Consider the following 111,396-nt stretch of genomic DNA (forward strand, 5'->3'; position numbering starts at 1 on the left):
CGCCGAAGACGCAGCATTCGGCCACGGCCGGATGGCGATAGATCCCGGCCTCGACCTCGGTGCAATAGACGTTCTCGCCCCCGCGCAGGACCATGTCCTTCTTGCGGTCGACGATATAGATGAACCCGTCCTCGTCGATCCGGGCGATATCGCCGGTGTGCAGCCAGCCGTCGGTGATCGCGGCCGCAGTGGCTTCGGGCCGGTTGAGGTAGCCCTTGATGACTGAAGAGCCCTTGACCCACAGTTCGCCGACCTGGCCCTGCGGCACTTCGTTGCCATCGTCATCGACGCATTTGGCATCGAAATTGGGCATGGCCGGGCCTGCGCTGTCGGGCCGGTCGACGAAGAAATCGCCGCCCACCGAGGTGATGATCCCGCAGGTTTCGGTCATCCCATAGCCGGTCGATGGGCGGGCCGAGGGGATCTTCTGATCGATCGCGCCAACCTGATCCGGCGGCACCTGCGCCCCGCCGCCCGACATGTTGAGCAAGGTGGAGGTATCGTACTTGTCGAAATCGGGGTGGTTGATCAGTTCGCGCGCCATCACCGGCACGCCGGACAGGCCGTTGCAGCGTTCCGCCTCGATCAGCTTCAGCGCCTCGCCCGCCTCCCAGCGGTACATCAGCACCATCTTCCCGCCCTGGGCTGTGGCGGCATAGGCGGCGCAATTGTTGGCGGTGACGTGGAACAGCGGGGTGGTGACCAGCGTCGCGGGGATCGGCGGTTCGGCCGGGATTGCCGCGCCGCCGCCCCGCTCGGTCGCCATGCCGCTCGACATGCCGGCATAGAGCAGGTTCATCAGGTTGGAGACGCAGCCCCGGTGGGTCAGCTGCGCGCCCTTGGGGTGGCCGGTGGTGCCGCTGGTGTAGAAGATGCAGGCGTCGGCATCGGGATCGACATTGACTTCGGGCATGGCGCCGGGGTGGGCGATCACATCGGCCCAGGCAATCTGGCCGGGGGCGGGATCGGTCCGCACGGCAATGGTCGGCACCTTGGCGGCGGGACAGGTGCATTCGGCCAGGCGCGCAAGCCGTTCGGCATCGGCGAAGATTGCCTTGGGCGTCGAATCGGTCAGCGCATAGTCCAGCTCCTCGCCGGTCCACCAGGCATTGGTGCCGACGGCGGCCACGCCCAGGCATAGGCAGGCCCAGTAGATGATCATCCATTCCGGGTAATTGCGCATGGCGATCGCCACCCGGTCTCCCGGCCGCACGCCCTGGTCCCACAGCCAGGCGGCCACGGCGCGGACCTGGTCATGCGCCTGGGCGTACGTGATCCGCTCACCCTCGTAGATCAGGTAATCGCGCGGACCGAACACGGCGGTCGACAGCCAGAAGGCGCGGGCATTGGGCGGGGCGTTCTTGTAGACCTTCAGCACCTGGCCCAGCACTTCGGCCTCAACGATTTCGAAGGGGCCACCAGGGCCGGTCAGTTCCTCGCGTACCTGGCGCAACTGTGCGTAATGCATGCCTCATCCCATGGTTGTTCTTAATTGCCCGATTAGGTGCCGTATCGCGGGGGCAGGGGCAAGAGACTTCCTTTGCCGCATCGCCCAAACGCCCTTAAGAGACGCCGCGATGAGCCTTTCGCCCGACCGCCTTGATCGCTTTGCCCGCCATATCGTGCTGCCCGAGCTGGGCGGGGCCGGGCAGGTGGCGCTAAGCGGCGCGCATGTGACGCTGGTGGGCTGCGGCGGGATCGGTTCACCTGCGCTGCAATACCTTGCGGGGGCGGGCGTGGGTCGGCTGACCCTGATCGACAGCGACGTGGTCGACGTGACCAATCTGCAGCGCCAGACCATCTATGGCGAGGCCGACCTTGGCAGGCCCAAGGCCGAGGCCGCGGCCGACTGGGTGCGCCGGTTCGACAGTGCGATCGAGGTGCGCGCGGTCACGGGGAGGTTGGGGGGCAATGCGGCCGCGCAGCACCTCGAAGGCGCGACCCTTGTGCTCGACGGGTGTGACAACTTCGCGACACGGCTGGCGGTTTCCGATGCCTGTGTCCAGCTGGGGATCCCGCTGACCAGTGCGGCACTGGGCCGGTTCCAGGGCCAGGTGGCAAATTTTGCCGGGCACCTGCCGGGGGAGAGCTGCTATCGCTGTTTCGTGGGCGATGCTTTCGATTCAGACGATTGCGACACCTGCGCCGCCGACGGGGTGCTGGGGGCCATGGCCGGGTGGATCGGCACTTTTGCCGCAATGCACGCCGTGCGGGTGCTGGTCCACGGCCACGCCGCGCTGGGCGATCCGCAATGGGGCAAGCTGCACCTGCTTGACGGGCTGACGCCTTCGCTCAGGACCATGCGGATCGTCAAAGACGCAGAGTGTCGGGGCTGTTCGTCCAGCCAGACTGTTGATTGATTCCCTTGTCATTCCCGCGAAAGCGGGAACCCATGGCCCGACACCTGCCATCAGGCGAGATGCAGATCGAACCACAGGTCGCGCCACTCGGGATTGCCGCGCTCTATCAGCTCGATCTTCCAGGCCCTGCGCCACTTCTTCATCGCCTTCTCGCGGGCCAGCGCCTCGTTCACATCGTTGAATTCCTCGGCATAGACCAGGCGGGTAACGCGATATCTGCTGGTAAAGCCGGGCAGCCGACCTTCGCGGTGTTCGGCGACCCGCTCGGCCAACCTGCCGGTTACGCCGATGTAGAGCGTGCCGCGGGCCTGGCTCGCCAGAATGTAGACCCAGTAGCCTCTGGGCACGATCAGGCCATGGGTCCCCGCTTTCGCGGGGATGACAAGCAGGCGGGGAGGATTGCGGGCTTCAACCTAGCACTTCCGCCACCCAGGCGGGGACGACCTCGCTGGCCGGGCCGAGCCGGGTCTCGTGGAACCAGTCCGACCCCTGGCTGCGCTCCAGGTTGAGCTCCAGCGTGCTGATACCGAGGTCTCGCGCATTGCGGACTAGCCCCGCAGCGGGATAGACCGCGCCCGAGGTGCCGATCGAGACGAACAGGTCCGCCTCGCGCAGGGCGGCGTAGATCTCCCCCATGCGGTAGGGCATTTCCCCAAACCAGACGACATCGGGCCGCAGGGTGCGGGCCTGGCAGACCGGACAGGGCGGCCGCTCGATCAGCGGCCCGCGCCAGTGGGAACGGACATCGCAGCTGGTGCACCAGGCCTTGAGGTGCTCGCCATGCATGTGCAGCACCCGCCGCGCCCCCGCGCGGGTGTGGAGATCGTCGACGTTCTGGGTGACGATCAGCAGCCCGCCCTTCCAGTTCGCGTCCAGCTCGGCCAGGGCGAAGTGCGCCGGGTTGGGCAGCTTTTCCTGAATGGCGGCGCGGCGCATGTCGTAGAAGCGCAGCACCAGGTTCGGATCGCGGGCAAAGGCTTCGGGCGTGGCGACATCCTCCACCCGGTGCTGTTCCCATAGGCCCCCGGCGGAGCGGAAGGTATCGATCCCGCTTTCGGCGGAAATGCCCGCGCCGGTCAGGATCACGATGTTGCGGATTTGGCCCATGTCGCCCATGAAGCACGCCAGCACTGGGGATCGCAATGGCAAGAATCGGCATTATCGGCAGCGCGGGACGCATGGGGCAGGCACTGGTCGAGGCGATCGCCGCTGCGGGCGAGCAACTGGCGGGCGGTGTCGACAAGGGCGATGACCTGGCGGCGCTGGCGGCGACCAGCGACGTCCTGCTCGATTTCTCCTCCCCTGCCGCGCTCGAAGGCAATCTGGACGTGGCGATGGCCGCGGGCGTGCCGATCGTGGTCGGCACCACCGGGCTGGAAGAACGCCACCACTGGCTGTGCGATAGTGCGGCAGAGCGGATCGCGGTGCTGCAGACCGGCAATACCTCGCTTGGCGTGACCCTGCTTGCTCACCTGGTGCGCGAGGCGGCGAGCCGGCTGGGCGAGGACTGGGATATCGAGATTGCCGAAACTCACCACCGGATGAAGGTCGATGCGCCTTCGGGCACGGCGCTGCTGCTCGGCGCGGCGGCGGCGGCGGGGCGCGGGATCGAACTTGGCAGCCATGCCGAACGCGGGCGCGACGGGATCACCGGCGCGCGCGGGACCGGCGCGATCGGCTTTGCCAGCTTGCGCGGCGGATCGGTGGCGGGCGATCACACCGTTCATTTCCTCGGCGCGGACGAGCGGCTGGCGCTGACGCACCTGGCGGAAAACCGCAGCATCTTTGCCAAGGGTGCGGTGCGGGCGGCGCAGTGGCTGATCGGCCAGCCCGCCGGGCGTTACGGCATGGGTGAGGTGCTGGGGCTATGATCGGGCCGGATGCCGTGGCGCAATGCCGCTGGCTTGAGCCCGGCGGGACTGAAGCGGCGCAGGCGATCTGTGCCTTCTTGCAGGCGATCGGGATCGAAGTGCGGATCGCGCCGATTGCCGAGCGGACCTTCGTGCCGGGGATGGATGTGCACCAGGGCTACCTGCGGATCGATCCCGCCGTGGCGGCCTATCCCGGAGACCTGCTGCACGAGGCCGGCCATATCGCCGTGATCGAGCAGCCGCGCCGCGCCGCGGTGAGCGATGTCGGCACCGATCCGGCCGAGGAAATGGCGGCGATCGCCTGGTCAGTGGCAGCGGCGCGGGCCTGCGGCGTGCCCTTGCCGGTGCTGTTCCATCCAGCGGGCTATTGCGGGGGATCGCAGGCCATGATCGATGCCTTCGAGGGCACCGGCTCGGTCGGCACGCCGCTGCTGGCCTGGTGGGGCATGACCGTGGCTCCGAATCCCGGCAGCGGCCCGGTCCCGGGCGCTTTCCCGGCCATGTCGCGCTGGCTGCGCTGAGCGGACCGAGCGATGAAGCGCGAGGCGATCTTCGAATTCTTTCGCCGCCTGGCCGAGGATAACCCCTCGCCCGTGACCGAGCTGGAGTTCGGCAATACCTATCAGCTGCTGGTGGCGGTGGTGCTATCTGCCCAGGCAACCGACGTGGGTGTCAACAAGGCCACCCGCCGCCTGTTCGAACAGGTGAAGACCCCGCAGGCGATGATCGACCTGGGCGAGGAGGGGCTGAAGCAGCACATCAAGACGATCGGCCTGTTCAATGCCAAGGCCAGGAACGTGATCGCCCTGTCCGAAATCCTGGTGCGCGATTTCGGCGGGGAAGTGCCGGCTGATCGCGACGTGCTGACCAGCCTGCCCGGCGTCGGCCGCAAGACCGCCAACGTGGTGATGAACTGCGCCTTCGGGGCCGAGACCTTTGCGGTCGATACCCACATCTTCCGCGTCGGCAACCGCACGGGCCTTGCCAAGGGCAAGACCGTACTGGCGGTCGAAAAGGCGCTGGAGAAGAAGGTGCCCCAGCCCTTCCGGGTCGGCGCGCACCACTGGCTGATCCTTCACGGCCGCTACATCTGCAAGGCGCGCACGCCTGAATGCTGGCGCTGCCCGGTGGCCGACCTGTGCGGCTACAAGCCGAAGACCCTGGCCCCGAAGGGCAAGGCGAAGATCGCTTAGCTGTCCCGTCGCAGTATTGTCATCCCCGCGAAGGCGGGGACCCATGGCGCAAGGACAGACCATGGGTCCCCGCTTTTGCGGGGATGACACACGAATGGGATCGAGCGCCTACTTGCGCTCGTCCTCGAAGTTCGACGGATCGAGCTCCAGCCCGGCCCGGCCATCGGCGGCGGTATGGGCCGGGGCGTGGGGATGCTCGACGAACTCCGGCTCGGGCGCCTCCAGCATGCCTTCCCACTTGGTGATGACCGAGGTTGCCACGGCATTACCGACCACGTTGGTGGCGGTGCGGCCCATGTCGAGGAACTGGTCGATCGCCAGGATGATCGCCACGCCTTCCACCGGCAAGCCGAACATGGCGAGCGTGCCGGTGATCACCACAAGGCTGGCGCGCGGCACGGCGGCCACGCCCTTGGAACTGATCATCAGCGTCAGCAGGATCGCGATCTGCGTGCCGATCGACAGGTCGATGCCATAGGCCTGGGCGATGAAGATCGTCGCGAAGCTCATGTACATCATCGAGCCGTCGAGATTGAAGGAGTAACCCAGCGGCAGCATGAAGCCCGAGATGCGCCGCGGCACGCCGAACCGGTCGAGCTGTTCGAACAGCTTGGGCAGGGCCGCCTCGCTCGACGCGGTCGAGAAGGCGATCATCATCGGTTCGCGGATATAGCGGATCAGCGTCCAGATCCGCCGCCCGAGGAAGATCCCGCCGATCGTCAGCAGGATGAGCCACAGCAGCGCCAGGGAGAAGTAGAATTCGGTTACCAGCTCGACATAAGTGCCCAGGATGCCAAGCCCGCTGACCGCAACGACCTTGGCGAGCGCACCGAACACCGCGACCGGGGCATAGCGCATGACATAGCCGGTCACCTGCAGCATCATTTCGGCCAGGGCGTCGGCCCCGCGCACCAGCGCCGCGCCTTTTTCGCCGATCGCGGACAGAGCGACCCCGGCAAACAGCGAGAAGACAAGGATCTGGAGGATGTTGTTGGTCGCCAACGCCTCGATAGCGTTCTTGGGGAAGACCGAGAGGATGAATTCGGTGGCCTTCAGTTCCTTGACCTCACCCACGGCGGCGGCTGCTGCGGCCGCGTCGGGGATCGGCGCGCCGACACCGGGCTGGAACAGATTGACCATCACCAGGCCGAGACCGATCGAGATCAGGCTGGCAATGATGAACCACGCAATCGAGCGGAACCCGATCCGGCCAAGGGCAGCACTGTCACCCATGTTGGCGATCCCGACAACGATGGTTGAAAGCACCAGCGGCGCGACCAGCATCTTGATCAGGTTGAGGAAGATATCGGACAGCAGCTTGAGCCAGGGCACCACCTGGTCCTTGACCACGCTCGGCGCGACCTGGGTGTAGAGCAGCTGACCGACGACGACGCCAAGCACCATGCCGATCAGGATGTAGATTGTCAGGCGCCGATCCATGGCAGTGCGTCCCCAATAACTTAGTTCTGGCCTGGCGCTTGCCTAACAGGCCGCAAGGCTGCCCGCAATCAGCCCGCCAGCGCGTCCTGTGCAATGCGGGCATAGATCCGTGCGAGCACCTCGAGGTCGGCCACGGCCACGGCCTCGTCGCGTTTGTGCATCGTTGCGTTGCACAGGCCGAACTCGATCACCGGGCAGAGCGCCTTCAGGAACCGCGCATCGCTGGTCCCGCCGGTGGTGCTGGCTTCGGGCGTGATACCGGTCTCAGCCTCGACCGCGCGGGCGACCATGGCCGAAAAATCGCCGGGCGGGGTCAGGAAGGCTTCGCCGGAAATCACCGCACGGGCGCTGCCGCCATGCTTTTCGGCAATCGCGCTGACCATGTCGGCCAGGCCTTGTCCGCTGTGCAGGTCGTTGAAGCGGATCGACAGGCGGGCATGGGCGCGGGCCGGGATCACATTGGTGGCCGGGTTGCCGACGGTGATGTCGGTGATTTCGAGGTTCGATGGCTGGAACCAGTCGGTCCCCTCGTCCAGCACCAGCGCGTTCAGTTCGGCCAGCATGTTGACCAGCGGCCCGATCGGGTTGTTGGCAAGGTGCGGATAGGCCACGTGGCCTTCGCCGCCCTCGACCGTCAGCCAGATGTTGACCGAACCGCGCCGCCCGATCTTCATCATGTCGCCCAGCCGGTGCACAGAGGTCGGCTCGCCCACCAGGATCAGGTCGGGGATCGCTGCCACCGCGCGCATATGCTCGATCAGCGGCACGGTGCCGAAGCGGGCCGGGCCTTCCTCGTCCCCGGTGATGATGAAGCTGATCGTCCCGGCCTCGGCCGGAATCGCCGCCACCGCCGCGACCATCGCCGCGATCGAGCCCTTCATGTCGACCGCGCCGCGGCCATAGAGCAGATCGCCCCGAACCTCGGGGGCAAAGGCCCCCGCGGTCCAGCCTTCGCCCGGCGGGACCACGTCAAGGTGCCCGGCGAAGCCGAAATGGCGACTGCCTTCGGGGCCCTTGCGAATGGCGAACAGGTTCTCGACCGGCCCATCGGGCGCTTCACCGGCCAGGAAGCGATGGACGGCAAAGCCCAGCGGGGCGAGCTGCTGTTCCAGGCAATCGAACACCATGCCCGTTGCGGGCGTCACGCTGGGACAGGCAATCAGCGCTTCAGCCAGCGGCAGGACGGGGGGCAGGTCGCTCACTGGCCCAGCGCCTCGTCCAGCAGGCGGGCCAGCCGCAGTCCGGCCTGGCTGATCCGCTGTTGCAGCGTGGGAATGCTGGCCTCGATATCCTCGTCGGTCCAGACCACTTCCTTCGGCGTTTCGCCGCCTTCGCAGGGATCGCGGTCAAAGGCCTTGGTATAGACCAGCTTGCGGGCCAGCTCCCAGCTTTCGCGGCCCCAGTCGGCCGTGGTGCCGCCATTCAGGGCGGCGCGCTCTTCGGGGGTATAGCGGCGGATCAGCGGCGGCACGGCGGAGGTGACGCCGCGTTCGGCCATCGGCCCGTCCCAGATCGAATGGAGGTTGCGGCCGGGCGCGATGCCGTATTTCGCGGCGACATCATTGCCGCCGCGATCGTCCTTGTCGCCCGAATGGAGCGGCATGTGGAGATCGCCGACGAAGTGGGTCAGCCAGGCAAGGGCCTCCAGCCGCTGGGCCTGGGGCAGGCTCTTGTCGGCGAGGATGCGGCGGTTGCGCTCGATCTGCCCGGTCACGCAGTTGCCGCCTGAACAGTTGGCGCGCGGATCATAGGGCCGGCAGACGTTCATGGTCTGATAGTGCCAGGCGAAGGAATAGCCCCAGCGCCAGCCCTCGCGCCGGATGCAGTCCGGCCAGTAGCTCGCCTCTTCCAGGCTGCGGACCCGGCAATAGGCGGTGCCCAGCCCCTTTTCGGCGCGCAGCATTTCGCGCACCGCGCGCTGCGTTTGCGGCGAGACATTGGCCCAGGCGATGCTGGCCGTTGCGTGGTGGCCAAATTCGCCCCAGGCGAGCGCCGGCCGGGCGGCCAGCGCGCCCAGTGCCGCCAGCATGATTGCCAGCCAGCGGATCAATTGCCGCCCTTCGCAGAACCAGGCTTTTCCCATTGTTCGATTACCCATTCTTCTTCCTCGGCCGCGGCCACCCAGGCCTGCAACCATTCGTGTTCCCACACCGCTTCCATATAGGCGAGGGCGAAGCCCGGCACACCTATCCCATAGGTCAAGAAGCGGCTGACGACGGGCGCATAGAAGATGTCGGCGGCGCTGAAAGTGCCGAACAGGAACGGCCCGCCCCGCCCGAACCGGGCGCGCGCCTCGGCCCACAGGGTCAGGATGCGGACGATATCCTGACGGGCTTCCTCGTCGATTTCCCAGCCCTGGACCTGGCGCCGGATGTTCATCGGGCACTGGCGGCGCAGTGCGGCATAGGACGAATGCATTTCCGCCACCATTGAGCGGGCCATGGCGCGGGCATCGTCGGCCTTGGGCCAGAACCGTTCGCGCCCCACGCGGTCGGCCAGATATTCGACGATCGCCAGGCTGTCCCAGACCACGGCATCGCCATCCCACAGCACCGGCACCTTGCCGGAAGAGGGCGCGATCTCGTCATGCTCCTTCTTCCGGTGATCCCAGTCCTCGCCATAAAGCGGGACCTGGATCTCCTCGAAGTGGAGGCCGGACTGCTTGGCCGCCAGCCAGCCGCGCAGTGACCAGCTGGAATAGTTCTTGTTGCCGATGATCAGCTTCATGGCCGCATGCGCTAGCCGTTCAGCTTGACGGTGTCGAGAATGAACGATTAGGGCCAGCCTTATGGACCCCGCCAGCCTGCCGATCTGCGTTGCGGCGCTCTACAAGTTCACGCCGTTCGCGGACCACGCTGCCCTGCGCGCGCCGCTGCTGGAGCAGTGCCGCCAGCATGGGGTGAAGGGCACGCTCTTGCTGGCGCACGAGGGGATCAACGGCACGATCGCGGGGAGCGATGCGGAGATTGCCGCCGTGCTCGATCACATTCGCAGTCTGCCGGGCTGCGCCGCGCTCGACGTGAAATTCTCGCGCGCGCCGGCCATGCCGTTCCACCGGATGAAGGTGCGGCTGAAGGCGGAAATCGTCACCATGGGACAGCCGGGGATCGACCCGCTGGCCTCGGTCGGGACTTACGTGGCCCCGGCGGACTGGAACGCGCTGATCGCCGATCCGGAGACGATCCTGATCGACACCCGCAACGATTACGAGGTGGCGATCGGCACCTTCCAGGGTGCGATCGACCCGCAGACCGCCAGCTTCCGCGACTTTCCCGACTGGTTCCGCGCCTGCCGCGATGAACTGCTGGGTCAGGGCAAGGCACCGAAAGTGGCGATGTTCTGCACCGGCGGGATCCGCTGCGAAAAGAGCACCGCCTTCCTCAAGGCCGAGGGGGTGGAGGAGGTCTATCACCTCCAGGGCGGGATCCTGAAGTATCTTGAGGACGTGCCAGCCGAGCAGAGCCGGTGGCAGGGCGAATGCTTTGTCTTCGATCAGCGGGTCAGTGTCGGGCACGGGCTGGTGCCGGGCCGCCACGCGTCGTGCCACGCCTGTCGCCGCCCGGTCAGCCCCGAGGCGCAGGCCGCGCCGGAGTATGAGGAAGGCGTCAGCTGCCCGGCCTGCTTCGGTGAACGGACCGAGGAACAGCGCGCCGGGTATCGCGAGCGCCACCGTCAGGAAATGCTTGCCGCCGCGCGCGGCCTTGCCCATGTCGGGGCGGCCATGACCGAGGAGCCGTAATGAGCCTGCGCCCCTTCCATCTCGCCTTTCCGGTTCACGACCTGGCGGCCGCGCGCAGCTTTTACGGCGGGGTGCTGGGCTGCGGCGAGGGGCGCTCCTCCGACGAATGGATCGATTTCGATTTCTTCGGCCACCAGTTGGTCGCACACCTCGCCCCGGCCAATGCGGGGCGCGATGCGGCGCGCAACCATGTCGATGGCCACGGCGTGCCGGTGCCGCATTTCGGCGTAGTCCTGACACTGGAGGATTTCGACGCGCTGGCCGGGCGGATGCGCGAAGCGGGCGTCAGCTTCGAGATCGAGCCCTATACCCGCTTCAAGGGCCAGCCGGGCGAGCAATCGACGATGTTCTTCCGCGATCCCAGCGGCAATGCCATCGAGATCAAGGCATTTGCCAGCCTCGATCAATTGTTTGCGCGCTAATCGCTTCAAAATAAGGGCATTGCCGCCGCCCCCCTCTCATGCCTAGACTGCGCTCCCCAAGGGAGGTGGCTGGCGATGAGACTCTGGGGTGCAACCTGTGGCGCGCTGCTCGGCTGGCTGGCCGCCGATTTCGAACCCTTCGGGCTGATCGTCGGCGGCTTGTTCGGCCTGCTGGCCGGGCTGTGGCTGCACAGTTCGGTTGAAGGGCTGGCCCGGGCGACGCTCAAGCGGATCGTCGATGCCGAGCTGAAGGATTACATCGCCGACCAGATCGAGCTGGCGCTGGCGGCCCGCGCAGTGGCCCCGCCGCCCGCTCCGGCTGCGCCCGCGCCGCAAGCCAGTGTTCCCGTCACCCGCCGTGCTGCTGCCAAGGAGGCGATTCCCGCCGCCGCACTGGCCGCGCCACCCCCGCCACCCCCGCCAGCCGCGCCGGAAGCCGAGTTGCCGCCAGCCGAACCGAGCGCGATCGAGCGCGGGATCGGCGCGGTGCGCGACTGGTTCCTGGGCGGCAACACGATCGTCCGGGTCGGCCTGGTCATCCTGTTCGTCGGGCTGAGCTTCCTTGCCCGCTATGCCGCTGCCGCCGGGCTGTTCCCGATCGAGCTGCGCCTGGCGCTGGTCGGCGCGGCCGGGATCGGGCTGCTGGCGGTAGGTTTCAACCGCCGGATCGAACGGCCCGAGTTCGGCCTGGCCTTGCAGGGCGGCGGCGTGGCCGTGCTTTACCTGACGGTCTTCGCCGCCGCGCGGGTGTTCGAGGTGATGCCGCCGCTCGCCGCTTTCGGCCTGATGGTGGTGATCGCCGCGCTGGGCTGTGCGCTGGCGCTGCTCCAGGATTCGCGCGCCATGGCGCTCTTGTCCTTTGCCGGGGGCTTCGCCGTGCCGGTGTTGCTGGGCGGGGAGAGCGAGACGCCCTTGGCGCTGTTCACCTATGGAACCGTGCTGAACCTTGCGATCCTGGTCATTGCCCGCTGGAAATCGTGGCGGCCGCTTAACCTGCTGGGCTTCTTCGCCAGCTTCGGCATTGGTGGGCTCTGGGCTGCGACCAGCTATGTCCCGGTGCATTTCTGGTACTGCCAGGTGTTCCTGGCGCTGACCGTGGCGATCTACCTCGTCACCGCGATCCTCTATGCCCACAACACGCCGGGCAAGTTCGGCCTCGCGGCGGATTCGACCCTGCTGTTCGGTACGGCGCTGGTTGGATTCGGGATGCAGGCGCAGCTGGTGGCAGATCGGCCCTTTGGCCAGGCCTATGCCGCGCTGGTCTTTGGCGCGGTCTATGTCGCGCTGGCGGCCTGGGTCTGGCGCAAACCGCGACCCGAAACGCGGGTGCTGGGCGAATGCCTGATCGCGATCGGGGTGGGCTTCGTCACCCTCGCGATCCCGCTGGCGCTCGATGTTCGCTGGACCGGCTCGGCCTGGGCGCTCGAAGGCCTCGCCGCCTTCTGGGTGGGCATGCGCCAGGCCCGCTGGATGCCGCGCGCCTTTGGCCTGCTGCTGGTGGCAGTGGCGGCGGGGATTGCCCTGGTCACGCTGGAGCCGAACGTGGCCGCGCTGCCGCTGGCCAACAATGCCTTTGTCGAACTGGTGCTGGTCGCCGGGCCGCTACTGGCACTGGCCTGGTGGCTGCGGCGCGACTTGCCGCACAGCGGATCATGGCTGGCCAAGGGCTATGCCCCGATCGAGCGCGGGCTGGAAAAGCCGGTGTTCCTTGGCGGTTTCGTCTTCACCTGCCTCGCGCTAGTGCAGGAAGTGACGCGCGCCCGGCCCGATCCGGCCAATGCCGAGCTGATCGTGCCGATCTTCACCATGACCATGCAGCAACTGGTGCTGACGCTTGCCGTTCTGGCGGCCATGGCCCTGGCGCTGTGGGTGGCGCGCCGCACCGCCTGGCCGGTGGCGGGCTGGCCGGCGCGGCTGGCCGTGCCGCTGGCGCTGGTCACGCTGCTGCTGCAGGTGGGCGCGGGCAACTTCGTGCTGACCTGGCCGGAAGTGCTGCCCTGGGCGGGGGTACTGGGGCTGGTTGGCTGGGTTCTGTACCAGACCGATGCCCTGCCCGAAGCCGCCCCCGGTACCCGCCTGTCAGGCTGGCAGGCGCTGGCCCATGCCGGCACTGTCTGGCTGCTGGCCGGGATCCTCGCCAATTCGCTGTACCTCGGGATCGACCGGGCCGACCTGTGGGAGACCTCGTGGGCCGGGGTGGCCTTCCTGGTGGCGGGCACGCTGGCGCTGTTCGCGCTGGTTCGTGCCGGGGATTGGCAGCGCAGCGGGGCTGCCCCGGCGCAGGTCTGGCCGCTGGCCCGCCACGGCGCGGCCTGGTGGTGGATTGCCGCCCTGCCGCTGGCGCTGCTGGTGCTGGGCGGGGCCTTCGGTATTGCCCTGCTGGCCGAAGGGGTAACCGCTCCGCTACCCTATGTTCCGCTGCTCAACCCGGTTGACCTGTCAGTCCTGCTGGCCCTGGCGGCGCTGGCGCTGTGGCGGAACATGGCAATCGCTGCCCGCCCGTCGCCCGATGGCGCCGATATGCTGAAGGGGCCAGTCGCCCCAGCGATCGGCGCCCTGCTGGGCTTTGTCGCGGTCAACGCGATCTGGCTGCGGACCGCCCATCACTGGCTCGATGTGCCGTGGCACGCCGCCACCCTGACCGACAGCCCGGTGGTCCAGGCGGGCCTCTCGATCCTGTGGACGCTGCTGGCCATGGCGCTGATGCTGCTGGCCAAGCGCCGCGCGCTGCGCCCGCTGTGGCTGCTTGGCGCCGGGCTGCTGGCGCTGGTGGTGGCCAAGCTGCTGCTGGTCGACATGTCGAGTGCCGAAGGGTGGCAACGGATCGTGACTTTCATCGCCGTGGGGATCCTGATGCTGGTGATCGGCTATTTCGTGCCGCTGCCGCCGCGCCGGGATGAGACAGCAGAGGAGCGCAAGCCTTGAAGATGCTCGATGCCCGTCGCTTCCTTGCGCCGGTGATCCTCTCACTGGTTGTGCTGGGCGGATGCGGCAAGGCGCCGACCGCTGATCCCAACCGGCTGGAAAGCTATGCCCGGAGCTGGTTCATCACTCCTGCAGAAGGAAAGGCCGAGCAGCAGCTGAGCCTGCCTGCCGAAACACTTCTGACGCTCAAGACGCACGATCTTGGGGATCTGCGATTGTTTGATGGGGCGGGGCGCCCCCTGCCGGCGGCCTTGTTCAAGGAGGCAGAGGAACGCAGCCGGCTGCAATTGATGAAGTCCTATCCGGTGCTGGGGACCGAGGTGCCGCGCGAAGCGGGCGTGGCCTTGATCATTGCCCCCGACCAGGTTGCCCGGGCGGTTGGCGTGGCCCGGGCCCCGGGCAGGGAGCGCCAGGTGGCACTATTGGTCGACAGCCGGGAAGTGGGCCGGCGCGTGCTTGGCGTGCAGATTTCGGCAAACCTGCCGTTGCAGCGGCCGGTAACCTTTCGCGCCGCCGCGAGCAGCGACCTCAAGACCTGGGAACTGCTGGGTGAAAAGACCCTCTTTCGAACCGATGCCGATGGTAGCCAGCTTGAACAGGGGCGGCTGCCACTGGGCGGGGTGACGCTGAAGGATCGCTATCTCCAGATCACCTGGGATGCTGTCGATGGTGTTTCGGTGATGGGTGCCCAGCTGATCACCGGGATCAACCAGGCCCGCCCCAGCGTGACGCTCAGCACATCTGGTGCAAGGCTTGAGGGCACGCACGAACTGCGCTTTTCGCTGCCTGACGGGGGGCACTTCCCGGCTGCGGTCGAACTTGAGTTGACTGGCAACGAAGGCGTCCTGCCGGTCGAATTCTTTTCGCGCCGCGATCCGGAAGCCCCCTGGCAGCGGATCGAGGGGACAACCCTGCGCAGCGGCATGCGGCTGGGCAACCGGCTTACCTTTGATGCCGCGACCGGCCGCGAGTTTCGCATCGTGGCCGACAAACGCACGGGCGGCTTTGCCGCCCTGCCGCGCGTGATCCTTCATTATGCCGAAGTGGTCATGTTGACCCGGTTCAATGGCAAGCCGCCCTATCGGCTGGCTGCCGGCCTGGCCGGGGCGCCGCGCAACCTGCTGACCCCCGCCGACATTGTCCCGCAGGGTAACCCAGTCGACCTGCCGCGCGCCACGGTCACCAGTGGACCGCTGCCCAGGGTTGAGATCGGCCCGGTTGCTTCGGCCGGTCCGCTCAGCGGACGCAAGGCGGCCATGTGGCTGGTGCTGCTGGGCGGCGTTGTCGTGCTGGGGCTTGCAGTCGTGCGCTTGCTGCGCCGTCAGACGGCGGCAGAAGATTAGGTTTCCAGCGCGTCCTGCATCACGGCGGCGCGCAGTTCGGGAATGCCCATGCCTTTTTCGGCCGAGGTCACGTGGACCAGCGGATAGGCGGCCGAATGCTTGCGCGCCTCGGCCTCGGTCGCGGCGGTCACGGCGGCCAGTTCACTGGCCTTGATCTTGTCCGCCTTGGTCAGGACGATGCGATAGCCGACGGCGGCCTGGTCGAGCATTTCCATCATCTCGGCATCGACGGGCTTCACCCCGTGGCGGCTGTCGATCAGCAACATGGTGCGCTTCAGCACCACCCGCCCGCGCAGGAAATCGCGGACCAGCCGCTTCCACTGTTCGACCACCCGGGGCGGGGCCTTGGCATAGCCATAGCCGGGCATGTCGACCAGGCGGAAGGTCAGCGGATTGCCCACGTCGAAGAAGTTCAGTTCCTGGGTGCGGCCCGGCGTGACCGAGGCACGGGCCAGCGACTTGCGCCCGGTCAGCGCGTTGATCAGGCTCGACTTGCCGACGTTGGAACGGCCCGAGAAGGCGATCTCCGGCACGTCCGGATCGGGCAGGAACTGCAGCCCCGGTGCGCTCTTCAGGAACTCGATCGGCCCCGCGAACAGGCGCCGCGCCCGTTCGACGGGATCGTCTTCGGTTTCCATCTCAGCTCTTCCGTTCGCGCGCCCGCTTGGCGTCCGCCGCTTCCTTGGCCGCCTGCTCCTTGAGCTGCGGGTGCTTGGAATAGAGGTACTTCTGCTGGGCGATCGTCAGGATGTTCGAGGTGATCCAGTAGATCAGCAGGCCGGCCGCGAACGGCGCCATGATGACCATCATCAGCCAGGGCATGATCGCGAAGACCTGTTCCTGGATCGGGTCCATCGGTGCCGGGTTCAGCTTGAACTGCAGCCACATGGTGATGCCCAGCAGGATTGCCAGCACACCGATCCCCAGGAACGCGGGCACGGTGAAGTCAAGCAGGCCGAACAGGTTGAAGATATGCAGCGGATCGGGCGCGGAAAGGTCCTTGATCCACAGCGCGAAGGGCTGGTGGCGCATTTCCACCGCCAGGATCAGCACCTTGTAGAGCGCGAAGAATACCGGGATCTGCAGGAAGATCGGCAGGCACCCGGCCAGCGGGTTGACGCCCTCCTTCTTGTAGAGCGCCATGATTTCTTCCTGCTGCTTGGGCCGGTCGTCCTTGTAGCGTTCCTGGATCGCCTTCATCTTGGGCTGGATCGCGCGCATCGCCGCCATGCTGGCGAACTGCTTCTGCGCGATCGGGAACATGATGCCGCGCACTATCACGGTCAGCAGGATGATCGCGACGCCGAAGTTGCCGACCGTGCGGAACAGCGCTTCGAGCAGCATGAACAGCGGGCGTTCGAACCAGCGGAACCAGCCCCAGTCGATCGCCAGGCCGAAATTGGCGATGCCTTCCGCCTCATAGCGGTCGAGCACCTTCATTTCCTTGGCCCCGGCGAACAGCTTGGTCGTGCGGGTCAGCGCCTGGCCAGGCGCGACCGTGCTGGCCGGATAGAACATGTTGGCCAGGAAGATGTCGTTGCCGATCGCGCGGAAGTCGCTCGATGCCTTGGCCCGGGTATCCGGGATCAGGGTCGACATCCAGTAGACGTCGGTGAAGCCGAACCAGTTGGCGCTGCCTTCGTTCTCGACCTGGGCCTTGGGCGCTTCGGCGACATCGTCATAGTCGATGCCGTAATTCACCACTTCGTCGAAAGCGCCGAAGGGGCCGGCATGGACGTTGAAGCTGTCAACCGCGGCGGTCTTCTTCGTGCGGTTGATCTGGGCAACCGGCTGGACCGAAACCGGAGCGGTACCGGCATTGCTGACGCCCTGGTCGACGGTGATCATGTAATCGGCGTCGATCTTGTAGGTCAGGGTGAAGGTGGTGCCCGCCGGGTTGGTCCAGGTGAGCGTGACCGGGGTGTCAGGTGTCAGCTTGGTGCCTGCGGGGGCACTCCACAGGGTCTGTTGTCCGGGCACCTGGCCAGCTTCGCCGACCCAGCCGAACTGCGCGAAGTGCTGGGCCGGGGTGCCGGCCGGCGAGAAGATCCGCTGCGGCCCGCTGTCCTTGTCGACTGTGGCGGTATGGCGCACGGTCACCAGGTCATCGATCACGCCGCCAACCGGGTTGATCGAGCCGGTCAGCCCCGGCGCGGTGATCGCGATGCGGTTCGGAGCGGCCAGCAAGGTCTTGATATCGCGGGCCTCCTGGGCAATGTCGGCCGGGTTCAGCAGGCCACCCTCACGGGTCGGCTTGATCGCCTCGGCACTTTCCGGCGTGGCGGAAGCGCTCGCGCTGGCAGTCGCCGTCGGCTTGGGCTTGCCCGCGTCGGGATAGAAATAGCGGATGCCCGTATCCCAGCCAAACAGCAGCAGCGCGCTCAGCACCACGGCCAGGATCAGGTTGCGCTGGTTCTGGTTTTCCAAGGAAATGCCCCTAGTCGTCTCAAGTCATGTCAGGTGGCGTGCCGGCCGATGCAATTCAAGGCACCGGATCATAGCCATGCCCGCCCCACGGGTGGCAGCGCATTAGCCGCTTCGCCGCCAGCCAGCCACCCTTAATCGCGCCGTATTTCTCCACCGCCTGGATCGCATATTCCGAGCATGACGGCGCATAGCGGCACGAAGGTGGCAGGATCCGCGAAGGGCCCAGTTGCCAGCCGCGGGCGATCAGGATCAGCAGCCGCTTCATTTGCGCGGTCCGGGGCGCTTGCGCGGGGGATCGCCCTTGCCCTCGGCCGCGCGGGCGAGCGCTGCGGCCAGTTCGGTGCGGAGCAGGGCGAAATCCCGCTCAACCCCGCCTTCGCGGCCGATCAGCACATGGTCGTGATCCGGCAGCCCGGCACCGGGCAGCAGCTCGCGCAGCAGGGCGCGGAAGCGGCGCTTCATGCGGTTGCGCACCACCGCATTGCCGATCTTCTTGGTAACGGTGATGCCATAGCGCAGGCCCTGGGCCTGATTCGGGTGCGCCAAAAGCACGAAACCGGGGCGTGCTATGCGCAAGCCCCGGTTGGCAGCCAGAAAATCAGCCCGCCGCGTAAGGACGGACATGACCGGCGATTCGCTCAGGCGGACAGCTTCTTGCGGCCACGCGCGCGGCGGGCGGCGAGGACCTTGCGGCCGCCAACAGTGGCCGTGCGGGCGCGGAAGCCGTGGCGGCGGGCGCGAACAAGGTTGCTGGGCTGGAAGGTGCGCTTCATGGTAACCTCGAAAATCCGAACAAAAAGGGCCGCCTGTGGGGCGACCGCATCACAGGGGCGGGCCGTTAAGTCAGGTTGCGGACAGAGTCAAGCGCCGCGGCCTCAATCAAGCCGCACCCAGCGGCCCATTTCCGTGCCCGACAGCCACTTTGCCGCGCTGAACGGGACCGAGTTGGTCATGGCGTAGAAGGCCTGGGCCTGGGCCGGAGCCATGCCCATCTCGCGGTAGTAATCCAGATAGGCCCGATTCTCCGGCGCGTCGGCAGGATAGTCCTTCGCCTCGCGGCCATCCTCGTCAGCCCAGGAATGGACCGCGAATTCCGCCGCCGGGTCGGCAAAGCGGCGCGCGCCGGCCAGGAACAGCTCGACCCCGCCCGACCGGACCGAGCCATCCGCCGGAACGAAGGTGGCGATGCCGCGGGCCCGGACCATCCGCCCCAGCTTCAGGTTGGCGCGATCGTCCTCGGTGCCGGGGCAATCGATCATCTCGATCAGGCCAATGCCGGGAAAGGCCCGCAACATGGCTTCGAACTGAGCCGGGCTGCGGCTGTCGGTCACGTCAACCAGCGCGGCCCGGGTGGCATCGAGTACCCGGAATGGGCCGAAAGCGGCGATCCCGCGCGGCTCTGCGGCGGGTGCGAGCGCGACGAAGCGCTCCGAGCCGGCCGGTTCGCTCACCACTTCCTCGGTGATGGTTTCCACCACCACGGTCTGCGCCCGCAGCGGCTGGGTCGCGCAGGCGATCAGGGCCAGGAACAGGACGATCAGGCGTGGCATGGTGTCAGCCTTGTCGCGCGCGCGGGCTTGCCGCTTTGCCAAGGTAATGGGTTAAGTTCGGGTAACCGGCAAAAATGGTGCGGCTTTCGCTCGACAGGGCGGCCCCGGCGCGGCATCACAAGTCCCTGACAACAAGGGGATTCTGCTTGGTCGCGCTGGTTCAGACAGTCGCCTATCTCGGGCTTGAGGCGCGCGGCGTTGAAGTGCAGTGCCAGATCGCGCCGGGCCTGCCGCGGTTCAACCTGGTCGGCCTGCCCGACAAGGCGGTCAACGAAAGCCGCGAACGGGTCCATGCCGCGCTCGCCGCGATGGGGCTGGCCCTGCCGCCCAAGCGAATCACGATCAACCTGTCTCTGGCGGACCTGCCCAAGGAAGGCTCACACTATGACCTGCCGATCGCCCTCGCGCTGCTGGCCGCGATGGGCGTGACCGATGCCGAGCAACTTGGCGATTTCGTTGCCGTGGGTGAACTCGCGCTCGATGGCCGGGTCGTGGCCAGCCCCGGCGTGCTGCTCGCGGCACTCCATGCCTCGAGTGCGGACAAGGGACTGATCTGCCCGGCGGCACAAGGGGGCGAGGCGCGCTGGGCCAGCGGGGTGCCGGTGCTGGCCGCGCCGGATCTCGTCAGCCTGCTCAACCACCTCAAGGGCACCACCCGCCTGCCGGAACCCCAGCCGGGCGAGGTGGAAGCCGCCGCGCCGGGGCCGGACCTGAAGCAGGTCAAGGGCCAGGAAGTGGCCAAGCGTGCGCTAGAGATTGCCGCGGCCGGCGGACACAACCTGCTGATGATCGGGCCGCCCGGCGCAGGGAAAAGCCTGATGGCGGCCTGCCTGCCCGGCATCCTGCCGCCACTCAGTGCGGCCGAGGCGCTGGAGGTGTCGATGGTCGCCTCCGTTGCGGGGACGCTCGAAGAAGGGCGGATCAGCCGGGCCCGGCCGTTCCGTTCGCCGCATCACTCGGCATCGATGGCGGCGCTTACCGGCGGGGGCCTCAGGGTCAAGCCGGGCGAGGTCAGTCTGGCGCATCTGGGGGTGCTGTTCCTTGATGAACTGCCCGAGTTTCAGCGCGCGGTGCTCGATTCGCTGCGCCAGCCGCTGGAAACCGGGGTGGTCGATGTGGCGCGCGCCAATGCCCACGTGACCTTTCCGGCGCGGGTCCAGCTGGTCGCGGCCATGAACCCGTGCCGCTGCGGCTACCTGGGCGATCCGGCGCTGGGATGCAGCCGCGCGCCGCGTTGCGGGGCCGATTACCAGGCCAAGGTCTCCGGGCCGATGCTTGACCGGATTGACCTGCATGTCGAAGTCGATCCGGTCAGCGCGGCCGACCTGGCCCTGCCGCCCCCGGCCGAAGGCAGCGCGGAAGTGGCCGCGCGGGTCGCGGCGGCGCGGCGCGAGCAGGAACAACGGCTGAGCGGGACCGGCAAGCGCAGCAATGCCGAACTCGACGGCGATCTGCTTGAGCGCCACGCCACGCCGGACGAGGCCGGACGCAAGCTGCTGATGCAGGCGGCGGAGGCCATGCGGCTATCGGCGCGTGGCTATACGCGGATGCTGCGGGTGGCGCGGACCATTGCGGACCTGGCGGGTAGCGCCGGAATCGGGCGCATCCATGTGGCGGAAGCGCTCAGTTATCGGCGGGTGGTGGGCCGCAGCTAGCGGGTCAGAGTGCCCGGATCGTCGCCGGAGCGCTCTCGGTCGGCCAGTTGACCTCAGCCTGGTCGCGCCATTCCAGCTCCATCGGGCTCAGTTCGCGGCCATCGTGGGCACGGATCGCAATCGGCTGGATTGGACGACCATCGCGCTCGTCGCAGAGGACCGGGTTCGAGGGGACGCCGGCGCCGTACTTCTCTCCCCACTGGCGCAGGGCCAGCATCGCGGGCAGCAGGTCGAGCCCCTTCTCGGTCAGGCGGTATTCGATCTTGCGGCGGTCGTCGGGCAGGGCCTGGCGCTTCATGATGCCGTGTTCGACCAGCCGGGCCAGCCGGTTCGAGAGAATGTTGCGCGCGATCCCCAGGGCGCCCAGAAACTCCTCGAAATGATGCAGCCCATTGAAAGCGGCGCGAAGGATCATAAATGACCACCGCTCGCCCATCACTTCCAGTGCGGCGGGCAGGCCACAGTTGTTTGACTCATCGAGCGGTTCGCGAAGCTTACCCATCATCATCCCCTTGGCCCCTCGGACCATTCCCCTGGTGGTATCCTACCCAAAACCGTCTCGGTTGCCGACAAGAAAATCTTTGCTGCACCGCACAGTTTCGAGTTGCAACTGAAAACCTATACTGATAGGTAGTGATTCGCAACGCAAATCGGTGTCTCCCTCCCAGGACCCTTTCGATCCCTGCGTGCAACGACGAAACCGAACGTTACCCAAAGGGGAATTGATATGCTGACCGCTACCGCCAATCCGCTCTCGCGCACGCTGCTTGCTGCGGGCCTTGCGCTCGTCGGCACGGTGACCAGCTTTGCCGCCACCACCAACACCGCCCACGCCCAGAGCGCCGCGCGCGTTTACACCGCCACCCTGGCGACCGCGGTCGAAGCCCCGGCCCGCAAGGTGGTCAATGGCGTGCAGTGGAGCTGCACCGGCACCGAATGCACCGGCCGCGTCGATGGCGCTGCCCCGATCAACACCTGCGCCCGGGTCGCCAAGGCCTTTGGTCAGGTCACCAAGTTCGCCACCCCCAAGGGCGAATTCGACGCCGACAAGCTCGCGCGTTGTAACGCGGCCGCCTGACGCACGAACCGGGGCCGCCCCCACTCCGCGGTCCCCGGGCAGGCATTCCTTACAGCCCCCCATAGCTGGGCCTCTGTCGCAAGACGGAGGCCCTCTTTTTTGTGGTTCAGTCGATCAGGCCGTGCGCGCGCAGTTCGGCTGCCAGCTGCCCGGCTTCGGTGAAGTGGTGGGCGTTCCAGCCACAGTCGCGGGCCGAGATCACGTTGGGCAGGCTGTCATCGATGAACAGCATGGCTTCCGGCGCATGGCCGAACCGGCGCTGGGCCAGATGGTAGATCGCCGGATCGGGCTTGGCGAGTTTCTCTACCCCCGAAACGATGATGTCACGGAACCGGTCGAGCAGCGGAAAGGTCGGGCGGAATCCCGCCCAGGTATCGGCCCCGAAATTGGTGATCGCGTAAAGCGGCACGCCGGCCGCGTGCAGCGCCTCGACCAGTTCGGGGCTGCCTGGGACAGGGCCGGGCACCGTATCGTTGAACCGGTCCAGCCAGGCGCGGATCAGGTGAGCATGGTCGGGAAACTCGGCGCTGCGGGCGGCGATCATTTCCTCCGCATCGCGGCCAGCATCGTGTTCGCCGTGCCAGGAGAGCGGGATCACCTCTTCCATGAACCAGGCGCGTTCGGCCGGATCGGGGATCAGTTCGCGGAAGGGCAGATCGCGTTCCCATTCGACCAGCACCTTGCCGACGTCGAACACCACGGCCTCGATTCGCTGGGTCATGAACGGTTCCCCTGGGTCAAAATGACTTCGGCCCGCGCTCCGGATGGGAGGCGGGCCGATCTATGTCCAGCGCGGGGGCCATGCCCCGCACCGCCGGGCTTAGCCCTGGCGCGCCTTGAAGCGGCGGTTGGTCTTGTTGATCACATAGGTCCGGCCACGGCGGCGGATCACGCGGTTGTCCCGGTGGCGGTCCTTGAGCGACTTGAGGCTGTTGCGAATCTTCATGTGGTCCTCGGGGCGGCATGGTGCCGCTGAAATTGAAGGTGCGCCGTTAGGGGCGAGTCATCCCAAAGTCAACTCTCGGCGCGGATTTCCGTAAGCTTGCGTTCCCATTGCAGCGCATGGGCCACGATCGTATCGAGATCGGCATATTGCGGCACCCAGGGCAGGGTCGCCTTGATCCGCGCATTGTCGGAAATCAGCGAATCGGGATCGCCCGCACGGCGGGGCGAAAGTGTGCGCCGGATCGTGCGGTTGGTCACCCGGTCGACTGCATCGAGTACTTCGAGCACCGAAAAGCCCCGGCCATAGCCGCAGTTCATGGTCAGGGAGCGGTGCGGCTGCTCGATCAGCGCTTCCAGCGCCAACACATGGGCGGCGGCGAGGTCCGAGACGTGGATATAGTCGCGCACGCCGGTGCCATCGGGGGTGGCATAGTCGGTGCCGAACACTTCGACGCCTTCGCGCTTGCCCAGCGCGGCTTCGACCGCCACCTTGATCAGGTGGGTTGCCCCGGCGGTCGATTGCCCGGTCCGGGCCTGCGGATCGGCCCCGGCCACGTTGAAATAGCGCAGTGCGCAGAAGTTCAGCGGGTGCGCACGGGCAACATCGCCGAGCATGATCTCGGTCATCAGCTTGGACATGCCATAAGGGTTGATCGGTGCCTTGGGGCTGTCCTCGTGCACCGGCGAAACTTCCGGCACGCCATAGGTTGCGGCGGTGGAGCTGAAGATGAAATGCGGCACCCCGGCGCGCACCGCTGCCTCGATCAGGGCGCGGCTCTTGGCGGTGTTGTTGTGATAGTACTTCAGCGGGTTCTCGACCGATTCAGGGACGATGATCGACCCAGCGAAATGCATCACCGCCCTGATGCCCTGTTCGGCAAAGATCCGGGCCAGCAGCGCCGAGTCTTCGATATCGCCTTCGTAAAGCGGCACACCATCCGGCACGGCAAAGCGGAAGCCGGTGGTGAGGTTGTCGATCACGGCCACCGGCCAGCCGGCATCCTTGAGGGCGAGCACGGCGTGGCTGCCGATATAGCCGGCACCGCCGGTGACGAGAACGGGAACTTTCTGAACCATGATTCGCCCGCTAGCATGACTGCGCCGGGATTTGCTGCAAGAAACCGAACGCCTTGCCACTTGCCCGCCGCACGCGCATGTTTGGGCCAAAGGAGCGCTGCCATGAAGCACTGTCGAACCGCCCTCGTGATCCTCGCCGCCCTCGCCGTGACGGGCTGCGTCGCGCCGACCGGGCCGGTCGAGGTGACGCGCTTTCACGCGGCGGACATCAGCGCGCTGGGCAAGGGCACGATCGCGGTCGAACCCGCCCCGGGGCAGGATGGGGCCTCGCTCGAATGGAAGACCTACCAGGCCGCGGTGCAGCGCCAGCTGGCCCTACTGGGCTATAGCGAGGCACCGGCCGGGACGATCAGCGGGCAAGTGGCCGAACTGCGGCTGGGGCGCAGCACCTATCGCCCGGACCGGGTGGGCAGCCCGGTCAGTGTCGGGGTAGGCGGATCGACGGGCTCCTATGGCTCGGGCCTGGGCGTGGGCATCGGGATCAACCTGACCCCGCGCCCGGCCGAGCAGGTGGAAACCATGCTCGGCGTGATGATCAAGGACAGGGTTTCCAAGCAAACCTTGTGGGAAGGGCGGGCCAGTTTCACCGTGCGGGCATCGTCCCCGCTGGCCGATACTGCCCTTGGCGCTGCAAAGATGAGCGAAGCCCTGTTCAAGGGCTTTCCCGGACAGTCGGGTGAGACTATCGCGGTGAAATGACTGCAACACCCATCGTGATCGACGCCGCTTTCGACAGCGGCAATATCGAAGTCCGCTCCATCTCCGGCACCACGGCCCGGCTGGCGATCCGCAAGGATCACATGTCGGACTTTGCCCAGTGGTTCCATTTCCGCGTTGGCAATTGTGCCGGGCGCGAGCTTGAACTGAAGATCACCGGCCTTGCCGCCTCGGCCTATCCCGATGGCTGGCCGAACTATCGCGCGGTGGTGAGCGAGGACCGCGAATTCTGGGGCCGCGCCGACAGCAGCTATGACAAGGCCGAGGACGGCGGCACGCTGACGATCCGGTATCGCCCCTCCGCGAACCTGGCCTGGTTCGCCTATTTCGCGCCCTATTCGTGGGAGCGGCACCAGGACCTGATCGCCGGGGCTGCGCTTTCTGCCGGGGTATCGCACCGCGTGCTGGGCCATAGCCTGGATGGCCGGACGATCGATTGCCTGGACCTGGGCGAAGGCGCAACGCAGGTCTGGCTCTATGCCCGCCAGCATCCGGGCGAATCGATGGCCGAATGGTGGATGGAAGGGGCGCTTGATTGCCTGACCGATCCGGCCGATCCGGTCGGCCGTGCGCTGCGGCAGAAGTGCACCTTCCACGTGGTCCCCAATGCCAACCCCGATGGTTCGGTGCGGGGCCACCTGCGGACCAATGCCGTAGGGGTGAACCTCAACCGCGAATGGCATGAGCCGAGTGCAGAGCAATCGCCCGAAGTGCTGTGCATCCGCAATGCGATGGATGAAACCGGCGTCCACTTTGCGATCGACGTGCACGGCGACGAGGCGATCCCGGCAGTCTTCCTGGCCGGGTTCGAGGGGATCCCTTCGTGGACCGCCGAGCTGCAAGGCGGGTTCGATCGCTACAAGGCGATCCTCGCGCGCCGCACGCCCGATTTCCAGACCCGGCTGGGCTATCCGGTCGCGGGCAAGGGCAAGGCCAACCTGGCGATGAGCACCAACCAGCTGGCCGAACGCTATGGCGCGGTTTCGATGACGCTGGAAATGCCGTTCAAGGACAATGCCGACCTGCCCGATCCGGCGCAGGGCTGGTCGCCCGAACGCTCGGCCCAGCTTGGCCGCGATTGCCTCGCCGCGCTGCTGGAGTGGCTGGACTAGGCGGCAGTCCTGCCGACTCTTATCAGCATTCCATTGGGGTCACTGACCGAGAACTCGTAGGTGCCCCAGGGGCGCATCTTCGGATCGCCTGGCTCGATGATCAGGTCGCGTACGCGCTCGGCCACGGCATCGACGTCCTCGACGTAGAGGTAGAGGCCGTAGGGATTGCCCTCGATATCGGGAGGCCAGCCTGGCGCCTGGGTCAAATGAAGGTGCCAGCCGCGATGATCGGCCATGATCTTGTAGTGACCATAGTCGCTGACAGTTTCCAGGCCGAGCCGACAGTAGAATGCTTCGCTGGCGACAATATCGCCGCAAGGAACAATGCTTACCGCGAAGTGCGAGGCTGCCATTTCAACACATTAGCGGCATCATGCACCCGAGGCCAGCCACAGGCAGTACCGGTACCTGGGAGTGCCTAGCCCAGGTTCGCCGGGCCGAAGGCGTGCGGCAGCAAGGCCGACAGGCGCAGTTCCAGCACTTCACCTTCACCTGCGCACCAGATCACCGGATCGGTCTCGCCCAGTTGGGCCAGTTCGTTAAGCACCTGGCGGCAGCGACCGCAGGGGGTGACGGTGGGGCCCGGCTGACCGTGCATCCCGCCGACCACGGCAACCGCCTCAAGTCCACCGCGCCGCCCGTCATTGAGCGCCTTGGATACGGCATTGGTTTCCGCACAGAGCGCCAGGCCATAGCTGGCATTTTCGGCATTGGCCCCGGTGATCACCGCGCCATCGGCAAAGCCCAGCGCCGCGCCGACGTGAAAGTTGGAATAGGGGGCATAGGCCACGGCCTGGGCGGCCTTGGCGGCGGCAATCAGCGTATCGCGATCGTGGGTCATTAGCACACCATAGCCCGGTCAGGGCTGCACGACCACCCAGCGCACCGCCCCGGGCAGGGCCGGGGTCGCCAGCTGGTCGTTGGCGGTCCACAGCGTCCAGGGCCGGCCGGCATAGTCGGGCTGCAGCCAGGTGCGCTCCAGCCAGAGGTTGCGGTCAACCCGCGCGGCGATCCGATAGCGGCGTTCGAACCCGCTCGACAGCTTGAGGATCACCGGCTTGCCGGTATGCGTCTCCACCTGGTTGATGAAGGTGGTCAGCTCGCTTTCGATCGCGGCATCGCTCACCTTGATCGGGCAATCCTCGGCCAGCTGGTCCAGCCAGACCGCGGGGGGCAGCATGGTCGGCTCGCGCGGGACGACCGTAACGAAATTGGCCGCCTGCTTGTCGGCCGGCTGGCACGGGTCATAGCGGTGGACCGCGCCCCATTGCAGCCTGGCCGCCTTGGCCCCTTCCAGGTTCTCGACGAAGGCCGGATCGCGGGCAAAGGCGCTGGCCGAGGCATCGAGATAGGCAAAATCGGTGCCCACCGCTTTCAGCGCGACCCAGTCGACCGGGCCATCCTCGCTCCCCACCTCGACGCCTTGCAGGGGAAAGGCCGCGCGCGGCGGGGTCCAGCTGGACAGGTGCCACCACCCCCAGCCCGCGCCGACCAGCGCAAGCAGCAGCGCCACGCCGGCAAGACGCAGCCGCCAGCGGCCGGGTTTTCTTCTAGCCATGATGTTTCGCGAACCCTTCCCTCTTCAGCCCCTGATATGCAGCACGCAGATCAGGGTAAAGAGCCGCCGGGCAGTGGCGAAGTCGGTTTCCACTTTTCCTTCAAGCCGTTCCAGCAGCATTTCGGCCGCTTCGTTGTGCACGCCGCGGCGGGCCATGTCGATCGTCTCGATCTCGGCTGCGGTGGCCTTGCGGATCGCCTGGTAATAGCTGTCGCAGATCGCGAAGTATTCCCGGATCGGGCGCCGGAACCGGCCCAGTCCCAGGATCAGCGTTTCCAGATCGCCGCCGCTTTCGTCGGCGATCTCCAGGCTCAGCCGGCCATCGTGGACCGACAGGCGCAGGCGATAGGGGCCCTGGTGCCCGGCTTCCCAGGCGCGCAGCGGCTTGAAGGTGTTTTCCTCGATCAGGTCGAAGATCGCGATCCGGCGCTCCTGCTCGATATCGGCGTTGCGCCACAGGATCGTGGCTTCATCGAGCTCGATGTGGATGATCCGTGCGTCCCCCATGGTGACGGGTCTTTTTGCAGATGCGAAATGGCGGGGCAAGCGTGCGATTCAGTCCCCGCTATCCACAGCCCGGGCACTGTTGCCCCGCCTTGCGGAAAGTTGCGGCCCGGCGCATTGATCCCGGCTTATGGCCGAAACCGATCTCATCCTCCGCGCCGACGAAGCCGCCGCCCGCGCGCTGCCCGCCAATATCGAGGCGGAAGCCGCATTCCTGGGCGCGGCCCTGATCGACAACCGGGTGATCGAGGAACTGGTTACCCCGCTGCGGCCCGATCATTTCTTCGAACCGGCCCATGCCCGGATCTATGACCGGGTGCTGCAACTGCTCGATCGCAAGGCGGTGGTCACCCCGGTTACGCTCAAACCCTATTTCGAAGCGGACGAGACACTCAAGGAGCTGGGCGGGGCATCCTACCTGGCCCGGCTGACTGCCGATGGCCAGGGCCTGCTGGCCCCGCGCGAACTGGCCGAGCAGATCTATGACCTGGCCCTGCTGCGCGAACTGGTGGCGGTGGGACGCACGCTGGTCAGCGATGCGCTGGATACCTCGGAAAGCGTCGAGCCGCTGGAACAGGTCGCCCGGGCCGAAGCGGCGCTCTATCGCGTGGCCGAAGGCGCTTCGGTCGGCAGCGAGGCGATCTCGTTCCGCCAGTCGAGCTTCACCGCCATCGCCCAGATCGAAAAGGCGCTCAATTCCGGCGGGCATATTTCGGGCCTGACCACGGGCCTTGATGACCTCAACGGCAAGATCGGCGGCCTGCACGATTCCGACCTCATCATCCTTGCCGGGCGCCCGGCTATGGGGAAGACCTCGCTGGCCACCAACATCGCCTTCAATTGCGCCGAACGCTATCTGCGCGACATGGCCGACGGGATCGATCCGGCCAAGTCGGTCGGCGCCCCGGTCGCCTTCTTCAGCCTGGAAATGAGCGCCGATCAGCTGGCCACGCGTATTCTTGCGGAACAGGCCGAAATCAGCAGCGAACGACTGCGCATGGGCAAGATCAGCCGCGAGGATTTCCAGAAGATTTCGTACGCCAGCCAGCGCCTGGCCGAGCTGCCGCTCTACATCGACGATACCCCGGCGCTGTCGATCGCCGCGCTGCGTACCCGTGCGCGACGGTTGAAGCGGAAGCACAACGTCGGGCTGATCGTGATCGACTACCTGCAGCTGCTGCAGGGTTCGGGCCGGGCCAACGACAACCGCGTGAACGAAATCTCGGAAATCAGTCGTGGCCTCAAGACCCTGGCCAAGGAACTGGCCGTCCCGGTGATCGCGCTATCGCAGCTCAGCCGCGCGGTCGAAAGCCGCGAGGACAAGCGGCCGCAGCTGGCTGACCTGCGCGAATCCGGCTCGATCGAGCAGGACGCCGACATGGTCTGGTTCATCTTCCGCGAGGAGTACTACCACAACGCGGTCAAGCCCGACGAGCCGAGCGAAACCAGCTCGCCCGATGCCATCGCCAAGTACGATACCTGGATGCAGCGCCATCTCGAGGTGGTGAACAAGGCAACCGTGATCATTGCCAAGCAGCGCCACGGTTCGACCGGCAATGTCCAGCTGCACTTCCAGAGCGAGTTCACCAAGTTCGGCAATCTGGCGGTCGATTCGCGGCGTTATGAGGACTATTAATAATTGTTTTAATACAAAGATTTATACGTTTTTTTCTTGACTTGCGAATCACCCCGCGTGTAGCAGCCGACCCTTCCTGAATTTCATGAACTGGAGTGCCCGATGGCGCGCGTTACTGTTGAAGATTGTGTCGACAAGGTTCCCAACCGGTTCGACCTCGTCCTGATCGCCGCGCAGCGTGCGCGCGAAATCTCGGGCGGGGCCGAACTGACGATCGATCGCGATCGTGACAAGAACCCGGTTGTCGCCCTGCGCGAGATCGCCGAACAGACCGTGCGGCCCGATCAGCTCAAGGAAACGCTGGTCAACTCGCTGCAGCGCGTCTTGCCCGAAGACGATGACGAGGTGGATGACATCGGCTCGCTCAGCCAGTCGGCCGAAGCGCTGCGGATCACCGCAGCCGCGCCGGTGCGCAACACCTCGCTGGGTGGCGATTACGACGGCTGAGCCGTTTCGCAAACCTGACGCAGAAAGCGGCCCGTTTCCCCAAGGGGAGGCGGGCCGCTTTTGCATGCGGCGAAATCAGGGGCAGGGGTACTTCTTGATGAAGTAGTCGGCCATGGCGGCCTTCATCGTCAGCCCGGCCCGCTTGTCGGCAGGATAGGTGCGCAGGTGGGCCAGCACCTGGTCGGACGAGGGCCGCGCGCCCTTTGGCGGGCACGAGCTGGGCTTGCCTGCTGCGCGTTCGGCCTGCAGCCGCGCGCCATAGGCCTGCCCGGCCGCCTGGCCTTCGGCCCGCAGCAGCTTGATGTCTGGCGAGCCGAGCGCCATGAAACCCTTGGCCTTCAGCGCATCGGCCTTGGCCAGGAAGGTCGCGACCGACATGTCCCCGGTGGTGGCCAGGGCGGGGGCGGAAAACGCCAGCAGGGGCGCAAGCAGGGCAAGACGGCGCATCGGGATCTCCATTATTCAGCACTGCCAAGATCGCTTGACCGCGCCGTGCTGGCAAGCCCATGAATGGCCGGTTCTTTCGGGGGGGGAGGAGTGGCCGATGAGTGGCGGCGAGGTGATCGGCGATATTGCCCAAGGGGCGCTGACTGCTCGCGCCTTCGAGCCGGCCCATGGCGAAGCCGCTGATGACGGACACACCCATGAAAGCGCCTGCCTCAATTGCGGCACTGCGCTGGTAGGTCGGCATTGCCACGAATGCGGCCAGGCCGCCCATGTCCACAAGACGCTGCGGGCCTTCTTTCACGATCTGCTGCACGGGGTATTCCATTTCGAGGGCAAGGTCTGGCGCACCCTGCCCTTGCTGGCCTGGCGCCCGGGGCGGCTGACGCGCGAATATGTCGCCAGGCGGCGGGCCAGCTATGTCAGCCCGATCGCGCTGTTCCTGTTCGTGGTGTTCCTGACCTTTGCCGTGTTCAACGTGCTGGGCAATCCCATCAGCTTCGACAATCAGGGCGAGAACGTAGGGTTCGAGCGCGGCATCGGCGAGGCCGAGCAGGGCGCGGTGCTGGAACTGGACAAGGCCGAGCAGGCCCTGGCCGACGCGCGCGCGGGCAAGGGCGGGAATGTGGCCCAGGCCGAACGCCAGGTTGCCTCAGCCCGTCAGGCGCTCACCGTGATCCGCGCGGCCAGGAATGGCCGCCTGCCTGACAATATCGCCAATGCCGACCGGCCGGCCGACCAGTCCGTGGTCGATGCGATCAACCGGGCCTGGGCCCATGCCCGCGAGAACCCCGAACTGACGGTCTACAAGCTGCAGAACAGCGCCTACAAGTTCTCGTGGCTGCTGATTCCGCTGTCGGTGCCGTTCATGTGGCTGCTGTTTCCCTTCAGCCGCCGGTTTCACCTCTATGACCACACGGTCTTCGTCACCTACTCACTCAGCTTCATGCTGCTGCTGCTGGCGGTGATCAGCGTTTTGACGGTCTGGGCCGGGACCGGCGGGCTGGTCGCGGCGCTAATCGCCTATGCGCCGTTTCACATGTATCGCCAGCTACGCGATGCCTATGAGCTCTCGCGGTTCGGGGCCTGGTGGCGAACCTGGTTCCTCAGCGCCTTTGCCGTGCTGGCGCTGGGACTGTTTGCGACAGTGCTGACGCTGATGGTGGCCGCCTGACGATCGGCGGACCACCATCGCTCCAGGAGATCAGGCGCCCTGTGGGGCCTCGCCCGAAAAGCGCTTGCCCGCCTTGGGAATCGCGGAACCCCGGACCGGAGCCGGGGTAACCGGGCCGCTCGGTCGGTCGGGCCGGTCCAGCTTGCCGGTTTCGAGCAACTGGTTGATCTCGTCACCGCTCAGCGTCTCGTACTCCAGCATGGCATTGGCCAGCAGGTGCAACTTGTCCTCGTTGGTCTTGAGGATATCGGTCGCGCGCTTGTGGGCGCCTTCGACCAGGCCGCGGATCTCGCTGTCGATCAGCTTGTTGGTCTCATTCGAGGAAAAGGTGCGCTGCGAGCCGCCCATGCCGAGATAGCCCTCGTACTGGTCCTCGTACTGCAGCGGGCCCAGCTTGTCCGACATGCCCCACTTGGTCACCATGTTGCGGGCCAGGCTGGTGGCATACTGGATGTCCGAGCTGGCGCCCGAGCTGACCTTGTCATGGCCGAAGATGATCTCTTCCGCCACGCGGCCGCCCATCGCGACCGAGAGGTTCGCGTGCATCTTGTCGCGGTGATAGGAATAGCTGTCGCGTTCAGGCAGGCGCATCACCATGCCCAGCGCGCGGCCGCGCGGGATGATCGTGGCCTTGTGGATCGGGTCGGAAGCCGGCTCGTTGATCGAGACGATGGCATGGCCGGCCTCGTGATAGGCGGTCATCCGCTTTTCGTCCTCGGTCATCACCATCGAGCGGCGTTCCGCGCCCATCATGACCTTGTCCTTGGCGTCCTCGAACTCCTGCATGGCGACGAGCCGCTTGTTGCGCCGGGCGGCCAGCAGGGCGGCTTCGTTGACCAGGTTGGCCAAGTCCGCGCCCGAGAAGCCCGGAGTGCCGCGCGCGATCACGCGCGGGTTCACGTCGGGCGCCAGCGGCACCTTCTTCATGTGGACGGCCAGGATCTTCTCGCGGCCATCGACATCGGGCACCGGCACCACCACCTGGCGGTCGAAGCGGCCCGGACGCAGCAGCGCCGGATCGAGCACGTCGGGCCGGTTGGTGGCGGCGATGATTATGATGCCCTCGTTGGCCTCGAACCCGTCCATCTCGACCAGCAGCTGGTTCAGCGTCTGCTCGCGCTCGTCGTTCGAATTGCCCAGGCCATGGCCGCGATGGCGGCCGACCGCGTCGATTTCGTCGATGAAGACGATGCACGGTGCGTTCTTCTTGGCCTGTTCGAACATGTCGCGCACGCGGCTGGCGCCGACGCCGACGAACATTTCGACAAAGTCCGAACCCGAAATGGTGAAGAACGGCACGCCCGCCTCACCCGCGATGGCGCGGGCGAGCAGCGTCTTGCCGGTACCGGGCGAGCCGACCAGCAGCGCGCCCTTGGGGATCTGGCCGCCCAGCTTGGAAAAGCGCTGCGGATCGCGGAGGAACTCGACAATTTCCTGCAGCTCTTCGCGCGCTTCGTCGATCCCGGCGACATCGTCGAAGGTGACGCGCCCCTGGCGCTCGGTCAGCAGCTTGGCCTTGGATTTGCCAAAACCCATGGCCCCGCCGCCGCCGCCCTTCTGGACCTGGCGCAGCGCGAAGAAGGCGATGCCCAGGATCAGCAGGAAGGGCAGGGTCTGGACCAGGATATAGACCAGCAGGTTGCCTTCCTCGGCCGGACGGCCTTCATAGCGCACGTTCTTTTCCTGCAGCAGCGGCTGCAGCGTGGCATCGTTGGGCACCGGAACGGTGGCGAAAGTGCCGCCGTTCTTGTACTGGCCGGTGATCTTGTTCTCGCTGATCTGGACGCTTTCGACCGACCCTTCGGCCACGCGGGTGCGGAAATCGGAATAGCCGATCTGGGTGCCCGGCGCCTCGCCACGCGAGCCCAGCATGGTCACCACCAGCAGCAGGGCCAGGAAGATCCCGCCCCATACCAGCATGCTCTTGACCCAGGGATTACCGTTCGGCTGATCGTCGTTCATTCGCGTTGCGTCCTTTCGATGCCCTTATGTAGGCGCGCGAAGCTTAAGCGCAAGTTGGCGGCGATCTGTGGGTAGCGTGGTGCGGCGGGTTGCGGGGCGGGGGGCTGGTCCGCACAACGGGCGCCTGGCAATTGCCCGGAGGATCGATGCCCGCCTTCCCCAACCGCTTTGCCGATTGGTCCGCCACCCCGGCGCGCCTGTTGCTGCTCGCCCTGGCCCTGTTGCTGGCCGCGAGCGCGCTAGTGCCGATCAAGGCCGCGCACCAGGCCATCGCCACGCGCGGCCTGGTCGAGGCGATCACCGATCAGGCCAAGGCGGGCGAGGCCCGTCCGCGCGACGATGACCTGAAGGTCTATGACGCGGTGATCGAACGGCTGGGCAAGGGCGAAAACTATTACGAGCTGGTGGCCGAGGAACATCGCAAGGCGAGCTATCCGGTGAAGCCCGGCTTCGCCGTGCGGCTGCCGACGCTCGCCTATATCTCGGTCTGGCTGGGTGAGACCGGGCTGACCATCGCTGCTTTTGCCCTGCTGGGAGCGGTGGTCTGGGCCTGGTGGGTGCGCCTCGGTTCGGAACCGGGGCTCAAGCACTACCAGGCGATGGGCACGGCGCTGATCTTCCTGGGGGCCTCGCTGGGGCTCAACCGCTATTACTTTGCCCTCCACGAGCTGTGGGCCGGGATGTTGCTGGCGCTGGCCATGGCGCTGCACCGGCCGGGGCAGAAATGGGGAGCGGCGCTGGCCGTTGCCGCCCTGGCCCTGGCGATTCGCGAACACGTGCTGCCCTTCGTGCTGCTGATGGGCGCGCTGGCGCTCTGGCGGCGGCACTGGCGCGAGGCTCTGGCCTGGGGCGCGCTGGTGGCGGCTTTTTTGGCTGGCCTTGCGCTGCATCATCATTTCGTCGCTTTGCAGGTGCTGCCGACCGACCAGCCTTCGCCCGCCTGGCTGGTGCTGCGCGGCCTGTCGGGCTTCCTGTCCAACGTGGTCCTGTCGGGCAACCTTCGGTTCCTGCCGCACTGGATCGCCGGACCGGCGGTGATGCTGATGATTTTCGGCTGGGCCGCGTGGAAGCATCCGAGCGGTGCCTTCGCTACCCTGCTGTTCCTGGGCTATGGCCTGGCCTTCATGATCGCCGGGCGGCCCGACAATTTCTATTGGGGCATGGTGATTGCCCCGCCGATGTACCTGGGGCTGGCGTTCGTGCCCGCTGGTCTTGCCGCGCTGTGGCAGGCGGCGCGGCTCAAATCCTAGAAATCGACTGCGATCCCGTCGCGCACCCAGTCACCATAACGGGTGGGGGAAAGGCCATTCGGTTCCTCGCCCGGCTCGCCTGCCGCCGGCTTGGGGGCGGGATCGTTGCTCCAGTGCGGGGGCTTGGCGAAGGGCTTGGGCCGCTGGGTGGCGCGCTTGGTCATGGCCCCTATCTGGCTATTCCTGGGCGCGGCGTCTAGAGGCCGAGGCAATGGATATTCCCGGCCTACCCGCGCGCAAGGCTGCGCTGAAGCTGCTCGATGCCGTGCTGCGGCGCGGTGAAACGCTGGACCAGGCCGCGCAGCCCGCGCTCCAGGGCGTGCGCAGCGATGCCGACCGGGCGCTGGCGCGGGCGCTGGCGGGCGAGGCGCTGCGCTGGCTGACCGATCTCGATGCCCTGATCGACAGCGCGACCCGGCAAGTCCTGCCCGACGATGCCAAGCCGCGCATGGCGCTGCGGCTCATGCTGGCGGGCTGGCTGCGGCTCGATACCCCGCCCCATGCCGTGATCGCCACCGGCCTGCCGCTGCTGGTGGGCGGGCCAAGGCGGCTGGCGCACGGGGTTTTCTCGACGCTGGTCAAGCGCGGCGTCAGCCTGCCCGCTGCACCCAGCCTGCCCGAGCCTGTGGCGCAGCGGTGGGGCGAACGCGCCGCCGCGATTGCCTCCGGTTTGGCGGTCCCGCCGCCGCTCGACCTGACCCTGCGCGATCCCGCCGCCACCGCCGAATGGGCCGAGCGGCTGGGCGGCATCAGCCTGCTGCCCGGCCATGTCCGGCTGGAACGCGGCACGGCGGTGGAGCGGCTGGAGGGGTTCCGTGAGGGGGCCTGGTGGGTGCAGGACCTTGCCGCCAGCTTGCCCGCGCGGCTGCTGGGGGAAGGGCCGGGACGGACCGCGCTGGACCTGTGCGCCGCGCCCGGCGGCAAGACCATGCAGCTGGCCGCCGCCGGGTGGCAGGTTACGGCGGTGGATAGCGGCGCCAAGCGGCTGCAGCGGATGCAGGAAAACCTGGCGCGCACCGATCTCGCCGCCACCCTGGTCCAGGCCGACGCCTTGGTCTGGGAGCCTGAGGGACAGTTCGATGCCGTGCTGCTCGATGCGCCCTGCACCGCCACCGGCACCTGCCGCCGCCACCCGGACGTGCTGCACCGCATCGGCCCGCGCCAGATCGCCGAGCTGGCCGAACTGCAGGCGGCTCTGCTGACCCGCGCAACGCGCTGGGTGAAGCCGGGCGGGCGGCTGGTCTATGCCACCTGCTCGCTCGAACCGGCCGAGGGCGAGGAGCAGGCGCGACGCATTGCCCTGCCCGCCGATCCGATCCGCGCTGACGAGTTGCCCGCTGGCCTCGTTCCAACCGCAGCGGGCTGGCTCCGCACCGATCCGGGCATGCTGGCCGATGCGGGCGGGCTGGACGGCTTCTTTATCGCCCGCTGGCACTTGCCCTCCTGAACCAGGCTGCCACAACCGCCGGACCAGCTGTCCGGGGGATTCATGCGCCACGCCATCATCTTTGCAGTCGCCGCGATCAGCTGCGCCGCGCCCGCCGTCGCCGCCTATCAGGCCGAGATCAAGCGCGACGACTGGGGCATCGCCCACATCTCCGGGCGGACCGATGCCGATGCGGTCTTCGGCATGATCTATGCCCAGGCCGAGGATGACTTCAACCGGATCGAGATGAATTACCTCACCAGCCTCGGCCGCCGCGCCGAGGCCGAGGGCGAGGCGCTGATCTGGCAGGACCTGCGTCAGCGGCTGTGGATCGATCCGGCCGCGCTCCAGGCGGAATACCGGCGCAGCCCGGCCTGGCTGAAGCAGCTGATGGATGCCTGGGCCGCCGGGCTGAACCAGTACCTGGCCGATCATCCGGCGGTGAAGCCCAGGGTCATCACCCGGTTCGAACCGTGGATGGCGCTGTCCTTTTCCGAAGGTTCGATCGGCGGCGATATCGAGCGGGTCTCACTCAGCCAGCTGCAAGCCTTCTACACTGGGCAGCCGGTGGCGCGGACTGCCCGGGAACGCGGACTGGTGCAGGAGGAGCCGCTGGGTTCGAACGGTTTTGTCATCGCCCCGTCGCACAGCGCCAGCGGCCATCCGCTATTGCTGATCAATCCGCACACCAGCTTCTTCTTCCGGTCCGAACAGAAGGTCACCAGCGGTCAGGGGCTCAACGCCTATGGCGCGGCCACCTGGGGGCAGTTCTTCATCTATCAGGGGTTCAACCAGCACGCCGGATGGATGCACACGTCGAGCGGGGTCGACAATGTCGATGAGTTTGCACTGGTTGTGAATCGCCAGCGCGACGGAACCTTGACCTATCGCTTCGGCCAGCAGCAGCGGCCGGTGGCGGCAAAGCCGATCACGCTGGCCTATCGCAGGGCCGACGGCTCCCTGGGGCAGCGCACCTTCACCACCTATGCCACGCATCACGGGCCGATCGTGCGCAGCGAGGCCGGCAAGTGGATCGCGCTGGCCCTGATGCATCGCCCGGTCGCGACGCTGGAGCAGAGCTTCCTGCGTACCAAGGTGCGCGACCTGGCGGGTTTCCGCCGGGTGGCAGAGCGCAAGGCCAATTCCAGCAACAACACCCTGTTTGCCAGCAGCAAGGGCGAAGTGGCGCTGTTCGTGCCGCAGTTCATGCCGCGCCGGGATGACCGCTTTGACTATACCCGTCCGGTTGATGGCAACGATCCGGCCACGGCCTGGCAGGGGCTGCACCGGCTGGATGAACTGCCGCAGGTGGTCAATCCGGCCAACGGCTGGGCGATGAACGTCAACGATGGACCGTGGTGGGCGGCCGGTGCGGATAGTCCGAAGCGGGAGGCCTACCCGCGCTACCTCGATACCTTCGGGGAAGAACCGCGCACGAGCCACGCGATCCGGGTGCTCTCGCAGACCCGGCGCTTCACGCTCGATAGCCTGACGGCTGCGGCCCACGATCCCTGGCTGCCCGGCTTTGCCCAGCTGATCCCCAAGCTGGTCAAGGCGCATGAACGCGCACCCTCACCCGATCGCGCCGAAGCGGTGGCCCTGCTGGCCGGTTGGGACAACCGCGCCGGGCTGGATTCGGTCGAGACCAGCCTGGCGGTGTTCTGGGGCGATGCGCTGTGGGCGCGCAGTGCGGCTGCCGCCAATGACGAGCGGATCGAGGTGGAGGACTGGATTGCCACCCGCGCCAGCGATGCCGAGATGCTGGCCGCGTTGGACGAAGCTCTGGCCCGGCTGAAGGCCGATTTCGGTTCGTGGCGGGTGCCGTGGGGCGAAATCAACCGGTACCAACGCAACGACGGTGCGGTGGTGCAGCGATACGACGATGCGAAACCCAGCACGGCCATTCCCTTTGCCTCGGCCAACTGGGGCGCACTGGCCTCGTTCCGGGCCGAACGGCAACCCGGCACGAAGCGCTATTACGGCTTTCACGGCAACAGCTTCGTCGCCGTGGTGGAATTCGGCCAGCGGGTAAAGGCGCGTGCGGTGATGGTTGGCGGGCAGAGCGGCGATCCGGCCTCGGCCCACTTCAACGACCAGATCGGCCGCTATGCTGCGGGGAATTTGCGCCCGGTTTACTTCTATCCCGAGGACCTGGCCGGCAAGGTCAGGTCCAGCAAGACCGTGCGCGGGGATTAGCCCTTCAGCTTTTCCGCAAAGCCCTTTTGCAGCTTGGCCAGCTTGGGCGGGATCACGGCCAGGCAATAGGGGTTCCGCTGGCCTTCGCCCTGCCAGTATTCCTGGTGATAGTCCTCGGCCGGATACCATTCAGCCCCCTGGACCCCTTCGGAAAACCCTTCGATGGTCGTCACGGCCTGCTGGCCCGGATGGGCGGCATTCCAGCGGGCGATCCCGGCCGCGCACTCGGCGCGCTGGTCCTCGTTGAGGGGGAACAGCGCGGTCCGGTATTGGGTGCCGATGTCATTGCCCTGGCGGTTCAATTGCGTCGGATCGTGGGTGCCCATGTGGATGTCGAGCAGGTCCGCGAACGAGACCACGGCCGGATCGAAGGTGATGCGGATCGCCTCGGCATGGCCGGTCTCGCCGGTGCAGACTGCCTTGTAGGTGGGGTGCGGCACGGTCCCGCCGATATAGCCGCTTTCCACCGCGCTGACCCCGGCGATCGAGCGGAATACCGCCTCGGTGCACCAGAAACACCCGCCCGCGAAGATTGCCTCAGCCATGTCGATCCGTCCTTGTTCGGTTGTCTCGTGCAGATAGGTCTGAAGGACCGCCTTGTCATCTGGCCCTTTGGCCCTAATTTCAGCGCCATTATCCCCCAGGAGAGGAAACCTACCGATGCGCCGTGCTGCCCCCCTGTTTATTGCTGCCTTGTCTCTGGCCGTGCCTTCCGCTGCGGCCCTGGCCAAGCCGACGGCTGCCCAGACCAAGGCGATGAAGGCCGAACTGGCTGCCGCTGTCGCTGATCCCAAGCGCGACAAGGACAAGGCCCGCGACCAGTATCGTCGCCCGGCCGAAACGCTGACCTTCTTCCAGGTCGCGCCCGACATGAAGGTGGGCGAATATGCCCCCGGTGGTGAATGGTATTCGCGCCTGCTGGGCCTCTATCTGGGCGGCAAGGGCCAGCTCGTCGGCCTGTACTTCAACCCCGCCGCCGGTCCGTTCAGCGAGAACGCGCAGAAGGGCATCCGCGATGGCGCGGCCAAGTATCCGGCCGATGTCGCCGCCGCCTCCGGCTTTCCGGCGGACCGGTTCAAGGGCTATACCCTCGATGCCGTGCCTGCCGCAGAAAAGGGCACCTTCGATCGCATCCTGATCATGCGGATGATGCACAACCTGACCCGCTGGAACATCGCCGACAGCGAAGTCAAGGCAATGCGTGAGCTGCTGAAGCCGGATGGCATGATCGGGATCGAGCAGCACCGCGCCAGGCCTGACGCACCCCACAGCTATGCCGATGGCAGCAAGGGCTACATGCGCGAGGTCGACGTGATCAAGTTCATGGAAGTGAACGGCTTCACCTTCGTCGGCAAGAGCGAGGCCAATGCCAACAAGAAGGACCCTGCTAACTGGGAAGGCGGGGTCTGGACCCTGCCGCCGATGCTGCGCGGCGCCAAGGAAGAGGACAAGGCCCGCCTCCAAGCAATTGGCGAGACCGACCGGATGACGCTGCTTTTCCGCAAGCGTCCGTGATGATAGGGGCGGCGGCATGAGCACGCTGACTGTCGCCGCCCTGCAATTGCCGCTCGGGTCCTCGATCGAGGCCGAGAACATTGCTGCCGTTACCGCGCTGGTCGAGGCGGCGGCCGGGCAGGGCGCGCAGGTGATCCTGCCGCCCGAGCTCTTTTCCGGGCCCTATTTCTGCAAGGTTGAGGACGAGGCGCTGTTCGCGCTGGCCCGCCCGACGGCCGAACACCCCTCGGTGATCGCCATGCGCGCCCTGGCGGCGAAGCTTAAGGTCGCGATCCCGACCAGCTTTTTCGAGCGCGACGGGCACCACTATTACAACACGCTGGCCTGGATCGATCCGGATGGGGAAATCCAGGGCACCTATCGCAAGAGCCACATCCCCGATGGGCCGGGCTATGAGGAAAAGTACTATTTCCGCCCCGGCAACGATGGCTTCAAGGTCTGGAATGCCTTCGGCCACAAGCTGGGCGTCGGCATCTGCTGGGACCAGTGGTACCCCGAATGTGCCCGCGTGATGGCCCTGCTGGGCGCCGAAGCGCTGTTCTATCCGACCGCCATCGGCACCGAACCCTACGATGCCGAACTCGACACCAGCCGGATGTGGCGCCGCGCGATGCAGGGCCATGCCGTGTCGAACTGCCTGCCGGTGATCGCCGCCAACCGGATCGGGACCGAGGATGGCCCCAATGGCGGTCAATGCTTTTACGGCCACTCCTTCATCGCCGACGAATGGGGCGATCTGGTCGAGGAATTCGGCGCAGGGGAAACCGGCGTGCTGGTCCACCGGCTGGACCTGGCCCGCGCCGCCACGCATCGCGCCGGCATGGGCTTCTTCCGCGATCGCCGCCCGCAGCTTTACGGCCGGATCGCGCAGGACATCTGACCCTTGCGCCAGCGCTACCTGATCGCGCTCGGCTCCAATCAGCGCCACCACCGCCACGGCCCGCCCGAACGCGTGCTGGCCGCGGCGCTGGATGCGTTGGCGCAGGCCGGGATGAAGGTCGAGGCCGCCGCTCCACTGATCCGCAGCGCGCCCATCGGCCCTTCGCTGCGCCGCTATGCCAATGGCGCGGTGCTGGTGACGAGCGAACTGATGCCGGACGAATTGCTGGCCGTGGTCAAGGATATCGAGCGTCAGTTCGGTCGCCGCCCCGGCGGGCAGCGCTGGGCTTCGCGGGTACTCGATCTCGATATCGCATTGTGGAGCGGCGGGGCCTGGTCCTCGCCCGACCTGACCGTACCCCACGCCGCCTTCCGCAACCGCGACTTCGTGCTTGGCCCCGCTGCCGCGCTCGCCCCGCGCTGGCGCGACCCGCTGACCGGTCTTTCGCTGCGCCAGCTCAAGGCCCGCTTGACCCGCCGCGCCCGCATCCGTAAGCGCGCCGTTAGGTGAGGGCCCTTAGCTCAGTCGGTAGAGCAACTGACTTTTAATCAGTAGGTCGCTGGTTCGAACCCAGCAGGGCTCACCACCGCTTCCCGCCTCCCTGCATCGCCCTGCATACGTTTTCCCGCCGCCTGCCGCCTTGCCGGGGGCAGCGCGGGTCACTACGCCAGCCTCGCCGACGGGGATCGAATCCGGTATCCCAGGCGCGCCTTGGCGCAATATCGTGACCAGTGGGAGGACCAGGATCGATGAACCGCGGATCGGATAGCCTGCTGCTGTTCGGCGCGACGGGGGACCTGGCGCAGCGCATGCTGCTGCCTTCGCTCTGCGCGCTCCATGCCGACAAGCTGGTCGCTGAAGACCTGAGGATCATCGGCACGGCCCGGCAGGACCTCGACGATGCCGGTTATCGCAACTTCGCGCGCGAGGCGCTGGAAAAGTTCATGCCCGCCGAACGGCGCGGGGGCATGGGCACTTTCCTCAACCGCCTGCATTACCAGCCGCTCGATGCGACCGACCAGGCCGGCTATGCCGCGCTCGCCGCCAAGGTCGGCCCGGTGCAGGAGGGGCTCGCGATCTTCCTGTCGACCGCGCCCGCGCTGTTCGAGCCGACCATTGCCGGCCTCGCCGCCTCAGGCTTGGCCAGCGAAAAGGCGCGGATCGGCCTTGAAAAGCCGCTCGGCACCGACCTTGAATCGAGCCGCCTGATCAATGATGCCGTGGCCAGCGCCTTCAGCGAAGAGCAGATCTTCCGGATCGACCATTACCTCGGCAAGGAAACGGTCCAGAACCTCCTCGCGCTGCGCTTTGCCAATATCCTGTTCGAGCCGCTGTGGAACGCGGCCCATATCGACCATGTCCAGATCACCGTGGCCGAAACCGTCGGGCTGGAAGGCCGCGTGGGCTTTTACGACGGGGCCGGGGCGCTGCGCGACATGGTGCAGAATCATATGCTCCAGCTGCTGGCCCTGGTGGCGATGGAGCCGCCGAGCAGCTTCGATGCCACCGCCGTGCGCGATGAAAAGGTCAAAGTGCTGCGCTCGCTGCGGACGGTCCTACCGGGCGAGACAGTGACTGGCCAGTACCGCGCCGGGGCCATCGGTGGCCAGGCCGTGCCCGGCTATGACGAGGAACTGGGCCGCGACAGCGACACCGAAACCTTCGTCGCGATCAAGGCGCACCTCGATAACTGGCGTTGGAAGGGGGTGCCGTTCTACCTGCGCACCGGCAAGCGGATGCCGACCCGCAAGACCGAGATCGTGGTGCAGTTTCGCCGGGTGCCGCACTCGATCTTCGCGGGCAAGGGCGCGCGCAGCGAACCCAACCGGCTGGTGATCGGGATCCAGCCGGAAGAAAACATCACCCTCTCGCTGATGGCCAAGGTGCCCGGCCTTGACCGCGAAGGGCTGCGCCTGCGGGAAGTGCCGCTGGATATCCGGATGCAGGATGCCTTTGCCGGGCCGACCAAGCGGATCGCCTATGAGCGGCTGCTGCTTGACCTGATCGAGGGCGACCAGACGCTGTTCGTCCGCCGTGACGAGGTGGAAGCGCAGTGGGACTGGATCGACGCGATCCGGGCCGGCTGGGCCCAGCACGAACTGACACCCAAAACCTACACCGCCGGGACCTGGGGACCCTCGGCCGCAATCGCGCTGACCGAGCGCGACGGAGTACATTGGCATGACTAAGCTGCATCCCGCCATCGAACGCGTCACCGCGCGGATCATCGAGAAATCGAAGGACAGCCGCCGCCGCTACCTCGACCTGATGGACCGCGAGGGCGAACGGTTTCCCAACCGCAATGTCCTGTCCTGTTCGAACCTCGCCCACGGCTTTGCCGCGGCGCTGGAAGACAAGGGTGCGATCAAGAGCGGGCGCGGGGCCAACCTCGCGATCGTCACAGCCTACAACGATATGCTTTCGGCCCATCAGCCCTATGGCCGCTATCCCGAAGCGATGAAGATGTATGCCCGCGAAGTCGGGGCAACCGCCCAGGTCGCCGGCGGGGTGCCGGCGATGTGCGATGGGGTCACGCAAGGCCAGGACGGGATGGAACTGTCGCTGTTCAGCCGCGACGTGATCGCGCTGAGCACGGCGGTGGCGATGAGCCATGCGATGTTCGATGGCATGGCGATCCTGGGGATCTGCGACAAGATCGTGCCCGGCCAGTTCATCGGCGCGTTGCGGTTCGGCTATCTGCCAGCCGTGTTCATTCCTTCGGGGCCGATGCCTTCGGGCCTCGCCAACAAGGAAAAGCAGAAGGTCCGCCAGCTCTATGCCGAAGGCAAGGCCACCCGCGCCGACCTGCTCGAAAGCGAAAGCGCCAGCTATCACTCGCCCGGCACCTGCACCTTTTATGGCACGGCCAATTCGAACCAGATGATGATGGAGCTGATGGGGCTCCACGTGCCGGGCTCGGCCTTCGTCCCGCCCAACACCCCGCTGCGCTCTGCCCTGACCCGCAAGGCGGTGCACCGGCTGGCCGAGATGGGGATGGAAGGCGGCGATTACCGGCCGATGGGCCGCGTCGTCGATGAAAAGGCGGTGGTCAACGCCTGCGTCGGCCTGCTGGCCACCGGCGGCTCGACCAACCATGCCATCCACTTGCCCGCCATGGCGCGCGCCGCCGGGATCATGCTCGATTGGCAGGATCTGGATGAGCTGAGCGCGGCCGTGCCGCTGATCGCGCGGGTCTATCCCAATGGCGCGGCTGACGTGAACCATTTCCACGCGGCGGGCGGCATGGGCTTCGTGGTGCGCGAACTGCTGGGCGCGGGCCTGATCCACGGCGATACCCTGACCGTGGCCGAGGGCGGCATGGCCGCCTATGGCCATGAGCCGGTGCTGGCCGACGAGGCGCTGGTCTGGCGGCCCGCCCCCGAAACCAGCGGCGATGCCAATATCCTGGCCCCGGTGGTTGCGCCGTTCCAGCCGGATGGGGGCATGCGCCTCGTCACCGGCAACCTCGGGCGCGGGACGTTCAAGACCTCTGCGGTCGAGCGCGATCGCTACACGATCGAGGCTCCGGCCCGGGTGTTCGACAGCCAGGAAGCGGTCCAGGCCGCGTTCAAGGCGGGCGAACTGGACCGCGACGTGGTGGTTGTCGTCCGCTTCCAGGGGCCGCGGGCCAATGGCATGCCGGAACTGCACAAGCTGACCCCGCCGCTGGGTGTGCTGCAGGACAAGGGCTTCCGCGTCGCGCTGGTCACCGACGGGCGGATGAGCGGGGCGAGCGGCAAGGTGCCCGCCGCGATCCACGTCACGCCCGAGGCGCTGGGCGGCGGGCCGCTGGCGCGGGTGCGCGATGGCGATGTGATCAAGCTCTGCGCGCATGAAGGCACGCTGGAAGTCCAGGCGGACCTCGACGCGCGCGATGCCGCCCCCGATCCGGTCGCGACGCAGGGCATGGCCCGCGAACTGTTCGCCATGTTCCGCCGCTTTGCCGACGGGGCGGAGCAGGGCGGTTCGGCCATGCTGGCGGAGGGCGGGCTGTGAGCACCGACCTCGTCACGGTCGATATCGGCGGCACTCACGCGCGGTTCGCGCTGGCCACTGTCGCCGCCGATGGCAGCATCGAACTGGGCGAACCGGCCACGCTCCACACCCGCGATCACGCCAGCTTCCAGACCGCCTGGGAAGATTTCGCTCGCATGCAGGGCGGCAGCCTGCCGCCCGCCGTGGCGATTGCCGTGGCCGGTCCGGTCGGCGGGGAAGTGATCCGCTTCACCAACAACCCGTGGATTATCCGCCCGGCGCTGATCCCGGAAAAGCTGGGCGCGGCGCGCTATACCGTCGTCAACGATTTCGGTGCGGTCGGCCATGCCGTGGCCCGCGCCGGGGACGATCACTTCATCCACCTGACCGGCCCGGAAACACCTCTGCCGGCCAGTGGCACGCTCTCGATTGTTGGCCCGGGTACCGGTCTTGGCGTCGCCCATGTCTGGCGCGACGGAGAGGGCGGCTACCGGGTCCAGCCGACCGAGGGCGGGCACATCGACTTCGCCCCGCTCGACACCATCGAGGATGCGATCCTCGCCCGGCTGCGGCAGCGCTATCGCCGGGTTTCGGTGGAACGGGTCGTGTCCGGCCCCGGCCTGGTTGACATTTACGAGGCCCTGGCCGGGATGGAGGGTCGGGCAATCCAGCCGACCGACGACAAGGCGCTGTGGCAGTTGGGCCTGTCTGGCGATGACAGCCTGGCCGCCGCCGCGGTTGACCGGTTCTGCCTGTCGCTCGGGGCCGTGGCCGGGGACATTGCGCTGGCCCAGGGCGCCAGCGGCGTGGTCATCGCCGGGGGGCTTGGCCTGCGGATCCGCGAGACCTTGCTGCGTTCCGGCTTTGCCGAGCGGTTCCGCGCCAAGGGCCGGTTCAGCGAACTGATGGCCGCCCTGCCGGTCAAGCTTATCACCCATCCCCAGCCGGGCCTCTATGGGGCTGCGGCAGCCTTTGCTTCGGAACACCTGTCATGAGCCCTGTCGAAAACGTCATGCGTCTGGCCCCGGTCATCCCGGTGCTGGTGATCGAGGATGCGGCGCACGCCGTACCAGTGGCCGAAGCGCTGGTGCGCGGCGGCCTGCCGGTGCTGGAAGTGACCCTGCGCACCGCCGCCGCGCTCGACGTGATCCGGGCGATGAAGACCGTGCCGGGCGCCGTGGTCGGTGCCGGGACGGTGCTCAACGAACACGCGCTGGACGATGCCCTGTCGGCGGGGAGCGAGTTCATCGTTTCCCCCGGCCTGACCAAGGGCCTGGCCCGCGCGGCCGAAGCCGCGAAAGTGCCGTTCCTGCCGGGCGTTGCCACCCCTTCGGACATCATGCGCGGGCTCGACCTGGGGCTTGACCGGTTCAAGTTCTTCCCGGCCGAGGCCAATGGCGGCATTCCTGCGCTGAAGGCCATCGCCGCGCCCTTCGCCTCGGTCCGGTTCTGCCCGACCGGCGGGATCACGGCGACCAGCGCGGCGGACTGGCTCGCGCTCGATGCCGTGCTGTGCTGCGGCGGTTCCTGGCTGGTCGGCAAGGGCGCGCCCGACGTTGCCGCAATCGAGGCGGCGGCTCGCTCCGCTGCTGCCCTGCCGCGATGACCAGCCTTGCGGCTCTCGACGCGCGGCTGCAGGACCTGCACACGCGCACGGCCGAGACGCCGCTGTTCAATCCCGTGTTCCAGCTGGGGCTTGAACTGTCACGCGAACTGGAAAGCGGCAAGCTGACCCTGGCCGAGCTGGAAGGTCTGGTGGCCGAGCTGGAATGCGATGGCCTGCAGGCCCGCGCGGCACGGCTGGCGCGGCTGGCGGGGCCGGTCGATCCGGCGGGGAACGCCGCCAGTATCGCCGCGCTGGCGGGCGAGGACACCGAGTTCGAGGCTTTCGCCGCGCGCTGGGCCAGGCCGCTGGCCCATATCGTCTTCACCGCCCACCCCACGTTCCTGTTGGCCAGCGGACAGACGGAGGCGGTCGCGCAATCGGCATCGGCGGGTGCGATTGGCGAAGCAACCACTTGCGCCGCCTCGCCTGTACGCGAGGCGATCACCCTCGATAGCGAACACGCCCAGGCCATGGCCGCGCTGGCCCATGCCCAGGCTGCGCGCGACCGGATCACCGGCATCCTGTTGGCCGAGGCGCGCCGCCGCTGGCCCGACCGCTGGCGCGAGCTGGCCCCGGTGCCGGTGCGGCTGGCCTCCTGGGTCGGCTATGACATGGACGGGCGGACCGACATCACCTGGGCCACCTCCCTGCGCTATCGCCTGTCCGAAAAGGCCGAGCGGCTGGCGGGTTACGCGGCGGCGCTGGACAGGGCTGCGCCGGATCTTGCGGCGGACCTCCAACGCGCCGGGGCCTATGCCGCCGAACGCGCCGCCAGCTTTGCGGCGGACCTGTCCGATCCGGCCGCGCTGTCCGCTGCCGCCAATGCCTTTACCGCCAATCATCCCGACAAGCTGACCAGCCTTGCGCCCATGATTGCCGCGCTCGAGCAGCGTGCTGCCGCAGCCGACGATGCCGCTGCCGAAGCCCTGCTGCGCGTTGCCGCGGCAATGCGCGCCGATGGCCTCGGCATGGGCTGGATCCATTTCCGGGTGAACGCCAGCCAGCTTCAGAACGCGATCCGCCGCCGGATCGATCCCGACGGCAAGCTCGATCTGGCCAGCCAGGCCGCCCTGGTGCGGCTGCGCGAGCTGCTGGCCGGGGTGAAGCCGTTGCGTGCCAATATGGCCGCGCTGGCGATCGAGAACAGCACGGCCGTGCGCCAGTTCCTGCTGATCGCGCAGATCCTGCACCACGTCGATGCCGATACGCCGATCCGGATGCTGGTGGCCGAATGCGAACAGCCGACCACCGTGCTGGCCGCGCTCTACTTCGCCGAACTGTTCGGCGTGGCGGGCAAGGTCGATGTTTCGCCGCTGTTCGAAACCGAGAGCGCGCTGGAACATGGCGGGCGGTTCCTCGATGCCGTGCTGGCCGAGCCGCATTACCAGGCCTATGCCCGCTCGCGCGGACGGGTCTCGATCCAGACCGGCTTTTCCGATGCCGGGCGCTTTGTCGGCCAGATCCCGGCGGCGCTGGCGATCGAGCGGCTGCAGGGGCGGCTGTCTGAAGCCATGGTCGCCAATGGCCTCACCGATCTGGCCGCGCTGATCTTCAACACCCACGGCGAGTCCATGGGCCGCGGTGCCCATCCCGCCAGCTTTGCCGACCGGCTGGAATGGCCGCTGTCGCCCTGGGCACGGCGGCGGTTCCTGCGGGCGGGGATCGCGCTGGAGCCCGAAGTCAGCTTCCAGGGCGGCGATGGCTACCTGTTCTTCGGCACGCCCGAACTGGCGCTGGCGACCCTGACCCGCTTTGCCGAGCTGGCTCCGGCCCGCGCCGATGCGGACGCGGCACCCGATCGGTTCTATCGCCGCACGGACTTGTCGCTCGATTTCTACCGCGCGATCCGGCGGGTGCAGCAGGGCTATCTCGCCAGCGCGACCTATGCCCGCGCGGTCACCGCCTTTGGCCTTGGCCTGCTGAACGAAACCGGCAGTCGCAAGAGCCGCCGCCAGTCCGACCTCGCCGCCGACCGGACGATGAGCCTGCGCCAGATCCGCGCGATCCCGCATAATGCCGTGCTTCAGCAGTTGGGCTATCCGGTCAACGTGATCGCCGGGTTCGGCACGGCGGCGGACGGCAATTACGAGGCGATCGCCGGCCTGCTGCGCGACAGCCACCGGGGCCGCCAGCTGGTCCGCCTGGTCCGCGCCGCCAATGCCCTGGCCAGCATCAAGACGGTGGCCGCCTATGGCGAGCTGTTCAACTCCGCCTACTGGGCCAGTCGGCCCTATCGCGGTGACGAGGAAGGCATTGCCGATGCCTGCCTTGCTCTCGCCGAATACCTGACCAAGGACGATCGCACCGGGGTCTATCGCCGCTTTGCCTCGCGCCTGCGGGTCGATGCGCTGAAGCTGCACAAGCTGCTGGCGCTGATCCCCGACGAGGCACCGCTGGCGGGCCGCGAGCAGGTGCGCCGGACGCTCGGCGTGCTCCAGGCGCTGCGGCTCGCGCTGTTCCAGCACATGTTCATCCGCGCGGTCTCGGTTCCGGCCTTCAGCCGCGCCAACGACATCAGCCGCGATGACGTGCTGGAAATGGTCTTCACCCTGCGGATCGACGATGCCCTGGCCCAATTGCGCCGCGCCTTCCCGGCCAGCGCGCCGGGTGTGGACGATTTCGCCGTGACCGAGCCAAGCGACTATCCGGACGAGGGCGCGGTCGGCTATGGCGCGATCCATCGTGACAATATCGAGCCGATCGCCAATGCCCATGCCCTTGTCCTGCGGATCACCACGGCCATTGCCAACCAATTCGGCGCGCACGGTTAGGAGCCGGGCATGACGCCGACCGAGCTTTCGATCGCCTTTTTCCTGCAGGTGGCGGTGATCCTGGTCACCTGCCGCCTCGTCGGCACAGCGGCGCAGCGCTGGCTGGGGCAACCACGCGTGGTGGGCGAGATGATCGCCGGGGTGATCCTGGGCCCCAGCCTGCTTGGCGCGCTCGCTCCGGAAGTGCAGGAATTTCTGTTTCCCAAGGAATCGAAGCCGATCCTGTTCGTGATCGCCCAGTTCGGGGTGGGGCTTTACATGTTCCTGGTCGGGCTGGGGTTCGATCGCGGGGAGTTTCGCAAGGGCGCGCGCGGGGCGGCGTCGGTTTCGCTGGCCGGCATGGCCGCGCCTTTCGCTGTGGCCGTGGCGATTGCGCCCTGGCTGCTCAATCACGGCGGGCTGTTCACGCCCACGGTGACGCAGTTCGAAGCGACGCTGTTCATGGGCGCGGCCATTGCGATCACCGCCTTCCCGATGCTGGCGCGGATCATTCACGAGCGCGGCCTGTCCGGATCGCCGCTCGGCACGCTGTCGCTCTCGGCCGGGGCGATCGACGATGCCGGGGCCTGGGTGCTGATCGCGCTGGTCCTGGCCAGCTTTGGCGACGGGCCGCAGATTGCTGTGCTGGCGATTGGCGGCGGCTTCACCTTCGCGCTGTTCATGGTGCTGATCGCGCCGCGCCTGCTCAAGGTGCTGGAGCGCCGGATCGAAGAGACCGGGATGGACGAGACACTGCTGGCGATCGTCCTGGTGCTTTACCTGCTCTGTGCCTGGGCAATGGACGTGGCGGGCATTCACGCGGTGTTCGGCGGGTTCCTGCTGGGCACGGCCATGTCGCGCGGCAAACTGACCGAGGCGATCCGCGAGAAGCTGGAGCCGGTCACTGTCGTTCTGCTGCTGCCGTTCTTCTTCACCTATTCGGGGCTCCATACCGAGCTGACCCTGCTGGGCGATCCGGCGCTGCTGGCGGTGGCCGGGCTGATCCTGGTCCTGTCGATCGCGGCCAAGGGCGGGGCCTGCTATCTTGCCGCGCGCCTTTCCGGTCAGGACAATGCCACCGCCATGGGCATCGGCGCGTTGATGAATGCGCGCGGGCTGATGGAGCTGATCGTGATCAACATCGGCCTGCAGCGCGGGATCATCACCCCGGCGCTGTTCGCGATGATGGTGGTCATGGCGATCGTCACCACGCTGATGGCCTCGCCCCTGTTCGAGCTGTTCTATGGTCGCCGGGCAAGGGCCGAAGGGCGGCTCTAGCCAGACCCGGCTGGCCCCGCCTATGGTCCTGTCATGACAGGATCAGGCGTGATGACGGACCGCAGCCAATGGATCGTGCTGCATGGCCGGGCGAGCAGCCTGGTACTTGAGGCTTGCCCCGGTGAAGCCCCGCTGTGGCGCTATTGGGGGCCGCGCCTGCCCGATGCCGCGCTGCCCGCCGCGCCGCTGCGCGATAGCCGCCCGACGCCAACCTTTACCGTCCAGTTCGACCAGCCGCTCAGCCTGCTGCCGGGGCTGGGCCAGGGCTGGTTCGGCGAACCGGTGCTGAAGGCGCATCGGGCCGGGCGGGATTGGACCTTTCAGGCCACCGACTGCTTGATCGAACAGGATGGCCAGCGCGCCGTCGTTACCCTGACCGATGCCATCGCCCGGATCGCGGTCGCGGTTACGCTGGCGCTCGATCCGCACAGCGATGTGCTGACCGTTTCGAGCGTCCTTACCAATGTGGGCGATGATCCGCTCGACGTGCAGTGGCTGGCCGCCGCCGTCCTGCCCTTGCCCGCCCATGCCCGGCAGGTCCGTTCGTTCACCGGGCGGCACAATATCGAATTCGTGGCGGTGGAGGACGATCTCACCCGCAGCCAGTGGCGGCGCGAGAACCGCCGGGGCCTCACCTCGCACGATTGCTTTCCGGGCGCGGTCGTTCTTGCCGATGGCTGTGCCTATGGCGCGCAGCTCGCCTGGTCGGGTAACCATTGTCAGCTGATCGACTGGTGCGATGATGGCCGCTGGCAATGGCAGCTGGGCGAAGCGCTGATGCCGGGCGAGGTGCGGCTGGCCCCCGGCGAAAGCCTGCAATCGCCCGAAGTGCTCGCCACCTGCGCGGCCGATGCCAATGGCGTGGCGCAGAATTTCCACGCCGCGATCCGCGCGCGGATGGATTGGCCCGGCGGTGCGATGCGCCCGCGCCCGGTCCACCTCAACACCTGGGAAGGCTTCTACTTCGATCACGACGAGGCCGCGCTCAGGGACCTGGCCGATGCAGCGGCCAAGGCCGGGATCGAACGCTTCGTGCTTGACGATGGCTGGTTCCATCGCCGCAACGATGACACGACCAGCCTGGGCGACTGGTGGCCGGACCACGCCAAGTACCCGGACGGGCTGGGGCCGCTCGCCGCGCACGTCACCGGCCTCGGCATGGAATTCGGCCTGTGGGTCGAACCGGAAATGGTCAACCCGGACAGCGAGCTCTACCGCGCCCATCCCGACTGGGCGCTGCAGGTGGCCGGACGGCCGCTGATTACCGCACGCAACCAGCTGGTGCTCGACCTGGGCCGGAGCGACGTGCGCGATTACCTGTTCGAGCGGCTCAGTGACCTGCTGGCCGAACTGCCGATCGGCTATCTCAAGTGGGATCACAATCGCGACCTGACCGCCGCGGGCGAGCGCCCGTCCTATCGCGGGCAGGTGCTGGGCGCTTATGACCTGCTAGCCCGGCTGCGCGCCGCTTTCCCGGCGGTAGAGATCGAGGCCTGCGCCGGTGGCGGCGGGCGGATCGATGCCGGGATCGCGCGCTTCACCCACCGGTTCTGGACCAGCGACAATATCGACGCGGTCAGCCGCGTGGCCATCCAGCGCGGGTTCCTGCAATTCATGCCGCCCGAACTGATGGGCAGCCATGTCGGCGCGGCTCCGGCCCATGCGACGGGACGAATCCAGAAGATGTCGTTCCGCAATCACGTCGCCCTGCCCGGCCACTTCGGGGTGGAGCTGGACCTGCGCAAGCTGAACGAGCGCGACCTGGCCCGGCTGGGCGAGGGGATCGAGCGTTACAAGGCGCTGCGGGGCCGCCTGCACAATGGGCAGGTCTGGCAGGGTGATGGGCCGGATGGCCTCTGGTGGCAGGCACATGGCAGCGCCGCCGAACTGGTGCTGCTGGTCACCCGGATCGAACCGCAGCAACAGCGCCATGCGCCGGGGCTGCGACTGCCGATGCTGGATCCCGCCCGCCATTATCGCATCGGCGACGCCGTCCATCATGGTGCCTGGCTGGTGCAGCACGGGCTCGACCTGCCGCCGCTGCGCGCCGAAAGCGGGCTGGTGCTGGAACTGACCGCGCTATGAGCGGGCCGGCCGCTGTCCCGCGCTTTGGCCTGGTGGAGGCGGGCGGTACCAAGTTCGTGCTGGGGGTCACCAGCGGGCTGGACCAGCCGATCGTCACCGAACAGATCGCCACCACCACCCCGGACCAGACAATTGCTGCCATGCTCGACTGGTTGGGGCAGCATGGGCCCTTTGCCGCCATTGGCCTCGCCAGTTTCGGTCCGGCTGAGCTCGATCCGGCCAGCCCGCACTGGGGGCACATTCTCGCCACACCCAAGCCGGGCTGGGCGCAGACTGACCTGGCCGGTCCGCTGGCGGCGCGGTTCGGTTGCCCGGTGGGGTTCGATACCGATGTCAACGCGGCGGCGTTGGCCGAATGGCGCTGGGGTGCGGGGCAGGGGCAAAGGGCCATGGCCTATCTCACCATCGGCACCGGGATCGGCGGGGGCGCGGTGATCGACGGGCAGGTGCTGCGCGGCCTGTCGCACCCGGAAATGGGCCATATGCGCATCGCGCTGCATCCCGACGATGCCGGGTTTGCCGGAACCTGCCCCTTCCATGGCCCTTGCCTTGAAGGACTGGCCAGCGGCCCGGCAATCATCGCCCGCTTTGGCTGCCCGCTGACCGACCTGCCACCCGATCATCCCGGCCATGACCTGATCGCTGGGTACCTAGCCCAGGCGGCCATCAACCTGCAGGCGCTGTTCGAACCCGGCCGGATCGCGCTGGGCGGCGGCGTGATGCAAACGCCGGGCCTGCTCGCGCGGGTGGTCGCCCAGGCCGGGGCGCTGGGCGGTGGCTATCTTCGGGGCCAGGCCGAAACGGTGCTCTGCGCGCCGGGGTTCGGGACACGCTCGGGCCTCTATGGCGCGCTGGCGCTGGCACAGGGGGCTTTGGCCGCAAACGCGGGTTGAATTGCGAGACGTGGGCTTGCCTGCCATAACCGGGTGATGGAGGGGGAACGGGTCAACCTGGGATTGTCGCGGCGCACGCGGATTGCTGTCTCCGGGCTGGTCGCGCTGGTCCTGGTGGCGCTGTTCCTGCTGCTGGTCCGGGCCCTGGCGCCCGATTTCACCGCCCAGGCGGTCAAGACCATCGGGCGGACCCTGTCGGTCACCATCACCACGCCCCCGCCGCCCGAACCGGCAGCCCAGCCCGAACCGGCAGGCGCTGCGGGCGAGGCCGGGAAGCAGGCCACGCCGCGCAAGGTCGCCCTGCCCAAGCCTCCCATCGCGATCGCCAGCGCTCCGGCACCGCAAGCCTCCTCCACCGGCAGCGCCGATACCAGCGGCGCGCGCGATGCCGGGGCGGGGACGGGGGCGGGCGGCGCCGGATCGGGCACCGGGCTTGGCGGCAGTGGCAGCGGCACTGGCGGCGGGGCGAGCAAGCCGGTCCATATTTCCGGCCGGATCGACAAGGCCGATGATTTCCCGATCCCGCCCGGCGGGCGCGAGGCGCGGATCGGCAAGGCGGTGATCCTGGCGCTGACCATCAGCCCCGAAGGCCGGGCCACGGCCTGCCGCGTCTACAAGTCCAGCGGCCTGCCCGAGACCGACGCGGTGACCTGTCGGCTGGCCCAGCAGCGGTTGCGGTTCCGGCCCGCGTTGAACGCCGCGGGCGAGCCGGTGACCGGGACCTTTTACTGGCAGCAGAAATTCTTCTTCTAAGCCGCTTGATCGCGCTGGCGGGCGGCGGCAAGGTCGGCGGCAAAGGAAGAGGAAATCCATGGCCAACACCCATCCCGTCCCCGCCGAATGGGCCGCCCGCGCGCTGATCAATGCGGAGGTCTATGCCGAGAAGTACCGCGCCGCGATTGCGCAGCCGGAAGCGTTCTGGCGCGCGGAATCGGCGCGGATCGACTGGATCAAGCCCTGGACCAGGCTGAACCGGTGCTCCTTTGACGAGGCGGATTTCGGGATCGAGTGGTTCTCCGACGGCACGCTGAACGTCTCGGCCAACTGCCTTGACCGCCACCTGGCGGAGCGCGGTGATGTGACCGCGATCATCTGGGAAGGCGATGATGCCGCCCAGCAGCGCAAGCTGACTTACCGCGAGCTCCACGAGGAAGTCTGCCGCATGGCCAATGCGCTGAAGGCGCTGGGGGCCAGGCGGGGTGACCGGATCACGATCTACATGCCGATGGTGCCCGAAGCAGCGGTGGCCATGCTGGCCTGTTCGCGGATCGGGGCGATCCATTCGGTGGTGTTCGGCGGGTTCAGCCCGGAAGCCCTGGCGGGCCGCATCCAGGATTGCGACAGCTCGATCGTGATCACCGCCGATGCCGGGATGCGCGGCGGCAAGCTGGTGCCGCTGAAGGCCAATGTCGATGCCGCGCTGGGGCAGTGCCCATCGATCGAGGCGGTGCTGGTGGTGCGCCATGTCGGCAACGAGATCGCCATGGAGCCGGGCCGCGATCACTGGTGGCACGATCACCGCGCCGCCGTTTCCGCCGATTGCCCCTACGAGGAAATGGGCGCGGAAGACCCGCTGTTCATCCTCTATACCAGTGGCAGCACCGGCAAGCCCAAGGGCGTGCTCCACACCACCGGCGGCTATCTCACCTGGGCGGCGATGACCCACCAGTACGTGTTCGATTACCGCCCCGGTGAAATCTACTGGTGCGCGGCCGATGTGGGCTGGGTCACCGGGCACAGCTATGTGGTCTACGGCCCGCTCACCAATGGCGCGACCACGGTGATGTTCGAAGGCGTGCCGAATTACCCCACCCACAGCCGGTTCTGGGAAATCGTCGACCGCCACAATGTCGAGATCTTCTATGGCGCTCCCACGGCTCTGCGCGCGCTGATGCGCGAAGGCGATGACTGGGTAACGGCGACCAGCCGCCAGTCGCTGCGCCTGCTGGGTTCGGTCGGTGAGCCGATCAACCCGGAAGCCTGGGAATGGTACTGGCGCGTGGTGGGCGAGGGGCGCTGCCCGATCGTCGACACCTATTGGCAGACCGAAACCGGCGCCTGCATGATGACGCCGCTGCCCGGCGCCCATGCCTTGAAGCCCGGCGCGGCCAGCTTCCCGATGTTCGGGGTGGTGCCACAGATCGTCGATGGCGAGGGCAAGGTGCTGGAAGGCGCGACCGAGGGGAACCTGTGCATCACCCAGTCCTGGCCGGGGCAGATGCGGACCGTCTGGGGCGATCACGAGCGCTTCTTCCAGACCTATTTCACTACCTACCCCGGCAAGTACTTCACCGGCGACGGGTGCAAGCGCGATGCCGATGGCAATTACTGGATCACCGGGCGCGTCGATGACGTGATCAACGTCTCGGGCCACCGGATGGGCACGGCCGAAGTCGAGAGTGCCCTGGTGGCACATCCGAGTGTCGCTGAAGCGGCGGTTGTGGGCATGCCGCATGACATCAAGGGGCAGGGCATCTACGCCTATGTGACGCTCAATGCCGGGATCGAGGCAACCGCGGAAATCCGCACCGAACTGGTCCAGTGGGTGCGCAAGGAAATCGGCCCGATCGCCACGCCGGACGTGATTCACTTCGCCCCGGCCCTGCCCAAGACCCGTTCCGGCAAGATCATGCGCCGCATCCTGCGCAAGATCGCCGAGGGGGATGTCTCGAACCTGGGCGATACCAGCACTCTAGCCGATCCGTCGGTGGTCGACAGCCTGCTGACCAGCGGGCGCTAGCCGAGCAGCTTGCGCCCCTTGGCCTCGACCTGGCCGCGGATCAGCGGTTCGACAAAGGCCAGGGATTCCGGGATTTCGAAGGAGAAGGCGACTTCGCTTTCACCCACCTCGATCTGTCCGGTCAGCGCCTTGCCCATGATCCCCACGGTCAGGTCCATCCGGTCCTCGGTGGGCCAGGCGGTGCTGACCTTGGCAAAGGCCGGAACCATGTCTGCGACCTCGCCCGAACCGGCGCGGATCCGGCGCCGGGCTTCTTCAACGCCCAGCGAATGGGGCACGGCGATCCGCATTACCGGCCTTCGCCTTCCGGCCCGGCGCCGTACTTGTAATCGAGGTAGCGGGTCTTGATCGCCAGGTTGTCGATCGCCCCGCTGGCGAGCTGGCGGGTGACGCTGTCGATCTCGGCGCTGATCTTGCCCAGGCTGTCGACCAGGTGCTGGTCGGGCGATGCACCGCCCTGCGCCTCGCCGCGCAGGTGGCGTGGGATCGAAGTATAGGTGGAAACCAGTTCGGGCAGGTGATCGCCGACCAGCTTGCGCACTTCGACTGCGGCGGGTGCGCGCTCGTCCAGCCCGTCGAGCTGGGTGCCGAGCGCGTCGAGCTGCAGACCGATTGTATCGACCAGCTGCACCGCCGGGGCGGGCAGGGCGGGGCGTTGCTGTTCCAGCCACAGTTCGGTCCGCCCGACCAGCGACTTCACATCGCTGCCGCGCAGCACCTCGCGGGTCGGGGTCTTGAGCTTGGGCACGAAGGCGAAGAACAGCATGGCGGCGACCACTGCCGCCATGGCCAGGATCACGCCGGTGATGCCGATCCCGTCGAGCACGATCCCGGCAGCGACGATGGCGCCGAGAATGGCGGCCACGGTCAAGGCAAAGCCCTTGGCCTTCTTCAGCGCATGTTCCCGCTTCAGCGCGGCCGAACGCCGCCCGATCGACACCGCCCGTCGCCCGCCATGGTCGCGGTTGTTGACCAGCGACTGCTTGGCCTGATGCAGGATCAGGTCAGACTTGTGGGCTTCACCGGCCAAGTCAGCCCTCCAGGCTCAGCAGGCTGGGCGCGTCCGCCGCCTTGGCCGCCTGGGCGGCACCCTCGGCGCGGGCGATGTAACCCTTGGACTTCTCGACCTCGGCAGTGAGGGTGGTGACGGTCTGCTTCATGTTTTCCAGCGCCTTCACCTTGAAGGTGTCGATGTTGTCCATCGTGTCATAGATGTTCTGGAAGGCGCGCTGCAGCGTTTCGAGCGGGATCGTGCTCGATGCCGCCATTTCGTGGATCTTGCCGGTCTGGTCGCGCAGCAGGGTGCCAGTCGAATCGATCAGGCCCGCCGTGGTTTCATTGAGCGCGGTCACCTGTTGCAGCACCAGCCGCTGGTTGGCCATGGCCTGGGCCACGGTCACGGCGGTGCGCAGCGCGGCCACGGTGGTGGTGCTGGCGCGATCGACGCCCTTCACCAGTTCGACGTTGTTCCTCTTGACCAGGTCCAGCGCCAGGTAGCCCTGCACGGTCACTGCCATCTGCGTGAGCAGGTCCTGGGTGCGCTGGCGCACATAGAACAGCGCAGATTCGCGGATCGCCTTGGCCTTGGCCGGGTCGGTCGCGTCAAGGTCGGCGGCCTTTTCCTCCAGCTTGGCGTCGAGCGCGCGGCTGATGTGGATCATCTGCTCCAGCGCGCCCATCGCTTCCCACAGCTTCTGCCGCTCCACGTCGATCGCGGCATTGTCCATCAGCAGTTCGTCCTTGCCGGACGAAAGGTGGCCGAGCACGGCCTGGATGTGGCCCTGTGCGCTTTCATAGGACTGGAAATAGCGCTTCATCGTGTTGCCGAACGGGATGATGCCCAGGATCTTGCGGCCCTTCGACAGCTTGCCCTGCTTGCCGGGGTCCAGCTCTTCCACCGTGCGGCGCAGTTCGGCCAGGTTTGCGCCGACACCGGAATCCTTGTCCATCGCCCGCACCGGCCGGTCGAGGAAACGGTTGCTCATGCCGGCCGCCGCCATGATCTCCTTGCGGCCCATATTGGTGATCTGGTCCACCTTCTTGCCGAATTCGGGCGAATTGGCGTCCGAGGCGAGCAGATCGGCCACGAAGGCATCGACCTTCTGTTCAAGCTTGGACTTGGCATCGTCAGCCAGGGGCACCAGTCCGACGGCCTGGGCCGGGGCAACCACCGGCACCGGATCGGGCGGGGTCAGGGTCAGGGTCGGCGCGGCGGTTTCGGTCGTGGTTGGCGTAGTGGCCATGATCGTTGGTTCCCTGTCTGGGTGCTGGCTGACAAGATGGTGCGCCTTGCGCCGCGATGCAAGCTGTATTGTTCGCATAAGACAGGCTTGGCTGGCTGTCCCAGATCTGGGCAGGCTCGATTCCGGCCAGTTGCCCGATCGTGTTAGTTTAAGTAAATGAATACACTTAACAATGGACCCTTTTGCCGGGTGGTAGATGGATCAATTGAATCGACGGCTGGATTTCTCGCTGCGGATCGCACCTGACGATCTGCCGCGTTTGCGGTCCGAACTTGCTACCTCAGGCCGTGTCCGGATCGAACCCGCGCTGGCCGAGGATGCGGCAGCGGCGCTGGCGCAGGAACTGGCGCAGAGCAGCGAGTGGGCGCTGACCTGGCGACAGGGCTCGGCCGAGCGTGAGCTCGACGCCGCCACCCTGGCCAAGCTTTCGCCGGCTCAATGCGCGGCGCTGGAACAGTTCGCCCGGGCCGGCGATGAGCACACCTTTCGTTTCATGCACGATGCGATCCGCGTCGCGCCCGATCCGTCGAACCGGCAGGCGCGGGGCTGGCTGATCGACCGTCTGGTCGATGGTCTCAACGCCCCCGGAATCCTTGCGCGGGTAACCGAACTGACCGGTGAGCAGGTCCGTTCGTTTCGTGGCGATGCCACCCGCTATCGCACCGGGCATTTCCTGACCACGCACAACGATGGCCGCAAGCATGGCAAGCGCGTCGCAGCACTGGTTATCAACCTGGTTCGCTGGCATATCGACTGGGGCGGGCTGATGCTGTTCCACGATGCGCATGGCGACGCGACTTGCGGGTGGACGCCCCGCTACAACGCAGCGAACCTGTTCCTTGTCCCCCAGGACCACAGCGTTACCTGGGTCAACGCCCTGGCACCGCATCCCCGCATCGCCGTGGCTGGCTGGTTCTACGCCGAATGATCGCCAGCATGGCCTAGGCCGCGACGGTCTGGGCCTCGGGATCGGGGTGGCGCACCGCACTGCGCTTGTTGGCATAGAGCCTGGCATCGGCCAGCTTGAGCAATTCGTCGGGGTCGTATCCGTCGTCGCTTGCCAGGGCCGCGCCGATGCTGGTGGTGACGGTCAGGCTGGCTTCGGGGTAGTCCAGCGGCCGCGCCACGGCCACGGCCACGGTTTCCATCAATGGCATCACATCGCGCCAGGTGCGGCAATCCGGTACCACGATGCAGAACTCGTCACCGCAGACCCGGGCGATCAACGGTGCGGTGGGCGCGGCGGCTTCGAGCCGACGGGCGACATCCATCAGGATGCGGTCTCCGAGGTGGTGGCCATAGCGGTCATTGGCTTCCTTGAACCCGTTCAGATCGAGCATCAGCACGCCAATCGGCTCGCCGCTGGCCAGCAGGTCCTCGAACCCGGCCTCGAAAGCGCGGCGGTCGGCAAGGCCGGTCAGCGGATCGGTGGCAGCCATGCGTGACAGCTCGCGTTGCAATTGCAGGGTGCGGCGCGACTGGCGGAAATTGCTCAGCACGACCCCGCTCTGCATCACCGTCAGCCCGATCGCCATCGCGGCCATCGCCCGCACGCCAAGGTTGTCATAGAGCGCCATCTTGGTCACGATCGGCACCATCGTGCAGACCATCGCCGCAATCGCGGCGCGCGGAACCGACAGCAGGCACGAAGCCGAGATCAGTGCCGAGAGGCCGAGGAATACCGGGGCGACCATGCAGTAATACTGCTCTGTCTCCGAAAAGGCATTGACCCCCCAGGCCCCGTTGACCAGGCCCAGCACCACGCCCACCGCGGTGGCATTGCGCAGCTGCGCACGCGCCCGTTCGGGATCGGTGGCGGTCGGCTGGGCCCAGCGCCAGGCCAGCATCGCCAGCATGGTGGCGATGATTGTCAGCGGCGGGAACAGCTGCTGCCACCAGGGCAGGTCGCCCATAACAGCGGTCGCCATGGCCAGGGTGTTGACGATGATTGCGATGCCTAGCAGCGGCAGCCCCGCATGCAGTTGCGCGGCTTGCCACAGCGCCAGTTCATCGCGTTCTATACGGCTTTCCTCGTACGAGGCCGCGCCGCTGGCCAGCTTGTTCAACCGTCAATCCCCCCAAGGTTCTTAGAACCCTAGGCTATTGCGGCAAAGGGGAAGTTACCGGCATCGTGCGGATCGGGCCGCGCGATGCCGGTCGTATGGTCTGGACCGCTCAGGCGGCCAGCTTGATCGGCGCGATTTCGCCCGCCAGGAACATCCGCTTGGCCTTGGCACGGCTGAGCTTGCCAGAGCTGGTGCGCGGCAGGGTGCGCGGCGGCACCAGCTCGACGATCGCCGGATGGCCCAGGATCGAGCGGACCTTGTCCCGGATCGTATCGTGCAGCTTCTGGCGCTCGACCGGATCGGACACGCGGCAGTGGACCAGCACGGCGACTTCTTCCTCGCCCGTGTCGCTTTCGACCGAGAAGGCGGCAATATCGCCATGGTTGAAGCCCGGCAGCTGTTCCACGGCCCATTCGATGTCCTGGGGCCAGTGGTTCTTGCCGTTGATGATGATCATGTCCTTGGCGCGGCCAACGATGAACAGATAGCCATCGACCATGTAGCCCATGTCGCCGGTATCGAGCCAGCCATCCACCAGGCAGGCGGCGGTCGATTCGGGATCGCGGAAATAGGAGTGCATGACCGACGGGCCCTTGCACCAGACCTTGCCGATATGGTGGTCGGGCAGGTTGTCCCCATTGGCGCCGCGTATCGCCAGTTCCATGTCCTTCACGGCCTTGCCGCAGTTGACGATGGCGCGGTAGCGGGCCGGGCGGCTCAGATCGCGCGGGGTGCCGGACAACCGCTCTTCCTCGACCAGTTCGACGCGGATCCCTTCGCCCGGCGGCATCAGCGTGACCGCCAGGGTCGCTTCGGCGAGGCCGTATGATGGCAGGAAGGCCGAGGCCTTGAACCCGGCCGGGGCAAAGGCGTTGACGAAGTTCTGCATCACGTCGGGGCGGATCATGTCGGCCCCGTTGCCCGCGATCCGCCAGCGCGACAGGTCGAAGCGTTCGGCCACGTTGCTCTGGCTGGAAATGCGGCGGGCGCAGATGTCATAGCCGAAGGTCGGCGAATAGCTGCACGAATGGCCTGGATTGCGGGTGACCAGGTCAAGCCAGGCGAGCGGACGGCGAGCGAAGTCCTCGGTCTTGAGGTAGTCGGCCGAAACCTGGTTGGCGATCATCGACAGGAAGCAGCCGACCAGCCCCATGTCGTGATACCAGGGCAGCCAGCTGATGCAGCGATCTTCCTGGGTGAACTGCATGCCGTGGGCATGGCCACCCAGGTTGTTGAGCAACGCCTCGTGCGTCACCGCCACGCCGTGCGGGAAGCGGGTCGAGCCGCTGGAATACTGCAGATAGCAGATGTCGTCGGGGGCTGCGGCGGGCAGGGTGCAAGCCACGGCGGGCTGGGCGGCGAAATCTTCCCAGGCGATCCCCGCGCATTCCCCGCTGCGGGCATGCTGGCGAGCCGCGGCTGCACCACACATTTCGGCCAGTTCGGCCGGATAGAACAGCACCTTGGGGTCGCTCGATTGCAGCTGGACCGCCAGCTGGTCGATATAGCCTTCCTTGCCGCCGAAGCTGGTCGGCAGCGGCAGCGGCACGGGCCAGGCCCCGGCATAGACCGCGCCGCAGAACAGCGCGGCAAAGTCCGGCCCGGTTTCGGCGATCAGCGCCACCCGGTCACCCTTGCCGATGCCCTGGGCGATCAGGCGATAGGCCATGGCCAGCGCATCGCGGCGCAGTTCGCTGAACGGATAGACCCGGATCAGCGTGCCGCGCGGATCGTGAAAATTCATGCCGCGCTGGCCCTGGGCGGCGTAATCAAGCGCCTCGCCGAAGGTTGCGAAATCGGAACAACGCCGCGGAAGGGCGTCAAAGTTGGGCGTCGGAACCAGCGCCTGCCCTGCTTCACCTGCCTGAATGGCGGCTTCAGTCATCGATATTTCCTGCTGTTGCAATGCGATGCGTCATTTTTCGACGTCATCTCGACCCCAAGTTATCCGGGTGGTTCCCTGAACCCCCACCCACACCCTTTTCCAATTGCGGCACTATGTGGCACGAATAGGGCAATGGCGCCGCAATATCGATCCAGCCGGTCCGGATCCGGGCATGAACAGCGCGAGCGCCGGGCGCCGCGCCCGCTCGATCCCGCCCGGCTCAACGACCTGGCGCTGGCCTATGTTGCCCGGTTTGCCACCTCGGCGGCCAAGCTGGAGGGCTATCTGGCCCGCAAGCTGCGCGAGCGCGGCTGGGAGGGTGAGCGCGAGGCCGATGTGCCCGCGCTGGTCGCCCACTTCGTCGCGGCCGGTTATGTCGATGATGCGGCCTTTGCCCGGGCCAAGGCGGGCAGCATGAACCGGCGCGGACTGGGCGGGCGACGGATCGACCAGGCGCTGGGCGCGGCCGGGATCGCCGCCCCGCTGCGCGAGGAAGTGCGGCCCGAGCCGCGCGAGGCCCGGCAGGCGGTCTTCGCGCTGGCCCGCAAGCGGCGGCTGGGACCGTTCGGCGCGCCCCCGGCCGATCGCGCCGCGCGCGAGAAGCAGGTGGCCGTGCTGCTGCGGGCGGGACATCGGCTGGACATGGCCCGCGAAGTGGTGGAAGCACAGACAATCGAGGCACTTGAGCAATGGGTGGAGGACGCATGACGGGCAAGATCTGGGCTGGCAAAGGCTGGACCGGCAGGGTCTGGCTGGGTTTGGCGGTGGCCTTGCTGGCGGCCTGTTCACCCGGTGCCGGCGGCGCGGCTCCGGCGCCAACGCCGACTGTTCACCCCGAATCCGGGCTGAAGGTCATCCCGCTCACGGTCACTTCGGCCAGCGGTACGCACCGCTTCAGGGTGGAAGTGGCCGCGACTTCGGCCGAGCAGGCGCGCGGGCTGATGTTCCGCACCCGGCTGGGGCCGGACGAGGGTATGATCTTCCCGATGAACCCGCCGCGCGGGGCCAGCTTCTGGATGAAGAACACGGTGATCCCGCTCGACCTGATCTTCATCGCCCCCGATGGGCGGATCAGCAACATCGCCGCTCAGGCGATCCCTTATGACCTGTCGCCGCTCACCTCGATTGGCCCGGTCAAGGGCGTGCTCGAGCTGGCCGGTGGTCGTGCGGCGGAACTGGGCATTGCGCCGGGGGACAAGGTTGCATGGTGAGCCTTGCCCCGCGCGGCCGGTGCGGCTAACGCGCGGGTCATGGGAATCCTTGGCAAGATCTTCACCTGGTGGGACGGCGCGACGATCGGCACGCTGTTCAATTCCGCGCTGACCGGCGTACATGTCGGCAACGATGCGCAGGGCAACAAGTATTACCGCGCGAAGAAGGTCCGCAAGAGCGGGCCTTTCGCGGGGACCGAGCGCCGCTGGGTGATCTACAACGGCAACAACGATGCCAGCCGCGTTCCGGCCGAATGGCATGGCTGGCTGCACCATTCCTATGATGGCGTGCCCGAAAGCCACCTGCCGCCGCCGCGCATCTGGGAGGTCGATTTCACCCCCAACGCCACCGGCACGGTTCAGGCCTATCGCCCGGCTGGCGCGCTGGAGCGGGGCGGCAATCGCGCCGCCGCCACCGGGGACTACGAGGCCTGGAGCCCGGACGCCTGATCATGCGGGCTGCGCGCAAGTCGCGGGCAATCGCCCTGGGCGCGGTCCTGCTGCTGGCGGCCTGCAACGGCGGCTACGATCCCGATGCCGCCGCCACCGACATTCCCGATGCCGTGGCCGGACAGGCCGGTGCGCCTGCGGTCGAAAGCGAATTTGGCACCCCGGTGAAGGACCGGGTGGCCACCATCGGCCTCCTCAACAAGCGCAACAACATCGCGCAGGATATCCAGCTCAAGTCGGGTGAGGCGCGGCGGTTCGGCAATGTCGTGCTGCGCGTCCAGACCTGCGAGCGCACCCTGCCGTGGGAGCGCCCGGCCGAGGTTGGCGCCTTCGTCCAGGTCTATGTCGAGGAGCGGGCCGATGCCGACAGCCAGCTGGCCTGGCGCACGGTGTTTTCCGGCTGGCTGTTCAAGAACGCGCCCTCGGTGAACGTGGTCGAGCACCCGGTCTACGATGTCTGGGTCAAGGATTGCGCGATGAAGTTCCCAGGCGAGGAGGAAAGTCCCGTCCCGGCCGCTGCCGCCAGCACGGCGGCAAAGCCCGCGGGCAATGCCAGTGCAGCTCCCGCTCCCGCAGCGTCGCCTGCGGCAACGCCCGCAGCTCCTGCGCCGAAGGCCGCCCCGTCGCCTTCGGTCGGGCTCTGAGCCGCCTGCAACTGGGCCAGGTATTCGGCCTGGCTGATCTCGATCGCGCCCAGCGAGGCCAGGTGGCTGGTCATGAACTGGCAATCGAGCAGCCTGGCCCCGGCCGTCCGCAGCGCGACCACCAGCCAGGCCAGGGCCACTTTTGAGGCATCGGGCACCCGGCTGAACATCGATTCGCCGCAGAACACCCGGTCAAAGCCGACCCCGTAAAGCCCGCCGACCAGTACCCCGTCCTGCCAGCATTCGATCGAATGGGCCTGTCCGCGCTCATGCAGTGTGCGATAGCTCGCCTCGATCCGGGCGCTGATCCAGGTTTCCCCGGCATCGCGGCGCGGCCAGGCGCAGGCTTCCATCACCGCGCCGAACGCGCGGTTGCAGGTTACCGCGAATCGCCCGCGCCGCAGGGTTCGGGCCAGTGAGCGGCTGCAGTTGAAGCCATCCAGCGGCAGGATCGCGCGCCGCCGCGGTTCGACCCAGAAGATCTCGGGATCGTCGCGGGCATCGGCCATCGGGAAGATGCCGCTGCGATAGGCCAGCATCAGCAATTCGGGTTCGATGATCGATGGCGGCACGGGTGCGTGCATGGCGCGATGATAGCAAGCTGACGGCAAAAGGGGGAGGACAAGTTCCTTGCCATCCGTCGCTGGCTCCCCTAAGGGCCTCCCCGCCCGCAGGAGTGTAGCTCAGTTGGTAGAGCATCGGTCTCCAAAACCGAGGGCCGCGGGTTCGAATCCTGCCACTCCTGCCACTTCCCTCAGCCGTGACCGAGCCGATGACCGCCGAACCCCCCTTCGAGCAGTTCCATGCGCGTGGCCCCGGCCTGCTGGCCCGGCTGGCGCAGGCGCCGGCCCCGCGCGAGGGACTGTGGCTGGCGATCATGCTGACCCTGCTGGCCTGCTTGCCGGTGCTGGTGGCGCGCTACCCGCAGATGGTGGACTATCCCGCGCACCTCGCGCGCTACTACGTGATGCTGGAACAGGGCAGCAGCGCCTTCCTGCAGCGCTATTACACCTTTGAATGGAAATGGAGCGGCAATGTCGGGGCAGATCTGCTGATCCAGCCGCTGGCCGCGCTGTTCGGGCTGGAACTGGCCGGGCGGATCATCGTCGGCCTGATCCCGCTCTTGACCGGCCTGGGGATCGTGGCGGTCGAGTGGGCGCTGCGCCGCCGGGTTGGCGTGGGATCGCTGCTGGCGCTGTGCTTCATCTGGTCTCCCGCGCTGATTCTGGGCTTCCTCAATTTCGGCCTGGCTCAGGCTGCTGCGCTGTTCGCCTTTGCCGGGTGGGTCCGGCTGGAAGGCAAGCGCTGGCGGCCGATGGTGTTCCTGCCGGCGGGCCTGGTGGTCTGGGCGCTGCACGTCTCGGGCTGGGGCATGCTGGGGATCATGGTCTTCGGCTATGAATGGCACCGCCGTCGCAACCTGTCCGCCGTGCTCGCCCCCTGGCCGCTGTTCCTGCCCTTTGCCGCCCTGCTGTTCGGTGGCGGGACCAAGGGCCTGCCCAGCTATGGCCCGGCGGTGGAAGTGTTCAAATGGGCGATCTGGAAGCAGGCGATGCGCGATTCGATCGAGTGGCTGGACTATGCCAGCGCGATCGGGATCGGCGCGATCCTGGCCGGATCGCTGGCTTTCCGCCGGATCGACGGGCGGCTTGGCTGGGCCATGGCGATCATGCTGATCGGCTCGCTGGCCATGCCGCGCCATATCTTCGGCGGTGATTTTGCCGATGCGCGGCTGATCTATTCGGGCCTGCTGATCGGCTGTCTGGCCCTGACCTGGCAGGCGCCGCGCTGGCTGTTGTGGCTCGCCCCCGCGCTGTTCCTGGTGCGGGTGGGGGTGACGACGGACGACTGGCGCAAGGGTTCGGCCGAGACCGAGCGCCTGCTCGCGGCGGTCGATCTGCTGCCGCAGGGCGCGCGGGTGGCCAACCTGGTCGTCACACCAAGGGGTGTGTGGGGCTTTAACAGCCAGGAGCACATCGGCGGCTATGCCGTGCTGCGCAAGGACGTGCTGATCAACGCGCACTTCGCGGTTCCGGGCATCCACATGATTCGCCTCAACGAGGGCGGACCCAATTTCCGCGACCCCCGCCAGCGCCTGTTGTGGCGGGTCGGGCAGCCGATCGACCTGAGCCAGTGGGACCAGGCGCGGGGCATGGACTGGCTGTGGTTTGTCGGCCCGCGCGAGCCCGATGCCCTGCCGCCGGGAGCAGAGGTGATCTATCGCGCGCCGGGAACGCTGGTGGCACGGCTTGCAAAACCGCCGCGCGATAGCTAAGTGCGGCGGTGTCTTCCGACATAGGAGAACACATCGCCCCTCCCGGCCACCGCGGCCGGGGCGGCGATGAGCCCTTGGCGAAAGACACGTAACGGCAACTTCAACAGGACAGGGCAGGCAGCCATGGCCAAGATCAATCCCGGCGAATTCATGCGCCAGGTTCAGGCGGAAGCCCGCAAGGTGGTATGGCCCACCCGGCAGGAAACCACGACCACCGCGATCTTCGTGGGAATCATGATGGTGCTGCTGGCGCTCTTCTTCCTTGGTGTCGACACCGTGTTCGGCGCCATCGTGAAGTGGTTGCTGTCGCTGGCCTGATCGCCGGCGCGTTGAACTTTAGAGATTACGGGAAGAACCATGGCTCGCTGGTACATCATCCACGCCTATTCGGGTTTCGAGAACAAGGTCCGCGATTCGATCCTGTCCGAGGCTGATCGCAAGGGCCTGTCGCAACTGGTCGAGGCGGTGGAAGTGCCGCACGAAACCGTCACCGAGGTGAAGCGCGGCAAGAAGGTCCAGGTCGAGCGCAAGACCATGCCGGGCTATGTCCTGGCCAAGCTGGCGCTGAACGACGACGTCTATCACCTCGTCAAGAACACCGCCAAGGTCACCGGTTTCCTCGGCCCCAACGGCAAGCCGCAGCCGATTTCCGACCGCGAGGCCGCCCGCTATTTCGGCGCCCGCGATGCCGCCGCAGCCGAGCCCAAGAAGCACGTTTCGGTCGATTACGAGATCGGCGATTCGGTCAAGGTGCTGGACGGTCCGTTCAATTCGTTCACCGGCGTGGTGGAAGAGCTCGATTTCGACAAGAACCGCGTCAAGGTCTCGGTCTCGATCTTCGGTCGCGCCACCCCGGTCGAGCTGGACTTCGAGCACGTCGAACTGGTCAAGTAAGGCAGCCGCCAGTCGGCCTGCCTGAGTGCGGGTCTGCGGTCAGTGGCCGCAGACCACGCGATTTTCCTTTTCCGCCGCGATGCGGCTGGTCGTTCGCACCGTCGCGATCAGGATCCCCTGACGATCGCAGCTGCGCAGCTGGAACCGCACCTTGCGGGCGCGGAAGTCCAGGCTGACCTTGCGAAAGTTTTCCATCAGGTCGGTCCCGAGCAGCAGCGAAGGGCGATCCTGCATGCCAAACACTGCGAAGGGCGGGATATCGGCAAAGGCGATCGGGATATTGTTCACGATCACCCCGCCGATCCGCAATTCGTTCACCACTGCCATTTCCAGCGTCAGCGCCTTGCCGGTCACGCCGATCACCTCGATCTTCTGAAACTCGCGCAGGCGGCGGCGGGCAATCGCGTTGCGCAGCGCCATGTTGCCGATGGTGATTTCGGAGCCGGTATCGATCACCGCTTCCAGCGGCAGGCCATTGGCCTTGACCTGGGTCAGGATCAGCTGGCCGCGCTTCAGCCGCGCGGTCACCACGATCTCGCCATCGAGGCGCGGGGCCGGCTTGCGGGCATCGTCCACGCTGATCCGGCGCTTGTCGAAGTCCAGCATCAGCCGCTGCTCGACCAGGGCGTCCAGTCCGATCATGCCGGTTGCGCCCAGATCGCGCTCATCCAGCCGGGGCAGTTCCAGGTCGCGAAAGATCCCGCTGCCCAATTGCAGCGAATCGACCATCACCCGGTCGACCGTGCGGGATTCGGTAATCCCGTTGAGCAGCACCGGGCGCCCCGGTGCCAGATTGAGCGCGCTGGCCAGGCGCGAACCGATCACCGAGGTATCGGCCCCGCTATCGACCACGAAACGGTAAGGCCCGGTGCCGTTGACGCCCACCTCAACCGTCATGCGCGAGCGCAGCTTGCGCGCGGCAATCTCCTCCCCGCCGATCACCAGCGTATCGTCGATCACGGCCGGCTTGAGCGCCGGCATGCGTGCCGGCGGCTCGGCCGGCTTGCGATCGCGCGCCAGGCCGCCGCTGCCGACCAGCAGCAGCCCCAGCACGGTGGCGGCAAGAACACCTCTCCTCATCGCGCCACTCATAGGCTTATCGCGTGCCCCTTGCACAGCCTGCGGGATGATCGGTGCATCGCCGCAAGGCTTGCATTTGCCGGCACATTCGCCTAGGCGCGCGCCTTCGCTTGGCTCTCGGCCGGGTGATTCCGTGCGGGAGGGGCATTTCGGTGCCCTGCTTGACCGCTAACTCTGCGGCCTGGCTTGCTAGGCCAACAGGAAGAAAGGAGGCCCATCGTGGCCAAGAAGATTGAAGGCTATATCAAGCTGCAGGTGCCGGCCGGCAAGGCCACGCCCTCTCCGCCGATCGGTCCGGCCCTGGGCCAGCGCGGCGTGAACATCATGGAATTCTGCAAGGCGTTCAACGCCGCCACGCAGGACCTTGAGCCCGCCATGCCGATCCCGACCATCATCACGGTCTACGCCGATCGCAGCTTCACGTTCGTCACCAAGACCCCGCCTGCCACCTTCCTGATCAAGAAGGCGATCAACCTGAAGTCGGGCTCGAAGGAGCCGGGCAAGGTTTCCGCCGGAACGATCAAGCGCTCGCAGCTGGCCGAGATTGCCCAGGTCAAGATGGCCGATCTCAACGCCAACGACATCGAAGCGGCAACGAAGATCATTGAAGGCTCCGCTCGCGCGATGGGCCTGCAGGTCGTGGAGGGCTAAGGACATGGCACAGACCAAGAAGCAGAAGATGCTGGCCGAAAAGCTGGGTGACAACCAGGCTGTTCACAGCTTCGACGCGGCGCTCAAGCTGCTGCGCAAACTCAAGACCACCAAGTTTGACGAGACGCTGGAAGTTTCGCTGAACCTCGGCGTCGATCCGCGCCATGCCGACCAGATGGTCCGTGGCATGGTCGTGCTGCCCTCGGGCACCGGCAAGGACGTCAAAGTTGCGGTCTTCGCCCGCGGCGACAAGGCCGAAGCGGCGCTGGCCGCCGGGGCTGACAAGGTCGGCGCCGAAGACCTGCTGGAAGACATGCAGAACGGCAACCTCGACTATGGCCGCGTGATCGCCACGCCGGACATGATGGGTCTGGTTGGCCGCCTCGGCAAGGTGCTGGGTCCCAAGGGCCTGATGCCGAACCCGAAGCTGGGCACCGTCACTCCGAACGTCGCCGAAGCGGTCAAGGCTGCCAAGGGCGGCCAGATCGAATTCCGCGTCGAAAAGGCCGGGATCATCCACGGCGGCATCGGCAAGATGAGCTTCAGCGACGATGCGCTGAAGGCCAACTTCGACGCTTTCGTCGATGCCGTGGTCAAGGCCAAGCCCTCGGGCGCCAAGGGCAAGTACGTCCGCAAGGTCGGTCTGTCCTCGTCGATGGGTCCGGGCCTCAAGCTCGACGTCGCGCAGGTCCACGCCGGCTAAGCCAGCGCACCTTCCGCACAGCATTCGTGGGCCGGGAAGGGAAACCTTTCCGGCCCCTCTGCTTTGTGCCACCCTGCCGGGCGAAGGGAGCCGAACTCATGCGCCTTGCAATCCCGGTCCTCGCGCTGGCTGCCACTGCCGCGGCCGCTCCGCCAGCCAGCGCCCCGCAGACCCACGCCCAGATCGACGTACCCCGCGCCCGCGCCCAGCAGGTGATCGTGCAAAGCCGCGCCTTTCCGCCGGGTGGCGAAAGCGGCTGGCATGTCCACCCGGGTACCGAGATCGCCTATATCACCTCGGGCCGACTGGAATTGCAGGTCAAGGGCAAGACCACGGTGCTGGAACCGGGGGACAGCTTCACCATGCCGCGCGGCGTGCCGCACAACGGTGTCAACCGGGGCACTGAGGCCGCGAAAGTGGTGATCACGCTGGTGGTCGACAAAGGGGTCGCGCCCCGCCAGCCGGCCAAGGCGCCTTAATCGCGGCCGAGATTGGCCTCGGTATAGCATTCCACCACCAGCGCGAGGCCCTGCCCGTCGGGCAGGCGCAGCAGCGCGCGGTGGGTGGAGATGGCCCCCGCCGGGCAGGCCGGATCGCCGCGCCGGGCCGAAGCGAGCGGCTGGCGGGTGAAGTTGAGGCTGGCGGCGACCCGGCCGAACGGCACGTCGGTTTCCGCCAGTTGCCGGTTCATCTCCGCCGTCAGCCGGGCCGGCACGAACCAGTTGTGAGCCTGGCTCAGCACCTTTTCGCCGCAGACCAGCTGCACATGACGGTACCCAAGCGGCTCGGTCAGCGTCACTCCAAGGGTGGCGCGCAGGCCCTCGAGCGGCACGGCATCGGCACCGCGCACGAAGCGGGCCCTGATCTGGGCGGGATCGGCGATCCCGCGCGCCTCGCACCACTGGCGCAGCGCTTCGGTGGCGCTGGCATGGGCCGCCAGGTTCGCCTCGAACGCGTCGAGCGCCGGATCGGCTGCGGTGTGCGCACAGCCGGACAGGGTCAGCGAACCGACAGCCAGGGTCATTGCGGCCAGCCTAGATCCCACCCGGCACTGCCTCGCGGCCGGTGGCCACCAGCCCGGCGCTGAGCGCGGCGGCGCAGGTTTCGAGCAGGTCCGGATCAGTCGCGCGGATCACGAAATTGGCGCCGACGCGCCCTTCGCGGAAGAAGGGATAGGAGCCGATCGCCACGCCCTCGTGATCCTTCTCGGTCTTGCGCAGCAGGTCGGCAATCTCGCTTTCGGGCACCCAGCAGCCAACCGTGGCGGACAGCACCGGCAGCCCGCCTTCGAGCGTGCCGGTCAGCGCATCGAGCATACCCGCGGTAATCGCGGGGACGCCGGCCATGATGAAGATGTTGCCGATCTTTATCCCCGGGGCGCCGCTCATCCGGTTGGGGATCAGGTCGGCCCCGTCCGGCACCCGGGCCATGCGCAGCCGCGCCTCGTTCAGCCCGCCGCGCGTGGCGTAATAGCCATCCAGGATCGCGCGGGCTTCGGGGTGGATCACCACGCCCACGCCCAGCGCGGCGGCGATTGCATCCACCGTGATATCGTCATGAGTCGGGCCGATCCCGCCGGTGGTGAACAGGTAATCGTTGCGCGCGCGCAGGATGTTCACCGCCTCGACAATCGCCGCCTCGTCGTCGGCGACAACCCGCACTTCCTTCAGCCGGATGCCCTGGACGTTGAGCCAGGCGGCCACCTGGGCCACGTTCTTGTCCTGCGTGCGGCCAGAGAGAATCTCGTCGCCAATGACGAGCAGGGCGGCGGTCCAGGTGCGGGAAGTGTCTGCCATGCGCGGCGGGTTAGGCGAAAGCCGCCCGCCGCGCAATCAGGGCTTTAGACCCCAGCTAGGCTTCAACCGTTTCGCGCACCCGGCGGAATTCCATCACGCCATCGTCAAGCGGGGCCTGACGCATGTCCATGCGGTCCTTGCGGTATTCCTGGTTGAGTCGCCACGGCAGGTTGGGTGCGTTCTTGGGCAGCAGGTCCTTGCTGCGCTGGAAATAGCCCGACGAGAAATCGCTGAAGATGTCTTCCGGTTCCGGCTCTTCGCCCTCGCGCAGGACCGGCACCGCGACCTGGGCCTTGATCGCGTCGAGCTGCGTGATCAGCCGGGTCACGAATTCGCCCACGATGTCCACCCGCAGGGTCCAGCTGGCGTTGACGTAACCGAACACCGAGGCAAGGTTGGGCACGTTCGAGAACATGCAGTTGCGGTAGTAATAGCGCTGCGAGAAATCGACCGGCTGGCCATCGACCGCCACGGCGATCTTGCCGGCCACCGCCAGCTTGAGGCCGGTGGCGGTGACGATGATATCGGCATCGAGATGGTGGCCCGACTTGAGCAGGATCCCGGTCTTATCGAACTTCTCGATATGGTCGGTCACCACGCTGGCCTTGCCCTGGTTGATCGCCTCGAAGAAATCGGCATCGGGCACCAGGCACAGCCGCTGTTCCCACGGGTTGTAGGGCGGGGTGAAATCGGCCGCGTTGTAATTCTCGCCCAGGTTTTCCTGCAGCTGCCTGGTCAGGAAGTCCTTGACCCGTTCGGGCTGGCTCCGCGCGCGCTTGAACACCAGGTCCTGCATGAAGATGTTCTTGGCCCGCGTGATCGCATAGGCCAGCTTTTCAGGCAGGAACTTGCGCAGCGTATTGGCGAAGCGGTCCTTGGCCGGGCGGCTGACCATCCAGGTCGGTGTGCGCTGGAGCATGGTGACATGGCCGGCCCCCGAATGGGCCATGGCGGGAACGATCGTGACCGCCGTGGCGCCCGATCCGATCACCACCACCTTCTTGCCCTGGTAATCGAGGTCATCCGGCCAGAACTGCGGATGGATCACCTGGCCCTTGAAGTCCTTCCGGCCGGGGAACTTCGCATCGTAGGGATCGTCATAGTCGTAATAGCCAGCGCCCAGGAACAGGAACCGGGTCAGGATGCGGCCCTGCCGGCCATTCTTGTCCTCGGTCACCACGGTCCAGCGGGCAGTGGTGCTGTCCCAATCGGCGCTGATCACCTTCTGGCCGAACCGCATCGCCGGGCGCAGGCCGAATTCATCGGTGATATCGTTCAGGTATTCGAGGATCGCCGGGGCATCGGCGATCGACTTTTCGTGCTTCCACGGGGCGAAGGAGAAGCCCAGCGTGTGCATGTCGCTGTCCGAACGGATGCCGGGATAACGGAACAGGTCCCAGGTGCCGCCCAGCTGGTCGCGCCGTTCGAGAATCGCAAAGCGCTTGCCGGGGCAATCCTTGACCAGGTGCACGGCCATGCCGATCCCGGAAATGCCTGCCCCCACGATCAGGAAATCAAGCACTTCCTCACCTGCGGCGGTAATCGGCGAAATCGCGTTCATTCGTCTGGTCTCCCACCAGGTATTGACATAGGTGTCAGTATTAACTGCCCGCTTAACTCAAGCCGGGCGGGATTGCCAGCATCATGCTGCTTTGGCACAGCTTGGCAATGCCCATCGTCGCTTCCCGCCGCTATGCCGCCGGCCGCATTGCCGAGGCCGTCCTGCCGCTCGACGGGCAACCGAGGGACACATTGCCGCCGGGCAGCTTTGACTGGATCGGGCTGCACGCCCCCGATGCGGCGGAGATGGCGCTGCTCCAGGCCCAGTTCGGCCTGCACCCGCTGGCGGTGGAAGATGCCCTGAACCCGATGCAGATGCCCAAGGTCGAGGCCTATGGGCAGCAGCTGTTCATCGTGGCGCGCACGGCCGTGTTCGATGTGGGGGAGAAGATCGAATACGGCCAGACCGCGCTGTTCCTAGGGGCGGACTTCCTCGTGACCGTGCGCTTCGGTTCGGAACGCGCCCATTCGGCGCTGCGGGCCCGACTGGAAAGCGATGCCGAGCGGCTTGCCGAAGGGCCCGACTATGTCGCCCACTCGATCCTCGATTTTGTCGTCGATGGCTATCAGCCGATCCTCGAAAAGCTGGAAATGGCGGTCCAGACGATTGAGGAGCGGGCGATCGACGCCTTCCCCGAACCCTCCACGATCCGGCGGATCTTTCGCCTGCGCCGCCAGCTGCGCCGCTTCGTGCGGATCGTCGGACCGATGGAAGAGGTCTGCGAACGCCTGGCCACCACCGAAGTGCCATGCATCGATGCGGGCGCGCGGGTCTGGTACCGGGATGTGCTGGATCACATGCGCCGCACCCTGCGGCGGATCGCGGGGCTGAACGAGACCCTGGCCAGCGTGGTGGAAACCGCCAGCCTGCTGGAACAGCACCGCCAGGGCACGATGACCCGGCAACTGGCCGCCTGGGCCGCGATCCTGGCCGTGCCGACCGCGATTGCCGGGATCTATGGCATGAACTTCGAATACATGCCCGAACTGCGCCAGCCCTGGGGCTATCCGGCAGTCCTGATCCTGATCGCCGGGATTTGCGGCGGGCTGTGGTTGCGGTTCCGGAAGATCGGCTGGCTGTGACGCCGGCCTGTTCTGGCGCCTATTCCGGCATGACCATGAACTGTTCCCAGCGCCCCTGCGGTCCCGGTTCGCTGTAGCTGACCAGGATCAGCTTCTTCATGCCGAAGGTCAGCCGGTAATTGCGGTTGACGAAGCCGCCGCGCAGGCGCGGGGTCCGGATCGGCTCGAAGGCGGTGAGCGGCCCCAGCGGCGCCAGGCTCTCGCGGAAATCGGCCAGTACCTGCGGCTTGAAGTAATACTGGCCGTTTTCGGTGAAGCGCGCGGGATCGAACCGCCCGGCGATCAGCGCTTCCAGCTGGGCGCGGGCATCGTTGGCGCGCGCGGTTTCGCCGGTGCTGGCCTGGGGGCTGGGCGGCAGGACGATTTCGGCGATCCGGTTGGTCAGCCGGTCCTGCACGCGGGCGAATTCCGCATTGGTCAGCACCGTGACCGAAATCCCGTCCTCGATCCAGACCGCGCTTTGCGACAGGAAGCCGATCGCCGCGCCGCCATGCTCGATCACCCGGCGGCCGTTCGTCTCGCGCATCGATACGCCCAGGCCATAACCCGTGCTGGCGCCATCGGCGAGGCGCACCGGGCGCTCCATCTCTTCCCAGTCCTCACGCGGGAGGAGCGTTCGATTGAGGCGCGCGATGTTCCACTTGGCGAGGTCACCGGCAGTCACCGCCGCTTCGCCTGCAGCCCACAGCCAGCCCCGCGCCGGCTGTACCACCGGGCGGACCGGCCCCAGCGCGACCCGGGTGTAGCCTTGCGGAAAACGCGGGCCCACCGCCGCGTCGATCGGCACGGCCTTGATCCCCAGCGGCTTGAACAGGCGCTGCTCGAACTGCTGCCACAGCGGCGCGCCGCCAACCTTTTCGGCGATCATCCCGGCCACGACATAGCCGGTGTTCGAATATTGCCAGCGGGTGCCGGGCGCATAGTCCAGTGGCTTCATCCCCCAGCGGGCAACGATCCCTTCGGGCGCGACCGGCTGTTCCATCGCGGCAAAGGCAAAGTCCTGGGGCCAGTAATCCTGCAGGCCGGCCGTATGCGCCAGCAGCTGGCGGATGGTGATGTCCCTGGCCCCGCTCACATTAGGGTACCATTTCGCCACCTTGTCATCCATGCGCAGCTTGCCATCGTTTTCCAGCATCAGCAGCAGCGCGCCGAGGAACTGCTTGGAATTGGAAGCGATCGGATAGGGCAGGTCGGTGCGCGGGCCGGGAATCGTTTCGGAGGTCTTGCCCCAGGCGCGTTCCAGCACGACCCGGTTGCCGCGCACCACGGCAACCTGGACGGAAGGCACGCCGGTTTCGGCCAGGGCCTCGCTCACCGACTTGTCGATGGCGGCCAGTTCAGTGGGGGACAGGTCCTGCGCCAGCGCGGTGGCAGGAAGGGCGAAGGCGAAAAGCGCGGCAGCGATACGAAACATGGCGCCAAGGCTAGCCGTTCGCGGCGGCGGTGCAAGCCCTTGTTCGGCTGAAAGATTGCCCGCCCTCATCGTAGTCGACCATGATCGAGGTACTGCGACCGGATTTAGGCCCGGTTTCTTGCACCCCCGCCTTTTTCATTAGCAAACAGGCACTTTACAGTCGGGCAAGAAAGCAGGCATGAAGCGGCATTAAATATAGAGTCCGGGGAGTTAACATGCGTATTTCCAAGCCTGTGGCCGCAACCTTGCGGTCCACACTTCTTGTTTCGTCTGCTCTTCTGCTGGTTGCCGGTGCCCCGACGGCTCACGCAACTACGGGCGAGACCTCTGCCGACGGCGAGGCCGAAAGCTCCGATTCGGTTGACCGGCCGATCTTCGATCCAGTGCTGGAAGCCCATGCGACGGTCGTCGTGCCCAGCGCCGCGATCGTCCCGCAGCAGCGCGGCCCGATCACCGTGGCCGCTCCGCAGCCGGAAATCCTGATTGCCAATCCCGGCACGCCGACCACGGCGCGCGATCCGGTGAACATCACCGGCATTGGCCAGATGCTCATCAACAATGGCAATGGCACAATCGGTCTGTGCACCGGCACGCTGATCAACCCGCGTACCGTTCTGTTCGCCGCACACTGCGTGAACAGCCGCGCGGCCACTGCCTATGGCGCGGGCAGCGGCGGCACGCCGATCGCCTTCGGGTTCGAAACCAACACCCGCGCCAATGCTTCGGGCCAGCCGGACGAGCTGCTCAACTGGTTCAACGGCGGCAGCACCGGGCCCGGCCAGAACCGCACCAACGTGGCCCAGGCGCTCTACAACGTGAACCAGGTGGTCTATAACGACTTCTCGCTGGAACCGGCGGCCCGCTCGTTCCTTTATGCCGACGTGGCGCTGGCCACGCTGGATACGCCGGCTGCCAACGTGCCGACCTGGTCGCTGCTGTTCTCGCCGCTGCCCAACCCCGGCACGATCGGCGCCAGTGGTACCGGCTACAACGTCGGCATTGTCGGCTATGGCAACAACGGCACCGGCACCAGCGGGCCGCTGGGCATCGATTTCCGGCGGCGCGCGGCCGAGAACATGATCGGCGCGCTGACCGATCTGCAGACCTTTGAACAGTTCCTCTTCGGTGGCCCGGCCAATGGCCTGACCCAGAACCTCTATTTCATCGATTTCGACGATCCGCGGCGCGGCATCTCGCCGGCCAGCCCGTTCGATTTCAACGCCTTCCGCGACAACGCCCGGTTCAAGGACGGCGTGCCGACCGAAGGGATCACCAGCGGCGGCGATTCCGGCGGGCCGCTGATCCTGCAGAACTTTGCCAAGCAGCTGGTCGTGGGCGTGCTGTCGGGGGGCTATACCCGCTTCTTCAACGGCCAGCCTGGCAACAGCTTCGGAACGGTCGCGTTCTACCAGCCTTTGTACCTCTATTGGGACTGGATCGTCGCCAACAATCCCTATCGCTATGTCTCGGCCAAGGCTGGTGACGGGGCCTGGACCGATGCCAGCCGCTGGGTCACCACGCTCGACCCGGCCTACAACATCCTGTCCGGTGGCCAGCCGGTCAACGGTTTGCCGACCACGCCGGGCGAGCAGAAGAACGGCACGGGCGGCGATTTCGGCCAAGTCTGCTTCCAGAACAGCATTTCCAGCGAGTGCCTTGATCTGGCGTCCAACACCGTTTCGATCACCGGCAACCCGATCGGCACGGCGGGCAACAACAGCGCGACGGTAACGATCGCGCGGGATGGCGCGGCCACTGTCGACCTGGGCCTGCCCGAACTGGGCCTGGCCGATGGCGTGGTCGAAGCACAGGCGGTCGGCCCCGTGCCGCTGCCGACGGCAACCATTGCCAATGGCCTGCCAGGCGCGACCAACTTCGTGCCCAACAACATCGACCCGGTTCGCGCCACCGGTACCCTGGGCCGCTACTTCGACGTGACCCTGACCAATGCTGGCACGACCACCCTGTCGGGCGCCAACATCGTGATCGACCGGCTGACCATCGGCACGGCCGCAGCCGGCCTGCGGATCGACGCCGGGGCATCGCTGACCACGCTGATCAACACCACGCAGTTTGCCGGGACCAACACGATCAACGGCACTCTGACCTCGGTTGGCGACTACAGCCTGCTGGGCGGCGTGCTGCTGGGTAGCGGGCGGATCAACGCCCCGTTCCTGACCAGCGTGCTGGGCCAGATCGCGCCAGGTACCGCCACCACCACCGGTACGCTGACCATCGGCGGCAACCTGGTGCTGGCTTCGGCAAGCACCTATTTCGTCAACATCGGCAATGGTCAGTCCGACCTGATTGCCGTGGTGGCGAACGGGGCCGGTACCGGCTCGGCCAGCCTTGGCGGCGGCTTGAACGTGTCGCTCTCGACCGGTTCGACGATCCGCTTCGGTGACGTCCATACGATCCTGACCGCCACCAACGGCTATACCGGCGCCTTCAGCTCGGCCAATGCGCTGAGCGCGATCCTGCGGCCGACGGTGGTCTATGGCACCAATGCCGTCCAGCTGCAGATCACGGCGGTGCCCTATACCACCGTGGTCAATGGTCTGTCGCCGATCCAGGCGGCCTATGCCGCAATGCTCGATGGCAATCGCACCAATCCGGCGCTGACCGGCATCTTCAACGTGCTCGACCTGCAGGATACCGCCACGATCCGGACCACGCTGGAAGCGCTGGCCCCGCGGACCGAAACCCTGCGCTGGGCGCTGGGCCGGGCCGGGATCGAATCCGCCAACCGCCTGATCCGCAATCGCCTGCTCGCCCTGAACCCGGGCGTGTCGGGCGGCTCGATTGCCTATCTGGGCAACCCGATGCGGACGGCCTCGGTCGCCTATGCGATGGGCCGCACCACCATGACCCCGGCGATGGCCGCGGCCGGTGCCGCCGATACCCGCGTGCGTGAAGGCAGGCTGCCTGACAACGTCAGCGCCTTCTTCGCGGGCGGCTACCTCGACGGTGACAGCGCGCCGATGCCCACGGCTCTGCCGGCGGGTGGGCGTGACCAGTTCAATGGCTGGTACATTGGCGCCGGTGCCGAAGTGCACACGGGTGACAATGGCGCTGTCGGTCTGGCGGTCAGCTACACCGACCTGACCGGCAAGGCGGTCGGCGGGCTCGGTTCGGCGGACGGTTCGCTGATCCAGGGTTCGCTCTATGCCAAGGTGCAGCTGGGCCGGATCGCGATCGACGGGCAGTTCTCGGCCGGCGTGCTCAGCATGAACACCTCGCGCTCGGGCGCGCTGCCCGCCACGCCCTATACGCTGACCTCCAGCGACGATGCCCTGGCCCTGTCGGGCGAGGTCAACATTTCGGCGATGTTCGGCTCGTCCTCGCTGCAGTTCGGGCCTTCGGCCGGGCTGCGCTGGTCGCGGCTGGACTTTGGCCGGATCGTCGAACGCGGCGGGCCGACCTCACTGGTGATCGATCAGGAAAGCCATCGGGCCTTCGAAGGCCGCGCCGGCTTCAACCTGATGGGCACCGGGCGCGTGCGGCCGACGGCCTCGGTGCATTTTGTCCATGCCTTCCGCGACCAGCCGACCTTCTTCAACGGCTTCTTCGTGGGCGGCGCGCCGACCACGTTCCGCAGCTTCGCGGTGGCCGGCAGCGATCGCAACTGGGCCGATGCCAGCCTGGGCCTGGCCTTCAAGGCGGGCAAGGCCGATATCGCGGTCAGCGCCGATACGACGCTGGCGCGCAGCGATTTCGATTACCAGACCTATCGCGCTTCGATCTCGTTCAAGTTCTAAGCTGCGAGAGCAAGCCAAACGGAAAGGGCTCGCCGGAAACGGCAGGCCCTTTTCGCGTCAGGCGATCGCGCCGAACAGGTCGTGCTCGTCGGCGTCCTCGATCCGGACCTCGACGATGTCGCCGGGCTGCAGACTGCCCGGCACTTCGCGCAGGTGAACCGCGCCGTCGATCTCGGGCGCGTCGGCCTGGCTGCGGCCGGTCGCGCCGATGTCGCCATCCTCGTCCGGTTCTCCGACCGCGTCGATGATCACCGGAAGCGTGCGGCCGATCTTGGCTGCAAGCTTGGCCGCGCTGATCGCCGCGGTCTTTTCCATGATCCGGGCATAGCGCTCTTCCTTGACCTCTTCCGGCACCGGGTTCGGCAAGTCGTTGGCGGCAGCCCCGGCCACGGGTTCGAAGCGGAAGGCGCCGACCCGGTCGAGCTGGGCCTCGTCCAGCCAGTCGAGCAGATACTGGAAATCGGCCTCGGTCTCACCGGGGAAGCCGACCACGAAGCTGGAGCGCACGGCAATGTCCGGGCAGATCTCGCGCCACGAGCGCAGCCGCTCCAGCACCTTGGCCTCGTTCGCCGGGCGCTTCATCGCCTTCAGCACGTTCGGGCTGGCATGCTGGAAGGGGATGTCGAGATAGGGCGTCAGCAGGCCTTCGGCCATCAGCGGGATCACCGCGTCGACATGGGGATAGGGATAGACATAGTGCAGCCGCACCCAGGGCGCGCGGCCTTCGCTGGTGCGCAGCTGGCCCAGTTCGCGGGCGAGGTCTGTCATGTGGGCGCGGACCGGGTGGTCCTTCCACATCCGCTCCTCGTGCCGGATATCGACCCCATAGGCCGAAGTATCCTGGCTGATCACCAGCAGTTCCTTGGTACCGGCGGCGACCAGCTTTTCCGCCTCGCGCAGCACGGCATCGATCCGGCGGCTGGCGAGCTTGCCGCGCAATTGCGGGATGATGCAGAAGGCGCAGGAGTGATTGCAGCCTTCGGAAATCTTCAGATAGCTATAGTGGCGCGGGGTCAGCTTCACATCAGGCTGGGGGATCAGGTCGATGAACGGCCCCTGCGAAGGCGGCGCGGCCTCATGCACCGCCTCGACCACCGCTTCGTACTGATGCGCGCCGGTCACGGCCAGGACTGCCGGGTACTTGGCGCGGATCAGGTCGGCATCCTCGCCCATGCAGCCGGTCACGATCACGCGGCCGTTTTCGGCAATCGCCTCGCCGATCGCGGCAAGGCTCTCTTCCTTGGCGGAATCGAGGAAGCCGCAGGTGTTGACCAGCACCACGTCGGCCCCGGCATAGTCGCCGCTCATGGCATAGCCGTCGGCGCGCAGGCGGGTCAGGATCCGCTCGCTGTCGACCAGCGCCTTGGGGCAGCCCAGGCTGACCATGCCGACCTTTTTCTGTTCGGGAAGTTCGATTGCCATGGCCGCGCCCCCTACACGCGAAGCGGCCGCTGCGCTACCTTTGCGGCAAAGGAGAGCAAAATGGGTGCGATGGACTGGTGGGTCGTGCTGGCGGCAGCCCTGGCTGCGCGGCTGGTGCTGGAGCTGGCGGTGCGCAGCCAGAGCGCGGGGCAGCGGCTCGGCACCTTTGCGCTCTGTCTGGTCCCGGCGGCCATGCTGGGCCATGCGCTGGCCCGGATCGGGCCGGAAACGCTGGCGGCCAAGCCCCAGCTCTATGTCATGCATTCAGGCGGGCTGGCGCTGGCTTTTGTCATCCCCGCGCTGTGGCTGATCCGGGTGCGCGAAGGAACACCGCCGCGCCGCGCCGCGATCGACAGCGTGGTGTTCCTGGCCGCCTATCTGGCGATGGGTGGCACGTTCTGGGTGCTGGCCTAGCCCGCGATTTCGCTGATCCGGTGGTGCGGCAGCAAGCGCCAGGCGGCGATTGCCAGCACCACTTGCAGCGCCTCAATCGCCATCGGCATGGCAAAGCCTTCCGCCGTGCCATCCAGCATGGCGCTGACCGCGCGGCCGGTAAAGGCGATGCCGAACAGCAGCGCGGGAACCAGCAGCAGGTCGCCGTTGCGCCGCCAGCCGCCCCACAGCTGGCAACCCCCGGCCACCAGGAAGAAGGCGGTCATATCTGCGCGCAGCACGGCCAGCCCGCCCGGCCCATCGGGGATCAGCTTGAAGGTTGCACCAAGCCCCGTGGGATCGACCAGGAAGCCGATGCCCAGCAGCAGGTTGAACAGGCCGAACAGGAACAAGAGCGCGGTCAGGATCAGGCGCATGGCGGCAACCTCCCCCGTTATGATGGTCTTTACCTTTGTGCCCCACGCAATTCCGGAAAGCAAAGCCTGTTGCGCATGAGGATGGGGCATTGCACAAGCTGGTCGCCATGAACGGGCCAAGGATTCTTCTTGTGATCGGTGGCGGGATCGCCGCCTACAAGTCGTGCGAGCTGGTGCGGCTGATCCGCAGGCACGGCGGCGAGGTGACCTGCGTGCTGACCAGGGGCGGCGCGCAGTTCGTCACCGAGATGACCCTGGCCGCGCTGAGCGAGAACCCCGTGCATACGACCCTGTGGGACCTCAAGAACGAGGTCGAGATGGGGCATATCCAGCTCTCGCGTCAGGCTGACCTGGTCGTGGTCTGCCCGGCCACCGCCGATCTGATGGCCAAGATGGCGCACGGCATTGCCGATGACCTGGCCACCACGCTGCTGCTGGCGACCGACAAGCCGGTGCTGGCGGTTCCGGCGATGAACGTGCGGATGTGGGAGCATGCCGCAACCCAGGCCAATGTTGCGACGCTGCGCGACCGGGGCGTCACCGTGGTCCAGCCGGACGAGGGGCCGATGGCCTGCGGCGAGTTCGGCCCCGGTCGCCTGCCCGAACCGATCGCCATCTGGGCCGAGATCTGCGCGGCCCTGTCGCTCGATCCGCCGCTGCTGCCCGCACCGGAAGCGGGCGCGGTTGAGCTTGATGAGGCCGAAGCCGGTCTGGGTGGCCTCTCCGGCGGCCTGATCCAGCGCACCACCACGACCCGGATCGTCTTCGAGGACGAACTGCTGCCCGAGGACGCCGAGGTCGAGGATGTGGCCCCGCCGGCCCCGTTGCCGGAACCGGTCGCGGCCGATGCCGGGCCGATCCTGGTCACGAAGGGCAAGGCCCGCGCCGCGCCGCCGACCGATGCCGGGGCGATCAATCACCTGGTCATGGCTCAGGTAGAGCCGGAGCCGCTCGACGATCCGATGGGCGATCCCTTGGCCAGCCAGCCCGATTTCGAGGAAGAACCGGCGCACCGCCCGCTGTTCGGCAAGCACGTGCTGGTTACCGCCGGGCCAACGCACGAGCCGATCGATCCGGTGCGCTACATTGCCAACCGCTCGTCGGGCAAGCAGGGCTTCGCCATCGCCGCTGCCGCGGCGCGGGCCGGGGCGCGGGTCACGCTGGTGTCCGGGCCGGTCAGCCTGCCTACCCCACCGGGAGTGGACCGGGTCGATGTGGAAACCGCGCGCCAGATGGCCGATGCGGTCAAGCGCGCGCTGCCGGCCGATGTCGCCGTGATGGTCGCGGCCGTGGCCGACTGGCGCACCCAGGATGTCGCGACCGAGAAGATGAAGAAGCGCGGATCGGCCCCGCCGGCGCTGCGGCTGACCGAGAACCCCGATATCCTCGCGACCGTGGCGACCAGCGACAAGCGCCCCCGGCTGGTGGTCGGCTTTGCCGCCGAGACCGAACAGGTGATCGATCACGCCAAGGAAAAGCGCAAGCGCAAGGGGGCCGACTGGATCGTCGCCAATGACGTTTCGGGCGACGTGATGGGGGGCGAGCTCAACGCAGTCCATATCGTCACCAGCTCAGGCGTCGAGCATCTGCCCGAACTGCCCAAGGATGAAGTGGCCGCCGCGCTGGTCGAAAGGATTGCGAATGCCCTTAACGTCTGATCTTGGGCCAGAAGTTCCGGTGGCGGTCATGCGCCTGCCGCATGGCGCGGGGCTGGACCTGCCGGCCTATGCCACGGCCGGGGCGGCCGGGATGGACGTGGTTTCGGCCGAGGACGTGACAATTGCTCCGGGCGCGCGGCATGCCGTGGCGACCGGGCTGGCTCTGGCCATTCCCGAAGGGTTCGAGATCCAGGTCCGCCCGCGCTCGGGCCTGGCGCTGAAGCACGGCATAACCGTGCCCAATACCCCCGGCACGATCGACAGCGATTATCGCGGCGAACTGAAGGTCATCCTGATCAACCACGGCACCGAGCCGTTCGAGATCCGCCGGGGGGACCGGGTGGCGCAACTGGTGCTGGCCCCGGTGACGCGGGCGGGCTGGGTGGAAGTGACCACCCTGGACGAGACCGCGCGCGGGGCGGGCGGCTTCGGCTCGACCGGCGGGGTCGTCGCGCTCAAGGCCTAGGCACGAAAAAAGGCGGGCCCGTTGCCAGGCCCGCCCACTCGGTGTTGCTGTCCTTACTTGCGCTGTTTCTTTTCCGGCGCAACCGAAATCCGCACCGTTTCGCCCGAATTGCCGGGGAAGTTGGTGAACATGGCTTCGACCAGGTTGGGCACCAGGTAGCCGAGGCGGTTGGAGAGCGAGGCGGCTTCGGCCTTGCCTTCGAACAGGCGCTGGCCATCGGCCTTGCGATCGATCTTCAGGCTGATCCCGCTGGTATAGACCGTGTACTGTTCAACCCCGCCGTCGAACCAGGGATCATACCAGCCATAACCCCAGGCTGCGCTGGGGTGGTACCAGCCGCCGCGGCGGCGATAGCCCCAATAGCCCAGCCGCGGGCTGTGCCAGGGCGACCAGTAGGGATCATAGAAACCGGGGCGCTCACGCACCCGCTCGCGGCCCTTGTCGACGCCATAGTCGAACCGGACCAGCAGCGTGGCGGTTTCGGGGCTGGCCGGGGCATAGCCCTGGGCCGCCATGCGTTCTTCGACCAGCCGCGCGTACTGGGCAAATTCCAGCCCGCCGGCCAGCGCCGGATCATCGGCGACCACGGCAAAGGTCTGGCCCTGCGGCGCCGGAAGCTGGCTGGCAAAGCGGGTGACCTGGGTGTTGAAGTTTGAGGCGCAGGCCGTCAGCGCCAGCATCAGCAGCGGCACGACCGCCAGCTTCAGGCGCGACAGCGGCGAGGAAACTATATTCGACATCGGACCCAAGACTCCAGCTGGCCGCGCACCCGCGAATCGCCGCGAGCCGAGGTCGCAAGGTTATCACGCCCCGCATTCTGGGGAAGCGTGGCTTAATCGGGCTTGAATGGGGGCGTCAGCCCCGCACCAGTCCCAGCGCGGCATAGGCCCGGTCCAGCGTTGGCCCGGCCAGCGCGCGGGCCTTGGCCGCGCCCTGGTGCAGGATCGTGTCCAGCGCCGGGCGATCCTGGCGCAGTTCGACGAAGCGGGCGTTGATCGGGGCGAGGCTCTCAACCAGCAGCTCGCCCAGCGCCGGCTTGAACGCGCCAAAGCCCTTGCCGCCGAACTCGGCCAGCACGGCGGCCTGGCTGGTGCCGGCCAGGGCCGCATAGATCCCCACCAGGTTGGCCGCTTCGGGCCGCCCTGCCAGACCGGCCACTTCGCCGGGCAGCGGTTCGGGATCGGTCCTGGCCTTCTTGACCTTGGTCATGATCGTATCGGCATCGTCGGTCAGGTTGATGCGGCTCATGTCCGATGGATCGGACTTGCTCATCTTGGCGCTGCCATCGCGCAGGCTCATGATCCGGGCGGCTTCGGCCGGGATGATCGGCTCGGGCAGGGTGAAGACCTCGGCACCGGCACCGAAATCGTTGTTGAACTTCTGCGCGATGTCGCGCGCCAGCTCGAGGTGCTGCTTCTGGTCTTCGCCCACTGGCACGTGGGTGGCCTGGTACAGCAGCACGTCTGCGGCCTGGAGCACCGGATAGGTGAACAGCGCGACCGAGGCCCCTTCGCGGTTCTTGCCGGCCTTGTCCTTCCACTGGGTCATGCGGTTCAGCCAGCCCATCCGGGCCGTGCCGTTCAGCAGCCACTGCAACTGGGCATGTTCGGAAACCTGGGCCTGGTTGAACAGCACCGACCGGTTCGGGTCGATCCCGCAGGCGACCAGCGCGGCCACCATCTCGCGCGTGTTCGATGCCAGTTCGGCCGGAACGTGCGGCTGGCTGATCGCGTGGAGATCGGCCAGGAAATAGAGGCACTGCCCGCCCTTGGCCGCCACATCGTCCTGCATCCGCACCCAGTTGCGGATCGCCCCCAGGTAATTTCCAAGGTGCAGGTTGCCCGTGGGCTGAATGCCGGAAACGACACGCATGGTCTGGAGTCCTTAAAGCTGACGGCGGCGCAACTGGCCGATTGTGTCGCGATTGACAACGCCCACCGCCCAGGCACTGCCGAAAAAGACGATCAGGCCCAGGCCGACAATCGCGCCAATCGCCACAATCCGCTCCAGCGGCGCGCCGATGAAGGCATCGCCGGCCAGCGGCAGGGCGAACCACAGTGCTGCGCCCATCAGCGCGGCGGCCAGCATGATTCGCGCGATCCGTCCGGTGACCTGGGCGGTAAGGTGATAGTGGCCGCGCCGGTGAAGCACGGCATAAAGCATCGCCGCATTGGCCCAGGCGGCCAGCGAACCACCCAGCGCCAGGCCGAAGATCCCCAGCCGCGGGACCAGCACCAGGTTGAGGCCGATGTTGATCACCAGCGAGACGGCGGCGGTGATCACCGGGGTGCGGGTGTCCTTGCGCGCGAAGTAGTTCGGCACCAGCACCTTGACCAGGACATAGGCCGGCAAGCCGATCACCAGCCCGCCGACCACGACACCGGTGGCGAGGCCATCGGCCACGGTAAAGGCCCCGCCGACATAGAAGGCGCTCGTGATCGCCGGTCCGGCAATGTAGAGCGCGATCGCGGCCGGCATGGTCAGCAGCATGGCCAGTTCAAAGGCATTGCTCTGCAGCCGGAATGCGCCGTCGCCATCGCCCTGGGCGATGAACCGCGAGAGCGCCGGGAGAATGGCCGTGCCAAGCGCGATGCCGATGATGCCCATGGGCAACTGGTTGAGCCGGTCGGCATAGCTGAGGAAGCTGATGCTCTTGTCCGGCAGGGTGGCAATGAAGAACAGGTCGATGAAACGGCTGATCTGGTAAACCCCGGCACCGAATACGGCCGGGAGCACCAGCCGACCGAATTCGCGCACGCCGGGGGTCAGCCGGGGGCGCTGCAGCCCCAGCCGGAACTGGGTGCGACGGACCCAGAAGTAGAGCCAGAGCAGCTGCAGCAGCCCCGAAAGCGAGACCGAGATCGCCAGGTAAATGCCGGTTGTCTGCTTTGCCGCCTCGCTGGTCCCTTCCATCGCGCCCAGGATCAGCGCGCCGACCAGGCACAGGTTGAGCAGGATCGGAGCGGCGGCGGCGGCGGCGAAGCGCGACAGCGAATTGAGGATCGCGGCGAGCAGCGTCGCCAGGCTCATCAAAGCCAGATAGGGGAAAGCGATCCGGGCCATCAGCACGCCCAGGTCGAACCGCTGCGCATCCGCCGCCAGCGCATCGCTGGCGAACAGCCCCATCACCCAGGGCATCACGATCAGCAGCAGGGCCGAGAACACCAGCAGGATCGGGATCAGCACGGCCAGCATCTGGTTGGCAAAGGCGCGCGCGTCGGAAATGTCGCCGTCGTTGGTCATCCGCTGGTTGAACAGCGGCACAAAGGCCGAGGCGAAGGCACCTTCGGCGAAAAGGCGGCGGAAGATGTTGGGCAGCTGGAAGGCCAGCTGCCAGGCATCGGCGACGCCGCCCGCGCCGAGCACCCGGGCCAGCAGCATGTCGCGGGCAAAGCCGAACACGCGGCTGACCGCTGTCAGCCCGCCGATCGTGCCGACATTGCGGATCAGGCTCACGCTGGCTTGCCCGCGCCGGAATGGATCAGGCGTTGCCGGCGGGTGCCGCTTCGCCCTCGCCCTGCTGGGCGGCCAGCTGCTGCAGGTAGATGCCGTTGAAATCGATCGGCTCGAGCAGCAGCGGCGGGAAGCCGGCATCGCGCACCGCTTCGGCGATCACGTGACGGGCGAAGGGGAACAGGATGCGCGGCGCTTCGGCATAAGTGAAGGCGTGCTTCGAGGCATCATCGAGGTTGCGCATGCCAACCAGACCGCAATAGGACAGGTCGACGATGAAGGCGGTGCCCTGCTGGGCCACCGACTTGAGCGCGATCTTCAGCTCGATCTCGCTGATCTCGTCGCTCAGCTGGCGGGCGCCGATGTTGAACTGCACGTCGATCTGCGGCGCATCGGTCCACTGGAAGCTTTCCGGGGCATTCGGATTCTCGACCGAAAGGTCCTTGATGTACTGCGAAATGATCCCGGCCGAGGGCAGGGTGTCCGCGCCATTGGGAACGGGGCCTTCCAGGCCGAGGTCGGTGATGATGTTGCCTTCGTCGGACATGTTCTTACGTGCTTTCGACTGTATGGAGTGAGTAAATCGGCCGCGCGCCTAGCATCGCCAATGGGGCGCGGCAAAGGTTTTCGCGCTTCAAACCCAGCTTGGCACGCTGGCGGCGATGTGACCAGCTTGCCCCACTTGCCGCAAAAAATTGCCGAACTGGCGCCATCCGCACGTTGTTCATTTGTCATGCCACCCTATTTAGGCATAGGGAATATCAAAGCCGCGCCCCTTGCGGCAGGGACTGAACACGTGGACAATACCGTCGAGATCGTCATCCTCGCCATGATCGCGGCCTTCCTGGGCCTGCGGCTCTATTCGGTGCTGGGCCGCCGCGCCGAGCACGAGGAGGAAGTGATCCAGGGCCCGCGTCCGGCCGAAACGCCGCGCGTTGCCGTGGGCGTGGCGGATCGCGCGCAGGAACAGCCGCGCATGCCCGTTCCCGGCGTTACCCCGGCGATCGAGCGCGGCTTGCGCGAAATTGCGGCGGCGGACCGCCGGTTTGATCTGACCGCCTTCCTCGAAGGGGCCAAGGGCGCCTATCGCATGATCCTCGAAGCCTTCTGGAAGGGCGACAAGGACACCCTGGGCGAACTGTGCGATCGTGACGTGTTCGATGGCTTTGCCGGCGCGATCGCCGCGCGCGAAGCTGCGGGCGAATCGCTCGACAACCGGCTGGTGCGGATCGAGGAAGCGGTGATTGTCGCCGCCTCGTTCAATGCGCCGGTGGCCCGTATCACGGTGCGCTTTGCTGCCGATATTGCCGCAGTGACCCGCAATGCCGAAGGCCAGGTGATCGCCGGCTCGCTCAACGATGCGGTCGAAGCGCGCGACCTTTGGACCTTCAGCCGCAATGTCACCTCCGGCTCGCCGGACTGGCTGCTCGACGAAACCGACGAGGCCTGATCGCATGATCGGGCGGGGGATCGCTGCGCTTGGCGCGCTGACCCTCATTGCCGCCTGCGGGCGGATCATTCCCGAACCGCGTGTGCCGATCCAGCCCCCGGCTGGCGTAGCGGCCAGCACGGCCCTGGCCGCCGGCTTCTGGGCCGGGCCGCGGGTTGACAGCCTGGGCATTGCCCCGGCCGATGCGGCCGCCGCGCTGGCCTCGTTCCGCGAAAGCTGCCCGCAGTTGATCAGCCGCACCGATGCCTCGGGCCTGACCAGGCCGGATCATTGGGGGCCAGCCTGCACCGCCGCCACCAAGTGGCCCGCAAGCCAGGCGCTGCGCTTTTTCGACCAGCATTTCGAAACCGCCCGGATCGCTGAGGGCAAGGCCTTTGCCACCGGCTATTACGAGCCGGAGATTGCTGGCGTGCGCACCCGCCAGCCGGGGTTCGACGTGCCGGTCTATGCCCTGCCGCCCGACCTGGTGCGCGCGCGGCCGGGCGATGCCCCGCCCAATGCCAGTGGCCTGATGCCGCTCGGCCGCTATGACGCGAGCGGGGCTTTCGTACCGTACTTCGAGCGCAGCCAGATCTATGACGGAGCGCTGGCCGGCCGGGGGCTGGAGATTGCCTGGGCGGCCGATCCGGTCGAGATGTTCTTCCTCCAGATCCAGGGTTCGGGCCGCCTGCGCGCGCCCGACGGCAGCGTGATCCGGATCGGCTATGCCGGGCAGAACGGCCATCCCTATACCGGGATCGGCGGCGTGATGCGCCAGCGCGGGCTGCTCGGCACGGGGCCGGGGCAATACTCCGGCTCGATGCAGGGGATCATGCAATACGTGCGCGAGAATCCCGAGGCCGGGGCCGCGCTGATGCGCGAGAACAAGAGCTTCGTGTTCTTCCGCGAACTGACCGGCGATGGCCCGCTCGGCGCGCTGGGCGTGCCGGTGCGGCGCGAAAGCAGCGTCGCGGCCGATCCGGCCTTCGTGCCGCTGGGCGCACCGGTCTGGCTCGCCAACATGGACCGGGCCGAAGCCAACGGCCTGTGGATCGCCCAGGATACCGGTGGCGCGATCAAGGGCGTCAACCGCTTCGACACCTTCTGGGGTGCGGGCGACGATGCCAGGCTGATCGCCGGGGGAATGAGCGCCCGGGGCGAGGCCCTGCTACTGCTGCCGAAGGGAACGCTGGCCTGGCTGGGCGGCAGCTGATGCGCCCGCCGCGCGGGCTCTCGCCAGCCGAGGCGGCGCTGTGGGCCCGCGTGGCGCAGACGGTCCAGCCGCTTCATCCGGTTCGGCCCAAGGCTGTGGCGGCGGCTGTCAGCGACGATTCCGTTGTTCCGCAGCCGGTGCCTCGGCGCGTCAAGGGCCGGGTGCCCGCGCCCGCACTACCTCCGGCCCCGCCGCCTGGTCCACCGCGTCCGCTCGATCGCCATGGCCTAGACGGCTCGTGGGAACGCAAGCTGGCCAAGGCCCAGATCGCGCCCGACCTGACGCTCGACCTGCACGGCCATTCGCTCGATGCAGCCCATGCCCGGCTCGACCTGGGCCTGACCCAGGCCGTGGCGATGGGCGCGCGGCTGGTGCTGGTGATTTCCGGCAAGCCGCGCCCGGTGGCGGCGGCTGACCGCGGCGAGCGGCGCGGGGCGATCCGGGCCAAGCTGCTCGACTGGCTGGCCGCCGGGCCGCATGCCGGCCGGATCGCCGCCGTTCGCCCCGCGCACCAGCGCCACGGCGGCTCCGGCGCGCTTTACGTGATCCTGCGGCGACCCAGGTAAGAACACCGTCGCGCTGCGGCGCGAGGGCGGCGGGCAAAATGAAACCGCCCCCGCGTCAATGACGCGAGGGCGGCGGGAGGAACCGTTAGGTTCCGGCAACGATCAGAAGTTGACCGTCGCCGTCACGAAGACCTGGCGCGGGTTGCCATAGAACGCGGTCAGCGTCCCTTCGCGGCCCAGCGATGGGATCAGCGCGCCATCGGCGGTGGTGGTCAGCACGCCCGTGGTCGCGTTGGCGGCCATGAAGGTATAGCCCGAGGTCTTGTACTTCACGTCGAACAGGTTCTTGCCATAGACGCCCAGGGTCCAGCGCTTGTCGGGCGCGGCATAGACGATCGAGGCATCGACCAGCTGGTAGGCTGGCTGATCGAGGTAGGGGTTCGGGATTTCGAACTGGTAGGTCTTGCTCTTGAACGAGACGCCGCCGGTAAAGGTCAGCGCGCCGTCACCCAGATCGGCCCGGTAGCTGGCCTGGGCATTGCCGGTCCAGGCCGGGGTGTTCTGCACCTTGCGGAAAGCCGCCACATCGGTCGGCACGCCGCCGATGTTGCTGACATAGCGCTTGAACTTGGCATCGATGTAACCCAGCGAGCCCGACAGGGTCAGCGCGCCCAGGTTGGCGCGGGCTTCGAATTCCACGCCCTGCATCCGCGCCTTGCCCGCGTTGGACACGACGCCGCAGAAGCTGGGCAGGCCCGACACGATACAGGCGACCGAGCCCGGGATCTGCACGTCGGTATAGTCCATGCGGAACGCGGCCAGGGCCACGTTGAGCTTGCGATCGAGCAGGGCGGCCTTGTAGCCCACTTCGTAGCTGTCGACCTTTTCGGGGCGGAAGCTGAGGAAAGCGGCCACTTCGGCGTCTTCGCGAATGCCGTTGCTGTTGAGGTCAGGCGCGTTGACGCCCGCGCCGCGCGGATCGAACCCGCCGCCCTTGAAGCCCTGCGAATAGGACACATAGAGGTTGTGCCCGTCGCTCGGCTTGAAGCTGAGCGAGGCGCGCGGGGTAAACTTCTTGAAGGTGCTCTTGCCGCGGAAGTTGGTGGCCGGTGCGCCCAGGGCAACCCCCGCACCGCCAAACACCGGCGAGCCGCCGCCCAGATAGTTCTGGCGCAGAATCCGGGCCGTGCGCTCGTCCCAGGTATAGCGGCCGCCAACCGAAAGGCTCAGCTGGTCGGTCAGGTCATAGGTAAAGTCGGCAAATGCGGCGAGGGTATCGGTGCCAACATCCGCGCTGGTGAAGGCGGTCAGGCCGGCCAGCGAGGTGAACAGCCGCACGTCGAACTGGGTCAGGGCCGTGGCGTTGAGGTAATAGGCCCCGATCAGGCCGCTGAACCGGCCCGAATTGATCAGCAGCTGCAGTTCCTGGCTGGTCTGGGTGTTGTTATAGAAGCCAGGCACGTCGACGTCGGCCGTGGGCAGCGCGTCGAAGTCGATTGGCGTGGCCGAATCGTCCTTGCGATAGGACGTGATCGAGCGGACGGTCAGCGTGTCGTTCAGCTCGCCTTCCATGAACAGCGACAGGCCCCAGGCCTTCACGTCCTGCTTGGGCGAAACCAGCCCGCCGCGGGTATCGTAAACGTTACCCAGCACCGGGGCGACGCTGAGCTGGGCGGGGATCAGGCGGTGGCCGCCGCGCTCGTTCGAGCGGTCATGGGTATAGTCGGCGGCGATGCGGGCGAAGAACCCGCCCGAATGGACTTCGATGGTGCCGCGACCGGCCCAGATGTCCTTGTTGTAGTTTTCGCGCCCGGTGGTCAGGTTGGTGCCGAAGCCGCCGCGCGACAGGCGGGCGAGCGAGCCGCCCAGCCGCAGCGTGCCATCGCCCACCGGGGTGCTGGCGGTGATCACGCCATCGGCCATGTTGTGGGTGCCATAGGTGCCGCGCAGCGACAGGCGCGGGTCCATCCCGATCTTGCGGGTGACGTACTTGACCGCGCCGCCCACGGTGTTGCGGCCATAAAGCGTGCCCTGCGGCCCGCGCAGCACTTCGATCCGCTCGACGTCATAGATATCGACCACGGCAGCTTGCGGACGGTTGAGGTAGACATCGTCAAGGTAGATGCCGACGCCCTGTTCGAAGCCCGAAACCGGGTCCTGCTGGCCCACGCCGCGGATAAAGGCGGTGAGGGTGGAATTGGTCGCGCGGCTGGCTTCCAGCGTCACGTTGGGGGCCTGTTCGGCCACGGCGGTGATGTCGATCGCGCCGGTCCGCTCCAGTTGGTCGGCCGAGAGCGCGGTGATGGCGATCGGCACGTCGGTCAGCGCTTCCTCGCGGCGGCGGGCGGTGACGATGATTTCGCCGCCATCGGCCTCGCTTGCCCCGTCCTGGGCATAGGCGGGAACGGCGGTCAGGCCGGCCATGGCGCTGGCGATCAGCGAAGCTCGGCAAAGCAAGGCAGTGGTACGCATCGGTGGGCTCCTCCCAGAAAATCCTCACGCCGGCGCGATTTCTCGACCGGCTCCGATTCCGCCTTATATAAAAGTTGAACCAGCTTTCAACTTGTCTATGCTTGCGCCGAGCGAAAGGACGCGCGAATGGTGGGGAATCGTGGCGCAAGTGCCACAGTGACGATGAGTACGGTGGCGGGGAAGGCCACCAGGAAGGGGAATCGGGGAATGGAGGCAGCGGCCGTCTCGCCGCGCGAGCCGCGCACCGAGCGCGGGCGCCGCACGCAGCGCGCGATCCTCGATGCCGCCGCGGCGGAATTCGGTGACAAGGGCTTTCACGAAAGCTCGATCGTCTCGATCACCCAGCGCGCCGGCGTGGCCCTGGGCAGCTTCTATACCTATTTCGAAAGCAAGGAGGCGCTGTTCAAGGCGCTGGTGGCCGACATGAGCGGCCGGGTGCGCGATCACGTCGCGCCAGTGCTGCGCGAACATCGCGGCGGGGCGATCGCGGCGGAAGGGGTCGCGCTCGAGGCCTTCCTGCGCTTCGCCCGCGAGCACAAGGAAATCTACCGGATCATCGACGAGGCCGAATTCGTTGCCCCCGAAGACTGGCGCGCCCATTACCTGAACACCGCCGCCCGTATCCTCGAACGACTTCAGGCTGCCCGCGCCAAGGGCGAACTGGGCGTCGAACCGACCGAGGTCCACGCCTGGGCGATCATGGGCATGAACGTGTTCCTTGGCCTGCGCTTTGGCGTGATGGATGGCGCGGCGGACTTGGGCGCGGTGGCGTCGCAGGCCAATGCCCTGCTGCAGGGCGGGTTGGGATAGACCTCGCGCCAAGGCACGGCTATGCGCCGCGCACCATGTCCAATCCCCATAGTTCTAACAGGCGTACCTTTGCCATCATCTCGCACCCCGACGCGGGCAAGACCACGCTGACCGAGAAGCTGCTGCTGCAAGGCGGGGCGATCCACCTGGCGGGCGAGGTCAAGGCGCGCGGCGCGGCGCGGCGGGCGCGGTCGGACTGGATGAAGATCGAGCAGCAGCGCGGCATCTCGGTCACCAGCTCGGTGATGACCTTCGAGCGTGACGGGGTCACCTTCAACCTGCTCGACACGCCGGGCCACGAGGACTTCTCCGAAGACACCTATCGCACGCTGACGGCGGTCGATTCCGCGATCATGGTGATCGACGCCGCCAAGGGCATCGAGCCGCAGACCCGCAAGCTGTTCGAGGTCTGCCGCCTGCGCTCGGTGCCGATCATCACCTTCGTCAACAAGGTCGACCGCGAGGGGCGCGCCGTGTTCGAAACGCTGGACGAGGTGGCCGATGCCCTGGCGCTCGATGTTTGCCCGATGTCCTGGCCGATCGGCATGGGCGGCGAGTTCAAGGGCGTGCTCGATTTCGCCACTAACCAGATCAGCCGCCCGGAAGGCGACAGCCGCGAATTCTTGGGCAAGCGCGAGCCGGCCACGGCGGACAACGTGCCCGCCGACATTGCCGAGGAAATCGAGCTGGCCCAGGCCGGTTACCCTTCGTTCGATCTGGAAGCCTATCGCCATGGCGATCTGACCCCGGTCTACTTCGGATCGGCGCTCAAGAACTTCGGCGTGGCCGAGCTGATCGACGCGATTGCCCGCTATGCCCCGCCGCCGCGCCCGCAGCCGAGTGAGCAGGGCACGATCAACCCGGACGGCAAGGAAGTGACCGGCTTCATCTTCAAGGTCCAGGCCAACATGGACCCGATGCACCGCGACCGGATCGCCTTCATGCGGCTGGTCTCCGGCACCTTCAAGCGCGGCATGAAGCTGACGCCTTCGGCGCTGGGCAAGCCGATCGCGATCCATTCGCCGATCCTGTTCTTCGCCCAGGACCGCGAGATTGCCGACACCGCCGAACCGGGCGACATCATCGGCATCCCCAACCACGGCACGCTGCGGGTGGGTGATACCCTGTCCGAGACCAACAAGGTCCGCTTCACCGGCCTGCCCAACTTCGCCCCGGAAATCCTGCGCCGCGTCGCGCTCAAGGACCCGACCAAGACCAAGCAGCTCAGGAAGGCGCTGGATGACCTGTCCGAAGAGGGCGTGATCCAGGTGTTCTATCCCGAAATCGGCAGCCAGTGGATCGTCGGCGTGGTCGGCCAGCTCCAGCTCGACGTGCTGATTTCCCGACTGGAGGCGGAATACAAGGTTGAAGCCATGCTCGAAGCCTCGCCCTTCGATACGGCGCGCTGGCTGAAGGGCAGCGATGCCGCGCTGAAAGCCTTTGCCGATTTCAACAAGTCGAACCTTGCCAAGGACCGCGATGGCGATCCGGTGTTCATGGCCCGCAGCGCCTGGGACGTGAGTTACCAGCAGGAAAAGAACCCGGAGCTGGTCTTCTCAGCGACGAAGGAAAGATAAGGGTTCGCGCAGAGGCGCGGAGAAAGAAGACGAGGCGCGGAGGCGTCCTGCTTGCGGCGAAGCCGCCCTGCCGAACCCGCCCTGCCGAACCCGCGTTGCGGCGTGCGGCGCGCTTTGGTGACGGGAATGGACCTGCGGTCAGACGCGCCCTCTCTGCGCCTCCCTTTCTTCCTCTGCGCCTCTGCGCGAACCCCCTTCAGCGCTTGCCCCGAACTCCCCGCCCGCCTAGCCTCGTTCCATGGCTGACTTTTCCGATTGCATCACCGCCGATCACGCAGCGATGATCGCCAGGCAGGCGGTCTACTTCGTGGCCACCGCCGCTGCCGATACGCGGATCAACCTCAGCCCCAAGGGCCTCGCCGATACCTTCAGGGTGCTGGGGCCGAACCGAGTCGCCTATCTCGACCTTGCCGGTTCGGGAAACGAAACGCACGCGCACCTTGCCGCAGATGGCCGCATCACGATCATGATGTGCAATTTTGAGCAGCCCGCGCTGATCCTGCGGCTCTATGGCCGGGGCAAGCCGGTCCTGCCGCAGGATGCCGAGTGGGCCGAGCTGGCTGGGCACTTCACCCTGCTGCCCGGCACACGCCAGATCTTCGATATCGCGGTGGAGAGCGTCCAGACCTCGTGCGGCTGGGGCGTCCCGGTGATGACCCTCGACAAGGAGCGTGAGACGCTGGTCAAGTATCACGCCCAGAGCGATCCGGCGACATGGGAAGCTAAGGTGGCAGGCCGCACCCGCTCGATCGACGGTCTGCCGACCCGCGCGACCGATCGCTACATCGCCGGGGAATAGCGCCTGCGGTGCAACTGACCTTCGCCAGCTACAACATCCACAAGGCCGTCGGCACCGACCGGCGGCGCGATCCGGACCGGATCCTGGCGGTGCTGCGCGAAATCGATGCCGATGTGATCGCCCTGCAAGAGGCCGACCGGCGGATCGGGTGGCGCGAAAGCGTGCTGCCGCGCGAAACGATCGAGGATTATACCCCTTGGGTGCCGGTGCCGCTCAACCACCGGCCGGAATCGCTTGGCTGGCACGGCAATGCCCTGCTGGTGCGCAAGGGGATCGCGGTGATCGAGGCAAGGGTGGTGCCGCTGCCCACGCTGGAGCCGCGCGGCGCGGTGCGGGCCGACCTGCTGATCGAAGGCCAGCGCCTGCGCGTGGTCGGCATGCACCTTGACCTGTCCGGGCTGCGCCGCCGCCAGCAGGTCCGCACGATCCTCGATCACCTGACCCGCTGCGATGGCGACCATCCGACCGTGCTGATGGGCGATTGCAACGAATGGAGCCTGCACCGCGGCGCGCTTGGCGAATTCCGCGCGCCCTGGCAATTGCTGACCCCTGGCCCCAGCTTCCCCGCGCGCCGCCCGGTCGCCCGGCTTGACCGGCTGGTGCTGTGCCAGCGCTGGCAGGTGGAAGACCACGGCGTCCACCACTCGGCGCTGGCCGCGCGGGCTTCGGACCATCTGCCGGTGTGGGGGCGGGCGATACTGCCTAAAAAATAGGCAGCTGCGCATGAATCGGGCGCTGTTCTGGCCCGCCACGTAACGCCGTTACGCCAATTGCACTGAATCCTGACGATAATTCCAAACTGGCACGGCCCTTGCTGCGGATGTGAAGCCGGGATGGGCCCGGCGTGCAATCAGGGGACGGGCATGAAATTCATCATCGCCATCATCAAGCCCTTCAAGCTTGACGAGGTGCGCGAAGCGCTCGGCGCCATTGGCGTTGCGGGTATGACCGTGACCGAGGTCAAGGGCTTCGGGCGCCAGAAGGGCCAGACCGAGATTTATCGCGGGGCCGAATATTCCACCAACATGCTGCCCAAGGTGAAGGTCGAAGTCGCGGTGAGCGACGACCTTGCGGGGCAGGTGGTGGAAACGATCCAGCAGGTCGCCAGCACATCCTCGATCGGGGACGGCAAGATCTTCGTGCTCGACCTGGCTTCCGCCACCCGCATCCGCACCGGTGAAACCGGGGACACGGCGCTCTGATGCCGGCCCTGACAGGAGGACTTATCCGATGATCCGCAAATTTGTCTGCGGCCTTGGCGCAGCGGGGGCCAGCCTCTTCGCCGCCACCGCCGCTTTCGCGCAGGACGCCACTGCGGCCGCCACCGAGGCGGCCACTGGCGCTGCTGCCGCCGCTACCGAAGCGGCGACCACCGCCGCGTTCGTGCCGACCGCTGAAATGGTCAACAAGGGTGACGTGGCCTGGATGCTGGTGGCATCCGCGCTCGTGCTGATGATGTCCATTCCCGCGCTCGCGCTGTTCTATGGCGGCCTGGTGCGCGCCAAGAACATGCTCAGCGTGCTGATGCAGGTGCTGACCATTGTCTGCGTTGCGGCGCTGGTCTGGTTCGCCTGGGGCTATTCGCTGGCCTTTACCTCGGCCGGTTCGCCCTTCCCCAAGATCATCGGCGGCCTCGACAAGGCGTTCCTGGCGGGGGTCGATCCGACCAGCCTGGCGGCGACCTTCTCCAACGGCGTCTACCTGCCGGAATACGTCTTCATCATCTTTCAGATGACCTTCGCCTGCATCACGCCGGCGCTGATCGTGGGGGCCTTTGCCGAACGCGTGAAGTTCACCCCGCTGATCATCTTCACGGTGCTGTGGCTGACCTTCGCCTATTTCCCGATCGCGCACATGGTGTGGTACTGGGCTGGCCCGGACTTCCTCCACGCCGCGCCGGATGACAGCGGCCTGCTGTGGGGCTGGGGTGCGCTCGACTTCGCCGGTGGCACCGTGGTGCACATCAACGCGGGTATCGCTGGCCTGATCGGCTGCCTCGTGATCGGTCCGCGCATCGGCTTCAAGTCGGAGCCCATGCCCCCGCACAGCCTGGTGATGACCATGATCGGTGCCTCGCTGCTGTGGATCGGCTGGTTCGGATTCAACGCCGGTTCGGGTCTTGAAGCCAATGCCTTCGGCGCGCTGGCCTTCATCAACACCTTCGTCGCCACGGCTGCGGCGGGCGTGACCTGGGCAGTGATCGAACAGATCGTCCACAAGAAGCCCTCGCTGCTGGGTGTGGCCTCGGGCGTGGTGACCGGCCTGGTCGCGATCACTCCGGCGGCGGGCTTTGCCCACCCGGGTACCGCGATCATCCTGGGCGCGGTTGCCACCGTGGTCTGCTTCTTCTTCGTCACCACGGTGAAGAACAAGCTCAAGTACGATGACAGCCTGGACGTGTTCGGCATCCACGCGGTTGGCGGGATCGTCGGCGCGATCGGCACCGGCTTCGTCGCCAACCCGGCCTGGGGTGGCCAGGGCTGGATCGACTACACCGGACCGGTGGCCAAGGCTGGCGAGTTCGACCTCTATGGCCAGGTGATGACCCAGATCTGGGCCGTGGGCACCACGGTGCTGTGGACCAGCGTGGTCTCGGCCGTGCTGTTCCTGGGCCTGAAGTACACCATCGGGCTGCGCCCCTCGGCCGATGCCGAGCGCGAAGGCCTCGACATCAACGAACACGGAGAGCGCGCCTACAACATGTAACGCTTTCCTCAAGCTTGGCGGGGCCGGGGTTCCTCCTCCTCTCCTCCCCCTCGGTCCCGCCTCCCAGCGTTCCTCCTGCGAACGCAAACTGAATGGGCCGGAGCATCACTGCTCCGGCCCCTTTTTTGTCCGGGTTTTGCGGGAAGGGCGGTCAGCGCGTCAGCGCGGCCTCGCACTCGCTCATCAGCTGGGTCATGATCTCGGCCACCGGCTCTTCCTGCGTCACCATGCCGACCGACTGCCCGGCCATCAGCGAGCCATTCTCCACATCGCCGTCGATCACCGCGCGGCGCAGCGCGCCCGCCCAGAAATGCTCGATCTCGAGCTGGGCCTGGGCCATGTCGACCTTGCCCTCGTCCAGCATCCGGGCAACTTCGACCTGCTTGGCGGTGAATTCCTCGGTGCCCTTGTTCTTCAGCGCGCGGACCGGGATCACCGGCAGGCGTGGGTCGATCTGAACCGAGGCGACCGCATCGCGGGCATTGGCGCGGAAGAAGGCCGCCTTGAACGCCGGGTGGGCGATGGACTCGGTCGCGCAGGCAAAGCGGGTGCCCAGCTGCACGCCCGAGGCGCCCATTTCCAGATAGGCGGCGATCATGTCGCCCCGACCGATCCCGCCGGCCACGAAGACCACGTGGTCCTCGGCCAGGGCGGGCAGGAATTCCTGCGCCAGCACCGAAGTCGCCACCGGGCCGATGTGGCCACCGGCCTCGCTGCCCTCGATCACCAGCGCGTCCGCGCCCGAGCGCAGCAGCTTCTTGGCCAGCGCCAGGGTGGGGGCGAAGACCAGCACCTTGGCGCCGAATTCCTTGATCGCCTCGACCGAGCCCTTGGGCGGAATGCCGCCGGCCAGCACCACGTGGCCGACCTTGTGCTTGGCGCAGACGGCGATCAGGTCGAACAGCTGGGGGTGCATGGTGATCAGGTTCACGCCAAACGGCTTGGCGGTCAGCGCCTTCGTCGCGGCGATTTCGGTATCGAGCAGTTCGGGGGTCATCGCCCCGCAGGCGATCACGCCGAAGCCCCCGGCATTGCTGATCGCGGCCACCAGGTTGCGTTCGGACACCCAGCTCATCGCGCCGCACAGGATCGCATGCTCGGTTCCCAGGAAAGCGCGGCCACGGGCCATCAGGGCATGGGTCTTGTCGTACACGGAAAATCCCCCGGTTTCGTAAGGTTCGCGGCCTTTAGGCGGAGCGCGCCCGCACGGCAAGCGGCGGCAAGACTGCCTGTCTGTGCGCCAAATCGGCTCAGACGATCAGAGAAACGAGATCAATCGGCTTTTTGATGTAACAAAACAGGCCTAGGGTGCTCGCATCGGAGTTTCTCAACAGGAGTGCAGGCCATGAACGCCCCTACCTCGTGCCCGTTTGCGCACGGTGCCAATACCCGCAGCGAAGACAGCCCCACCGCCTGGTGGCCCAACACGCTGAACCTCGACATCCTGCACCAGCACGATGCCAAGACCAATCCGCTCAAGGACGTCAACTATCGCGAAGCCGTCAAGGGCCTGGACTATGACGCCCTGAAGGCTGACCTGACCGCGCTGATGACCGACAGCCAGGACTGGTGGCCGGCGGACTGGGGCCACTACGGCGGCCTCATGATCCGCATGGCCTGGCACTCGGCTGGCTCCTATCGCATCGCCGATGGCCGTGGCGGGGCCGGGGCCGGCAACCTGCGCTTCTCGCCGCTGAACTCGTGGCCCGATAACGGCAACCTCGACAAGGCCCGCCGCCTGCTATGGCCGATCAAGAAGAAGTACGGCAACGCCCTGTCCTGGGCCGACCTGATGATCCTGGCCGGCAACGTCGCCTATGAATCGATGGGCTTCAAGACCTTCGGCTTCGGCTTTGGCCGCGAAGACATCTGGCACCCGGAAAAGGACACCTACTGGGGCTCGGAAAAGGAATGGACTGCCCCCACCGGTAGCGAAGGCACCCGCTGGTCGGGCGATCGCGAGCTGGAAAACCCGCTCGCCGCGGTGATGATGGGCCTGATCTACGTCAACCCGGAAGGCGTTGACGGCCAGCCCGACCCGCTCAAGACCGCCCGCGACATGCGCATCACCTTCAGCCGCATGGCCATGGACGACGAGGAAACCGTTGCGCTCACCGCCGGTGGCCACACCGTCGGCAAGGCCCACGGCAACGGCGATGCCGGTCTGCTCGGCCCGGCGCCCGAAGGCGGCGAGATCGAGGACCAGGGCTTCGGCTGGCTCAACAAGACCGGCCGCGGCGTGGGTCGCAACACCGTGACCAGCGGCGTCGAAGGCGCCTGGACCAGCAACCCGACCGTGTTCGACAACGGCTATTTCGACCTGCTGTTCAAGTATGACTGGGAACTGACCAAGAGCCCGGCCGGCGCGAACCAGTATCGCCCGGTGAACATCGCCGAAGCCGACATGCCGGTGGACGTCGAGGATCCCTCGATCCGCACCATGCCGGTGATGACCGATGCCGACATGGCGCTGAAGGTCGATCCGGAATACCGCAAGATTTCCGAGCGGTTCCGCGACGATCACGCCTATTTCTGCGATGTCTTCGCCCGCGCCTGGTTCAAGCTGACTCACCGCGACATGGGCCCCAAGGCCAATTACCTCGGCCCCTGGGTGCCGTCGGAAGACCTGATCTGGCAGGATCCGATCCCAGCCGGTTCGACCGGTTATGACGTGGCAGCGCTGAAGGCGAAGATCGCCGCCAGCGGCCTGTCCTCGGCCGATCTGATCGCCACCGCCTGGGACAGCGCCCGCACCTTCCGCGGGTCGGACAAGCGCGGCGGGGCCAACGGTGCCCGTATCCGCCTCGCCCCGCAGAAGGACTGGGCCGGTAACGAGCCCGATCGCCTGGCCCGCGTCCTCGCCGTGCTCGAGCCGCTCGCGGCTGCCGCCGGTGCCAGCGTGGCCGACACGATTGTCCTCGCGGGCAATGTCGGCCTGGAGCAGGCGATCAAGGCCGCCGGTTTCGACGTGCCGGTGCCCTTCACCGCGGGTCGCGGCGATGCCACGGCCGAGCAGACCGATGTGGAATCCTTCGCCGTGCTCGAGCCGCTGGCCGATGGCTTCCGCAACTGGGTCAAGGCCGACTATGCCGTCCAGCCGGAAGAAATGCTGCTTGATCGGGCCCAGCTGATGGGCCTGTCGGCACCGGAAATGACCGTGCTGATCGGCGGCATGCGCGCGCTTGGCACCAACCACGGCGGCACCGCCCACGGCGTGTTCACCGACCGTGCGGGCGCGCTGACGAACGACTTCTTCGTTGGCCTGACCGACATGGGCTACAAGTGGCTGCCCAAGGGTCCGAACCTGTACGAACTGGTCGAGCGCAAGACCGGCAAGGTCAAGTGGACCGCCACCCGCGTCGATCTCGTGTTCGGTTCGAACTCGATCCTGCGCGGCTATGCCGAAGTCTATGCCCAGGACGACAACCGCGAGAAGTTCGTGCGCGATTTCGTCGCCGCCTGGACCAAGGTGATGGAAGCCGATCGCTTCGATCTGAACTGATCCCGCTCGGGTCGCACCAGCAACCCCGTCTCCGGCTTCGGCCGGGGGCGGGGTTTCGCTTTTCCGGCGCGGGCGATCCGGCTATTCAAGGCCAATTCAGCCGCCGCGCGCCATGCGGCCCTGCCACAATAGTCGAGGCCGCTTGATCTCCCTGTTCCGCCAGTTTCCCGCCGACGGCCTCGCCCGGCTGCGCCCGCGCGCCAGCCAGCGCGCCGTGGCCGTGGTCCTGGCGCTGGTGGTCGAGGCGCTGCTGGTGCTGGCGATCCTTTCCTTGGGGCTGGTCGATCAGACCCCGCCCAAGCGCCCGCCCGGCCTCGTCAGTGTCGATATCGCCGCCCCGCCGCAGGCCGAGCCGGAACGCGCCCAGCCCGAAGCCGCCAGCAAGGCCAGCCCCTTGCAGCAGGCGCGCGACGTGCCGCCCGTGCCGGTACCCAGTGTCGCCCCTGTTGCCGAACCGCCGCCCGCGATCGTGCCGCTGTCGCGCAGTCAGCTCAACCAGTTCGACATCGCCAACCTGCCGCGCCAGCCCACTGTGCCGTCCGCTGCGCCGCGCGCCTATGGTCCGCCGGACCTGGGCGTGCCGGGCGACAGCAAGCGGGTCGGCTCGGCCCCCAATGGCCAGCCGATGTATGCCGCCTCGTGGTATCGCGAACCCTATGACAGCGAGCTGGCCGGGTACCTCTCGACCGCCAGCGGCCCGGGCTCTGCCCTGATCGCCTGCCGCACCGCGCCCGATTTCCGGGTTGAGGACTGCGTCGGCCTGTCGGAATACCCGCAAGGTTCGAACATCCAGCGCGCCGTGCTGGCTGCCGCCTGGCAGTTCAAGGTCCGCCCGCCCCGTGTGGGCGGGGTTTCAAAGGTGGGGGAGTGGGTGCGGATCCGGATCGATTACGGGATCAGGCCGCCGCGTCCGTAGCATCCATGCCATAGGCGGTGTGCAGCACGCGGACGGCCAGTTCGGTCTCGTCCTCGTCGATCAGGACCGAAATCTTGATCTCGCTGGTGCTGATCGCCTGGATGTTGATCCCGCGATCGGCCATCGCCCGGAACATCGTGCTGGCCACGCCCGCATGGCTGCGCATGCCGACGCCGACGACGCTGATCTTGGCGACCTTGCCGTCGGTGATGATCCGGTTGTAGCCGATCGCTTCCTTCTGTGCTTCGAGCAGGGTCTGCGCGCGCAGCAGGTCGGCCGAAGGCACGGTGAAGGTCACGTCGGTCTCGCCCTTGTCGCGGCCGACGTTCTGGATGATCATGTCGACGTTGATATTGGCCTGGGCCAGCGGACCGAAGATCGTGGCCACGGCGCCCGGACGGTCCGGCACGCGGGTCAGGATGATCTTGGCCTCGTTCTTGTCGGCGGCGATGCCGGTGATCAGCTGGCTTTCCATATCGGTTTCGTCCTGGATCTTGGCGAGTTCTTCGTCGGACACGATCATCGTGCCGGGGATTTCGTCGGCCGGGGTGGCATCATCGTCGATAAAGCTCGACAGCACTTGGACCCGCACGCCTTCCTTCATGGCGAGGCTGACCGAGCGGGTCTGCAGCACCTTCGAACCGACCGAGGCCAGTTCGAGCATTTCCTCGTAGGTCACGTACTTCAGCTTGCGCGCCTTGGCGACGATCCGCGGGTCAGTGGTATAGACCCCGTCGACATCGGTGTAGATGTCGCACCGGTCGGCCTTGATCGCGGCTGCCACGGCCACGGCCGAGGTGTCCGAACCGCCTCGGCCCAGCGTGGTGATGCGGTTATCCTCGGTCACGCCCTGGAAGCCGGGGATCACCGCGATTTCGCCCGCCGCCATCGAGGCCAGCAGGGCGTCGCTGTCGATCTCGCCGATGCGGGCCTTGCTGTGGGCATCGTCGGTGCGGATCGGCAATTGCCAGCCCAGCCATGAACGCGCCTTGCAGCCCAGCGCCTGAAGCGTCAGCGCGAGGAGGCCCGAGGTGACCTGTTCGCCCGAAGCGACGACCACGTCGTACTCGGCCGGATCGTAGAGCGGGTTCGCCTCGCGGCAGAAGTTGACCAGCCGGTCGGTTTCCCCCGCCATGGCCGAAACGACCACGGCCACTTCGTGCCCGGCGGCCTGCTGGCAGCGGACGATATTGGCCACGCGGCGGATCCGTTCCGACCCGGCCATCGATGTGCCACCGAATTTCATCACGATGCGGGCCACGCCGAACGCACCTTTCCGCAATAATCTTGCCCGCGAGACCCCTCGCCCCGCGGCGCGCGCCCTGTTAGGGAGCGCGCATGAGCAATGCAACCTCCAGAGCGACCATTCGGCCCGAAGAAGCCGCCCATTTTGGCCGTCTTGCGGCCGATTGGTGGGATCCGAACGGCTCTTCGGCCATGCTGCACAAGCTGGGGCCGGTGCGCCTCGCTTTCCTGCGCGAGGCGATCGATGCCCATTGGGGCACCGATTCGCGCGGGGTTCGGCCGCTCACAGGCAAGCGCGCGCTCGATGTCGGCTGCGGGGCGGGGCTGCTGGCGGAGCCGCTGGCGCGGCTTGGTGCGGCGGTAACCGGGGTTGATGCTGCCCAAGAAAACATTGCCGTCGCCAGCGCTCATGCGGCGGGGGGCGGCCTGTCGATCGATTACCGCTGCGGCGATGTGGCCGAACTGGGCCTGGCCGGGTTCGATCTGGTCACCTCGATGGAAGTGATCGAGCATGTGGCTGACAAGCCGGCCTTCCTCGCCGCGCTGAAGGCCGCGCTCGCTCCTGGCGGGCTGATGGTGCTGTCCACCCCCAACCGCACCACCAAGTCACGGCTGCTGATGGTCCAAGGGGCGGAGCGGCTCGGCCTGGTCCCGCGCGGCACGCACCACTGGGAGGACTTCGTCACGCCCGAGGAACTGGGCGAGCTGCTGGCGAGCGTGGGCCTCGTCATGGGCGAGCCAAAGGGTATCGCCTGGTCCCCGCTCAAGGGCTTGCACCTCTCGGACGACCTGGCGCTTAACTACATCGTTACGGTGATAGCCGCCTGATCACAGCGCGCACCTGGGCCTCACGTTCGGTCCAAGTGCCGCCGATGCGGGTGAAGGGCACGCCGGTGCCTACCAGCACTTCTTCAGCCAGCGCGGCAAAGCGCGCGCGGGCCTCGGCCGTGCCGAAGAAGCGGGTGCCATCGGCCACCCATGGCACATCGGGATCGAACAGCAGGTAATGCTCGGCCTTGGCATAGGCGAGCAGGGCGGGCGGCACCTCGCCGTGGAGCATGGCATACCAGGCCGCGGTCATCAGCGGATCGGTATCGAGCAGCAGCAGCGGCGGATTGCTCGCCGCCGCCGCGCGCATTGCCGCGTCCTGCCCGGCGGCGATTGCCAGCAGGGCTTCGGGGGTGAAGTCCGTGCCCCGCGTCTCGGCCCATTCGCGGCCATATTCGGGGACGAAGGGCAGGCCCAGCTCGCCCGCCAGCTTGGCGATCAGGGTCGATTTGCCGGTGCTTTCCGCGCCGTGGAAACACAGCCGGATCATCCCCGCGCCGCCGCCCGCCACTCGCGCAGCCCCACCACCGACATGATCCCCAGCACGACATAGAGCCCGGCCAGGAAATAGAGCTCGCGGTTGATGTAGAGCGCCACCGACAGCACATCGATCGCGATCCACAGCACCCAGTTCTCGATCCGGCGGAGCGAAAGCAGGATCTGCGCGGTGATGCTGGCCCCGGCGATCACCGAATCCGCAAAGGGCAGGGCCGCATCGGTAAAGCGGTGCAGCATCCAGCCCAGCGAGAGCGACAGCAGCGCCGTGGCCGAAGCCCAGACGAACCGCGCGCGATCGGTCATCCAGCCCACCGGCACGGCGACCTGGTCCGGCTCGCGCGCGGTGTACCACAGGTACCAGCCCCAGGCGTTGACGACGAAGAAGAACACCTGCAGCCCGGTTTCGGCGTAAAGCTTGGCTTCCCACAGGGTGAACCCGACCAGCGTGACCATCGCCATCGCCGCCGGAAAGTTCCAGACCGAACGCCGCACCAGCAGGATGACATTGAGCAGCCCCAGCGCGGCTCCCGCCAGTTCGGTCCAGGCCGGGATCAAAGCGCCGCCGCCCACTCGGCTTCCTTGAAGCCGACCAGCAGGCCGCCGGGGTGCTCCACGATCGGCCGCTTGATACAGCTGGGATTGGCCGCCATCAGCGCCACGGCCTTGCCCGCGTCGAGATCGGCCTTGTCTGCATCGGGCAGCTTCTTGAAGGACGTCCCGGCGCGGTTCAGCACCTTGTCCCACCCGGCCGCCGCGCACCATTCGGCCAGCTTGCCGCCGTGGGCCCCGGCCTTCTTGTAGTCATGAAAGGCATAGGCAATCCCGCGCCCGTCCAGCCAGACGCGAGCCTTCTTCACCGTGTCGCAATTGGGAATGCCATAGAGGGTAACGCTCACTCGGGCGGCCTTTCAAACTGGTGCGTGCGGGGATTGTCGGCGGTGTAGAGCGTATAGCTCTCGTAGTATTCGTCGCGGCCCCGGCGCTGGATCACGGCGTGGTCCGGATGGCGGCCCCAGGCGCGCGCGGCGTCCTCGCTGGCCCATTCGGACAGGGCGATCACCTCGCCATCGTTGGCGACATAGCTCTTGAACGAGACGAAGCCCAGCTGGGCGCGGGCCAGCGCTTCCATCCGCTCGGCATCGGCGGAATAGGCGGCAGCACTCATCCCGGCGCGCTTGCGGTTGCGGAAGACCACGAGGAACATGCCCGCTTCCTAGGCACTGGCGGCTGCGCTCGCTAGTGGACTTTTCACCGCATTGCCGTCAAAGCCGCCACATCATGTCGTTCAACACCTTTGGCCGTCTGCTGCGTTTCACCACCTGGGGCGAAAGCCACGGGCCGGCGCTGGGTGCCGTGGTCGATGGCTGCCCGCCCGGGCTGGCGATCAGCGAAGCCGCGATCCAGCCGTTCCTCGATGCGCGCCGCCCGGGCCAGTCGAAGTTCACCACCCAGCGGCAGGAGCCGGACGCGGTGCGGATCCTGTCGGGCGTGTTCGACGGCAAGACCACCGGCACGCCGATCTCGCTGATGATCGAGAATGTCGACCAGCGCTCCAAGGACTATTCTGAAGTAGCCAAGGCCTATCGCCCGGGCCATGCCGACTATGCCTATGACGCCAAGTACGGTTTTCGCGACTATCGCGGCGGCGGGCGCAGCTCGGCGCGCGAGACCGCCGCGCGGGTGGCCGCCGGGGCCGTCGCGCGGCTGGTGATCCCGGAAGTGACGATCATCGGCTATGTCGCCGAAATCGGCGGCGATGCGATCGACCTCGCCAACTTCGATGCCGCCGAAATCGGCAACAACCCGTTCTTCTGCCCCGATCCGGCGGCGGCGGCGCGGTGGGAAAAGATCGTCGATGAGGCGCGGCTGGCCGGTTCCTCGGTCGGCGCGGTGGTTGAATGCGTGGCTACCGGGGTGCCGGCCGGTTGGGGCGCGCCGCTTTATGCCAAGCTCGATTCCGAACTGGCCGCCGCGATGATGAGCATCAACGCGGTCAAGGGCGTGGAAATCGGCGATGGCTTTGCCGCTGCGCGCCTGCGCGGTGAGGAAAACGCCGATCCGATGCGGCCCGGCAGCGCAGGACCGGAGTTCCTCGCCAACCATGCCGGCGGCATCGCGGGCGGGATCAGCACCGGCCAGCCGGTCAAGGTCCGCGTAGCCTTCAAGCCGACCAGCTCGATCCTGACGCCCGTGGAGACCATCGACCGCGATGGCCAGGCGACCGAAATCCGCACCAAGGGCCGCCATGACCCCTGCGTCGGCATTCGCGGGGTGCCGGTGGTCGCAGCGATGATGGCGCTAGTGCTGGCCGACCAGAAGTTGCTGCACCGCGGGCAGTGCGGCTGACTTTCAACCCCGGCCGTTGCTGATGCAGCGACGCCGGACCCGGTCTTGGCGGGTGGTGCCGGGTTATCGCGCGGGCTTCAGGCCGTGCCGCCCGGCTCCTGTTGTTTGAACCGGTCAAAGAGCCAGCCTGCGACAAGCGCCACCGCCAAGGCCAGTCCCAAGGCAAGCCCGAGGGACAAGACCACGCCGCGAGCGAGGCCTTCAGCCTCGGCACCGGTCAGCAAGAGCAGGGCTGCTGGCAGCCCGGCAAGGCCGAGCGCCAGCCGAGGCCGGAGCAAGGAAATCAGCCCGGCCACGACGCCAACAGCAAGCGCCGGTGCAATTGCATCCTCGATGAGCGGGCGATAGCTGGCCGCGGCAATAATCAGGTAAGCCAGCAAGCCGGTGAAGCCGATCACCTGCACGCGTGCCAGCTTGCCCATATGCCTACCCCCGCAGCACCGCGCCCAGCTTGGCTGCCGCAGCGGTGATCCGCTCGGCAATCGCCTTGATCTCGGCATCGGTGAAGCTCTTTTCACCGGGCTGCAGGGTCACTTCGACTGCCAGCGATTTCTGTCCTTCCGGCACGCCCTGGCCCCGGAAATCGTCGAACAGGCGCACGGCCACGATATTGGCCTTGTCCGCGCCTTTGACGGTCCGCACCAGGTCACCGGCCGGTAGCGCGGCATCGACCAGGAAGGCGAAATCGCGGGTTACCGATTGCAGCGCGGGCGGGGCATAGGCGGCGCGGGCAAAGCCTGCCGCCTTCTTCGCCGGGATCGCATCGAGGAACAGCTCGACCGCGGCCACCGGGCCGGCGACATCGAACTGCTTCAGCAGCGCGGGGTGCAGCATGCCGAAGCGGGCCAGCACTGTCTTGGGGCCAAGGCGCAGCGTGGCCGACTGGCCGGGGTGGAACTGTGGACCCGCTTCACCCATCACCTGCAGGTTCTCGACCGGGGCGCCAGCCTCGGCCAGCAGGGCCAGGGCCTCGGCCTTGGCATCGAAGGCGTCGAAGCCCTGCGCCTTGCCCGTCGCCCAGCCGCGCGGGGTCTTTTCGCCCGCCAGCACCGCGCCCAGCGTCAGCCGCTCGTCCGAATGGCCACCTTCTCCGCGCAGGTAGCGGCGGCCCAGCTCGAACAGCCGCAGGCCGGTTGCGCCGCGATCGAGGTTGCGCTTGGCGGCGGAGAGCAGCCCCGGCAGCAGCGAGGGGCGCATGGCCTTCATGTCTTCGCTGATCGGATTGGCCAGCACCCACAGCCCGCCGTTGCCATCGGCAAAGGCTTCGGCCTCGGCTTCGGGCAGGAACGACCAGGTGACCGCCTCGTTCAGCCCGCGCGCGGCAGCGGCGCGGCGTACCTTGCGCTCCAGCGCCTGGGCCGGGGTGGCTGTGGGGCGGGCCACGCCATCGATGCGCGGCAGCGGGGTGGAAGCGATATTGTCCAGCCCGTGGATGCGGACCACTTCCTCGACCAGGTCGGCCGCGCCGTCCACATCGGGGCGCCAGCTCGGCACGATCACGTTCCAGCGGGCATCGCTGGCAAAGCCCAGCGCGCGCAGGGTGGCGCGCTGCTGGTCATCGGGAATGGCCACGCCGCCCAGCGTTTCGGCCAGGGCCGGGCTATAGGCCACCACCTTGGTGCCCGCCGGCGGCTCGCCCGCGAAGACCGGCTCGCTCGGTTCACCGCCGCAGATCTCGACGATCAGCTCGGTCAGGATGGAAAGGCCCGCATCGAGGAAGGCCGGATCGACCCCGCGTTCGAACCGGGCGCGGGCGTCGGAAGTCAGGTTGAGCTTGCGGCCGGTGTCGCCAATCCGGACCGGATCGAAGTAGGCCACTTCCAGCAGCACGTCGGTCGTCTCGTCCGAACAGCCGGAATGTTCGCCGCCCATGATCCCGGCGATGTCGTGCACCCCGGCCTCGTCGGCGATCACGGTCATGGCGCTGTCGAGCGTGTATTCCTTGCCGTTCAGCGCCAGCACGGTTTCGCCATCGACTGCGCGGCGGGCAAAGATTGCGCCGGTCAGCTTGGCGAGGTCATAGGCGTGGGCCGGGCGGCCATAGGCCAGCATCACGTAATTGGTGATGTCGACCAGGGCCGAGATCGGGCGCTGGCCCGCGCTCTTCAGCCGGGCCTGCATCCAGTCGGGCGAGGCACCGTTCTTCACGCCCCGGATCGCGCGGCCATAGAAGGCCGGGCAGCCTTCCGGATCGTCGGTGCGGATCGGCAGCGGGCAGGGGAAGCTGCCCGGAACCGCCTGGACAGCGATTGGCTTCAACGTGCCGAGGCCGGCCGCCGCGAGATCGCGGGCAATGCCGTAAACCCCCATGCAGTCGGGCCGGTTGGGGGTGATCGCCACGTCGAACACCGGGTCTGCACCGTGGTAATCGGCAAAGGCCGTGCCGACCGGGGCATCGGCGGGCAGTTCGATGATCCCGTCGTGATCGTCGCCCAGCTCCAGCTCGCGGGTGGAGCACATCATGCCGTTGCTCTCGACGCCGCGGATCGCGCTCTTCTTCAGCTCGAAACCGCCGGCGGGGACCACGGCACCGGGCAGGCCCAGCACGCCGACCAGCCCGGCGCGGGCATTGGGCGCGCCGCAGACGACCTGCAGCGGCTGACCATCCCCGGTATCGACCGACAGCACCTGCAGCTTGTCGGCATTGGGGTGGCGTTCGGCGGTAAGGACGCGCGCGACCTTGAACCCGGCCAGCTTGTCCGCCGGGTTCTCGACGCTTTCGACCTCAAGCCCGATGGCGTTGAGCTTGGCAGCGATTTCCTCGGCCGAGGCAGTGGTGTCGAGGTGGTCCTTGAGCCACGAGAGCGAGAACTTCATGCGCGTGCTCCCACGCCAACGGAAAGGGTGGGGACATC

At 67.0% G+C, this 111,396-nt stretch carries 111 protein-coding genes, 2 tRNA genes and 1 pseudogene (2 of these 114 running past the window's edge); 62 read left to right on the forward strand and 52 right to left on the reverse strand.

What is annotated here, in order from left to right:
- Positions 1-1,468 carry the 5' portion of a class I adenylate-forming enzyme family protein gene (locus O9281_RS07120; RefSeq protein ID WP_298184102.1) on the reverse strand. Its footprint begins 227 nt before the window's first position, so 1,468 of the gene's 1,695 nt are visible here — the first part of the coding sequence; the start codon lies at positions 1,466-1,468; its stop codon lies beyond the left edge, outside the window.
- A gap of 109 nt (positions 1,469-1,577) precedes the next feature.
- On the opposite strand from O9281_RS07120, the gene O9281_RS07125 reads away from it, so the two are divergent.
- Entirely contained in the window at positions 1,578-2,360 is a 783-nt protein-coding gene (locus O9281_RS07125; RefSeq protein WP_298184104.1) for a HesA/MoeB/ThiF family protein, read from the forward strand.
- 50 nt (positions 2,361-2,410) lie between these two features.
- Here O9281_RS07125 and O9281_RS07130 read toward each other — a convergent pair whose 3' ends face one another.
- Both O9281_RS07130 and O9281_RS07135 read right to left on the reverse strand, forming a co-directional pair.
- On the reverse strand, positions 2,411-2,707 hold the full coding sequence (locus O9281_RS07130) for a GIY-YIG nuclease family protein (protein WP_298184106.1): 297 nt from the start codon (positions 2,705-2,707) through the stop codon (positions 2,411-2,413).
- Between the two features lie 61 nt (positions 2,708-2,768).
- The gene (locus O9281_RS07135) at positions 2,769-3,467 is read right to left on the reverse strand and encodes an NAD-dependent deacylase (protein WP_298184109.1); all 699 of its coding nucleotides are present in this window, start codon (positions 3,465-3,467) and stop codon (positions 2,769-2,771) included.
- Positions 3,468-3,502: 35 nt separating this feature from the next.
- Between O9281_RS07135 and dapB the strand changes: the two genes are divergently transcribed.
- The 3 genes from dapB to nth are packed head-to-tail and all read left to right on the forward strand — an operon-like array spanning position 3,503 to position 5,424.
- Positions 3,503-4,231: a 4-hydroxy-tetrahydrodipicolinate reductase gene (dapB, locus tag O9281_RS07140; protein ID WP_298184110.1), complete on the forward strand. Its 729-nt coding sequence runs from the start codon at positions 3,503-3,505 to the stop codon at positions 4,229-4,231.
- Complete coding sequence (locus tag O9281_RS07145) at positions 4,228-4,752, forward strand: hypothetical protein (RefSeq protein WP_298184112.1); 525 nt, start codon at positions 4,228-4,230, stop codon at positions 4,750-4,752. The genes dapB and O9281_RS07145 overlap by 4 nt, the downstream gene beginning before the upstream one ends.
- Positions 4,753-4,764: 12 nt before the next feature.
- Positions 4,765-5,424, forward strand: coding sequence for an endonuclease III (gene nth / locus O9281_RS07150; RefSeq protein WP_298184113.1), 660 nt, complete (start codon positions 4,765-4,767; stop codon positions 5,422-5,424).
- A gap of 108 nt (positions 5,425-5,532) precedes the next feature.
- On the opposite strand, the gene O9281_RS07155 is transcribed toward nth, so the two are convergent.
- The 4 genes from O9281_RS07155 to O9281_RS07170 form a co-directional block, all read right to left on the reverse strand.
- On the reverse strand, positions 5,533-6,864 hold the full coding sequence (locus O9281_RS07155) for a dicarboxylate/amino acid:cation symporter (RefSeq protein ID WP_298184115.1): 1,332 nt from the start codon (positions 6,862-6,864) through the stop codon (positions 5,533-5,535).
- A gap of 68 nt (positions 6,865-6,932) precedes the next feature.
- On the reverse strand, positions 6,933-8,066 hold the full coding sequence (gene dapE, locus O9281_RS07160) for a succinyl-diaminopimelate desuccinylase (RefSeq protein WP_298184117.1): 1,134 nt from the start codon (positions 8,064-8,066) through the stop codon (positions 6,933-6,935).
- Positions 8,063-8,947 (reverse strand): S1/P1 nuclease, encoded by an 885-nt coding sequence (locus O9281_RS07165; RefSeq protein ID WP_298184119.1) that lies wholly within the window; start codon positions 8,945-8,947, stop codon positions 8,063-8,065. Before O9281_RS07165 ends, dapE begins: the two co-directional genes overlap by 4 nt.
- Positions 8,911-9,591, reverse strand: a complete 681-nt coding sequence (locus O9281_RS07170; RefSeq protein WP_298184121.1) for a glutathione S-transferase family protein — start codon at positions 9,589-9,591, stop codon at positions 8,911-8,913. The genes O9281_RS07165 and O9281_RS07170 overlap by 37 nt, the downstream gene beginning before the upstream one ends.
- A gap of 61 nt (positions 9,592-9,652) precedes the next feature.
- On the opposite strand from O9281_RS07170, the gene O9281_RS07175 reads away from it, so the two are divergent.
- From O9281_RS07175 to O9281_RS07190, 4 genes are all read left to right on the forward strand, one after another.
- Entirely contained in the window at positions 9,653-10,603 is a 951-nt protein-coding gene (locus tag O9281_RS07175) for a rhodanese-related sulfurtransferase (protein WP_298184124.1), read from the forward strand.
- Positions 10,603-11,025, forward strand: a complete 423-nt coding sequence (locus O9281_RS07180; protein WP_298184126.1) for a VOC family protein — start codon at positions 10,603-10,605, stop codon at positions 11,023-11,025. Before O9281_RS07175 ends, O9281_RS07180 begins: the two co-directional genes overlap by 1 nt.
- A 75-nt stretch (positions 11,026-11,100) precedes the next feature.
- On the forward strand, positions 11,101-13,950 hold the full coding sequence (locus O9281_RS07185; RefSeq protein ID WP_298184127.1) for a DUF2339 domain-containing protein: 2,850 nt from the start codon (positions 11,101-11,103) through the stop codon (positions 13,948-13,950).
- Between the two features lie 2 nt (positions 13,951-13,952).
- Positions 13,953-15,293: a DUF3999 family protein gene (locus tag O9281_RS07190; RefSeq protein ID WP_298184641.1), complete on the forward strand. Its 1,341-nt coding sequence runs from the start codon at positions 13,953-13,955 to the stop codon at positions 15,291-15,293.
- Here the strand turns inward: O9281_RS07190 and yihA are convergent.
- The 6 genes from yihA to O9281_RS07220 form a co-directional block, all read right to left on the reverse strand.
- On the reverse strand, positions 15,290-15,931 hold the full coding sequence (gene yihA, locus O9281_RS07195; protein ID WP_298184128.1) for a ribosome biogenesis GTP-binding protein YihA/YsxC: 642 nt from the start codon (positions 15,929-15,931) through the stop codon (positions 15,290-15,292). The two genes, O9281_RS07190 and yihA, sit on opposite strands and share 4 nt — an antisense overlap.
- A 1-nt stretch (position 15,932) precedes the next feature.
- Positions 15,933-17,720, reverse strand: a complete 1,788-nt coding sequence (gene yidC / locus O9281_RS07200; protein WP_298184129.1) for a membrane protein insertase YidC — start codon at positions 17,718-17,720, stop codon at positions 15,933-15,935.
- A 55-nt stretch (positions 17,721-17,775) separates the two neighbouring features.
- Complete coding sequence (yidD, locus tag O9281_RS07205) at positions 17,776-17,985, reverse strand: membrane protein insertion efficiency factor YidD (RefSeq protein ID WP_147089302.1); 210 nt, start codon at positions 17,983-17,985, stop codon at positions 17,776-17,778.
- Positions 17,982-18,344: a ribonuclease P protein component gene (gene rnpA, locus O9281_RS07210; RefSeq protein WP_298184131.1), complete on the reverse strand. Its 363-nt coding sequence runs from the start codon at positions 18,342-18,344 to the stop codon at positions 17,982-17,984. The genes yidD and rnpA overlap by 4 nt, the downstream gene beginning before the upstream one ends.
- A 14-nt stretch (positions 18,345-18,358) precedes the next feature.
- Positions 18,359-18,493, reverse strand: a complete 135-nt coding sequence (gene rpmH, locus O9281_RS07215; protein WP_039336437.1) for a 50S ribosomal protein L34 — start codon at positions 18,491-18,493, stop codon at positions 18,359-18,361.
- 102 nt (positions 18,494-18,595) lie between these two features.
- Positions 18,596-19,312: an alpha/beta hydrolase gene (locus O9281_RS07220; protein WP_298184139.1), complete on the reverse strand. Its 717-nt coding sequence runs from the start codon at positions 19,310-19,312 to the stop codon at positions 18,596-18,598.
- Between the two features lie 104 nt (positions 19,313-19,416).
- Between O9281_RS07220 and O9281_RS07225 the strand changes: the two genes are divergently transcribed.
- Positions 19,417-20,925 carry a YifB family Mg chelatase-like AAA ATPase gene (locus tag O9281_RS07225; RefSeq protein ID WP_298184141.1) on the forward strand — a complete coding sequence of 503 codons (1,509 nt, stop codon included), beginning with the start codon at positions 19,417-19,419 and terminating at the stop codon, positions 20,923-20,925.
- Positions 20,926-20,929: 4 nt separating this feature from the next.
- Here the strand turns inward: O9281_RS07225 and O9281_RS07230 are convergent, their stop codons facing one another.
- Positions 20,930-21,427 carry a helix-turn-helix domain-containing protein gene (locus tag O9281_RS07230; protein WP_298184143.1) on the reverse strand — a complete coding sequence of 166 codons (498 nt, stop codon included), beginning with the start codon at positions 21,425-21,427 and terminating at the stop codon, positions 20,930-20,932.
- Positions 21,428-21,652: 225 nt separating this feature from the next.
- On the opposite strand from O9281_RS07230, the gene O9281_RS07235 reads away from it, so the two are divergent.
- A complete protein-coding gene (locus tag O9281_RS07235; protein ID WP_298184144.1) occupies positions 21,653-22,003 on the forward strand; it encodes a hypothetical protein in 351 nt (116 codons plus the stop codon).
- A gap of 106 nt (positions 22,004-22,109) precedes the next feature.
- Here O9281_RS07235 and O9281_RS07240 read toward each other — a convergent pair whose 3' ends face one another.
- The 3 genes from O9281_RS07240 to galE all read right to left on the reverse strand — a co-directional run bounded on the left by O9281_RS07240 (position 22,110) and on the right by galE (position 24,025).
- Positions 22,110-22,724 (reverse strand): HAD family hydrolase, encoded by a 615-nt coding sequence (locus O9281_RS07240; RefSeq protein WP_298184145.1) that lies wholly within the window; start codon positions 22,722-22,724, stop codon positions 22,110-22,112.
- Positions 22,725-22,823: 99 nt separating this feature from the next.
- On the reverse strand, positions 22,824-22,949 hold the full coding sequence (gene ykgO, locus O9281_RS07245) for a type B 50S ribosomal protein L36 (protein WP_003046794.1): 126 nt from the start codon (positions 22,947-22,949) through the stop codon (positions 22,824-22,826).
- A 68-nt stretch (positions 22,950-23,017) separates the two neighbouring features.
- A complete protein-coding gene (galE, locus tag O9281_RS07250) occupies positions 23,018-24,025 on the reverse strand; it encodes a UDP-glucose 4-epimerase GalE (protein WP_298184148.1) in 1,008 nt (335 codons plus the stop codon).
- Between the two features lie 102 nt (positions 24,026-24,127).
- On the opposite strand from galE, the gene O9281_RS07255 reads away from it, so the two are divergent.
- Positions 24,128-24,724, forward strand: coding sequence for a DUF4136 domain-containing protein (locus tag O9281_RS07255; protein ID WP_298184150.1), 597 nt, complete (start codon positions 24,128-24,130; stop codon positions 24,722-24,724).
- Positions 24,721-25,854 carry a M14-type cytosolic carboxypeptidase gene (locus O9281_RS07260; RefSeq protein WP_298184152.1) on the forward strand — a complete coding sequence of 378 codons (1,134 nt, stop codon included), beginning with the start codon at positions 24,721-24,723 and terminating at the stop codon, positions 25,852-25,854. The genes O9281_RS07255 and O9281_RS07260 overlap by 4 nt, the downstream gene beginning before the upstream one ends.
- Here the strand turns inward: O9281_RS07260 and O9281_RS07265 are convergent.
- The 4 genes from O9281_RS07265 to O9281_RS07280 all read right to left on the reverse strand — a co-directional run bounded on the left by O9281_RS07265 (position 25,851) and on the right by O9281_RS07280 (position 27,919).
- Positions 25,851-26,207, reverse strand: a complete 357-nt coding sequence (locus tag O9281_RS07265; RefSeq protein ID WP_298184153.1) for a VOC family protein — start codon at positions 26,205-26,207, stop codon at positions 25,851-25,853. The two genes, O9281_RS07260 and O9281_RS07265, sit on opposite strands and share 4 nt — an antisense overlap.
- A 65-nt stretch (positions 26,208-26,272) precedes the next feature.
- Positions 26,273-26,695, reverse strand: a complete 423-nt coding sequence (locus tag O9281_RS07270; RefSeq protein WP_298184155.1) for a cytidine deaminase — start codon at positions 26,693-26,695, stop codon at positions 26,273-26,275.
- Between the two features lie 18 nt (positions 26,696-26,713).
- Positions 26,714-27,412, reverse strand: coding sequence for a glycoside hydrolase family 25 protein (locus O9281_RS07275; RefSeq protein WP_298184157.1), 699 nt, complete (start codon positions 27,410-27,412; stop codon positions 26,714-26,716).
- A 24-nt stretch (positions 27,413-27,436) separates the two neighbouring features.
- The gene (locus O9281_RS07280; protein WP_298184159.1) at positions 27,437-27,919 is read right to left on the reverse strand and encodes a UPF0262 family protein; all 483 of its coding nucleotides are present in this window, start codon (positions 27,917-27,919) and stop codon (positions 27,437-27,439) included.
- A 127-nt stretch (positions 27,920-28,046) separates the two neighbouring features.
- Here O9281_RS07280 and O9281_RS07285 point away from each other — a divergent pair, with 127 nt between their 5' ends.
- Both O9281_RS07285 and rpoZ read left to right on the forward strand, forming a co-directional pair.
- Complete coding sequence (locus O9281_RS07285; protein ID WP_298184161.1) at positions 28,047-29,552, forward strand: replicative DNA helicase; 1,506 nt, start codon at positions 28,047-28,049, stop codon at positions 29,550-29,552.
- Between the two features lie 102 nt (positions 29,553-29,654).
- The gene (gene rpoZ, locus O9281_RS07290; RefSeq protein WP_298184163.1) at positions 29,655-29,999 is read left to right on the forward strand and encodes a DNA-directed RNA polymerase subunit omega; all 345 of its coding nucleotides are present in this window, start codon (positions 29,655-29,657) and stop codon (positions 29,997-29,999) included.
- 75 nt (positions 30,000-30,074) lie between these two features.
- On the opposite strand, the gene O9281_RS07295 is transcribed toward rpoZ, so the two are convergent.
- A complete protein-coding gene (locus O9281_RS07295; protein ID WP_298184165.1) occupies positions 30,075-30,446 on the reverse strand; it encodes a hypothetical protein in 372 nt (123 codons plus the stop codon).
- A 97-nt stretch (positions 30,447-30,543) separates the two neighbouring features.
- Between O9281_RS07295 and O9281_RS07300 the strand changes: the two genes are divergently transcribed.
- Positions 30,544-31,617 (forward strand): DUF3667 domain-containing protein, encoded by a 1,074-nt coding sequence (locus O9281_RS07300; RefSeq protein WP_298184167.1) that lies wholly within the window; start codon positions 30,544-30,546, stop codon positions 31,615-31,617.
- 30 nt (positions 31,618-31,647) lie between these two features.
- Here O9281_RS07300 and ftsH read toward each other — a convergent pair whose 3' ends face one another.
- On the reverse strand, positions 31,648-33,579 hold the full coding sequence (gene ftsH, locus O9281_RS07305; RefSeq protein WP_298184169.1) for an ATP-dependent zinc metalloprotease FtsH: 1,932 nt from the start codon (positions 33,577-33,579) through the stop codon (positions 31,648-31,650).
- Between the two features lie 146 nt (positions 33,580-33,725).
- On the opposite strand from ftsH, the gene O9281_RS07310 reads away from it, so the two are divergent.
- Positions 33,726-34,829 carry a hypothetical protein gene (locus tag O9281_RS07310; protein WP_298184171.1) on the forward strand — a complete coding sequence of 368 codons (1,104 nt, stop codon included), beginning with the start codon at positions 33,726-33,728 and terminating at the stop codon, positions 34,827-34,829.
- On the opposite strand, the gene O9281_RS07315 is transcribed toward O9281_RS07310, so the two are convergent.
- Positions 34,826-34,993: a DUF1674 domain-containing protein gene (locus tag O9281_RS07315; RefSeq protein WP_298184173.1), complete on the reverse strand. Its 168-nt coding sequence runs from the start codon at positions 34,991-34,993 to the stop codon at positions 34,826-34,828. The genes O9281_RS07310 and O9281_RS07315 overlap by 4 nt on opposite strands.
- A gap of 47 nt (positions 34,994-35,040) precedes the next feature.
- Between O9281_RS07315 and O9281_RS07320 the strand changes: the two genes are divergently transcribed.
- Positions 35,041-36,276 (forward strand): RsmB/NOP family class I SAM-dependent RNA methyltransferase, encoded by a 1,236-nt coding sequence (locus tag O9281_RS07320; RefSeq protein ID WP_298184175.1) that lies wholly within the window; start codon positions 35,041-35,043, stop codon positions 36,274-36,276.
- 42 nt (positions 36,277-36,318) lie between these two features.
- Positions 36,319-38,451, forward strand: a complete 2,133-nt coding sequence (locus O9281_RS07325; protein ID WP_298184177.1) for a penicillin acylase family protein — start codon at positions 36,319-36,321, stop codon at positions 38,449-38,451.
- On the opposite strand, the gene msrA is transcribed toward O9281_RS07325, so the two are convergent.
- Positions 38,448-38,996 carry a peptide-methionine (S)-S-oxide reductase MsrA gene (gene msrA, locus O9281_RS07330; RefSeq protein ID WP_298184179.1) on the reverse strand — a complete coding sequence of 183 codons (549 nt, stop codon included), beginning with the start codon at positions 38,994-38,996 and terminating at the stop codon, positions 38,448-38,450. The genes O9281_RS07325 and msrA overlap by 4 nt on opposite strands.
- A 115-nt stretch (positions 38,997-39,111) precedes the next feature.
- On the opposite strand from msrA, the gene O9281_RS07335 reads away from it, so the two are divergent.
- From O9281_RS07335 to acs, 14 genes are all read left to right on the forward strand, one after another.
- The gene (locus O9281_RS07335; RefSeq protein ID WP_298184181.1) at positions 39,112-39,966 is read left to right on the forward strand and encodes a methyltransferase; all 855 of its coding nucleotides are present in this window, start codon (positions 39,112-39,114) and stop codon (positions 39,964-39,966) included.
- A 16-nt stretch (positions 39,967-39,982) separates the two neighbouring features.
- Positions 39,983-40,846: an N-carbamoylputrescine amidase gene (gene aguB / locus O9281_RS07340; RefSeq protein ID WP_298184183.1), complete on the forward strand. Its 864-nt coding sequence runs from the start codon at positions 39,983-39,985 to the stop codon at positions 40,844-40,846.
- A 3-nt stretch (positions 40,847-40,849) separates the two neighbouring features.
- Positions 40,850-41,356, forward strand: coding sequence for a 2-amino-4-hydroxy-6-hydroxymethyldihydropteridine diphosphokinase (gene folK, locus O9281_RS07345; protein ID WP_298184185.1), 507 nt, complete (start codon positions 40,850-40,852; stop codon positions 41,354-41,356).
- Positions 41,357-41,432 (forward strand) — tRNA-Lys (locus tag O9281_RS07350). It abuts the gene before it with no gap.
- Positions 41,433-41,595: 163 nt separating this feature from the next.
- Positions 41,596-43,035 (forward strand): glucose-6-phosphate dehydrogenase, encoded by a 1,440-nt coding sequence (gene zwf, locus O9281_RS07355; RefSeq protein ID WP_298184186.1) that lies wholly within the window; start codon positions 41,596-41,598, stop codon positions 43,033-43,035.
- Positions 43,028-44,842 carry a phosphogluconate dehydratase gene (gene edd / locus O9281_RS07360; RefSeq protein ID WP_298184188.1) on the forward strand — a complete coding sequence of 605 codons (1,815 nt, stop codon included), beginning with the start codon at positions 43,028-43,030 and terminating at the stop codon, positions 44,840-44,842. The genes zwf and edd overlap by 8 nt, the downstream gene beginning before the upstream one ends.
- On the forward strand, positions 44,839-45,816 hold the full coding sequence (glk, locus tag O9281_RS07365; protein WP_298184190.1) for a glucokinase: 978 nt from the start codon (positions 44,839-44,841) through the stop codon (positions 45,814-45,816). The genes edd and glk overlap by 4 nt, the downstream gene beginning before the upstream one ends.
- Positions 45,813-46,427 (forward strand): bifunctional 4-hydroxy-2-oxoglutarate aldolase/2-dehydro-3-deoxy-phosphogluconate aldolase, encoded by a 615-nt coding sequence (gene eda, locus O9281_RS07370; protein WP_298184192.1) that lies wholly within the window; start codon positions 45,813-45,815, stop codon positions 46,425-46,427. The genes glk and eda overlap by 4 nt, the downstream gene beginning before the upstream one ends.
- Positions 46,424-49,198, forward strand: a complete 2,775-nt coding sequence (locus O9281_RS07375; RefSeq protein WP_298184194.1) for a phosphoenolpyruvate carboxylase — start codon at positions 46,424-46,426, stop codon at positions 49,196-49,198. The genes eda and O9281_RS07375 overlap by 4 nt, the downstream gene beginning before the upstream one ends.
- 9 nt (positions 49,199-49,207) lie before the next feature.
- Complete coding sequence (locus O9281_RS07380; protein WP_298184196.1) at positions 49,208-50,455, forward strand: cation:proton antiporter; 1,248 nt, start codon at positions 49,208-49,210, stop codon at positions 50,453-50,455.
- Positions 50,456-50,506: 51 nt separating this feature from the next.
- On the forward strand, positions 50,507-52,540 hold the full coding sequence (locus tag O9281_RS07385) for an alpha-galactosidase (protein WP_298184199.1): 2,034 nt from the start codon (positions 50,507-50,509) through the stop codon (positions 52,538-52,540).
- Complete coding sequence (locus tag O9281_RS07390; RefSeq protein ID WP_298184200.1) at positions 52,537-53,433, forward strand: ROK family protein; 897 nt, start codon at positions 52,537-52,539, stop codon at positions 53,431-53,433. Before O9281_RS07385 ends, O9281_RS07390 begins: the two co-directional genes overlap by 4 nt.
- Before the next feature lie 36 nt (positions 53,434-53,469).
- Positions 53,470-54,186: an energy transducer TonB gene (locus O9281_RS07395; RefSeq protein WP_298184202.1), complete on the forward strand. Its 717-nt coding sequence runs from the start codon at positions 53,470-53,472 to the stop codon at positions 54,184-54,186.
- Between the two features lie 58 nt (positions 54,187-54,244).
- Positions 54,245-56,173, forward strand: a complete 1,929-nt coding sequence (acs, locus tag O9281_RS07400; protein ID WP_298184204.1) for an acetate--CoA ligase — start codon at positions 54,245-54,247, stop codon at positions 56,171-56,173.
- On the opposite strand, the gene O9281_RS07405 is transcribed toward acs, so the two are convergent.
- The 3 genes from O9281_RS07405 to O9281_RS07415 are packed head-to-tail and all read right to left on the reverse strand — an operon-like array spanning position 56,170 to position 58,416.
- A complete protein-coding gene (locus O9281_RS07405; protein ID WP_298184206.1) occupies positions 56,170-56,463 on the reverse strand; it encodes a polyhydroxyalkanoic acid system family protein in 294 nt (97 codons plus the stop codon). The genes acs and O9281_RS07405 overlap by 4 nt on opposite strands.
- Entirely contained in the window at positions 56,463-57,203 is a 741-nt protein-coding gene (locus O9281_RS07410) for a hypothetical protein (RefSeq protein ID WP_298184208.1), read from the reverse strand. Before O9281_RS07410 ends, O9281_RS07405 begins: the two co-directional genes overlap by 1 nt.
- Position 57,204: 1 nt before the next feature.
- Entirely contained in the window at positions 57,205-58,416 is a 1,212-nt protein-coding gene (locus O9281_RS07415; protein ID WP_298184209.1) for a toxic anion resistance protein, read from the reverse strand.
- Between the two features lie 196 nt (positions 58,417-58,612).
- Here O9281_RS07415 and O9281_RS07420 point away from each other — a divergent pair, with 196 nt between their 5' ends.
- Positions 58,613-59,344: a 2OG-Fe(II) oxygenase family protein gene (locus O9281_RS07420; RefSeq protein WP_298184211.1), complete on the forward strand. Its 732-nt coding sequence runs from the start codon at positions 58,613-58,615 to the stop codon at positions 59,342-59,344.
- A 13-nt stretch (positions 59,345-59,357) separates the two neighbouring features.
- Here O9281_RS07420 and O9281_RS07425 read toward each other — a convergent pair whose 3' ends face one another.
- Together O9281_RS07425 and O9281_RS07430 are read right to left on the reverse strand one after the other, a co-directional pair.
- Positions 59,358-60,482, reverse strand: coding sequence for a diguanylate cyclase (locus tag O9281_RS07425; protein WP_298184213.1), 1,125 nt, complete (start codon positions 60,480-60,482; stop codon positions 59,358-59,360).
- Between the two features lie 109 nt (positions 60,483-60,591).
- Positions 60,592-62,367, reverse strand: coding sequence for a fatty acyl-AMP ligase (locus O9281_RS07430; protein WP_298184215.1), 1,776 nt, complete (start codon positions 62,365-62,367; stop codon positions 60,592-60,594).
- Between the two features lie 132 nt (positions 62,368-62,499).
- Between O9281_RS07430 and O9281_RS07435 the strand changes: the two genes are divergently transcribed.
- The 4 genes and pseudogenes from O9281_RS07435 to O9281_RS07450 all read left to right on the forward strand — a co-directional run.
- Positions 62,500-63,075, forward strand: a complete 576-nt coding sequence (locus O9281_RS07435) for a RecX family transcriptional regulator (protein ID WP_298184217.1) — start codon at positions 62,500-62,502, stop codon at positions 63,073-63,075.
- Positions 63,072-63,578, forward strand: a complete 507-nt coding sequence (locus tag O9281_RS07440) for a DUF192 domain-containing protein (RefSeq protein ID WP_298184219.1) — start codon at positions 63,072-63,074, stop codon at positions 63,576-63,578. The genes O9281_RS07435 and O9281_RS07440 overlap by 4 nt, the downstream gene beginning before the upstream one ends.
- A gap of 39 nt (positions 63,579-63,617) precedes the next feature.
- A complete protein-coding gene (locus O9281_RS07445) occupies positions 63,618-64,028 on the forward strand; it encodes an NADH:ubiquinone oxidoreductase subunit NDUFA12 (RefSeq protein ID WP_298184221.1) in 411 nt (136 codons plus the stop codon).
- A 2-nt stretch (positions 64,029-64,030) separates the two neighbouring features.
- Positions 64,031-64,441: pseudogene (locus O9281_RS07450) on the forward strand (DUF2155 domain-containing protein); the annotation flags it as partial.
- Between the two features lie 35 nt (positions 64,442-64,476).
- On the opposite strand, the gene aat reads toward O9281_RS07450, so the two are convergent.
- On the reverse strand, positions 64,477-65,256 hold the full coding sequence (aat, locus tag O9281_RS07455) for a leucyl/phenylalanyl-tRNA--protein transferase (protein ID WP_298184223.1): 780 nt from the start codon (positions 65,254-65,256) through the stop codon (positions 64,477-64,479).
- A gap of 88 nt (positions 65,257-65,344) precedes the next feature.
- Here aat and O9281_RS07460 point away from each other — a divergent pair.
- The 4 genes from O9281_RS07460 (at position 65,345) to nusG (ending at position 67,841) form a co-directional block, all read left to right on the forward strand.
- A tRNA-Trp gene (locus O9281_RS07460) sits at positions 65,345-65,420 on the forward strand.
- A 24-nt stretch (positions 65,421-65,444) separates the two neighbouring features.
- Positions 65,445-66,947, forward strand: coding sequence for a hypothetical protein (locus tag O9281_RS07465; protein ID WP_298184226.1), 1,503 nt, complete (start codon positions 65,445-65,447; stop codon positions 66,945-66,947).
- A gap of 123 nt (positions 66,948-67,070) precedes the next feature.
- Positions 67,071-67,265, forward strand: a complete 195-nt coding sequence (secE, locus tag O9281_RS07470; RefSeq protein WP_298184228.1) for a preprotein translocase subunit SecE — start codon at positions 67,071-67,073, stop codon at positions 67,263-67,265.
- A gap of 39 nt (positions 67,266-67,304) precedes the next feature.
- On the forward strand, positions 67,305-67,841 hold the full coding sequence (gene nusG / locus O9281_RS07475) for a transcription termination/antitermination protein NusG (protein ID WP_298184230.1): 537 nt from the start codon (positions 67,305-67,307) through the stop codon (positions 67,839-67,841).
- Between the two features lie 39 nt (positions 67,842-67,880).
- On the opposite strand, the gene O9281_RS07480 is transcribed toward nusG, so the two are convergent.
- Complete coding sequence (locus tag O9281_RS07480) at positions 67,881-68,921, reverse strand: retroviral-like aspartic protease family protein (RefSeq protein ID WP_298184232.1); 1,041 nt, start codon at positions 68,919-68,921, stop codon at positions 67,881-67,883.
- A gap of 219 nt (positions 68,922-69,140) precedes the next feature.
- Between O9281_RS07480 and rplK the strand changes: the two genes are divergently transcribed.
- The 3 genes from rplK (at position 69,141) to O9281_RS07495 (ending at position 70,754) form a co-directional block, all read left to right on the forward strand.
- Positions 69,141-69,572, forward strand: coding sequence for a 50S ribosomal protein L11 (rplK, locus tag O9281_RS07485; protein ID WP_147089240.1), 432 nt, complete (start codon positions 69,141-69,143; stop codon positions 69,570-69,572).
- Positions 69,573-69,576: 4 nt separating this feature from the next.
- Positions 69,577-70,275: a 50S ribosomal protein L1 gene (rplA, locus tag O9281_RS07490; protein ID WP_298184236.1), complete on the forward strand. Its 699-nt coding sequence runs from the start codon at positions 69,577-69,579 to the stop codon at positions 70,273-70,275.
- Positions 70,276-70,373: 98 nt separating this feature from the next.
- Positions 70,374-70,754, forward strand: coding sequence for a cupin domain-containing protein (locus O9281_RS07495; protein ID WP_298184238.1), 381 nt, complete (start codon positions 70,374-70,376; stop codon positions 70,752-70,754).
- On the opposite strand, the gene O9281_RS07500 is transcribed toward O9281_RS07495, so the two are convergent.
- The 3 genes from O9281_RS07500 to O9281_RS07510 are packed head-to-tail and all read right to left on the reverse strand — an operon-like array spanning position 70,751 to position 73,632.
- Positions 70,751-71,299: a hypothetical protein gene (locus tag O9281_RS07500; protein ID WP_298184240.1), complete on the reverse strand. Its 549-nt coding sequence runs from the start codon at positions 71,297-71,299 to the stop codon at positions 70,751-70,753. The two genes, O9281_RS07495 and O9281_RS07500, sit on opposite strands and share 4 nt — an antisense overlap.
- Before the next feature lie 10 nt (positions 71,300-71,309).
- The gene (locus O9281_RS07505; RefSeq protein WP_298184242.1) at positions 71,310-72,071 is read right to left on the reverse strand and encodes a molybdopterin-binding protein; all 762 of its coding nucleotides are present in this window, start codon (positions 72,069-72,071) and stop codon (positions 71,310-71,312) included.
- Between the two features lie 55 nt (positions 72,072-72,126).
- On the reverse strand, positions 72,127-73,632 hold the full coding sequence (locus tag O9281_RS07510; protein WP_298184244.1) for an NAD(P)/FAD-dependent oxidoreductase: 1,506 nt from the start codon (positions 73,630-73,632) through the stop codon (positions 72,127-72,129).
- 107 nt (positions 73,633-73,739) lie between these two features.
- On the opposite strand from O9281_RS07510, the gene O9281_RS07515 reads away from it, so the two are divergent.
- Positions 73,740-74,714, forward strand: coding sequence for a magnesium and cobalt transport protein CorA (locus O9281_RS07515; RefSeq protein ID WP_298184246.1), 975 nt, complete (start codon positions 73,740-73,742; stop codon positions 74,712-74,714).
- A gap of 19 nt (positions 74,715-74,733) precedes the next feature.
- Here O9281_RS07515 and O9281_RS07520 read toward each other — a convergent pair whose 3' ends face one another.
- Entirely contained in the window at positions 74,734-76,128 is a 1,395-nt protein-coding gene (locus O9281_RS07520) for a serine hydrolase (protein ID WP_298184247.1), read from the reverse strand.
- A 215-nt stretch (positions 76,129-76,343) separates the two neighbouring features.
- Here O9281_RS07520 and O9281_RS07525 point away from each other — a divergent pair, with 215 nt between their 5' ends.
- Positions 76,344-79,886, forward strand: a complete 3,543-nt coding sequence (locus O9281_RS07525; RefSeq protein ID WP_298184249.1) for an autotransporter domain-containing protein — start codon at positions 76,344-76,346, stop codon at positions 79,884-79,886.
- A gap of 57 nt (positions 79,887-79,943) precedes the next feature.
- Here O9281_RS07525 and rimO read toward each other — a convergent pair whose 3' ends face one another.
- Positions 79,944-81,308 carry a 30S ribosomal protein S12 methylthiotransferase RimO gene (gene rimO, locus O9281_RS07530; RefSeq protein ID WP_298184251.1) on the reverse strand — a complete coding sequence of 455 codons (1,365 nt, stop codon included), beginning with the start codon at positions 81,306-81,308 and terminating at the stop codon, positions 79,944-79,946.
- A 60-nt stretch (positions 81,309-81,368) separates the two neighbouring features.
- Here rimO and O9281_RS07535 point away from each other — a divergent pair, with 60 nt between their 5' ends.
- The gene (locus tag O9281_RS07535; RefSeq protein WP_298184253.1) at positions 81,369-81,722 is read left to right on the forward strand and encodes a DUF1761 domain-containing protein; all 354 of its coding nucleotides are present in this window, start codon (positions 81,369-81,371) and stop codon (positions 81,720-81,722) included.
- On the opposite strand, the gene O9281_RS07540 is transcribed toward O9281_RS07535, so the two are convergent.
- Positions 81,719-82,117, reverse strand: a complete 399-nt coding sequence (locus O9281_RS07540) for a hypothetical protein (RefSeq protein WP_298184255.1) — start codon at positions 82,115-82,117, stop codon at positions 81,719-81,721. The two genes, O9281_RS07535 and O9281_RS07540, sit on opposite strands and share 4 nt — an antisense overlap.
- A gap of 107 nt (positions 82,118-82,224) precedes the next feature.
- Between O9281_RS07540 and O9281_RS07545 the strand changes: the two genes are divergently transcribed.
- Both O9281_RS07545 and dut read left to right on the forward strand, forming a co-directional pair.
- Complete coding sequence (locus O9281_RS07545) at positions 82,225-83,775, forward strand: phosphopantothenate--cysteine ligase family flavoprotein (RefSeq protein ID WP_298184643.1); 1,551 nt, start codon at positions 82,225-82,227, stop codon at positions 83,773-83,775.
- Positions 83,759-84,241 (forward strand): dUTP diphosphatase, encoded by a 483-nt coding sequence (dut, locus tag O9281_RS07550; RefSeq protein ID WP_298184257.1) that lies wholly within the window; start codon positions 83,759-83,761, stop codon positions 84,239-84,241. Before O9281_RS07545 ends, dut begins: the two co-directional genes overlap by 17 nt.
- Before the next feature lie 53 nt (positions 84,242-84,294).
- Here the strand turns inward: dut and O9281_RS07555 are convergent, their stop codons facing one another.
- The 4 genes from O9281_RS07555 to secB form a co-directional block, all read right to left on the reverse strand.
- A complete protein-coding gene (locus O9281_RS07555) occupies positions 84,295-84,981 on the reverse strand; it encodes a DUF4136 domain-containing protein (protein ID WP_298184259.1) in 687 nt (228 codons plus the stop codon).
- Between the two features lie 115 nt (positions 84,982-85,096).
- Positions 85,097-86,113 (reverse strand): tryptophan--tRNA ligase, encoded by a 1,017-nt coding sequence (gene trpS, locus O9281_RS07560; protein WP_298184261.1) that lies wholly within the window; start codon positions 86,111-86,113, stop codon positions 85,097-85,099.
- A gap of 12 nt (positions 86,114-86,125) precedes the next feature.
- Positions 86,126-87,697 carry a murein biosynthesis integral membrane protein MurJ gene (murJ, locus tag O9281_RS07565; RefSeq protein ID WP_298184262.1) on the reverse strand — a complete coding sequence of 524 codons (1,572 nt, stop codon included), beginning with the start codon at positions 87,695-87,697 and terminating at the stop codon, positions 86,126-86,128.
- Between the two features lie 25 nt (positions 87,698-87,722).
- Positions 87,723-88,241 carry a protein-export chaperone SecB gene (secB, locus tag O9281_RS07570; protein WP_298184264.1) on the reverse strand — a complete coding sequence of 173 codons (519 nt, stop codon included), beginning with the start codon at positions 88,239-88,241 and terminating at the stop codon, positions 87,723-87,725.
- Positions 88,242-88,490: 249 nt separating this feature from the next.
- On the opposite strand from secB, the gene O9281_RS07575 reads away from it, so the two are divergent.
- Genes O9281_RS07575 through O9281_RS07585 form a run of 3 tightly spaced genes read left to right on the forward strand, consistent with a single transcriptional unit; the run spans position 88,491 to position 90,902 of the window.
- Complete coding sequence (locus O9281_RS07575) at positions 88,491-89,144, forward strand: Tim44/TimA family putative adaptor protein (protein WP_298184266.1); 654 nt, start codon at positions 88,491-88,493, stop codon at positions 89,142-89,144.
- 4 nt (positions 89,145-89,148) lie between these two features.
- Entirely contained in the window at positions 89,149-90,336 is a 1,188-nt protein-coding gene (locus O9281_RS07580) for a murein transglycosylase A (RefSeq protein WP_298184268.1), read from the forward strand.
- Positions 90,336-90,902, forward strand: a complete 567-nt coding sequence (locus O9281_RS07585) for a Smr/MutS family protein (RefSeq protein WP_298184270.1) — start codon at positions 90,336-90,338, stop codon at positions 90,900-90,902. The genes O9281_RS07580 and O9281_RS07585 overlap by 1 nt, the downstream gene beginning before the upstream one ends.
- Before the next feature lie 102 nt (positions 90,903-91,004).
- On the opposite strand, the gene O9281_RS07590 is transcribed toward O9281_RS07585, so the two are convergent.
- Complete coding sequence (locus tag O9281_RS07590) at positions 91,005-93,314, reverse strand: TonB-dependent receptor (protein WP_298184272.1); 2,310 nt, start codon at positions 93,312-93,314, stop codon at positions 91,005-91,007.
- Positions 93,315-93,521: 207 nt separating this feature from the next.
- On the opposite strand from O9281_RS07590, the gene O9281_RS07595 reads away from it, so the two are divergent.
- The 6 genes from O9281_RS07595 (at position 93,522) to O9281_RS07620 (ending at position 99,206) form a co-directional block, all read left to right on the forward strand.
- On the forward strand, positions 93,522-94,124 hold the full coding sequence (locus tag O9281_RS07595) for a TetR/AcrR family transcriptional regulator (protein ID WP_298184274.1): 603 nt from the start codon (positions 93,522-93,524) through the stop codon (positions 94,122-94,124).
- Positions 94,125-94,159: 35 nt separating this feature from the next.
- The gene (locus tag O9281_RS07600; RefSeq protein WP_298184278.1) at positions 94,160-95,701 is read left to right on the forward strand and encodes a peptide chain release factor 3; all 1,542 of its coding nucleotides are present in this window, start codon (positions 94,160-94,162) and stop codon (positions 95,699-95,701) included.
- Between the two features lie 238 nt (positions 95,702-95,939).
- Positions 95,940-96,500, forward strand: coding sequence for a pyridoxamine 5'-phosphate oxidase family protein (locus tag O9281_RS07605; RefSeq protein ID WP_298184280.1), 561 nt, complete (start codon positions 95,940-95,942; stop codon positions 96,498-96,500).
- An 8-nt stretch (positions 96,501-96,508) separates the two neighbouring features.
- A complete protein-coding gene (locus tag O9281_RS07610) occupies positions 96,509-97,213 on the forward strand; it encodes an endonuclease/exonuclease/phosphatase family protein (RefSeq protein ID WP_298184282.1) in 705 nt (234 codons plus the stop codon).
- Positions 97,214-97,363: 150 nt separating this feature from the next.
- Complete coding sequence (locus tag O9281_RS07615; RefSeq protein ID WP_298184283.1) at positions 97,364-97,702, forward strand: P-II family nitrogen regulator; 339 nt, start codon at positions 97,364-97,366, stop codon at positions 97,700-97,702.
- Positions 97,703-97,730: 28 nt separating this feature from the next.
- On the forward strand, positions 97,731-99,206 hold the full coding sequence (locus tag O9281_RS07620; protein WP_298184284.1) for an ammonium transporter: 1,476 nt from the start codon (positions 97,731-97,733) through the stop codon (positions 99,204-99,206).
- A gap of 151 nt (positions 99,207-99,357) precedes the next feature.
- Here the strand turns inward: O9281_RS07620 and O9281_RS07625 are convergent, their stop codons facing one another.
- A complete protein-coding gene (locus O9281_RS07625) occupies positions 99,358-100,335 on the reverse strand; it encodes a nitronate monooxygenase (protein ID WP_298184646.1) in 978 nt (325 codons plus the stop codon).
- 216 nt (positions 100,336-100,551) lie between these two features.
- On the opposite strand from O9281_RS07625, the gene katG reads away from it, so the two are divergent.
- Entirely contained in the window at positions 100,552-102,708 is a 2,157-nt protein-coding gene (gene katG / locus O9281_RS07630; RefSeq protein ID WP_298184285.1) for a catalase/peroxidase HPI, read from the forward strand.
- 142 nt (positions 102,709-102,850) lie between these two features.
- Positions 102,851-103,624 carry a hypothetical protein gene (locus tag O9281_RS07635; RefSeq protein WP_298184287.1) on the forward strand — a complete coding sequence of 258 codons (774 nt, stop codon included), beginning with the start codon at positions 102,851-102,853 and terminating at the stop codon, positions 103,622-103,624.
- Here O9281_RS07635 and O9281_RS07640 read toward each other — a convergent pair.
- Positions 103,605-104,885, reverse strand: a complete 1,281-nt coding sequence (locus O9281_RS07640) for an aspartate kinase (protein ID WP_298184289.1) — start codon at positions 104,883-104,885, stop codon at positions 103,605-103,607. The two genes, O9281_RS07635 and O9281_RS07640, sit on opposite strands and share 20 nt — an antisense overlap.
- Positions 104,886-104,962: 77 nt before the next feature.
- Between O9281_RS07640 and ubiG the strand changes: the two genes are divergently transcribed.
- Positions 104,963-105,697: a bifunctional 2-polyprenyl-6-hydroxyphenol methylase/3-demethylubiquinol 3-O-methyltransferase UbiG gene (ubiG, locus tag O9281_RS07645; RefSeq protein ID WP_298184291.1), complete on the forward strand. Its 735-nt coding sequence runs from the start codon at positions 104,963-104,965 to the stop codon at positions 105,695-105,697.
- On the opposite strand, the gene O9281_RS07650 is transcribed toward ubiG, so the two are convergent.
- The 4 genes from O9281_RS07650 to O9281_RS07665 are packed head-to-tail and all read right to left on the reverse strand — an operon-like array spanning position 105,678 to position 107,399.
- The gene (locus O9281_RS07650; RefSeq protein ID WP_298184293.1) at positions 105,678-106,187 is read right to left on the reverse strand and encodes an ATP-binding protein; all 510 of its coding nucleotides are present in this window, start codon (positions 106,185-106,187) and stop codon (positions 105,678-105,680) included. The two genes, ubiG and O9281_RS07650, sit on opposite strands and share 20 nt — an antisense overlap.
- A complete protein-coding gene (gene pnuC, locus O9281_RS07655) occupies positions 106,184-106,765 on the reverse strand; it encodes a nicotinamide riboside transporter PnuC (protein ID WP_298184294.1) in 582 nt (193 codons plus the stop codon). The genes O9281_RS07650 and pnuC overlap by 4 nt, the downstream gene beginning before the upstream one ends.
- Complete coding sequence (locus O9281_RS07660) at positions 106,747-107,091, reverse strand: arsenate reductase (RefSeq protein WP_298184296.1); 345 nt, start codon at positions 107,089-107,091, stop codon at positions 106,747-106,749. Before O9281_RS07660 ends, pnuC begins: the two co-directional genes overlap by 19 nt.
- On the reverse strand, positions 107,088-107,399 hold the full coding sequence (locus O9281_RS07665) for an antibiotic biosynthesis monooxygenase (protein ID WP_298184298.1): 312 nt from the start codon (positions 107,397-107,399) through the stop codon (positions 107,088-107,090). The genes O9281_RS07660 and O9281_RS07665 overlap by 4 nt, the downstream gene beginning before the upstream one ends.
- Positions 107,400-107,473: 74 nt before the next feature.
- Here O9281_RS07665 and aroC point away from each other — a divergent pair, with 74 nt between their 5' ends.
- Positions 107,474-108,541, forward strand: a complete 1,068-nt coding sequence (aroC, locus tag O9281_RS07670) for a chorismate synthase (RefSeq protein ID WP_298184299.1) — start codon at positions 107,474-107,476, stop codon at positions 108,539-108,541.
- Between the two features lie 77 nt (positions 108,542-108,618).
- Here aroC and O9281_RS07675 read toward each other — a convergent pair whose 3' ends face one another.
- The 3 genes in view from O9281_RS07675 to pheS are tightly spaced (at most 4 nt apart) and all read right to left on the reverse strand, a layout consistent with a single transcriptional unit that may run on beyond the window.
- Entirely contained in the window at positions 108,619-108,963 is a 345-nt protein-coding gene (locus O9281_RS07675) for a hypothetical protein (RefSeq protein ID WP_298184301.1), read from the reverse strand.
- Between the two features lie 4 nt (positions 108,964-108,967).
- Entirely contained in the window at positions 108,968-111,358 is a 2,391-nt protein-coding gene (pheT, locus tag O9281_RS07680; protein WP_298184303.1) for a phenylalanine--tRNA ligase subunit beta, read from the reverse strand.
- Positions 111,355-111,396, reverse strand: partial view of a phenylalanine--tRNA ligase subunit alpha gene (gene pheS / locus O9281_RS07685; RefSeq protein ID WP_298184305.1) — the 3' end only. Its footprint extends 1,056 nt past the window's final position; 42 of the gene's 1,098 nt are visible here — the last part of the coding sequence; the start codon falls outside the window, past its right edge; it ends in the stop codon at positions 111,355-111,357. Before pheS ends, pheT begins: the two co-directional genes overlap by 4 nt.

The sequence above is a fragment of the Novosphingobium sp. genome (assembly GCF_027531025.1).
GTDB lineage: Bacteria > Pseudomonadota > Alphaproteobacteria > Sphingomonadales > Sphingomonadaceae > Novosphingobium.

Bases quoted from the DNA above. Each gene is read 5' to 3' on its own strand.
- O9281_RS07295 (WP_298184165.1), bottom strand. From the start codon at position 30,446: ATGCGCCGTCTTGCCCTGCTTGCGCCCCTGCTGGCGTTTTCCGCCCCC.
- O9281_RS07325 (WP_298184177.1), top strand. From the start codon at position 36,319: ATGCGCCACGCCATCATCTTTGCAGTCGCCGCGATCAGCTGCGCCGCG.
- O9281_RS07270 (WP_298184155.1), bottom strand. From the start codon at position 26,695: ATGACCCACGATCGCGATACGCTGATTGCCGCCGCCAAGGCCGCCCAG.
- nusG (WP_298184230.1), top strand. From the start codon at position 67,305: ATGGCTCGCTGGTACATCATCCACGCCTATTCGGGTTTCGAGAACAAG.
- O9281_RS07170 (WP_298184121.1), bottom strand. From the start codon at position 9,591: ATGAAGCTGATCATCGGCAACAAGAACTATTCCAGCTGGTCACTGCGC.
- O9281_RS07590 (WP_298184272.1), bottom strand. From the start codon at position 93,314: ATGCGTACCACTGCCTTGCTTTGCCGAGCTTCGCTGATCGCCAGCGCC.
- rimO (WP_298184251.1), bottom strand. From the start codon at position 81,308: ATGGCAATCGAACTTCCCGAACAGAAAAAGGTCGGCATGGTCAGCCTG.
- rpmH (WP_039336437.1), bottom strand. From the start codon at position 18,493: ATGAAGCGCACCTTCCAGCCCAGCAACCTTGTTCGCGCCCGCCGCCAC.
- ubiG (WP_298184291.1), top strand. From the start codon at position 104,963: ATGAGCAATGCAACCTCCAGAGCGACCATTCGGCCCGAAGAAGCCGCC.
- aguB (WP_298184183.1), top strand. From the start codon at position 39,983: ATGAGCACGCTGACTGTCGCCGCCCTGCAATTGCCGCTCGGGTCCTCG.
- O9281_RS07545 (WP_298184643.1), top strand. From the start codon at position 82,225: ATGAACGGGCCAAGGATTCTTCTTGTGATCGGTGGCGGGATCGCCGCC.
- O9281_RS07615 (WP_298184283.1), top strand. From the start codon at position 97,364: ATGAAATTCATCATCGCCATCATCAAGCCCTTCAAGCTTGACGAGGTG.
- O9281_RS07315 (WP_298184173.1), bottom strand. From the start codon at position 34,993: ATGACCAAGCGCGCCACCCAGCGGCCCAAGCCCTTCGCCAAGCCCCCG.
- O9281_RS07260 (WP_298184152.1), top strand. From the start codon at position 24,721: ATGACTGCAACACCCATCGTGATCGACGCCGCTTTCGACAGCGGCAAT.
- O9281_RS07385 (WP_298184199.1), top strand. From the start codon at position 50,507: ATGACGGACCGCAGCCAATGGATCGTGCTGCATGGCCGGGCGAGCAGC.
- trpS (WP_298184261.1), bottom strand. From the start codon at position 86,113: ATGCGTGTCGTTTCCGGCATTCAGCCCACGGGCAACCTGCACCTTGGA.
- nth (WP_298184113.1), top strand. From the start codon at position 4,765: ATGAAGCGCGAGGCGATCTTCGAATTCTTTCGCCGCCTGGCCGAGGAT.
- dapB (WP_298184110.1), top strand. From the start codon at position 3,503: ATGGCAAGAATCGGCATTATCGGCAGCGCGGGACGCATGGGGCAGGCA.
- O9281_RS07435 (WP_298184217.1), top strand. From the start codon at position 62,500: ATGGCGCCGCAATATCGATCCAGCCGGTCCGGATCCGGGCATGAACAG.
- O9281_RS07480 (WP_298184232.1), bottom strand. From the start codon at position 68,921: ATGAGGAGAGGTGTTCTTGCCGCCACCGTGCTGGGGCTGCTGCTGGTC.
- O9281_RS07665 (WP_298184298.1), bottom strand. From the start codon at position 107,399: ATGTTCCTCGTGGTCTTCCGCAACCGCAAGCGCGCCGGGATGAGTGCT.
- dut (WP_298184257.1), top strand. From the start codon at position 83,759: ATGCCCTTAACGTCTGATCTTGGGCCAGAAGTTCCGGTGGCGGTCATG.
- ftsH (WP_298184169.1), bottom strand. From the start codon at position 33,579: ATGAACGACGATCAGCCGAACGGTAATCCCTGGGTCAAGAGCATGCTG.
- O9281_RS07515 (WP_298184246.1), top strand. From the start codon at position 73,740: ATGCCCATCGTCGCTTCCCGCCGCTATGCCGCCGGCCGCATTGCCGAG.
- aat (WP_298184223.1), bottom strand. From the start codon at position 65,256: ATGCACGCACCCGTGCCGCCATCGATCATCGAACCCGAATTGCTGATG.
- O9281_RS07320 (WP_298184175.1), top strand. From the start codon at position 35,041: ATGGATATTCCCGGCCTACCCGCGCGCAAGGCTGCGCTGAAGCTGCTC.
- O9281_RS07185 (WP_298184127.1), top strand. From the start codon at position 11,101: ATGAGACTCTGGGGTGCAACCTGTGGCGCGCTGCTCGGCTGGCTGGCC.
- rpoZ (WP_298184163.1), top strand. From the start codon at position 29,655: ATGGCGCGCGTTACTGTTGAAGATTGTGTCGACAAGGTTCCCAACCGG.
- O9281_RS07650 (WP_298184293.1), bottom strand. From the start codon at position 106,187: ATGATCCGGCTGTGTTTCCACGGCGCGGAAAGCACCGGCAAATCGACC.
- O9281_RS07405 (WP_298184206.1), bottom strand. From the start codon at position 56,463: ATGCGGATCGCCGTGCCCCATTCGCTGGGCGTTGAAGAAGCCCGGCGC.
- msrA (WP_298184179.1), bottom strand. From the start codon at position 38,996: ATGGCTGAGGCAATCTTCGCGGGCGGGTGTTTCTGGTGCACCGAGGCG.
- rnpA (WP_298184131.1), bottom strand. From the start codon at position 18,344: ATGTCCGTCCTTACGCGGCGGGCTGATTTTCTGGCTGCCAACCGGGGC.
- O9281_RS07175 (WP_298184124.1), top strand. From the start codon at position 9,653: ATGGACCCCGCCAGCCTGCCGATCTGCGTTGCGGCGCTCTACAAGTTC.
- O9281_RS07440 (WP_298184219.1), top strand. From the start codon at position 63,072: ATGACGGGCAAGATCTGGGCTGGCAAAGGCTGGACCGGCAGGGTCTGG.
- O9281_RS07585 (WP_298184270.1), top strand. From the start codon at position 90,336: ATGCGCCCGCCGCGCGGGCTCTCGCCAGCCGAGGCGGCGCTGTGGGCC.
- eda (WP_298184192.1), top strand. From the start codon at position 45,813: ATGAGCCCTGTCGAAAACGTCATGCGTCTGGCCCCGGTCATCCCGGTG.
- O9281_RS07165 (WP_298184119.1), bottom strand. From the start codon at position 8,947: ATGGGAAAAGCCTGGTTCTGCGAAGGGCGGCAATTGATCCGCTGGCTG.
- O9281_RS07310 (WP_298184171.1), top strand. From the start codon at position 33,726: ATGCCCGCCTTCCCCAACCGCTTTGCCGATTGGTCCGCCACCCCGGCG.
- edd (WP_298184188.1), top strand. From the start codon at position 43,028: ATGACTAAGCTGCATCCCGCCATCGAACGCGTCACCGCGCGGATCATC.
- O9281_RS07240 (WP_298184145.1), bottom strand. From the start codon at position 22,724: ATGACCCAGCGAATCGAGGCCGTGGTGTTCGACGTCGGCAAGGTGCTG.
- O9281_RS07125 (WP_298184104.1), top strand. From the start codon at position 1,578: ATGAGCCTTTCGCCCGACCGCCTTGATCGCTTTGCCCGCCATATCGTG.
- secB (WP_298184264.1), bottom strand. From the start codon at position 88,241: ATGTCCGACGAAGGCAACATCATCACCGACCTCGGCCTGGAAGGCCCC.
- O9281_RS07235 (WP_298184144.1), top strand. From the start codon at position 21,653: ATGCTGACCGCTACCGCCAATCCGCTCTCGCGCACGCTGCTTGCTGCG.
- O9281_RS07430 (WP_298184215.1), bottom strand. From the start codon at position 62,367: ATGACTGAAGCCGCCATTCAGGCAGGTGAAGCAGGGCAGGCGCTGGTT.
- O9281_RS07580 (WP_298184268.1), top strand. From the start codon at position 89,149: ATGATCGGGCGGGGGATCGCTGCGCTTGGCGCGCTGACCCTCATTGCC.
- ykgO (WP_003046794.1), bottom strand. From the start codon at position 22,949: ATGAAGATTCGCAACAGCCTCAAGTCGCTCAAGGACCGCCACCGGGAC.
- acs (WP_298184204.1), top strand. From the start codon at position 54,245: ATGGCCAACACCCATCCCGTCCCCGCCGAATGGGCCGCCCGCGCGCTG.
- O9281_RS07145 (WP_298184112.1), top strand. From the start codon at position 4,228: ATGATCGGGCCGGATGCCGTGGCGCAATGCCGCTGGCTTGAGCCCGGC.
- aroC (WP_298184299.1), top strand. From the start codon at position 107,474: ATGTCGTTCAACACCTTTGGCCGTCTGCTGCGTTTCACCACCTGGGGC.
- O9281_RS07380 (WP_298184196.1), top strand. From the start codon at position 49,208: ATGACGCCGACCGAGCTTTCGATCGCCTTTTTCCTGCAGGTGGCGGTG.
- O9281_RS07135 (WP_298184109.1), bottom strand. From the start codon at position 3,467: ATGGGCCAAATCCGCAACATCGTGATCCTGACCGGCGCGGGCATTTCC.
- O9281_RS07525 (WP_298184249.1), top strand. From the start codon at position 76,344: ATGCGTATTTCCAAGCCTGTGGCCGCAACCTTGCGGTCCACACTTCTT.
- O9281_RS07230 (WP_298184143.1), bottom strand. From the start codon at position 21,427: ATGGGTAAGCTTCGCGAACCGCTCGATGAGTCAAACAACTGTGGCCTG.
- O9281_RS07605 (WP_298184280.1), top strand. From the start codon at position 95,940: ATGGCTGACTTTTCCGATTGCATCACCGCCGATCACGCAGCGATGATC.
- O9281_RS07500 (WP_298184240.1), bottom strand. From the start codon at position 71,299: ATGACCCTGGCTGTCGGTTCGCTGACCCTGTCCGGCTGTGCGCACACC.
- O9281_RS07420 (WP_298184211.1), top strand. From the start codon at position 58,613: ATGGATCAATTGAATCGACGGCTGGATTTCTCGCTGCGGATCGCACCT.
- O9281_RS07375 (WP_298184194.1), top strand. From the start codon at position 46,424: ATGACCAGCCTTGCGGCTCTCGACGCGCGGCTGCAGGACCTGCACACG.
- O9281_RS07595 (WP_298184274.1), top strand. From the start codon at position 93,522: ATGGAGGCAGCGGCCGTCTCGCCGCGCGAGCCGCGCACCGAGCGCGGG.
- O9281_RS07180 (WP_298184126.1), top strand. From the start codon at position 10,603: ATGAGCCTGCGCCCCTTCCATCTCGCCTTTCCGGTTCACGACCTGGCG.
- galE (WP_298184148.1), bottom strand. From the start codon at position 24,025: ATGGTTCAGAAAGTTCCCGTTCTCGTCACCGGCGGTGCCGGCTATATC.
- O9281_RS07335 (WP_298184181.1), top strand. From the start codon at position 39,112: ATGCGCCGTGCTGCCCCCCTGTTTATTGCTGCCTTGTCTCTGGCCGTG.
- rplA (WP_298184236.1), top strand. From the start codon at position 69,577: ATGGCACAGACCAAGAAGCAGAAGATGCTGGCCGAAAAGCTGGGTGAC.
- O9281_RS07300 (WP_298184167.1), top strand. From the start codon at position 30,544: ATGAGTGGCGGCGAGGTGATCGGCGATATTGCCCAAGGGGCGCTGACT.
- O9281_RS07265 (WP_298184153.1), bottom strand. From the start codon at position 26,207: ATGGCAGCCTCGCACTTCGCGGTAAGCATTGTTCCTTGCGGCGATATT.
- O9281_RS07510 (WP_298184244.1), bottom strand. From the start codon at position 73,632: ATGAACGCGATTTCGCCGATTACCGCCGCAGGTGAGGAAGTGCTTGAT.
- O9281_RS07625 (WP_298184646.1), bottom strand. From the start codon at position 100,335: ATGGCCCGTGGCCGCGCTTTCCTGGGAACCGAGCATGCGATCCTGTGC.
- O9281_RS07675 (WP_298184301.1), bottom strand. From the start codon at position 108,963: ATGGGCAAGCTGGCACGCGTGCAGGTGATCGGCTTCACCGGCTTGCTG.
- O9281_RS07555 (WP_298184259.1), bottom strand. From the start codon at position 84,981: ATGTCGAATATAGTTTCCTCGCCGCTGTCGCGCCTGAAGCTGGCGGTC.
- O9281_RS07155 (WP_298184115.1), bottom strand. From the start codon at position 6,864: ATGGATCGGCGCCTGACAATCTACATCCTGATCGGCATGGTGCTTGGC.
- O9281_RS07540 (WP_298184255.1), bottom strand. From the start codon at position 82,117: ATGCGCCTGATCCTGACCGCGCTCTTGTTCCTGTTCGGCCTGTTCAAC.
- yihA (WP_298184128.1), bottom strand. From the start codon at position 15,931: ATGGAAACCGAAGACGATCCCGTCGAACGGGCGCGGCGCCTGTTCGCG.
- katG (WP_298184285.1), top strand. From the start codon at position 100,552: ATGAACGCCCCTACCTCGTGCCCGTTTGCGCACGGTGCCAATACCCGC.
- secE (WP_298184228.1), top strand. From the start codon at position 67,071: ATGGCCAAGATCAATCCCGGCGAATTCATGCGCCAGGTTCAGGCGGAA.
- O9281_RS07505 (WP_298184242.1), bottom strand. From the start codon at position 72,071: ATGGCAGACACTTCCCGCACCTGGACCGCCGCCCTGCTCGTCATTGGC.
- O9281_RS07535 (WP_298184253.1), top strand. From the start codon at position 81,369: ATGGGTGCGATGGACTGGTGGGTCGTGCTGGCGGCAGCCCTGGCTGCG.
- O9281_RS07465 (WP_298184226.1), top strand. From the start codon at position 65,445: ATGACCGCCGAACCCCCCTTCGAGCAGTTCCATGCGCGTGGCCCCGGC.
- O9281_RS07395 (WP_298184202.1), top strand. From the start codon at position 53,470: ATGGAGGGGGAACGGGTCAACCTGGGATTGTCGCGGCGCACGCGGATT.
- O9281_RS07600 (WP_298184278.1), top strand. From the start codon at position 94,160: ATGTCCAATCCCCATAGTTCTAACAGGCGTACCTTTGCCATCATCTCG.
- O9281_RS07620 (WP_298184284.1), top strand. From the start codon at position 97,731: ATGATCCGCAAATTTGTCTGCGGCCTTGGCGCAGCGGGGGCCAGCCTC.
- O9281_RS07280 (WP_298184159.1), bottom strand. From the start codon at position 27,919: ATGGGGGACGCACGGATCATCCACATCGAGCTCGATGAAGCCACGATC.
- O9281_RS07190 (WP_298184641.1), top strand. From the start codon at position 13,953: ATGCTCGATGCCCGTCGCTTCCTTGCGCCGGTGATCCTCTCACTGGTT.
- O9281_RS07415 (WP_298184209.1), bottom strand. From the start codon at position 58,416: ATGGCCACTACGCCAACCACGACCGAAACCGCCGCGCCGACCCTGACC.
- zwf (WP_298184186.1), top strand. From the start codon at position 41,596: ATGAACCGCGGATCGGATAGCCTGCTGCTGTTCGGCGCGACGGGGGAC.
- O9281_RS07255 (WP_298184150.1), top strand. From the start codon at position 24,128: ATGAAGCACTGTCGAACCGCCCTCGTGATCCTCGCCGCCCTCGCCGTG.
- O9281_RS07495 (WP_298184238.1), top strand. From the start codon at position 70,374: ATGCGCCTTGCAATCCCGGTCCTCGCGCTGGCTGCCACTGCCGCGGCC.
- O9281_RS07285 (WP_298184161.1), top strand. From the start codon at position 28,047: ATGGCCGAAACCGATCTCATCCTCCGCGCCGACGAAGCCGCCGCCCGC.
- O9281_RS07275 (WP_298184157.1), bottom strand. From the start codon at position 27,412: ATGGCTAGAAGAAAACCCGGCCGCTGGCGGCTGCGTCTTGCCGGCGTG.
- yidD (WP_147089302.1), bottom strand. From the start codon at position 17,985: ATGAAGCGGCTGCTGATCCTGATCGCCCGCGGCTGGCAACTGGGCCCT.
- O9281_RS07390 (WP_298184200.1), top strand. From the start codon at position 52,537: ATGAGCGGGCCGGCCGCTGTCCCGCGCTTTGGCCTGGTGGAGGCGGGC.
- O9281_RS07445 (WP_298184221.1), top strand. From the start codon at position 63,618: ATGGGAATCCTTGGCAAGATCTTCACCTGGTGGGACGGCGCGACGATC.
- pheT (WP_298184303.1), bottom strand. From the start codon at position 111,358: ATGAAGTTCTCGCTCTCGTGGCTCAAGGACCACCTCGACACCACTGCC.
- O9281_RS07520 (WP_298184247.1), bottom strand. From the start codon at position 76,128: ATGTTTCGTATCGCTGCCGCGCTTTTCGCCTTCGCCCTTCCTGCCACC.